We start from the raw sequence: 112,123 nt of genomic DNA, 5'->3' as shown, positions 1-112,123 counted from the left end.
GCAGCGTCGCCGAGCGTTTCGTGCGCGGCTCGAAGTGCCCGGTGCTGCTGATTCGCGGCGACGACGCCGGCGAGCCGGCCGCCGCGGCCGCGGCATGACGCGGCGCGCGCGATGATACGTCGCCAGTACCGCATCGTCGTCGCGGCGATCGCCGTGTTCGTGTCGCTCGCCGGGATGATGGCCGTCGTGACGGGCCTGCTGTTCGATGCCACGTCGGCGCTGCGCGGCGGCGCCATCGCGTTGATCGTCGGCGTGGCGGGCTTCGTCGTGATGCTGAACCCGGGGCCGAAAGGCGAGGAGTGACCGCCACGGGCGAAGGGGCGGCGCACGTCCGGCCATGGTTTGACGACGGCCCGCGGTAGCCGTTGCCTCGCCGGCGATGTCGCCTAGTCGCTCGTCGTCGCCGGCGCCTGCACGCCGTCCTGCACGATCTGAATCATCAGCCGCTTCAACGTTTCCGCCAGCGCGGTGTTGTTCGGCTGAAGCTTCCCTGCCTGCGCGAACGCATCGCGCGCTTCATCCTGGCGTCCCAGCTTCCACAGCACTTCGCCCTTGTGCGCCAACCCGGTCGCACGGGCTTCGCGTGCGTCGCTGTCGTCGTCCTTCGCGAAGATCGCGATCGAGCGGTCGAACCACACGAGCGCGTCGTCGTGGCGGCCGAGGCGATACAGCGCCCAGCCCTTGCTGTCGAGCGCATACGCATCGTTCGGCGCTTGCGCGAGATGCGCGTCGATCATCGCGAGCCCGCGCTCGACCGCGACGCCCGCATCGGCGAGCCGATAGCCGATGTCGTTCAGGCGGTCGTCGGGAATCCTGTCCAGGTCGAGCACGGCGGTCACGCGGCTCGCGTCGCGTTCGGCGATCGCGAGCGACAGCAGCTTCGCGACGATCTGCCGCCGCAAGCCATTGCTGATCCGCTCGCCGTTGGCGACCAGGGTGCCGAGGTACTGCGTATACAGGTCCGGTGCGCCGGGGGTGTTCGCGCTGTTCGCGATGGCCAGGCCCGGGCCCGCGCACCAGTCGATATCGGCCGAGCCGGCCAGCGTGCCGACGTAAAGATCGACGTTCCTCGGCGTGCGCGACTGCGCGTAGTAGGTGTAGCCGTTCGCATCCGAATACCCGCACGCCAGATATTCACTGTCGACGTCCAGTATGTACGGGACGTGGCCGAGCATCGCCTTGCCGCCCGGGTCGACCAGCCGGAACGATTCGCCCAGCTCGCCGTCGCCGACGACCGCGTTGAACACCCACTGCTTCTGAGGATGGCGTGTCGGCAGGCGGACCTTGGCCGTGCGCCCGGCCACATCCGTCGTGCCGAAAATCACGCTGTCGTGCTGATCCGGCTTGGCGGGCAGCCCCGCGATCACCTGGCCCGGCAGGAACAGCCGATAGCGCGCATTCGGCAGCGGCTGATGCGTGGCTGGATCGCGCAGCACGAACTGGTGAACGTAAGCCCCTTTGCCGAGCGACGCCGTCGGCGGGACATAGGTGCGGGCGTGGGCGGCCGGCAGCGCGGCGCAATTCAAGGTCGCGACGATGAGCGCGGCGAGAAGTCGGGGTGTCATGGAATTGCAGTTCTTTCTTGTAGGTCGTGGTTTTATCGTGCGACGGCCGGAAATGCACGGAACGACCCGCACCGTCCCAGAAAAACGACGGGCGACGGCGGGCGAATTCCAATCGATTGGGTCGAATCGTCCCGTGCAAATCAATGCGAATCCCGCGTGCGTCGGTGCATTGAAGCGCCGGGCGGGTGGTGCGGGAATGCAGTGCGCAGCATAGCAGGCTGCTGCGGCTCGATCCGATCCCCGGTGGGTTTCGTTGTTGCGGGTGGGTGAATGATTTCGTGATTTGTATCAAGTCGTGATATGTCCATCCGTCTGACAATGGGTTCGACACGGTGAGCAGGGCGAAACGATCGACATTCGGTCGTCCTTTGCAACCGGTATTTCACGTCCTTAAACAATCAGGGTCTGCCGAAAGACCGGAAAAACGAGATCCCCATGAGCCATTTCCTGGATAGATTGCGTTATTTCTCCACCACGAGGCCACGCTTTTCCGACGGCCATGGCGCCGTCACCGACGAAGACCGCAAATGGGAAGACGGTTACCGGATGCGCTGGCAACACGACAAGATCGTCCGCTCGACCCACGGCGTGAACTGCACGGGTTCGTGCTCGTGGAAGGTCTATGTGAAAGGCGGGATCGTCACCTGGGAAACCCAGCAGACCGACTACCCGCGCACGCGTCCCGACATGCCGAACCATGAGCCGCGCGGCTGCTCGCGCGGCGCGTCGTACTCGTGGTATCTGTACAGCGCGAACCGTCTCAAGCATCCGATGGTGCGCAGCGCGCTCGTGAAGCTGTGGCGCGAACGCCGCCGCACGCTCGGCCCCGTCGAAGCATGGCGATCGATCGTCGAGGACGACGATGCACGCCGCTCGTACCAGCGCCGGCGCGGGCTCGGCGGCTTCGTGCGTTCCAGCTGGAGCGAGGTCAACGAGATCGTTGCGGCCGCAAACGTGCACACGGTCGAGCGGCACGGCCCCGATCGCGTGGTCGGCTTCTCGCCGATCCCGGCGATGTCGATGGTGTCGTACGCGGCCGGCTCGCGCTACCTGTCGCTGATCGGCGGCGTGTGCCTGAGCTTCTACGACTGGTACTGCGACCTGCCGCCCGCGTCGCCGCAGACCTGGGGCGAGCAGACCGACGTGCCGGAATCGGCCGACTGGTACAACTCGACGTTCATCATGATGTGGGGCTCCAATGTCCCGCAGACGCGCACGCCCGACGCGCATTTCCTCGTCGAGGCGCGCTATCGCGGCACCAAGATCGTGTCGGTGTTCCCCGATTACTCGGAAGGCGCGAAGTTCGGCGACCTGTGGCTGCACCCGAAGCAGGGCACCGATGCGGCGCTGGCGCTCGCGATGGGGCATGTGATCCTGAAAGAATTTCATCTGGCAGGAAAGAGCGACTACTTCGCCGACTACTGCAAGCGCTACACCGACATGCCGTGCCTCGTGCGCCTCGTGCCGCACGGCGGCGGCTACGTGCCGGAGCGCCTCGTGCGCGCATCCGACTTCGACGACGCCCTCGACGAAGCCACGCATCCGGAGTGGAAGACCGTGATGATCGACGACGCGAACGGCGAATTCGTCGTGCCGGTTGGCTCGGTCGGCTTCCGCTGGGGCCAGCAGGACGACGCCGACAAGGGCAAGTGGAACCTGCGCGGCGAGACGTCGAAGGGCGCGGCGCTGTCGCCGCGGCTGTCGTGCACGGCCGCGCACGACGACGTGGTCGACGTGCTGTTCCCGTATTTCGGCAACCAGCCGCACGCGCACTTCAACGCGACGCAGCACGCGTCCGCGCTGTCGCGCCGGATCGGCGTGCGGCGCATCGCGACACGCAACGGCGAGATGCTGGTCGCGACCGTCTACGACCTGTTCGTCGCGAACTACGGGCTCGACCAGGGGCTCGGCGGCCGCGACGTGGCTGCGAGCTACGACGACGACCTGCCGTACACGCCGGCCTGGCAGGAAGCGATCACCGGCGTGAAGCGCGCGGACGTGATCTCGGTCGCGCGGCAGTTCGCGGAGAACGCGCACAAGACGCAGGGCAAGTCGATGGTGATCATCGGCGCGGGGATCAACCACTGGTTCCACATGGACATGTCGTACCGCGCGATCATGAACATGCTGATCATGTGCGGCTGCATCGGCAAGCCGGGCGGCGGCTGGTCGCACTACGTGGGCCAGGAAAAGCTGCGGCCGCAGACGGGCTGGACCGCGCTGTCGGGCGCGCTCGACTGGAGCCGCCCGCCGCGCCAGATGAATGCGACGTCGTTCTTCTACGCGCATACCGACCAGTGGCGCTACGACCCGATGGACCCGGCCACGCTGCTGTCGCCGCTCGCGGACAAGTCGCAATTCCACGGCGCGCCGATCGACTACAACGTGCGCGCGGAGCGGATGGGCTGGCTGCCGTCCGCGCCGCAGCTCGCGACGAACCCGCTGAAGGTCGGCGCGGCGCTTGCCGATCCCGCACACGCCGGCGCGGACGTCGCACAGCAATTGAAGGCCGGCACGCTGAAGCTGGCGAGCGAGGATCCCGACGCGCCCGCCAATTTCCCGCGCAACCTGTTCGTGTGGCGCTCGAACCTGCTCGGCTCGTCGGGCAAGGGTCACGAGTATTTCCTGAAGCACCTGCTCGGCACGACCCACGGCGTGCAGGGCGAGGATCTCGGTGCGACCGGCGGCCGGCGCCCCGAGGAAGTGACTTGGCACGACGAAGCGCCGCGCGGCAAGCTCGACCTGCTCGTGACGCTCGACTTCCGGATGTCGACGACCTGCATGTACTCGGACGTCGTGTTCCCGACCGCGACCTGGTACGAGAAGGACGACATGAACACGTCCGACATGCACCCGTTCATCCATCCGCTGTCGGCGGCGGTCGATCCCGCATGGGAATCGAAGAGCGACTGGGAGATCTTCAAGGGGATCGCGAAGCGCTTCTCCGACCTGTGCGACGGGCATCTGGGCGTCGAGCGCGACGTCGTGCTCGCGCCGATCGCGCACGATACGCCGGGCGAACTCGCGCAGCCGTTCGACGTGCAGGACTGGAAGCGCGGCGAATGCGAACCGGTGCCGGGCCGCACGATGCCGAACGTGACCGTCGTCGAGCGCGACTATCCGAATACGTATGCACGCTTCACGTCGCTCGGGCCGTTGATGGACATGCTCGGCAACGGCGGCAAGGGCATCGGCTGGAACACGCAGGACGAAGTGAAGCTGCTCGGCGAGCTCAACTACACGGTCGCCGACGGCGCCGCGCAAGGGCGTCCGCGCATCGACACGGCGCTCGATGCGGCCGAGGTGATCCTCGCGCTCGCGCCCGAGACCAACGGCGAAGTGGCGGTGAAGGCATGGCGTGCGCTGTCCGGCATCACCGGCATCGATCACACGCACCTGGCCGCCGCGCGCGCGGACGAGAAGATCCGCTTTCGCGACATTCAGGCGCAGCCGCGCAAGATCATCTCGTCGCCGACGTGGAGCGGGATCGAATCGGAGCATGTGTCGTACAACGCCGGCTACGTGAACGTGCACGAACTCGTGCCGTGGCGCACGATGACCGGCCGCCAGCAGCTCTATCAGGATCACGCGTGGATGCGCGCGTTCGGCGAATCGCTGTGTGCGTACAAGCCGCCGATCGATACGGGCAGCTACGAACACATGGTCGGCAAGCGCTCGAACGGCAACCCCGAGCGTGTACTGAATTTCCTGACGCCGCACCAGAAGTGGGGCATTCACAGCACGTACACCGATAACCTGTTGATGCTGACGCTGTCGCGCGGCGGCCCGATCGTGTGGATATCGGAGGACGACGCGAAAGCGATCGGCGTGGTCGATAACGACTGGATCGAGTGCTACAACTCGAACGGCGCGTTGTGCGCGCGGGCCGTCGTCAGCCAGCGGATTCCGTCCGGGATGGTGATGATGTATCACGCGCAGGAGAAGATCGTGAACGCGCCGGGCTCGGAGATCACCGGCACGCGCGGCGGCATCCACAACTCGGTCACGCGCATCGCGTTGAAGCCGACGCACATGATCGGCGGCTACGCGCAACTCGCGTACGGCTTCAACTACTACGGCACGGTCGGCTCGAATCGCGATGAGTTCCTGATCGTGCGCAAGATGAGCAAGATCGACTGGCTCGATGGCGAAGAGACCGCGGTCGATCCCACCACGCACGCAGTACGGGCCGGAGAAACGTCATGAAAATACGCGCACAGATCGCGATGGTGCTGAACCTCGACAAGTGCATCGGGTGCCATACCTGCTCGGTGACCTGCAAGAACGTATGGACGAGCCGCGAAGGGATGGAGTACGCGTGGTTCAACAACGTCGAGACGAAGCCGGGCATCGGCTATCCGAAGGACTGGGAGAACCAGGACCGCTGGCGCGGCGGCTGGCAGCGGCGTGCCGACGGCAAGATCGAGCCGCGTCTGGGCAGCAAGTGGCGGCTGCTCGCGCAGATCTTCGCGAACCCGCATCTGCCCGAGATCGACGACTACTACGAGCCGTTCACGTTCGACTACGCGCATCTGCAGGAAGCCGGCAACACGCGCGCGATGCCGGTTGCCCGGCCGCGTTCCGTGATCAGCGGCCAGCGGCTCGAGAAGATCGAGTGGGGCCCCAACTGGGAGGAAATCCTCGGCGGCGAGTTCGAAAAGCGCGCGAAGGACACCAACTTCGAGAACGTGCAGAAGGACATCTACGGGCAGTTCGAGCACACCTTCATGATGTACCTGCCGCGCCTGTGCGAGCACTGCCTGAACCCGGCGTGCGTCGCGTCGTGCCCGTCGGGCTCGATCTACAAGCGCGAGGAAGACGGCATCGTGCTGATCGACCAGGACAAGTGCCGCGGCTGGCGCATGTGCGTGTCGGGCTGCCCGTACAAGAAGATCTACTACAACTGGCAGAGCGGCAAGGCGGAGAAGTGCATCTTCTGCTATCCGCGTATCGAGGCCGGCCAGCCGACGGTGTGCTCGGAAACCTGCGTGGGCCGCATCCGCTATCTCGGCGTGCTGCTGTACGACGCGGACCGGATCGGCGACGCGGCCGGCGCGGAGAACGAGAAGGACCTGTACGAGGCGCAACTGTCGCTGTTCCTCGACCCGGACGATCCGGCCGTGATCGCGCAGGCCGAGCGCGACGGCGTGCCGGCCGCGTGGATCGAGGCCGCGCGGCGTTCGCCGACCTACAAGATGGCGATCGACTGGAAGATCGCGTTCCCGCTGCATCCGGAATACCGGACGCTGCCGATGGTGTGGTACGTGCCGCCGCTGTCGCCGATCAACGCGGCGGCCAACAGCGGCGATCTCGGCATGAACGGTTACCTGCCGGACGTCGAATCGCTGCGCATTCCGCTGCGTTATCTCGCGAACCTGCTGACGGCCGGCGACGAGGCGCCCGTGAAGCTGGCGCTCGAACGGCTGCTCGCGATGCGCGCGTTCATGCGCGCGCGCCACGTGGACGGCGTCGACGCACGCGGCGTGCTCGACCAGGTCGGGCTGTCGCTCGCGCAGGTCGAGGAGATGTACCGCTATCTTGCGATCGCGAACCACGAGGATCGCTTCGTGATCCCGACCACGCACCGCGAATACGCGGAGAACGCGTACGACCTGCGCGCGTCGTGCGGCTTCTCGTTCGGCAACGGCTGCTCGGACGGCCGTTCCGGCGCGAGCCTGTTCGGCCCGAGGAAGGGCAACAAGACGATTCCGATTCACGAGGCTTCCCGATGACGAGCACCGCATCCGATCCGACCTATGCGGCGCTCGCCGCGCTGCTCGACTATCCCGACGAATCGCTGGTCGTCGCGCTCGATTCGATCGACACGCACCTGCGCGAGCGCTCGCGTTTGCCAAAAGCGGTGCGCGCGGGCCTCGACCGGTTTTTTGCGTACGTGCGCGAGCGCGATCTGCTGACGCTGCAGGAGAACTACGTCGGGCTGTTCGATCGCGGCCGCGCGACGTCGCTGTACCTGTTCGAGCACGTGCACGGCGAATCGCGCGACCGCGGGCAGGCGATGGTCGACCTGCTGCAGATGTACGAGCGGCACGGGCTGTTCCTGAACCCGGGCGAACTGCCCGACTACCTGCCCGTGTTTCTCGAATACCTGTCGCGGCTGCCGGCGCCCGATGCCTGCAAGCTGCTCGCCGAAACCGGCGAGATCCTGCGTGCGCTGGCCGGGCAGCTTTCGCAGCGCGGCAGCCACTACAGCTTCGTCGTCGGGGCGTTGCTGCCGATGGCCGGCCTCGCACCCGCCGACGCGCCGGAGGCGGCCGACGACGACGTGGCCGCCGAGCGGCCGAGCGCCGACGACTACCGCGCGCTCGACGCGTCGTATGCGGACGAGGCCGTGCGCTTCGTCGGCGCGGCAACACCGGCGCGCGCGGAGCAGACGGTGCGCTTCCATGACAAGCGGCCGGCCCGCGGCGCGTAAGCGCGGGCCCAACTGAGGAAAGACATGAACGCTTACCTGCATCAGTTCCTGTTCGGGATCTACCCGTACATCTGCCTCGCCGTACTGCTGGTCGGCAGCCTGATCCGCTTCGACCGCGAGCAGTACACGTGGAAAAGCGATTCGTCGCAGCTGCTGCGCCACGGCATGCTGCGGCTCGGCAGCAACCTGTTCCACTGGGGCGTGCTGGTCGTCGTGCTCGGGCACTTCGGCGGCTTCCTCGCGCCGCACTGGCTCGTGTCGCCGTTCCTGTCGGCGTCCGGGCACCAGTTGGTCGCGATGGTGGCGGGCGGCGCGGCCGGCGTCGCGGCGATCATCGGGCTGACGATCCTGATCGGGCGCCGCCTCGGCGACCCGCGCGTCCGCGGGAACAGCCGCGCGTCCGACATCGTGATCGTGCTGATGCTGTGGGTGCAGCTCGCGCTCGGTCTCGGCACGGTCGTGCTGTCGACGCGCCACATGGACGGCGTGATGTTCGAACAGCTGACCGACTACGTGAAGGGCGTCGTCACGTTCCGCCCGGACATCGCGAGCCTGCTCGTCGGCGTGCCGCTCACGTATCGGCTGCACATCCTGCTCGGCTTCACGATCTTCCTCGTGTCGCCGTTCACACGGATGGTGCACGTCTGGAGCGGGATCGCGTCGGTCGCGTACCTGATCCGTCCTTACCAGCTCGTGCGCAAACGCTGAGGAGGCCGCATGAACGACGTTCTCTCCGAAGTCGCAACGGCGCCGCTGACGATCAACGGCGTCGGGATCGACGCCGCGGCGATCGCGGCCGAAGCCGAGCACCACGGCGCCGCGCGCGATCCGCTCGATGCGGCAAGGCGTGCGCTTGCGGTACGCGAACTGCTGCGGCAGCGCGCGGTGGCGCTCGCGCTGCTCGACGAACGTGCGCCGCTCGACGATGCGGCCGTCGACGCATTGCTCGAACGCGAGCTCACGCACGTGCCCGATCCCGATCGCGCGGCGTGCGAACGCTATTACGCGCGGCATCCGGCGCGCTTTCGGCGCAACGACGTCGTCCATGCGAGCCACGTGCTGTTCGCGATGACGGATCGCATGCCGCTCGCGCCGCTGCGGCAGCGCGCGGAACAGACGCTCGCCGACGTGGTGGCCGCGCCCGATACGTTCGAAGCGGTCGCGCGCGCGTCGTCGAATTGCCCGTCGGCGGAAATGGGCGGCCGCCTCGGGCAACTGCTGCGCGGCGACACGGTGCCGGAATTCGAGGCTGCGCTGTTCGACACCGACGGCATCGGCGTGCTGCCGACACTCGTCAACACGCGCTTCGGCTTCCACATCGTGCGCATCGAGCGCCGCGTGCCGGGCGACGCGGTGCCGTTCGAAGCGGCCGCCGACCAGATTGCCGCATACCTGGCGGCGCGCGTGCGGCGGCAGGCGATGCGGCAGTACGTGGCGATTCTCGCGGGCGGCGCATGCGTCGAAGGCATCGAATTCGACGGTGCGAACGGGCCGCTGGTCCAATGAAACGGGGTTTTGCATATGGCAACTCAACAAGGTAATGCGGGGCCGGTCGTGAACGCGCCGGCCGTGCCGCTGCGTGCGTGGTCGGTGCTGGCCGCGAGCACGCTCGCGTTCATGGTGTGTTTCGTCGTGTGGATGATGTTCGGCGTGCTCGGCGTGCAGTTGCGCACCGATCTCGGACTGAACAGCACGGAGTTCGGGCTGCTCACGTCGACGCCGGTGCTGACCGGCGCGCTGATGCGCTTGCCGCTCGGCACGTGGACCGATCGCTTCGGCGGCCGCATCGTGATGACGGTGCTGCTGGTCGTGTGCGCGGTGCCTGTCTATGTGGTCAGCTACGCGACGCAGCTGTGGCAGTTCCTGCTGATCGGGCTGTTTCTCGGCTGCGTCGGTGCGTCGTTCGCGGTCGGCACGCCGTATGTCGCGCGCTTTTTCCCGCCGCAGCGGCGCGGGCTCGCGATGGGCGTGTTCGGCGCGGGCACATGCGGCGCGGCCGTCAACCTGTTCGTCACGCCGCTGCTGCTCGACGCGTACGGCTGGCGCGTCGTGCCGCGCATCTATGCGGTCGCGCTGCTCGTCACCGCGCTGATCTTCTGGTTCGCGTCGGCGCCCGATCCGGGGGCGGGCAAGCGCGGCGGGTCGATGCTCGATTCGTTCAAGGTGCTGCGCGACCCGCGCGTATGGCGGCTCTGCCAGTACTACTCGATCACGTTCGGCGGTTTCACCGCGCTGTCGCTATGGATCCCGCAGTACCTGAAGAGCGAATACGGGATGTCGCTCGTGATGGCGTCCGCGTTCGCGGCCGGCTTCTCGCTGCCGGGCTCCGTGCTGCGCGCGCTCGGCGGCGCGCTGTCCGACCGCTTCGGCGCGCATGCGGTCACGTGGTGGGGGCTGTGGGTCGCGTGGATCGCGCTGTTCCTGTTGTCGTATCCGGCGACCGACTTCGTGATCCACACGATCGACGGCACCGCGACGCTGAACGTCGCGATGCCGGCGGCCGGCTTCGTCGCGCTGACCTTCGTGCTCGGCGCGGTGTTCGCGCTCGGGATGGCGTCGACCTTCAAGTACGTCGCCGACGACTTCGCGGACAACATGGGCGTCGTCACGGGCATCGTCGGGCTCGCGGGCGGGCTCGGCGGCTTCCTGCTGCCGATCCTGTTCGGCATGCTGCTCGACCTGCTGCGCGTGCGCACGACGTGCTTCATGTTCCTGTACGGGATCGTGTGGGTGTCGCTGATCCTGATCTACCTGTCGGAAGTGCGACGCACGCCCGTCGTCAAGGGCTGAGGTCGGTTCGACCGATCCGATGCGCTGGCGCGATGCCGGGAGGGGCCGGGGCGCGCTGGCGCAGTGTCCCGTCCGGGATGGCGCGCGCGACGTATCCGGCCGCGCACGCTTCTGTCAAACTGGCGCCCATGAAACCGCGCCTCACGTCACCGCTTTCCCCCGATTCCGCGCCTGCGCCCGCAGGCTTTCCCGATGCCGACGAACTGGCTGCCCTGCGTGCGTGGTACGCGGGCATGACCGTGCGCCAGGCCGTCGAGCGCTACCTGCCCGACCGGCTCGGCGACGGGCGGTCGGCGCGCGGCGTGATCGGCGCCATTCGCCGCCGCCTCGTGCGCGTCGCGCGGCAGGTGGGCCGCGCCGATCTCGCGGCACGGCTCGGCCATCCGGACGGTGAGCGTTTACGGGAGGCGAAAGCCGCAACCGACGCGATCGGCGTGCTGCGTCATGCGCGCGCGCCGGTCCCGCAGATCAGCGACAACGTCGGCCTGTGGCTGCCGACGCGCGCGGTCGTTGCATTGCGTACGCACGGGATCGCGACGCTCGCCGACCTGACGGTGCGGATTCCGCGCCGGCGCCAGTGGTGGCGGGCGATCGCGGGCCTCGGCATGGCCAGCGCGCGGCGCGTCGAGGCGTTCTTCGCCGCGCATCCGGACCTGACCGAACGCGCGCGTGCGCTGATCGCCGCGACGCCGCGCGGCAGCATCGTGCCGTGGGAGCATCTGAAGCTGCCGCACGAAGTCGACGGCTCGGCCGGCACGTTCCGCGCGCCGCGCGCGACCAGCACGCTCGACGCGGACAACGATTACGCGGCCGTGCACGCGTGGCTGTCGCTGCACGAATCGGCCGCGACGCGGCGCGCGTACCGGAAGGAGGCCGAGCGGCTGATCCTGTGGGCGATCGTCGAACGCGGCCGCGCGCTGTCGTCGCTGACGACCGAGGACGCGCTCGCGTATCGCGCGTTCATCCGGCGGCCGACGCCGCACGAACGCTGGGTCGGGCCCGTGCGGCCGCGCGGCGCGCCCGACTGGCGGCCGTTCTCGGGCGCGCTGTCCGCGCGCTCGGCCGCGTACACGCTGTCGGTGCTCGGCGCGCTGTTCCGCTGGCTGATCGAACAGCGCTACCTGCTCGCGAATCCGTTCGCCGGCGTGAAGGTGCGCGACACGCGCGGCGCGACCGCACTCGATACGTCGCACGCGTTCACCGAAGGCGAGTGGCTGCTGGTCCGCACGATCGCCGACGGGCTCGAGTTCCAGACGCGCCCGCTCAAGGGCGCGCCGCAGTCGGGCTGGACGCCGGCCGCCGCGCAACGGCTGCGCTTCATTCTCGATTTCGGCTACGCGACGGGGCTGCGCGCGAGCGAACTGGTCGGCGCGACGCTCGGCGACATCGAGACGGACGCGCACGGCGACGCGTGGCTGAAGGTGATCGGCAAGGGCAGCAAGGCCGCCCGCGTCGCGCTGCCGCCGCTCGCGCGCACGGCGCTCGATCGCTATCTGGTCGCGCGCCGTCTGCCGGTCACGCCGGCGCGCTGGCGGCCCGATACGCCGCTGATTCCGAGCCTCGCGGAAGACGACGCGGCCGCGATCACGAGCGTGCGGCTGTGGAAGGTGATGCAGCGTTTCTTCGCGCAGACGGCCGAGCGCGTCGAGGCCGACCACCCGGCGCTCGCGCACAAGCTGCGCCAGGCAAGCCCGCACTGGATGCGGCATACGCATGCGACGCACGCGCTGGCGCGCGGCGCGGAGCTGACGACGGTGCGCGACAACCTGCGGCATGCGTCGATCTCGACGACGTCGATCTACCTGCATGGCGACGACGTGAAGCGGGCGCGGCAGATGTCGAGCGCGTTCGGTATCGACAAATGAGTTGAACGGCGCGGCGTCGACGCAGGTCAGACGAATTTTCGGTCCTGGAGATTCGGATGGCATCGAGCCAGAGCACAGTCGATTTCATCGTCGAGCAGATCGCGGCGGCCGGTACGGTCTCGGCGCGCAAGATGTTCGGCGAATACGGCATCTATTGCGACGGCAGGATGGTCGCGCTCGTCTGCGACGACCGGCTGTTCGTCAAGCCGACGCCTGAAGGCCGCGCGTATCTCGGCGTGTGCGACGAAGCCCCGCCGTATCCGAGCGCGAAGCCGCATCTCGTCATTGCCGGCGATCGCTGGGACGATCGCGAATGGCTGTCGACGCTGATCCGGATCACCGCCGCGCAAGTGCCGCTGCCGGTGAAGCGCAGCCGATGACGATCGCGCCGCCTGCCACGCCGCGCGGCCGGCAGGCGTATTCTGTGACACATGCGCGCGGCCACCGTGCGCCCGGGAGTACCAACATGGAGACATCCGCAGCTTCGCGCGGCACGCGCCGTGCCTGGCGCGCGCTCGTCGCAGCCCTGTGTGTAGGCTGGAGCGCGCTGTCGTTCGGCGCGGAGGGCGCGAACGGCGCGGCCGCGCTGCTCGACCGCTACCGCAGCCTCGGCGCGCAACTGAAGGACAACGCGTTTCACCGGCCCGTGGTCCTCGAATCGTCGGAAGCGTCGTCGTCGCTGAAGGGCGACATCTACGCGGTCGTCGATTATCCGTTCGCGGTCGTGAACGGCCAGCTCAACGATCCCGCGCAAGGCCCCGCGAACTGGTGCGCGGTGCTGATCCTGCACCTGAACACCAAGTACTGTCACGCATCGAGCGGCGCCAACGGCCCGGTGCTCGACGTGAACCTCGGCCGCAAGATCCAGCAAAAGTTGCCGGATACCTATCGCGTGCAGTTCCGCTATCGCGTGGCGGCCGCGACGCCCGACTATTTCCAGGTCGACCTGACCGCCGACAGCGGCCCGATGGGCACGAAAGATTACCGGATCGCGCTCGAAGCCGTGCCGGTCGGCGCGTCGCGCACGTTCCTGCACCTCACGTATTCATACGGGTTCGGCACGGTCGGCCGGATGGCGATGAAGACCTACCTCGCGACGGTCGGCAGCGACAAGGTCGGGTTCACGACCGTCGGCGCCGCGTCGGCCGCGCAGCCGCAGTACATCGGCGGCGTGCGCGGGCTGCTGGAGCGCAACACGATGCGTTACTACCTCGCGATCGACACCTATCTCGCGACGCTCGACAAGCCGCTCGACCAGCGCCTCGCGCGCTGGTTCGACGCGACCGAGCAGTATCCGCAGCAACTGCACGAAGTGGAGCGCGGCGCGTATCTGCAGATGAAAGCGCAGGAGGTGCAGCGGCAGCAGACGGCGCGGTAGGCGCCTGCATCGCCGTCAATCGAGCAACCCCGCGACGACGTCGACGATCCGCTGCAGCAGCGCTTCGTCGTAAGGCAGCCACGGCACCGCGCGCAGCGGCGACGGCGGTGGCGCGATCGCCGGTTCGACCGGCTCGCCGTCGCGCGTCACGCGGCCGGTCGCGCAATGCACCGACCATGCGCCGACGCGCACGTGGCGTTCGTCGATCGTGATCTTTCCTTGCGCAACCGGCTCGGCGAACACGAGCGACAGCACGTGTTTGCGATGCTGCGCCATCACACCCAGCGGCAGATCGGACAACCGGTTCAGGCGCTGCCAGCGTTCGGCTTCGAGCTCACGCAGGCGGACCGGGTCCGCCGCGAGCGAAGCGGTCGCCGCACGTGTCGCATCGTCGTCGAGCGCGAACGCGGACACGCTGACGAGCAGGTCGACCGCGCGCGCCGCTTCCGAGAACACCACCCGATCGATCTCGCCGATCGGCAGCGGCAGCCAGCGGGCGCCGTGCCGGCGTTCGAAGTGCAGCCGGCGCGACGTACCGTGGCTTTCCGAACCCGGATAGAGGCGCGCATCGACGCGGAAGGTCGCGCGCACGTCGCCGAATTCGCGGACGAGCGCGTCGTCATAGGCACGGATCGACCAGCCTTCGCGGCGTGCGACACCGAGCAGCGGCCGGCTCGACAGCACGTGGCCTTCGAACATCGCGGTATCGCTGGCCGACGCGTCGCCGTCGCTCGGCACGTAATACTCGCGAAACGCCTGCCTGACCGGTTGCCGCAGCGACCGGCCGACGATCGCGCGCTGCCACGCGAGCCGCTCGTCTGCGTCGGCCAGCAGCGGGTGCCATAGCCGGATCTCGCAGTCGTCGGCGATCTCGCATGCGCGGCCGGCCGCGTCGCGCAGCACGACCTTGCCCTTGGCGATATCGGGCGTGAACGATTGCGTCGAGCCGTCGCCGCGGCGTGCCTGCCAGATCATCCGCGCCGAGAACGCGGCGCCGGCCGGCGCATCGACGAGCCGCTCGCGCCATTCGGCGTGGCCGAGCGTCAGCGGCTGCCAGAAGCCGGTCTCCATGCAGGTGGCGAGCATCGCGAGGGACTTTTTGTCGGGCTGCGCGTCGAGCGTCATCCGCAGCGCGGTACGCGGCCGCTCGCCGAGTGCGCGTTCGGCCGGCTTCAGGTTGCGCGCGAGTTTCTTCTGCACGCCCGCGTGACGGACGACGGCCAGCGCGTCGCGCAGCGCGCGCACGCCCTCGGGCGTCGGGATCGTCTCGATCGCATGGCCGAGCGCGATGGCGAGCGATTGCGACGGCGCGGTTTTCGCGACCGTCGGCGCGACGCATACCCCCGTCAGCAGCGGCCCGATCAGCGGGCGCAGCCATGCTTCGTCGCGATAGGCGGCCACGCGCGCGGCGCGGGACAGCACTTGCGCGTCGTCGGTCGTGAACGCGCGATCGGCTTCGTATGGCACGGCGCCGGCATGCAGCGCGGCGACCTGTCGCGCCGCTTCGGTCAGCGCGTCGCGCGCGAACGCGACGTACGCGGCTTCTTCCGCGAGCGTCACGGCCGGATCGCTGAGGTCGAGCCACAGCCGCTTCGGCGCGAAATAGCCGTCGTTCGTCGCAGCCAGTGCGAGTAGCGCGGCCGCTCCGAGTTCGGGCAACACGTCGAGTTCGCGCACGCGAAACGGCGAATCGGCCAGCGCCTGCGCACAGGCTGCGCGCCGCGCCGAGAAGTCGCGGCGGCCCGCGAACCAGTCGAGCGCATACGCGGCATAGGCCGACGCCGCGCGCAATCCGCCTTCTTCCGGTTCGCTGGCGATCCGCGCGAGTTCGGCTTGCAGCGCGGGCGACGGCAGCGCGTCGAGGCACGGCAGATCCTCGAGCGCGCGTTTCCACCCGCCGGCCGGAATGGCGCGGAACAGTTCGAGCGCCGCATCGGCGTCGATGAGCGGCACGAGGCCGAGCGCATCGATCTGCCGGTGCACCGTGCGCGCGAATTCGGCGCGCGGGTCGCCGAACGCCTGGTCGCGCACGAGGATCTCGTGCTCGACGCGCCGCAGCGCCGGCCACACGGTGCCTAGCGCAGGCGCGTCGAGCGCCGACAGGTCGATCGGCTCGTCGATGGCGCCCGCGTGGGGGGCAGGGTCGGTCAGCCGCGCGACGAGTAGCGCTACGAGGGCGCGATCAGCCATGCGTACGTGCCCGGTCGGCCGCACCGTTCTGGCGCGATTTCTTCTGTGCCGGTCGCGCGACGCGTCTCGCGCCGCCGAGGCCGGCTACGGGTTCGATCGTGTGCTGCATGGTCTGGCTCTCATCGTGAAAAACCGTGCGGGCGCACAGTATTGCACCCCCATTGATCCGCGCGCGCGGAGGCCCGTGCGGCGGGCCTCCCGGGCCGATTCACCCGCGCCGTGCCAGCCGACCGACCGTCCGGCCATTTCATAAGACGTACAGTTTTCCCGCGATGCGCGATTCGCGCCGAACTGTACTCTTGTTCGCGTGCTCGATGTGTGTACTCGTCACCAACTGTTCTTCTCTTAAGATCCGATCATCAAGTGCACAGTGCCGCAGATCCAGTTGGTCCGGACCCCTGGCGGCGCATCTTCAAGAGAGAGCCAGTGCGATGGAAAAGGCAAAACCGGAGGGAAAGATCAGGAATCACGACGGCCCGGTCGGCGGGCGAAACACGTGCAACGCGTGCGGATTGGACGCACACGGCGGGGCGGCGGGGCGGCGGGGCGGCGTGCGCCGGCGGGAGACGCACGATGAAACTCTATGAAAAGCTCGCGGACGATATCGAGCGCCTGATCCGCCAGGGCGTGTACCGGCACGGCGACCGGATTCCGTCGGTGCGGCAGGCGAGCCAGCAGCACCGGATCAGCATCACGACGGTGCTGCATGCGTATCTGCTGCTGGAAAGCCGCGGGCTGCTGGAAAGCCGGCCGCAGTCGGGCTATTTCGTAAACCTGCGGCGCGACGACAGCCACGCGCCGGTGCGCGAGCTGCGGCCGTCGAAGCCGATCGCGATCTCGTCGTCGGTGGACGTGAGCCGGCTCGTGCTGTCGACGCTGCGCTCGATCGGCACGGACGACGCGGTGCCGCTCGGCTCGCCGTATCCGGACCCGAGCCTGTTTCCGTTCGAGAAGCTGAACCGCTACGCGTACGCGGCCGGCCGCGACAAGTCGCTGTGGGGCGTGACCGACGGGCTGCCGCCGGGCCATCCGCGGCTGATCCGGCAGATCGCGCGGCGCTACCTGGAAAACGGGATGTCGGTGGACCCGAACGAGATCATCGTGACGGTCGGCGCGACGGAGGCGATCAACCTGTGCCTGCAGGCGGTCGCGAAGCCGGGGGACACGATCGCGGTGGAATCGCCGACGTTCTACGCGATGCTGCACGCGATCGAACGGATGGGGATGAAGGCGATCGAGGTGGCCACGCATCCGGAATACGGAATCGACATCGCGGCGCTGGCCGCGATCGCGAAATCGCAGCCGATCGCCGCGTGCATGGTGATGCCGAACTTCCAGAATCCGCTGGGTTTCCAGATGCCGGACGAACGCAAGCGCGAACTGGTTGAGTTCGCAACCAAGTCCGGGATGCCGATCATCGAGAACGGTGTGTATAACGAACTGTATTTCGGCGATACGCATCCGAGTTCGCTGAAGTCCTACGACCGGACCGGGATCGTGCTGCATTGTTCGTCGTTCTCGAAGAGCCTGACGGCTGCATACCGGATCGGCTGGGCACTACCGGGCCGCTATCGCGATCAGGTCGAGAAGCTGAAGTTCCTGAATACGCTGGCGACGCCGTCGTTGCCGCAACTGGCGATCGCGGAGTTTCTCGAACGCGACGGCTACGAGCATCACCTGCGGCGGATTCGCAAGGCCTATGCACAGCAGGCGAACCTGATGCGCGCGATGGTGTCGCGGTTCTTTCCGGAAGGCACGCGCATTTCGAGCCCGGCGGGCGGCTACGTGCTGTGGGTCGAGTTGCCCGCGCAGGTCGATGCGATGCGGCTGTACCAGCTCGCGCTGGAGCAGGGAATCACGATCGGGCCGGGCTACATGTTCTCGATCACCGACAACTACCGGAACTTCATCCGCCTGAACTACAGCAGCCCGTGGTCGCCGGAGATCGAGCAGGCGGTGATCACGGTCGGGAAGCTGGCCGCGGCGTGCATGCGGTGAACGGGCGGGTGACATGGATCGCGGGCGGCGGGACCTGCCGCGTGCGATTCATGTCATTCAAGCCCAGCCGGCCGCCGAAAACGACCATGCGGCCGATCGCAGCCAACTGCAGAACGCATCGATTTGCGGCCGCGCGGCGGCCGCGCGCGTCGTCAACAGATGGTAGCTGTAGGGGCCTTGCACCGGCTTGCCCGGCGCAATGGCCAGCAGCCCTTGCCTGACTGCATCGGCGGCGAGGACGTCCGACGCCACGGCCACGCCCTGGCCCGCGATCGCGGCATCGAGCGTCAGATAGGTATGCGAGAAGCTCGGCCCCTGTCGCAAACGCGCCGCGCTCGCGTGCCCGTCCTGCATCCGGCACCAGCGCACCCAGTCCACCTGCTCCGGAATGCGGGCCTCGTATTCGTCGTGCAGCAGGGTTGCACGCAACACGTCGTCCACGGTGCGCAACGGCTTGCATAGCGACGGTTGGCCGACCGCGAGGAACGTTTCCGACATCAGCTTTTCCGCGACGAGCCCCGGATAGGGGCCCCCACCCAGGCGGATCGCCACGTCCACGCGCTCGCGGCTGAAGTCGACGGCGGGCACAGAAGCCAGCAGGCGCACCTCGATGTCGGGATGCAGCCGCCGGAACTCGCCCAGGCGCGGCATCAGCCAACGCGTGACGAACGACGGCATCGCGGTGACCGTTACTTCCGGCGAATCCGCGGCCTGCCGGATGTCGAGCGACGCGCGCTCGAGCTCGTCCATCAAGCGCTCGATTTCCAGGAAGTAGCGCCGCCCGATCTCCGTCAACTGGACCGACCGGGCGCCACGCATGAACAACGGCGTGCCCAGCCACTCCTCCAGCAGCCGCACCTGATGACCCACCGCACCGGACGTGACGCACAGCTCGTCACCTGCCCGGGCGAAGCCGCCATGGCGCGCGGCCGCCTCGAATGCGCGGACGGAGAGCAGCGGTGGAAGTTGTCGCGACATGACTGAATTGAATTAAGGCTCAGTGCGGAAACGTTTGATTTGTTGCGCGGGAAAGGCGTGCTTAATCTACAAGCCTCCTGTCACGAGGCTCAGAAATAGTGAGCCATGCCATTTCCGGAGTCAACATGGATCTCAGCATTCACGGCGAGTCGAATCCCGCGCTCGCGTCGTCGTTTCGAAAGGTGCTCGTGCCCTGGGCGGTCCAGGGCGGGCTCAATCCGCCAGTCATCACGCATGCGCACGGATGCTACTTCTACGATGCGAACGGCAAGCGCTACCTGGACCTCACCAGCGGCTATGTCGCGGTGTCGTTGGGACATGGCCATCCGAAGGTGGTCGAGGCGATCCAGGCGCAGGCCGCGCGCATGTGCTGGGTCGCGTCGAGCTACTTCAACGACGTGCGCGCCGAATACGCGGAACGTCTGAACAGCGTTTCGCCGTGGCCGGAAGGGCTGCGCGCGCACTTCACCTGCGGCGGTGCCGAGGCGAACGACGATGCGGTGAAGATCGCGCGGCTGGTGACACGCCGGCCCAAGGTGCTGACCGCCTACCGGTCGTATCACGGCAGCACGCTCGGCGCGAGCGCGATGACGGGCGTGGACCGCTGGCGCGATCCGTTCCCGGCGCTGCCGGGCATGGTGAAGTTCTTTGCGCCGTATCCGTATCGCAGCCCGTTCCATACGTCGGAGCCGGCCGAGGAAACCCGGCGCGCCCTCGATCACCTGGCGCGCGTCCTTTCGCACGAAGGCGCACAGAACGTGGCCGCGATCCTGATGGAGCCGATGACGGGATCGAGCGGGGTCGTCGTCTACCCGCCGGGGTATCTCGCAGGCGTTCGCGACCTGTGCGACCGGCACGGCATCCTGCTGATCTTCGACGAGATCATGACGGGCTTCGGGCGCACGGGGGCATTGTTCTGCGCCGAGCGGGTCGGCGTGTTGCCGGACCTGATTTCGTTCGCCAAGGGGGCCAGCGCTTCGTATACGCCCCTTGGCGGCGTCCTGGTGCGCGAAGGCGTGGCCCGCCACTTCGATACGGAACTCTTCGACGTGGGCCACACGCATGCGGGCCATGTACTGGCGGTCGCCGGCGGCCTCGCGGCACTGAAGGTCTATCTGGAAGAGGGCTTGTTCGAGCGGGCGCGCGAGATCGAAGGCTGGCTGCGCGACGGTCTCGGCGAGCTGGCGGAGCGTCATCCGTCGATCGGCGACGTGCGGGGCATGGGCGCCCAGTTCGGCATCGAGCTGGTGCGCGACCGGGAAACGCGCGAGCCGCTCGTCGAGTGGCACCACCCGGCGGGATCGGCGCCGATGCGCGCGTTCTATGGCGAACTGCTGAAGCGCGGCGTTCACGCGTACGGGCGCTACAACGTGGTGATCGTGACGCCGCCGCTCGTCATCTCGCGCACGGAGCTGGACGAGGGGCTCGACGCGCTCGACGCGGCGCTGACGGTATTGGAGGCCGCGCGATGAACTACGAGGACATCCTGTATCGCGAAGCAGGCGGCGTGGCGACGATCACGATCAACCGTCCGTCGGTGTACAACGCGTTCCGCGCGAGGACGGTCGACGAACTGCTGCACGCGTTTCAGCAGGCGGGCTGGAATCCGGAGATCGGCGTGATCGTGCTGACCGGCGCCGGCGACCAGGCCTTTTGCACCGGCGGTGACCAGACGAGCCACGGCGATGGCGGCTACGGCGGGCGCGGCACGATCGGCTTGCCCGTGGACGCGTTGCAGAGCCTGATCCGCGACGTGCCGAAGCCGGTGATCGCGCGCGTCAACGGCTATGCGATCGGCGGCGGCAACGTGCTCGTGACGGTGTGCGACCTGGCGATCGCGAGCGAAGCGGCGCAGCTCGGGCAGGTGGGGCCCAGGGTGGGGTCGGTGGATCCCGGCTTCGGCACGGCGCTGCTCGCCCGCGTCCTCGGCGAAAAACGCGCGCGGGAAGTGTGGTTCCTGTGCCGGCGCTACACGGCGCGCGACGCGCTTGCGATGGGGTGGCTCAATGCGGTCGTGCCTGCCGATCGGCTCGACGGGGAAGTCGCGCGATGGTGCGACGAAATCCTTGCACTGAGCCCCACGGCGCTCGCGATCGCCAAGCGGTCGTTCAATGCGGACTCCGAGCATATCCGCGCGATCGGTGCGCTGGGATTCGAGGCGCTGTCGCTGTACTACGCCACCGACGAGTCGAAAGAGGGCACACGCGCCTTCCGCGAACGGCGCAAGCCCGCTTTCCGGCGCGCAAAGGCACGCCACGATCCTCAACCCTGAACGGTCGCCCTGCCTGCTCGACGCGATCCGGCAGGGCGGCATCGTGCGACAGACGATTCGGACGGAGCACTTTGATGAGCACCACTGACGTACTTTGGCAACCACCGGCCGACTGGCGGACCAGCACGCTGCTGGGTGAACTCTGCGCGCGCGTGGGCGCCTCGTCGTTCGAAGATCTGATCGGGATGTCGCTGCATGAGCCGCAACGCTACTGGGCCGCGGTGATGGCGCACCTGCAGTTCCAGTGGCGGATGCTGCCGCGGCGGCATGTCGATCTTGCGAGCGGGCCCGCGTTTCCGCGATGGTTCCCCGGCGGTCGGCTGAACTGGGTCGATCATGTGCTTGCGCACGCGGACGGCCCGCGTGCGCTGCAGGCGGCGGTCGTCACGGAGACGGAGGACGGGCGCGTCAGCACGACCAGTTATGCCGCGCTGGCTCGGGATGTACGGCAACGGGCGTCGCGGCTGGGCGCGCTTGGCGTCGGGGCGGGCGATCGGGTCGGCATCATGATGACGATGGGGGCGCAGGCCGCGGCCAGCCTGATTGCCGTATCGGCGCTCGGCGCGATCGCCGTGCCGCTGTTCACCGGCTTCGGGGCGGACGCCGTCGCCGCGCGACTGACGCTGGCCGACGCGCGTGTGTTGCTGGCGAGCGGCGGCTACCTGCGCCGCGGACGCACCGTCGACCTGAAACCGGTATTCGACGCATTGCAGGAACGGATGCCGGGTTTGCGCATCGTTATCCAGGGCGACGAGCCGGCGAGCCCCGTCGCGCCAGACGCCCGCTCTTCGCTGCACGCGGCGGCGCCCCATGCGTTCCCCGCGCAGGACCCCGACCAGCCGTTCATGATCGTTTTCACATCGGGAACGACAGGGTCGCCAAAGGGCACGGTGCATACGCATGCCGGCTTCCCGTTGAAGATCCTGCACGATTGCGCATACCACTTCGAGTTGCGCCCCGGCGACCGCTGGCTGTGGCCGAGCGACATGGGCTGGATCGTCGGCCCGCTCACGACGATCGGCGCGCTTGTCCGCGGCGCGACCCTGGTGTGCTACGACGGCGCGCCCGACTATCCGGACGCCGGGCGTCTGGCCGAAGTCGTCGACCGCCACCAGGTCACGCACTTCGGTGCGTCGCCCACGCTGATCCGCAGTCTGGCGGCGTCGCCGCGGGCGGTCGACGGCGCGGTGCTGGACAGCCTGCGCGTGCTGATGGTGGCCGGCGAGGTGATCGACCCGGATCACTTCGCGTGGTTCTTCCATGCGTTCGGCCGGTCGCGGTTGCCGGTGATCAACTACAGCGGCGGCACGGAGGCGTCGGGCGCGCTGTTGGGCAATGTTCCCGTGCGCCCGATCCGTGCGTGCGCTTTCAACGCCGTATCGCCGGGCGTCGACGCGTTCGCGGCCGACGAGCAAGGGCGGCGCGTGCGCGGCGTTCCCGGTGAACTGGTGATCGCCGCGCCGTTCGTCGGGATGACGTCGGGATTCTGGAGCGCGGCCGACCGCTACGAGGAAACGTACTGGCGCCAGCGGCCCGGGCTGTGGACGCATGGCGACCTGCTGCTCGAAGACGATGACGGACAATTCTTCATCCTCGGCCGCGCGGACGACACGCTGAAGATTGCCGGCAAGCGGCTGGGGCCGGCCGAGGTCGAGTCGGTCGTGCTCGGGTCGCCGCTCGTGCGCGACGTGGCGGCCGTCTCGCTACCCGATCCGGTGAAAGGGGAGCGGCTGGTGGTTTGCGTCAGTACCCACGGCGAACCGCCGGGCGCGCTGGCGACCTCGCTGGCCGACCGGATCGAGGCGGCGCTGGGCAAGCCGTTCCGTCCGGGCATCGTGCATCTCGTGCCCGATCTGCCGCGCACGCGCAACGGCAAGGTCATGCGCCGCGTGGTGCGAAACGTGTTGCGGGGCTTGCCGCCGGGTGACGTGAGCGCCCTCGAGAACCCGGCGGCGCTTGCAGCGTTGCAGGCGCTGGCCGGTCAGGGCACGGCATGACGGATCGACATCGGAACGGGCGGGGCGCGGTGTGGTGTCATCCGCCCGTCACCGGCGGAAAGAACGCAACCTCGCTGTCCTCGCGCACGACGAATTCCCCGGTCACCATTTCGAGGTTCACGGCCGCCCGCACCGGGCGGTCCATCCGCAGCGCGTCCGCACTGCGCGCGTCGCGTGCGGCCAGCGTGCCGCGCAGCGCGTCGACGGTGAGTTCGCGCGCATCGATCTCGACGGTTTCCTCGTCGAGCGCCAGTTGTTCGCGAATGCTCGCGAAGTATTTGATCGTCAGTTTCATCGAGTTGTCTCGGGCAGGAGCGGCGGAATCGGAAAACGCGAAGCGGGTGCGGTCAGCCCCAGCGCCGCATCGCCAGGTCGTCGTGCGCTTTCGCTTCGACCCAGCCGGATTCGCCGTCGTGCCGGATTTCCTTCTTCCAGAACGGCGCATGGGTCTTCAGGAAATCCATCAGGAATTCGCATGCATCGAACGCGGACGCGCGATGCGCGGCGGCCACCACGACCAGCACGACCGGCTGGCCGAGCGGAATGCGGCCGACGCGGTGCACGATCCTGACCGCTTCGAGCCGCCAGCGCGCGGTGGCCTCCTCGACGATGCTCCACAGTGCCTGTTCGGTCATCGTCGGGTAGTGCTCGACTTCCAGCGCGACGACGTCGTCGACGTCGCCTTCCTTGCGCACGACCCCGAGAAAGTTCACGACCGCGCCGACATTCGGATTGCGAACGATCGGCGCCAGCTCCGCGCCCGCGTCGATCGGCGCATGCTGCACGCGTACTTCGAAGCCCGCGGCAATCGCGGGCGCCGATTCGGGGTGCGGGTCGGTCGCGTCGACGGGCGGCGGCGGGCTGGCGGCACGCAGCGGATCGTCCGGCAGCCCGGCGCGGGATTCGGTGAAGGTCGTCATGACAGGTTCTCCAGTGGGCGGCGCATCCGGTGTCGCGCGGCGGCCCGTCAGCCGCCGACGAGCGACATGCGCACGGTCGGATAGGTCTTGCCCGGCGCGCGGGCCGGCCGTGCGGCCCGGCGCTCGGAATAGCGGTCGTCGCGCTGCGTCCAGCGTGCGCGCACGGCGGCGGCGAGGTCGGCGCTCGACGCCGCGTCGTCGAGCCACGGCCGCAGGTCGGTGCCTTGCGTCGCGAACAGGCACGTATAAAGCTGGCCGTCGGCCGACACGCGGGCGCGCGAGCAGGTGCCGCAGAACGGATGCGACACGCTGGCGATGAAGCCGACCTCGCCTGCGCCGTCGATGTGCGCGCAACGGATCGCGGTGGCGTCGTGCCCCGGCTCGCCGACGAGCACGAGCGGGTAGTGGGCGTCGATCAGCTCGCGCATCCGCGCGGCCGGCACCACCTTGTCGCCGGACCAGTAGCTGGCGCCGCCGACGTCCATGTATTCGATGAAACGCACGGCCACGCCCGTATGCCGGAAGTGCCGCACGAGCGGCAGGATCTGGTCGTCGTTCACGCCGCGCTCGATCACCGCGTTGACCTTGACCGGCGCGAGCCCGGCCGCATGCGCGGCCTCGATGCCGGCCAGCACGCGCGCCACGGGCACGTCTGCGTCGCTCATCCGGCGGAACACCGCGTCGTCGAGCGCATCGAGGCTCACGGTCACGCGCGACAGCCCCGCATCGCGCAATGTGCGTGCCTTCGCGGCGAGCAGCGAGCCGTTGGTCGTCAGCGCGATTTCGACCGGCTTGCCGTCGACGGTCGTCAGCGCGGCCAGCCGTTCGATCAGCGCTTCGAGGTGGCGGCGCAGCAGCGGTTCGCCGCCCGTGATGCGGATTTTCTCGACGCCGAGCGACGTGAAGGCGCGCGCGATCTTTTCCAGTTGCGCGAACGACAGGCGTTCGGACGACGGCATGAACGCGTAGTCGGCGCCGAAGCTTTCGCGCGGCATGCAGTAGCCGCAGCGGAAATTGCACTGGTCGATCACGGACAGGCGCAGGTCGCGCAGCGGGCGGCCGAGCGTGTCGGACGGGCGGGGGAAGGCGTCGGGCGATGCGCCGCCGGATGAAGCGGCGACGGCCGGCGCGGCGGAAACGATGGCATTCACGATCGGGTCGTCGGCCTGCATGAAGTAAGCGGAGGGGCGTCGCCGTTCGGCCGTGCGGGTGCCGACGTGTCGGCGCACAGGTCGTGACGAGCCTCATCGTGAGCATAGTCCGCCGGATTTTTCCGGCAGAGACACAATCGCGCCCGAATCGCAGGAATACAGTTCGCCGCGCCGGACGCGCGACAGGCGCGGCGAATGGCGCGAATGCGTCGCGCCGGGCGGGTAGTCGGCGTCGTGTTCATGCGAGCCAGGGAGCGAATTCGTAGTACGGAACCGCGTCGCCGCGCGCGAGCGTGCGCCCGGCCGGCAGCCGCGCGAGCCCGGTTGCCTGCACGAGCGACTGCAGCGTGCCGGCGCCTTGCTGGCGCAACGTGTCGAGCATGGGCGCGCCATCGGCGCCGACGATGCGCCGCACGCGCACGAAGCGTTCGCGCTGCGCATCCGGCTCGAAGCCGGTATCGATCGGCAGCGACGGCACGACCGGCAGGCAAGCGTCGCGCCCCTGCAGGCGGCGGATCAGCGGCGCGACGAACAGCGCGAACGCCGTCATCGCGGCGCCCGGATTGCCGGGCAGCAGTACCACGGGCCGCGCATCGAGCCGCGCGAGCGCGACCGGCTTGCCGGGCTTCATGCGCACACCGGTGACGAGGAACGACGCACCGAGCGCGGTCAGCGCGGGGCGCAGCAGGTCCTTGTCGCCGACCGACGCGCCGCCGACGCAGATCACGAGGTCGCACCGCGCGTGCAGGTCGCGCAGCGCCCGCTCGACGGCGGCCGGCGTATCGGCCGCATGCAGGCTCATCGCGACGTCGGCGCCGGTTCCCGCGGCCAGCGCGGCGAGCATCGGCGCGTTGCTGTTGTAGATCTGCTGCGGCGCACGCGGCTGGCCGCACGCGACCAGTTCATCGCCGGTCGTCAGGATGCCGACGCGCAACGCCGCCCGCACGTCGATCCGCGCGAACCCCTGCGCGGCGGCCACCCCGACGTGCATCGCGCCCATCCGCACGCCGGCCGGCACGAGCAGGTCGCCGGCGCGCACTTCCTCGCCGCGGCGGCGGATGTGCGAACCGATGCGTTGCGGCGCGTCGAACGTGACGCCGCCGTCCTGTTCGTGCGCATGCTCCTGCATCACGACGGTGTCGGCGCCGGGCGGAATCAGGCTGCCGGTGAACAGGCGTGCGGCGGTGCGCGGCGCGAGCGGCGCGGGCGTGTCGCCCGCATAGCAGCGCTGCGCGACGCGCAGCGGCTCGCCGTGCGCGAGGTCGGCGTGCCGCACGGCATAGCCGTCCATCGCGCTCTGATCGGCCGGCGGCTGGTCGAGCACCGCGGTCAGCGGCGTGGCCAGCACGTGGCCGGCCGCGTCGGCGACCGGCAGGGACGCGGCGGCCGCGAGCGGCGCGAACGCACCGGCGAATTGCTGCTGTGCGGTATCGAAATCGAACAGGTGTTTCATGACGAATGGACCGGGTGCGCCGGTGCAGGCAGTGGGTCGAGGTGAACGGCGGCGGGCGACACGTATTCGACGAAGCCGTCGTCGCGGCAGAAACCGACCAGCCGCACGCCGGCTTCGCGGGCGACGTCGATCGCGAGCGACGTCGGCGCCGAGATCGTCGCGAGCATCGGGATGCCGACCCGCGCGGCCTTGCGCACCAGTTCGTAGCTCGCGCGGCTCGACAGGAACACGAAGCCCGCGCGCAGGTCGGCGCGGCGGCGCGCGAGCTGGCCGATCAGCTTGTCGAGCGCGTTGTGGCGGCCGACGTCCTCGAACACGTCGAGCACGGCGCCGTCGCGGTCGCACCACGCGGCCGCGTGGATGCCGCCCGTTTCGCGCATCAGCGTCTGCCGGGCCGGCAGCGCACGCGCGGCGCGCGCGATCGCATCGGCGCCGATGCCCGCGGCCGTGCCGGCGGCCGCGATCCGCGGCGGGTGCAGGTCGAGCTGCGCGATGCTTTCGATGCCGCACACGCCGCAGCCCGTGCGGCCGGCCAGCGCGCGGCGGTGCGCCTTCAGCGCCATGAACGCCTGCTGCGACACCGTGAGCCGGACTTCGGCGCTGCCGGGCCGGCATTCGCTTTCGATGTCGAAGACGTCCGACGCGCGCTCGACGATGCCTTCGCTCAGCGCGAAGCCGAGGCCGAACGCGTCGAGGTCGATCGGCGTCGCCATCATGACCGTGTGCGCGATGCCGTTGAACACGAGTGCAACCGGGGTTTCGTCGACGACGCGATCGACGGTGTCGCACGCGGCGCCGGCGCGGTGGCGCGTCACCTGACATGCGGTGCTGCCGGTCGGATCGTCGCGGCGGGTGCAGGACTCCATGCGGGTTTCTCCAGACGGGACGGCCGGCGGGCCGGCCGGGCTCGGCGCGGGCGCCGAACGACGGGATTCGATGCCGCCGGGCGGGCGCCGCAGGGCGCACGACCGCCGCAGGCAGGCGTTGCATAACATGTTAAGTGGAGTGAACAGTGCGCCGCAGACACAGCGCCGCCACGCGGAAAGCAGTACAGCTGAGCGTCCCGCCGGCACGGAAACTATTTTCCGTGCACACATCTTTGGCGGCGCAAGCAGCACAGTTTCAGCGCACGTTCGAGTGATTGCGAGTATCGTTGCAAACGCGATATCGTCATTCACGCTTCGATGCCATGCGAGTGACCCGTTGTGTTCGCATGTGTCATCGCCAAGCCGTCGCGCGATTTCCTGCTTCGGGCGTACGTCCTCACAACCACGAGCAAATTACGGTCATGGAAATCTTCGATGCGTTCCATCTCGCCCGATTGCAATTCGCATTCACGGTGTCGTTCCACATCGTGTTCCCCGCGATCAGCATCGGCATGGCGAGCTTCCTGGCGGTGCTGGAATGGCGCTATCTCGTCACCGGCGACGCCGCCTACAAATCCATGTTTCAGTTCTGGTCGAAGATCTTCGCGATCGGTTTCGGCATGGGCGTGGTCTCCGGCGTCGTGATGGCGTACGAGTTCGGCACCAACTGGGCCGGCTTCTCGCGCGTCGCGGGCAACATCACGGGGCCGCTGCTCACGTATGAAGTCCTGACGGCGTTCTTCCTCGAAGCCGGCTTCCTCGGCGTGATGCTGTTCGGCTGGCAGCGCGTCAGCCCGCGCGCGCACTTCTTCGCGACGCTGATGGTCGCGGTCGGCACGCTGATCTCGACGTTCTGGATTCTCGCGTCGAACAGCTTCATGCAGACGCCGCAAGGCTACAAGATCGAGAACGGCCTCGTCGTGCCGGTCGACTGGTTCAAGGTCGTCTTCAACCCGTCGTTTCCGTACCGTCTCGTGCACATGACGATCGCGGCGTTCATCGTCGCGGGCTTCATCGTCGCCGCGTGCGGCGCGTGGCACCTGCTGAAGGGGCGTCGCGACGAACCGGTGAAGCGCAGCTTCTCGATGGCGCTGTGGATGCTGCTGGTGCTCGCGCCGATCCAGATCGTCGTCGGCGACGCGCACGGGCTGAACACGCGCGAATACCAGCCGGCGAAGATCGCGGCGATCGAAGGGCTGTGGGAAACCGAGAAGGGCGGCACCGCGCTGAACCTCGTCGGGCTGCCCGACATGCAGGCCGAAACCACCCGCTATGCGATCCAGGTGCCGCACCTCGGCAGCCTGATCCTCACGCACAGCTGGGACGGCGAGATCCGCGGGCTGAAGGAATTCCCGCCGCAGGACCGTCCGTATTCGCCGATCATCTTCTGGACGTTCCGGATCATGGCCGGCCTCGGGATGCTGATGCTGCTGACCGCGCTGCTCGGGCTGCTGCTGAGAAAGGGCGGGCGCCTGTATGAAACGCGCTGGTTCCAGTGGTTCGTGGTGGCGATGGGGCCGTCGGGCATCGTCGCGCTGCTGGCCGGCTGGATCACGACCGAGGTCGGGCGGCAGCCGTGGACCGTGTACGGCGTGCTGCGCACCATCGATTCGGTCTCCCCGCTCGACGCTCAGCAGGTCGGCGTGTCGCTGCTGGTCTTCGTGGTCGTGTATTTCCTGGTATTCGGAACGGGTATCTACTACATGATGAAGCTGATGAAGCGCGGGCCGGCGGCCCAGGCCGGCTACATCGAACTGCACCGGCATCCGGGGCTGCGCAAGAGCGCGCTGTCCACGCCGCTGAACGTCACCGAGGCGGAGTAACCATGCACATCGATCTTCCTGTCGTCTGGGCCGCGATCATCGGCCTCGGCGTATTCATCTACGTGATGCTGGACGGCTTCGATCTCGGCATCGGTCTGCTGTTTCCGTTCTTCGATGCGAAGGCCGAGCGCCAGGTGATGCTCGACACCGTCGCGCCGGTGTGGGACGGCAACGAGACGTTCCTCGTGCTCGGCGGCGCGGGCCTCTACGGCGCGTTTCCGGTCGTGTATTCGACGCTGCTGCCGGCCAACTACCTGCCGCTGGTGCTGATGCTGGTCGGGCTGATCTTCCGGGGCGCGGCGTTCGAGCTGCGCGCGAAAGCCACCCGCACGCAGCACATGTGGGACCTCGCGTTCATCGGCGGCTCGGCGCTGGCGGCGTTCTGCCAGGGAATCGTGCTCGGTTCGCTGCTGCAGGGCATCAAGATCGAGAACAACCACTTCGCGGGCGGGCCGTTCGACTGGCTGTCGCCGTTCAGCATGATGTGCGGGATCGGCGTGCTCGTCACCTATGCGACGCTCGGCTGCGGCTGGCTGATCCTGAAGGTCGACGGCGAACTGCAGCGCAAGATGCGGTTGCTGATGAAGCCGCTCACGGGCGTGCTGCTCGCGGTGATGGGCGTGGTGAGCCTGTGGACCGTGATCGGGCTGCCGGCCGTCGCGCACCGCTGGTTCGGCAGCGGCAACCTCGGCTGGTTCCTGCCGGTGCCGGTCCTCGTCGTCGCATGCGTGTGGGGCATCTTCCACACGGTGAAGCGCGCGCACGAGGCCACGCCGTTCCTGCTGACGCTGGCTCTCGTGTTCCTCGGCTACACCGGGCTCGTGATCAGCATCTGGCCGAACATCGTGCCGCCGTCGCTGACGATCTGGGACGCGTCGTCGAGCCATTCGAGCCAGTTGTTCGCGCTCGTCGGCACCGTGATCGTGCTGCCGATCATCCTCGTGTACAACGCGATGCAGTACCGCGTGTTCCGTGGCAAGGTGCGCGAGGGCGACGTCGGCTATCACTGAGCGGCCAGCGCGGTGACGGGGCGCGGCGCTCGCGTATCATCACGCGCGGCGCGGCGCCCGACACGGCACCCGATACGAAAGCGGCCCGCCACGCGCGGGCCGTTGCGCATCGGGTGCGGGCGCAACGGGTTGCGCATTTCCTTGGCAGTCGAGAAAACATCATGATCGTCAGACCACGACAGAACTGGCTCAGGATGCTGTTCGTATGGAACGGCTCCGTGCTGCAGTCGATCATTCCGCAGCTCGTGTTCATGGCGATCGTCAGCACGCTGGCGGTCTTCACGAACGGGCGCATCTTCGGCGAGAAGATTCCGCTCAACACCGCGCCGTTCACGCTGTTCGGGCTCGCGCTCGCGATCTTCCTCGGGTTTCGCAACAACGCGAGCTTCGAGCGCTTCAAGGAGGCGCGGCATCTGTGGGGCAACCTGCTGATCGCCGCGCGCTCCGTGACGTCGCAACTGCATCGCTACCTGCCCGACAGCGTCGGCGACGCCGAGCGCAACCGGCTCGCCGATCTGCTGATCGCGCTCGCGTATGCGCTGAAGCACCAGCTGCGCCATACCGATCCGACCGCGGACCTGCAGCGCATTCTCGGCGCGGAGCGTACGGCCGCGCTCGGCGGCAAATGCTACAAGCCGGTCGCGATCCTCGACGAACTGCGCGGCGGCATCGTCCGTGCGCTGGGCCGCGCGCCGGGCAGCGACGCGACCTGCTGGATGTTCGAGACGCAACTCGACGAGCTCGGCAAGTCGGTCGGAGGGTGCGAGCGCATCCTGTCGACGCCGATCCCGTTTTCGTACAGCGTGCTGCTGCATCGCACCGTGTATGCGTATTGCGTGCTGCTGCCGTTCGGGCTCGTCGATTCGACGGAGTTCTTCACGCCGCTGATCTGCGTGTTCATTGCGTATACGCTGATCGCGCTCGAAGCGATCGCGAACGAAGTGGCCGAGCCGTTCGGCCTCGCGCCGAATGCGCTCGCGCTCGATGCGATGACGCGTACGATCGAGCGGTCGGTGCTGGAACTCGGGGATCGGCCGATGCCGGAGGAATTCGTGCCCGCGTCGACGTATCAGATCACGTAGGCTGCGGGGCGTTAGTGTAGTCGTCTGTAAGGTTGATCGGCCGGAGCGATGACGGGTGTGTAGACTCTTGCTCGTTCAATGGAGCCCACACCATGCAACTGCTCGATCACGTGTCGATCGGCGTGCCGGATATCGACCAGGCACGCCCCTTCTACGATGCCGTCATGGCTGCGCTGGGCGCGACCAAGGTCTATGACCGGCCCAATGCGCTCGGTTACGGCGAACGTTGCAGCGCGAATGATCCGGGGTCGACCTTTCTGGCGGTGTATCTGGATCCCGCCGAAATCGGCGCGAGCAAGCGGCACTGGTGTTTCAAGGCGACTTCCCGCGAGCAGGTGCATGCGTTTTTCGAGGCCGGCCTCGCGACAGGCGGCCAGTCCGACGGCGAACCCGGATTGCGGCCGCAGTACCACGCCGACTACTACGCGGCCTTTCTGGTCGATCCGGCCGGCAACCGGGTCGAGGCCGTGTGTCATGCGGCGGCCGGCGCCGGAGCGTGAGCGGCCGTGACGGCATCGCTCAACCGAAATACGTCAACCCCATCGCTCCCTTCACCTCCGCGAGCGTCGCCCCCGCCACTTCCCGCGCATGCAGCGTGCCGCGCTTCAGGATCGCCATCACTTCGGCCTTGTCGGCTTCGAACTCACGGCGGCGCGCGCGGATCGGCTCGATCAGCGCCTGCAGCCGCTCGTTCAGCACGCGCTTGACGACGCTGTCGCCGAGGCCGCCGCGGCGATAGTGGGCCTTCAGCTCGTCGACCTTCGCCACGTCCGGCTCGAACGCATCGAGGAACGTGAACACGACGTTGCCCTCCACTTGGCCGGGGTCGCTCACGCGCAGGTGATTCGGGTCCGTGTACATGTCCTTCACGGCCTGCGCGATCTCGTCCGGCGTCGAGCCGAGCGTGATCGCGTTGCCGAGCGACTTGCTCATCTTCGCCTTGCCGTCGATGCCGGGCAGCCGCGTGACCGATGACAGCACGGCCTCGCATTCGACCAGCACCGGCTGCTCGACGGTCGCGTTGAAGCGACGCACGAGTTCGTTAGTCTGCTCGATCATCGGCAACTGATCGTCCCCGACCGGCACGTGGGTCGCCTTGAACGCGGTGATGTCGGCGGCCTGGCTCACCGGGTAGGTCAGGAAGCCGGCCGGGATGTCGCGCTCGAACCCGCGCAGGCGGATTTCTTCCTTGATGGTCGGATTGCGCTCGAGGCGCGCGACCGTGACGAGGTTGAGGAGGTATTGCGACAGCTCGGCGAGTTCGGGCACCTGCGACTGCACGACGATCGTCGAGATCGCCGGATCGATGCCGACGGCGAGGTAGTCGAGCGCGACCTCGATCACGTTTTCGGTCACGCGCTGGCGGCGGCCCATGTTGTCGGTGAGCGCCTGCGTGTCGGCGAGCAGCAGGAATTGCGTCGCCTCGTGCTGCATCTGCACGCGGGCGCGCAGCGAGCCGATGTAGTGGCCGAGGTGCAGCGGGCCGGTCGTGCGGTCGCCGGTGAGGATGATCGGGCGGGTGGGGTGCGTCATGGTCGTCGTGGGCTCCGGGTTGTCGAAGCCGCCAGCCATGGTCTCAGCGCAGAAACGCAAATGCCGCCATGGCTGGCGGCATCACGTTTGGGACATGCAAAAGGAAACGGGCCGCCTGGGTCAGGCGCGCCACCAGCAATGCACGATCGGCGAGGCAGGTCGGGTTTCCATCGCGCCAGTATAGCGCAGTGCGCGGCAGGACGCGTGCGTCAGCGGATCACCGACTCCATCGCGAGGTACGCGGTTTCGGCGGACGGCCACAGCAGGTACAGCAGGCCGGCCATCAGCAGCAATGCGCCGGCGCGGACGAACGGCGTGCGGTCTTTGTCGCGGGGATGGGTGGGCTGCTTCGATTTCTTCATGCTTGCAGGCGCGGGGTGCGCCACTCCAACGGTTACTGCAACGGCTCGCGCGAGGCGAGGCCGAGGTATGACGGGTTTTACGGGACTGGGATGCTGTCCGGGGCCCGGGTCGTCCGGGCCGAGCGCGAAGTTTACCAGCCGCGGGGCGTGAAAAAGGGGACGGTTGAGAGGTCGTGCCGGCTGCCCGCGTCGAGGCGACCGGCATCCTACCAGTTCAACGGGCCGGACACAGTCAAGAATTGTCGGGAACGGGCGCGGCCGGCGCGCCGGCCCCGTTCCCGACTTCACAGACACGTCGCATGGTTCGTCCCTGCAGCGGTCCGCCGAAATTTCCGGCCGGGCCGTCGCACCTTCCTTTCCCGGAGAACCCCATGCGATATCCATTGCAGCACGCCGACCAGGCCGCCGTGGCGCGGCGTCCATCCGAACCCGACCCTCGCGTCCCCGTGCCGGGGCGTCCCTCGAGGAGGTGTGAGCCATGAGCAACGACACACTCGACCCCCTGCTGCGCCAGTTCGCGGAGAAGCGTCTGGGCCGGCCGCTCGAGCCGGGCGAAGAACAGGCGCTGCTGGAGCGGCTGCCGAGCAGCCAGGGGCACCCGTCGGCGTCCGCCGCCGGCCTGGCCACGCCGGCGAGCACCGCGAATCCGTCCTTGCCGCAGTTGAAAACCCGGCGCGAGGCGCGCGAACAGATCAAGCATTTTCTGCAGCTCAACCAGCAAAAGGCGTACGAGAAGATGCGCGGCATCCTGCAGACGATCGACACGCAGAACGAGACGACCCTCGGCATGCTGGCGTCGGAGCAGCGGAAAGTAGCGGGCGTGCTCGACGCGCACGAGGCGGCGGGCGACGCGCAGGCTGCCGGCGCGGCGGAGATTCAGGACAGCACCCGCGAGGCGCTGACGATGATCGGCGAACAGCTGACGGGCCTGATCCGGCAGGAAATCGAAACGTGCTTCCGCCAATACGGCGATGCGCTCGCCGAACGGCTCGCGGCCAGGTTCGACGCAATGGAGGACCGGTTGCGGCGCATCGACACCGGCCCGGTTGAACGATCCGAACCTGCCGCTACCGTTCACGACACCGTCGGCCGAGCGTCCATGGAGTAGCACGCGGGTCATGCGACCGAACGCGAAACCGGCCGGCCCCGATGTGCGACCTCTCAACTACGTGAACCAAGGAGCAACAAATGGCTGATACGTGTCAAGTGTGCCAGGTCAATCCCGCGATTACCGATGCGGTCACACAGGTCAACGTCAAGGTGGTCGCGGAAGCGCCGGCGATGGCGATGGGCTCGCTGTACCAGGCCCAGAGCCATTCGCTGAGCATCCTGTTCGAGAACGCGGTGCAGCAGCAGTCGCAGGCCGCGATCCAGTCGCAAACGTCGACGAACGTGGGGACGATGCAGCTCTACACGATCGGGCCGGAAAGCGCGGGCGCGGCCGCCACGGAAATCGGCGCGAACGGGATCATTTCCATTCTGGCCGACGTGATCGCGATCGGGAAGGCGGTGGCCCGGCCGTAAGGCGTCATCGCAGCGCCGTGGTTGAAGCGGCGGCGGCCGCGGCACGCGCCGCCGATCCCGCCGCCGCGGCGCGGATTCGCAGCATGGCCGCCGGCGCCTGACCCACGGTGCCGTGCGGTGTTCCGGAGCAAACGACGGAGCGGGCAGCGCTGATTCGATGCGCAGCCCGTTCGCGAAACAGGAGAAATACGATGGCAAATGACACAAACGACGCGAAGGACCCCTGCAAGACGTGTGCGGTCAACGCCGCGATCACCGACGCGGTCACGCAGACCAACGTCAAGGTGGTCGGCGAGGCGCCCGCGATGGCCACGGGCTCGCTGTACCAGGCCCAGAGCCATTCGCTCAGCGTGCTGTTCGAGAACGCCGTGCAGCAGCAGTCGCAGTCCGCGGTGCAGCTGCCGACCTCGACGAACGTGGGCACGATGCAGCTGTACACGCTCGGGCCGGCGAGCGCCGGCGCGGCCGCGACGGAAATCGGCTCGAACGGCGTGCTGTCCGTGCTGGCCGACGTGCTCGCGCTCGGCAAGGCGCTGGCCTGACGCGTAGCCCGGCGTCGGCGCCGGGCGGTGGCCCCGATCGCGGTGGCTGCCGCCCGGCGCCCGACATCGTGTCGACGCACGTGACGGCGGACACCCCGTCACGTAGCGTCGGCGCCGGCCGACCCACTCATGCGCTCGCCACGACCGCGCCGCGGCGGCGAGCCAACCAGGAGCCAAGACATGCCGGAACAGGTTTCCCCCGCGACGACCGATGCAGTCACGCAAGCCAACGTCAAGGTAGTGGGCGAAGCGCCCGCCGTGGCGTTGGGCACGCTCATGCAGTCCAACAGCCACGCGTCCGCGATCCTGCTTCACAACGCGGTGCAGATGCAGGCGAACCAGGCGGCATCCAACCTCGCCGCCACGACCGTCGGCATCATGCAGCTCTATGCCGGCTCGCCGGTAGCGCTGGCCAGCGCGGCGCGGTCCGCGAACGACAACTTCGTCTCGCAACTGGCCGCCGTCGCTCAGTTGATGAACGCCATCGGCCACGGGCGCGGCTGACCTTCACCGCGCGCCGCGCAATCCGGCGCGCGCAACCATGCCCGCATGGCGGCGCTGCCCGGCGCACGCGCTTGCCGGGGCATCAATTGGCGGCGACGATGGTCCGGAGCTGCTCCGGTTTCTCGATCGTCACACCGTGTTCGTGTAGCCGGATCAGGCCGTCGCGCTGCATCTTCTGCAGGCTGCTGTTCAGTCGCGGCCGGCTGACGTTGAGCATCGCGGCGAGGATGCTCTGGTTCTCCGGCAGCGGCACCTCGAGATCGTTTCCTTGCATGCGGTTCAGCAGATGGCGCGCGAGCCGTGCTTCGAGCCGGTACAGGCATGCCGACTCGACGAAGTCGCTCAACTGGTGAATGTGCCGGCACAGCTGCTCGTGGATGCGCGCCATGAATTCCGCGTTGGCCTGCAGCGGCGCGAAGTGCTGGCGATGCAGCAGCGAAATGCGGCAGTCGGGGCTCAACTGGGCGGTGAAGCTGCGCCGGTGCGCGCGAATCAGCGTGTTCTCGCCGATGAGGTCGCCCGGCATCGCGTGACCGAGAATGATCTCGCGTCCGCCGGGTTCGTGCAGCGTCTTGTAGACGCGGCCGCGGTGCACGAACGCGACGAAATCTCCCGGATCGCCCTTGAAGAACAACAGGCGATTGCCGTGTTCCGGCCAGGACGTGACGTGCCGCTCGATGTGCGCGAGCAGGCTCTCCGGAAGATCGGCGAGTATCGGTATATTGCGCAGCGTTTGAGCGTTAGCAAGGGCAGGCATGTTTTCCGCGCGAGGTTGTTTGACGATGCAGCCACCTAGCGAAAAACGCTGCCTTTGGCATTGCGTGAAAAATGAATAATGAAAGTATCGAAATAATCGGCAAGCGGTCCGGACGGGGCCGTGTTTTGGCGGCAAGCGCGCTTGTTCGACCGACAGGGGAAGCCGCATGCCGACGCACGGGCGCATCGCGGCGGGAGTCCTGCTTGTTCATCGCAATGCCGTTATCCGGTCAGGCCCGGCGACGCACCTGAAACGACGGATCGGGCTATGCCGGTGAATTAAAATTTCCGTTCATAATAATCAAGAAAATTTACTGAAACCGATTATCGTTATATCGGTGTTACACGGGTAACAGCGCCATTCCCGGCGTCGAATCGATTCTGTGTTTTCCATAAAAAAGGAAGACACGGGATGACAACCTCGAACCAGCACGCTGCCCCGCCGCCCGAGTCTCCGGCGCAGCAGCTCGACCGCACGTGGCGGGAAATGCAGGGAAAATTGCGGCGCCGCGCGCGCCTGTTGTGCAAGGGTGATATTCACCGTGCCGACGAACTGCTTTCCGATACCGCACTCAAGGTCCACATTTACCTGCAGCGCTCGCCCGAGCGCGTCCGGAACCTGACGGGTTTTCTCTTTCTGGCGCTGAATCACGCGTTCCTCGATGGCGCGCGCCGCCGTCTGCGCGAAAGCGGCATGCTCGAATTCGACCCGGGCTGGGACGACGATCACGCCGTCGAGCTGGCCGGCCACGCGCCGTCGGTGGAGCAGCAACTGCTGCTGCGGCAACAGCTGCTGCGCCTCGAGCAGGCGCTGTCCATGCTGTCCCCGCAGCAGCAGATGCTGTTCACGCTGAAGTTCGAGGAGGACCGGCCTTATCTGCACATCGCCGAGACGCTCGGGATCAACGAGCCGCTCGCCAGAAAACGCGTCGAGCTGCTGCGCAAGAAGTTGCGCGAGGAACTCGCGTGAGCGCGTTCACGAATGCCGGCACGCAGCGTTCCTAACGCATGCGCGGCGTCGATGGCCTGCCGGCCCGCCCGTTCCTTCAATCGCATGCCGGAGCCGAGATCCGAGGAGGCCTCGTGGCAGACAAAGTCAATGAGCAGATTACCGATGCGCTGACGCAGACCAACGTCAACGTCGTCGCGGGATCGCCGGCCCAGGCGCTGGGCATGCTGTACCAGATGTTCAGCCAGGCCGTCGGCATCTCGGCGCAGAACATGACCCAGCAGCAGGCGGCGCTGAACCAGATCTCGAACGCCGTGGTGTCGAAGGCGGTGGCCATGATCCTGTCCGTCGAAGCGTCGCCGAAGCCGGCATCGGGCGGCGCGTCGCTGCCCGCGGCGGGCGGGCCGCCGACGGGCTCCACGCACTAGGACGCGACGTTATCAGGATATCTGAATAATGAACATGAAAGGTCTTTTGGGCGGCCGCGCAGACGGCGCGACGCAAGTGCCGGACGGCGCCGCGGACGCAGCAGCCGCCACATCCGCCGCAGCCGAAGCAACGACGCCGGCCGATGTCGCGCCGCACGCCGCTGCTTCGGCAGCCGGCACGCGCGCGTGGCCGACCAACCGGCTGCGCAGGTTCACCGATGCGCTGAAGGCGCCGGACCAGATCGCGGGCGCGAGAGGGTCCGCCCACTCGGCGCTGCAGACCGTGCAGGCGATCAACGCGGAGGCTGCGTCCTACGCGACGACGCAGATCGCCGTCGGCCCGAACATGATGATCACGCAGGCGGGCGGCATGGTCGCGCAGGCGGCGGCCAACTACTTCGAGGCGTCGACGTCGCTGGCGATCGCGGGCAAGAGCGTGCTGATGAAGGACCTGGCGCAGAAGACCATCGACGAGGACGTGAAAGGCATGGCGATGGATGCGGTGGGCCTGCTGTTGACGGACCTGTTCGTCGCGACCGCGGCGGTCGTCGCGGGCGCCGCGGAGGCGATCGAAGGCGAGGCCGCGAGCGTCGCGCTCGACAGGATCGACGAGAGCCTGCAGAAGTATCAGGCGTTGCTGGACAAGAAGGGCACGTAGGGCGCGACGTCGATCACGAACGTCGCGGGCGATCGCCTGTCGCGCGAGTGGCGGCAACGCATCGATCGACACGACCCGCCGGGCCGCCCGGCCCGATGCGGGATGTGAGCGGCAGGCGCGACGCGCGTTCTTCGTCGAACACGTCGCGGCCTGCTACCGGCAGTCCAGTCCAATCATGTGAGGAACCCATGTCCTACATCATTCAGCACGTAAACGGTCCCGCGCCGCTGGCGGTCGGCGAGCGCCAATGGGGAGATGCGACGGAAATCGATTTCGGCGCGATGACGAGCTGCATCGCGCTCGTCGAGCAGACGCCGGGTCAGCCGACGATGGTGCGCGGCATCCATCTGTCGATCGTCGGCCCCGACGGCACGAAGGTCTACGACACGGCGGCGAATGTCGCCGGGCAGGTCGAGACGATCATGCAGCAGAGCGGCGACATGCGTGCGTGCCTCGGGCGTATCGACGTCTGGCAGGCCAACGAGTCGCAGGAGGTGCAGGATTTCTTCGCCGCGCTGATGCAGAGTCTCGACATGTTCGAGTGGGTGCAGGTGCCGGACGGCAATCTGCGGGTGCGAATCCATGGTGGCGTGATGGCGTATCGGAAGGGCACCGACGGGTGGACCAACGTGTAGTCGGCACGAGCCGGTGACATACCGGTGGGGCGCGTCGACGATCGGTTCGGCTGCGTCGGGACATCGGATTTTTTGGCGCACCCATGCGCTCGTGTCGAACCGTTCCCGACCGGCATTGCGCTTCGGCTACCTGCTTGCACGCTGCGCGCCACCGCCTCCCGCCCCAGCTTTTTGCTCGTCAACACCAACAAAAAACCTCATTTCGCGCCAGACGCCCTGTCCGCAGAATGTCTCCATTCCAGCTCACGCAGCGACACGCGCGTCGCATGAGCCGCACTTCAGAAGGAGACAGCCGTGGCAGTCGAAACAACCTCAATCGATACGCTCGTCGTCGGCGCCGGGCAGGCCGGCGTGGCCATGAGCGAACATCTGGGCAAGCTGGGCGTGCCCCATCTCGTGCTGGAGCGCAGCCGCATCGCCGAACGCTGGCGCACCGGACGCTGGGATTCGCTGGTCGCGAACGGCCCCGCGTGGCACGACCGTTTCCCGGGGCTCGAATTCGACGGCCTCGATCCCGACGCGTTCGCGTCGAAAGACCAGGTCGCGGACTACTTCGAAGCGTATGCACGCAAGTTCAACGCGCCGATCCGTACCGGCGTCGAAGTGAAGCACGTCGTGCGCAACACGGGCAAGCCGGGCTTCGTCGTCGAGACGTCGGACGGCACGATCGAGGCGAACCGCGTGGTGGTCGCGACGGGGCCGTTCCAGCGCCCCGTGATTCCGCCGATCGCGCCGGACGATGCGCGCCTCGTGCAGATCCATTCCGCCGACTATCGCAACCCCGGTCAGCTTCCGGCGGGCGCGGTGCTGGTGGTCGGCGCCGGTTCGTCGGGCGTGCAGATCGCCGACGAGCTGCAGCGCGCGGGGCGGCAGGTGTACCTGTCGGTCGGGCCACACGATCGTCCGCCGCGCGCGTATCGCGGCCGCGACTTCTGCTGGTGGCTCGGCGTGCTCGGCGAATGGGACAAGGAAGTCGCGACGCCCGGCCGCGAGCACGTGACGATCGCGGTGAGCGGCGCGCGCGGCGGCCATACGGTCGATTTCCGCGCACTGGCGAACCAGGGCGTGACGCTGGTCGGGCTGACGAAGTCGTTCGACGGCGGCGTGGCGGTGTTCGAGCGCGATCTCGCGATCAATCTCGCGCGCGGCGACGAGAACTACCTGGCGCTGCTCGACGCGGCCGACGCGTATGCGGCACGCAACGGCCTAGACCTGCCGGAAGAGCCGGACGCGCGGCGCATCCTGCCGAATCCCGAATGCGTCGCGCATCCGATCCTCGCACTCGACCTCGCCGGCGCCGGCATCGCGTCGATCGTCTGGGCGACGGGCTATGCCGTCGACTACGGCTGGCTGAACGTCGACGCGTTCGGGCCGGACGGCAAGCCGCAGCACCAGCGCGGCGTGTCGAAGGAGCCCGGCATCTATTTTCTCGGGCTGCCGTGGCTGTCGCGGCGCGGCTCGAGCTTCATCTGGGGCGTGTGGCACGACGCGAAACACATCGCCGATCACATCGACACGCAGCGCAAGTACCTCGCGTACCACGACGCGTCGCAGCACCGCGCGGCCGCGCAAGCGGCACGGCCCGACGCCCGCCCGCTCGCCGAAGCGGCGAACTGATCCCCGACACATCCCGCCGCGCCGCGATTGCTTCCGGCGCGGCGGGCAACCCACCGACACTCGAAGGACCTCGATGAGCCAGCCCACCCATACGCGTATCCGCATGTTCAACACCCGGGATACCTACCCGAACCAGACGCTCGACAACGACCTGTGCCAGGCCGTGCGGGCCGGCAACACCGTCTACGTGCGCGGCCAGGTCGGCACCGATTTCGACGGCAACCTGATCGGCCTCGGCGACGCGCGCGCGCAGGCCGAGCAGGCGATGAAGAACGTCAAGCAATTGCTCGAGGAAGCCGGCAGCGACATCACGCACATCGTGAAGACGACGACCTACCTGATCGACCCGCGTTACCGCGAACCCGTGTACCAGGAAGTCGGCAAGTGGCTGAAAGGCGTCTACCCGATCTCGACGGGGCTCGTCGTCTCCGCGCTCGGCCAGCCGCAGTGGCTGATGGAGATCGACGTGATCGCGGTGATCCCCGACAACTGGCAGCCGAACCGCGCATAGGAGGCGACATGACTTTCTCCATCGTCGGGCGCTGCCCGGAAACGGGCCAGCTCGGGATCGCGATCAGCTCGTCGAGCATCGCGGTGGGCGCGCGCTGCCCGTGGGTGCGCGCGGGCGTCGGCGCCGTCGCGACGCAGAACATCACGCTGCCGGCGCTCGGGCCCCAGATCCTCGACCTGATCGAGCACGACCCGCTCACGCCCGCCGCGGCGCTCGACCGCGCGTTGAGCGCGAACGGCTGGAGCCAGTACCGGCAGGTCACGGTGATCGACGGGCAGGGGCAGACCGCATGCTTCACCGGCAAGGAGGCGCTCGGCACGCATCACGCGGTGCAGGGCGAGCAGTGCGTGGCGGCCGGCAACCTGCTCGCCGCGCCGACCGTGATCGACGCGATGGTGCGGGCCTTCGAGCAGGCGCCCGGGCTGCTCGCGGATCGCCTGCTGGCCGCGATGCACGCGGCGATGGCGGCCGGCGGCGAGGCCGGGCCGGTGCATTCGGCCGCGTTGAAGGTGGCGGGCGACGTGACCTGGCCGATCGTCGACTTGCGCGTCGACTGGGCCGACGCCGATCCGATCGGGCAGCTCGATGCGCTGTGGCGCGCGTATCGGCCGCAGATGCAGGACTACCAGACGCGCGCGCTGAATCCGACCGCCGCGCCGAGCTACGGAGTGCCGGGCGATGAGTGATCCGTCGAGCCGCGCGCTGCTCGAACGGCTGATCGGCTTCGCGACGGTCAGCCGCGATTCGAACCTCGAGATGATCGGCTTCATCCGCGACTATCTCGCCGGGTTCGGTGTGGCGAGCGAACTGTTCTACAACGCGGAACGCACGAAGGCGAGCCTGTACGCGACGATCGGCCCGTGCGATCGCGGCGGTGTCGCGCTGTCGGGCCATACCGACGTGGTGCCGGTCGACGGGCAGGCGTGGACGGTCGAGCCGTTCCGGCTGACCGAGCGCGACGGCCGCCTGTACGGTCGCGGCACGGCCGACATGAAGGGCTTCATCGCGTCGGTGCTCGCGGCCGTTCCGGCGTTCGTTTCACGGCCGCTGGGCCTGCCCGTGCATCTGGCGTTCTCGTACGACGAGGAAGTCGGTTGTCTCGGCGTGCGGCCGATGCTCGACCAACTGGCCGTGCGCGAACATCGTCCGCGGCTGTGCGTGATCGGCGAGCCGACCGAACTGAAGCCGGTGCTCGGTCACAAGGGCAAGCTCGCGATGCGCTGCCACGTGAAGGGCGCCGCGTGCCACTCGGCTTACGCGCCGTCGGGCGTCAATGCGATCGACTACGCGGCGAAGCTGATCGGCCGGCTCGGCGAGATCGGCGCGGCGCTCGCACGGCCCGAGCATCACGACCGCCGCTTCGATCCGCCGTTCTCGACCGTGCAGGCCGGGCTGATCAAGGGCGGCCGCGCACTGAACATCGTGCCGGCCGAATGCGAATTCGATTTCGAGGTGCGTGCGTTGCCGGATTTCGATGCGCACGACGTGCCGAGAAAGCTGCAGGACTATGCGGAATCCGAACTGTTGCCGAAGATGCGCGCGGTGCAGCCCGATACCGACATCCGGTTGCAGCCGCTCGGCGCGTATCCGGGGCTGGCGACCGCGCCGGACAGCGAGGCCGCACGCGTGCTCGCGCTGCTGAGCGGCTCCGATGCGTTCGGCACGGTGGCGTTCGGCACCGAGGGCGGGCTGTTCGGGCAGGCCGGCATTCCGACCGTGGTGTGCGGGCCGGGCAGCATGGATCAGGGGCACAAGCCCGACGAGTTCGTCACGCTCGACCAGCTGCACGGATGCGACGCGATGCTGGGCCGCCTGGCCGCGTATCTCGCTTCCGACGCCTGAACGTGCGGCCGACACGCACGCACCGCATCCGGCGGCGCGTGCGTGGTCCTGTTCCCGCTCGCGATCCTGTCGTCCTTATCGCGCCGATTGTGCCGATTGCGCGACGATCTGCGCGAGCCGTTCGCGGCAGAAATCGACGAACGACTGCGCCTGCTTGGTGAGCTGGCCGCGCTTCAGCCGTGCGCTCACGAGCCCGGACGGGCTGACGGTTTCGCTGAGGGCGATCGTCACGACGCGCTGGCCGTCGTACGTATAGTCGGAATGCGGGCGCGTGACGAGCAGCGAGAACCCGAAGCCCTGGCCGACCATTCCGCGCACCATCTCGATCGACGGCGAGCCGAACACGATGTTCGGCGTGAGCCCGAGTTCATGAAACAGGCTCACGAAGTACGTGCGGCTCGGTTGCACGTCGAGCAGGATCATCGGCTCGACGCACAGGTCGCGCAGCGACACGTGCGTCTGGCCCGCGAACCGGTGGTTCTCCGGCAGCAGCACGTACGGCTGCTGCGGCGGCATCAGCGGCTCGGTTTCGATCGTGCCGTCCAGATCGTGGTCGTACATCAGCGCGAGATCGAAGGTGCCGGACGTCAGTCCCTGCACGAGTTCCTGCTGGTCGCCGTCGCGCAGCCGGATGTTCACGCCCGGGTAGCGCTCGCGAAAACCGGCGATCAGTTGCGGCAGATAGAGCGGCGCGACCGTCTCGAAGCAGCCGATGTCGATCTGCCCGGTGATCACGTCGTTGTCGGCGAGCGCGTTCTGTTCGAACTCGTGCGCGATGCGCAGCAGTTCCTGCGCTTTCCGGTAGAAGCGCGTGCCGCTCGGCGTCAGCGACACGCCCTGCGCGTGGTGGCGGATGAACAGCTTCACGCCGAAGCTCTCTTCGAGCCCCTTGATCGCGCTGGAAATCGACGGCTGCGCGATGAAGAGCTGGCGCGAGGCCTCGGCGACGCTGCCGGATTCGACCGTCGTGATGAAGTATTTCAGTTGCCGCAAAGTGTAGTGAGCCACAAGCACCTCTGATGCCCGGCCCCGGCGTGCCGCCGCGGGCGCATGCGCGTTCCGTAGGGAAACAGACCCTGGCACCTTACCTGAAGTCGTTCCGCGCCGAAATTTCCGCTGCAGAGCTTTTTCGTATGTCGCGGAAATATTTTTAGTATTTTCCGGTCCCGATGCACGTGGCGCACCATCGTCGCCAACCTGGATCGCGGCGAGGCCGCGCGTGCAGGCGGAGGCGGTCATCCGTCCCCGCCTGCCGCGCATCGTTCGCCTCGCCGACCCGGCCGCGTGTGCACGCGGCGCGGCGTCGCTCGCGCATCCGGACCCGATTGCCGGCGCGCACCCCGACGCGCGCCGGCGGAAACGGCACGCGCGCATCGCCGCGCAGGACAGGAGACATCACCATGACGAACGCGGAACGCAATGCGTCCCCGATGATAGAGAAGCACACGATCGGCTATGTGCCGCCTGCGGAACGCCACGGCAAGGTGCGCGACCTGTTCACGCTCTGGTTCGGCGGCAACATCGCGCCGCTGCCGATCGTGACCGGCGCGCTCGGCGTGCAGATGTTCCACCTGAACCTGATGTGGGGCATCGTCGCGATCGTCGTCGGCCAGGCGGTCGGCGGCGTGCTGATGGCGCTGCATTCGGCGCAGGGGCCGCAGATGGGCATCCCGCAGATGATCCAGAGCCGCGCGCAGTTCGGCTCGTGGGGCGCGCTGCTCGTGACGGTGATCGCGGCCGTGATGTACGTCGGCTTCTTCGCGTCGAACATCGTGCTCGCCGGCAAGTCGGTGCACGGCATCGCATCGTCGGTGCCGGTTCCGGTCGGCATCGTGATCGGCGCGGTGGGCTCGGGGCTGATCGGGATCGTCGGCTACCGGTTCATCCACATCCTGAACCGCATCGGCACGTGGGTGCTCGGCATCGGCATCGCCGTCGGCTTCTGGATGATCCTGTCGCACGTGAGCACCGCCGATTTCCTGACGCGCGGCGGCTTCGACTTCGCGGGCTGGCTCGCGACGGTGTCGCTGTCGGCGCTGTGGCAGATCGCGTTCGCGCCGTACGTGTCGGACTATTCGCGCTATCTGCCGGAGAACGTCGGCGTCGCGTCGACGTTCTGGGCGACCTATCTCGGCTGCACGCTCGGCTCGACGCTCGCGTTCATCTTCGGCGCGGTGGCGGTGCTCGCGGTGCCGGCCGGCGCGGACACGATGGACGCGGTCAAGCAGGCGACCGGCCCGCTCGGCCCGCTGATGCTCGTGCTGTTCCTGCTGAGCGTGATCAGCCACAACGCGCTGAACCTGTACGGCGCGGTGCTCGCGGTGATCACGTCGGTACAGACGTTCGCGTACAAGTGGATTCCGACCGCGAAGGCGCGCGCGGTGGTGTCGGTCGTGATCTTCGTCGCATGCTGCTACGCGGCGATCGGCGCATCGACGAACTTCGTCGGCAACCTCGTCGATCTGGTGCTCGCGCTGCTGGTCGTACTGGTGCCGTGGACGGCGATCAACCTGATCGACTTCTACGTGATCCACAAGGGCAAGTACGACATCCAGTCGATCTTCATGGCCGACGGCGGAATCTACGGCCGCTTCAATCCGCAGGCGCTGCTCGCGTATGCGATCGGTATCGTCGTGCAGATCCCGTTCATGAACACGCCGATGTATGCGGGCCCGATTCCCGCGCATCTGGGCGGCGCGGACCTGTCGTGGCTCGTCGGCCTGCTGCTGACGTCGCCGCTGTACTACTGGCTCGCGACGCGCGACAGCGCATATCGGCGCCGGCAGGGCGGCGCGCACCTGCCGCCGACGGCGGTGCGGTAAGGAAGGAGGGGCGCCGCGTCGGTTGCGACGCGGCGGCGAGCAGCGGAAGGAACCGGGCAGGCCAGCGCCGGACTACAGGGTGCAGGCCTGCCGCGGCATCAGACCACCGCCGAGCGCGCGACGCGCACCGGCACCGACTTGTACGACGGCGTGCCGCTTTCCTTGTCGATGTAGTCGAGCGGTACGAGCACGTTCGCTTCCGGATAGTACGCACCGACCGAGCCCGGCGCGATGTCGTACTCGATCGCGGTGATCTTTTCGAGGCGCAGCGTACGGCCCGACGCGGTCACCGTCTCGATGTCGACGAGGTCGCCGTGTTCGAGCCCGTACTTCGCGAGATCGGCCGCGTTCATGAACAGCACGTCGCGCCGGCCGAACACGCCGCGATAGCGATCGTCGAGGCCGTAGATCGTCGTGTTGTACTGGTCGTGGCTGCGCAGCGTGATCAGCCGCAGCACCTGCTCGGCGCCGAGCACGTCCGCGTCCTCCTTCACGCCCTTGTAGACCGAGAACATCGCCTTGCCGGTCGGCGTCGGCCACACGCGCTCGGTGGGCGGCAGCGGCAGCCGGAAGCCGCCCGGCGTGCGGATCCGCTCGTTGAACGCCTCGAAGCCGGACACCGTCTTGTCGATCAGGTCGCGGATGCGGTCGTAGTCGGCGATCAGGTCGAGCCACGCGACCTTGCTGTTCGGCAGCGTCGCATGGGCGATGCCCGCGACGATCGCGGGCTCCGAGCGCAACTGGTCCGACGCGGGCTTGAGCTTGCCGGCCGATGCATGGACCATCGACATCGAATCCTCGACGGTGATCGACTGCCGGCCGGTGGCCTGCATGTCGAGCTCGGTGCGGCCGAGCACCGGCAGGATGAAGGTTTCCTTGCCGACCAGCAGGTGCGAACGGTTCAGCTTCGTGCCGAGATGCACGCTCAGGTCGAGCTTCGCCATCGCCGGGAACGACACCTCGGGGTCGGGCAGCGCGACCGCGAAGTTGCCGCCGAGGCACAGCAGCGCCTTCGCGGTGCCGTCGATCATCGCCTGCATCGCCTGCACGGCGTCGTGCCCGTGCTGCGCGGGCGGCGTGAAGCCGCACACGTCCTCGATCTTCTTCAGGAATTCGGCCGACGGCTTCTCGGTGATGCCGACCGTGCGGTTGCCCTGCACGTTCGAATGGCCGCGCAGCGGACACACGCCGGCGCCCGGCTTGCCGATGTTGCCGCGCATCAGCAGCAGGTCGGCGATCAGGCGCACGGTCGCCGTGCCCTTGTTGTGCTGCGTGACGCCCATCCCGTACGTGACGATCGTCGCGTTCGACTTCGCATACGCGAGCGCGACCTGTTCGAGCTGCGCCTGGCTCAAGCCGCTCGCGCGTTCGATGTCGTCCCACGACGTCGCCTCGAGATCGGCCGAGAACGCGTCGAAGCCGTTGGTGTGCTGCGCGATGAAGTCGCGGTCGAGCACGTTGCCTTGCTCGGCTTCGAGTTTCAGCAGCGCCTTCATGATGCCTTTCAGCGCGGCCGCGTCGCCGCCCGCGTCGACCTGGTAGTACGTCGACGCGATCCGCGTGGAGCCGAACGACGCCATCTCGATCATGTCCTGCGGATCGGCGAAGCGTTCGAGCGCGCGTTCGCGCAGCGGGTTGAACACGATGATCGGCACGTTGCGGCGCGCGCACTCGTGCAGCGTGCCCATCATCCGCGGATGGTTCGTGCCGGGATTGTGGCCGATCGAGATGATCAGCTCGCAGTGGTCGAAATCCTCCAGCGACACGGTGCCCTTGCCGATACCGATCGACTGCGGCAGGCCGACGCTGGTCGGTTCGTGGCACATGTTCGAGCAGTCGGGGAAGTTGTTGGTGCCGAGCTCGCGCGCGAACAGCTGGTACAGGTACGCGGCTTCGTTCGACGCGCGGCCCGACGTATAGAACTCGACCTGCTCGGGCGGCAGCGCGCGCAGCACTTCGCCGATGCGCGCGAACGCGTCGTCCCATTCGATCGCGCGGAACGTGTCGGTCGGGCGGTCGTAGACGAGCGGATGCGTGAGCCGGCCCATGTTCTCCAGTTCGTAGTCCGACATGCGCAGCAGCGACGACACGGTGTTCGCCGCGAAGAACTCGGGCGTCACGCGCTTGGTCGTCGCTTCCCACGTGACGGCCTTCGCGCCGTTCTCGCAGAACTGGAACGTCGACTTGTGTTCCTTGTCCGGCCACGCGCAGCCGGGACAGTCGAAGCCGTCGGGCTGGTTGGTCCGCATCAGCACGATCGGCGCCTCGATGGTTTCCATTTGCGTGCGCACCGCATCGGCTGTCGCGCGAAGCGCGCCCCAACCGCCGGCGGGCCCATCGTATTTCCTGATGCCTGGCACTTCGCGTCGATTTGTCATGGTGAATCTCCAATAGCCGGGCCCGGTGCGGGTGGCTCGGTTGCGCCGTGTCGCGGCGTGGGGCGGCTCCGTCCGGCGGACGGAGCCGGTCATGCATGCCCCGGGTTGCAGGGCATGCGTTGTTTTAGTGTGCGTCCTTCTTCGCGCCGGACGACTTCTTGCCGGGCTTCGCCGCGGGCGTGTCGTCCTGCTTCGCGTCTGCTGCTGCCTTGGCGGCCTTGCCGTTGAGTTTGGCCTTGCCGTCGGCGTCCGGCTTCGCGTCCTTCGCTTCCGGTGCCGCGAGCGTGTTGAACTTCACTTCGTCGCTGTCCTTGTCGTAGTCGACCTCGCACTTGTCGCCCGACTTCAGCCGGTCGGCGAGGATCTCCTTCGCGAGCCGCGTCTCGATCGTCTGGCGGATCTGGCGCTTCAGCTCGCGCGCGCCGAATTCCGGCTGGTAGCCGACTTCGGTCAGATGGTCGACGAGCGAGTCGCCCATCACGAGCGTGATGTCCTGCGCGGCGGCTGTGCGCACCACGCGGTCGAGCTGGATCTGCACGATCGAACGGATGTTGTCCTTCGACAGCGCGTGGAAGACGATCACCTCGTCGATCCGGTTCAGGAACTCGGGACGGAAGTGCCCCTTGAGCACCTGCATCAGTTCCTCGCGGATCGCCTTGTCGGTCTTGCGCGCGGCTTCCGGCTGCGTGAGGTTGTCCATGATGATCGCCGCGCCGAGGTTGCTGGTCGCGATGATGATCGTGTTGCTGAAATCGACCACGCGGCCCTTGCCGTCGGTGAGACGTCCGTCGTCGAACACCTGCAGCAGCACGTTGTAGACGTCCGGATGCGCCTTCTCGATCTCGTCGAGCAGGATCACGCTGTACGGGCGGCGCCGCACACGCTCGGTGAGCTGGCCGCCTTCGTCGTAGCCGACGTAGCCGGGCGGCGCGCCGATCAGCCGCGCGACCGCGTGGCGCTCCATGTATTCGGACATGTCGATGCGGATGATCGCCTGCTCGTCGCCGAACACGGTCTCGGCCAGTGCTTTCGCGAGCTCGGTCTTGCCGACGCCCGTCGGCCCGAGGAACAGGAACGTCGCGATCGGCCGATGGGTCTGGCCGAGCCCCGCGCGCGACAGCCGCACGGCATCGCTGACGGCGACCACCGCATCGCTCTGGCCGACCACGCGTTCGCGCAGTTGCTCCTCCATCTTCAGCAGCTTCTGGCGTTCTTCCTGCGTGAGTTCGGACACGGGGATGCCGGTCAGCCGCGACACGACCTCGGCCACCGATTCGACGGTCACCTCGAGCGTCTCCGAGCCGGTCTTGCGCTGCCACGCCTCCATCATCTCGTCGACGGCCTTCTGCTTCGCGTTGATCTGCTCCTCGAACTGCTTCGCTTCGTCGAAGCGCTTGCGCGAGGTCGCATAGTCCTGCTCGCGCTTCAGTTGCGCGATCTGCGCTTCGCCTTCCTGGATGTCGACCGGGCGCGACGTCGCGCCGATCCGCACGCGTGCGGCGGCCTGGTCGATCAGGTCGATCGCCTTGTCGGGCAGGAAGCGCGACGTGATGTAGCGGTCGGCGAATTCGGCGGCCGCGACGAACGCGTCGTCGGCGAACGTCACCTGGTGGTGCGCCTCGAGGCTGTCGCGCAGCCCGCGCAGGATCACGATCGTCTGCTCGACGCTCGGCTCCGGCACGAACACGGGCTGGAACCGGCGTTCGAGCGCGGCGTCCTTCTCGATGTACTTCTGGTATTCGTTGAGCGTCGTCGCGCCGATCAGGCTCAGCTCGCCGCGCGCGAGCGCGGGCTTCAGCACGTTCGCGATGTCGAGGCCGCCTTCGCCGCCGCCCTGGCCCGCGCCGACGATCGTGTGCAGCTCGTCGATGAACAGGATCAGTTCGTCCTGCTTCGCGGTCACTTCGTCGATCAGCTGCTTCGCGCGTTCCTCGAATTCGCCGCGATACTTCGCGCCGGCCACCATCGAGTTGATGTTGACCTCGACGAGCCGCTTGTCGCGCAGCACCTCCGGCACGTCGCCGTTGACGATCCGCTGCGCGAGGCCTTCGACGATCGCCGTCTTGCCGACGCCCGGCTCGCCGATCAGCACCGGGTTGTTCTTCTTGCGGCGCGCGAGCACCTCGATCGTGCTCTCGATTTCCTGCGCGCGGCCGAGCACCGGGTCGAGCTTGCCCTGGCGCGCGATCGCGGTCAGGTCGCGGCCGAACTTGTCGAGGTTCGGCGTGCCGGTCGGCGCATCGACGCGGCCGTCCTCCGCGCCCTTGCCGACCACCTTTACGACCTTCTGGCGCAGCGCCTCGGGCGTCACGCCGTATTTCTTCAGCAGCGTGCCGGCGACGCTGTCCGGCACCGACGCGAGCCCGATCAGCAGATGCTCGGGGCCGATGTACGAGTGGCCGAGATCGCGCGACGCCTGGAACGCGTACTGCACGGCCTTTTTCACGCGCGGCGAGATCGACAGCTTGTCGAGCGGCGCATCGGGGTCGGCCGTGCCGGTGTGCGCGTGCTCGTCGATGTACGCGCGGATGTCCTGCGGCGACAGCTTCAGTTCCTTCAGCAGCGCGGCGCAGACGTCGGTGTCCGCGAGCGCGTACAGCAGGTGCTCGGAATCGAGTTCGCTGCGACGCAGTTCATGCGCCTTCTCGGCCGCGCGCTGCAGCAGTTCGAGCGTCTGTTCGCTGAACGCGTCGGTCGGGTCGACCGATTCGCGCGGAATCTCGGCGGCGAGCGGCGATTCGTCGCCGAGCCCGCCGAACAGCGACGGGCCGCCACCGCCCAGCAGCGAATCGAACGGATTCAGCATGCTTTGATGCCGCATCAACTGACGGAAGTGGTAGTCGCAGATCGAGATCGTCTTGCGCTCGCCGTCCTGCATCACGGTTGCGCGCGCGACGGCCGGCCGGGCGTGACAGATATCGCAAAGTGCGGGCATGGTGGTCTGGCTCCTGTCGGTGAAGGTGGGTCGAAGGGTGAAGCCCGATGCGGTGCGGCGCCCGCGCGTTCCGACCGCGCACGCACGACGCGCACGACACGCATCGCGGCGGCGCGCGTGCGGCACCGGTGCGTTCGCGCGGCGCGCGCCGGCGTGGCGCACGGTCGCGGTCGGGGCGGGAAGCGCGGGTGCTGCGAGGAGCCCACGGCATCGCTTCGACTGCGTTCAAAATAGCGAATCGGCACGGGCCATCCAAGACACAGTTCCATGCCGGGCCGGCCGTGAATTGCACCCTCACATGCGCGCGCGATCCGGCGACAAGGAGTACAGACGGGCAAGCGCGCCGCGGCGCGGGCGTGCGCGGCGCATGCGGCCTGCGGTGGAAGGGAACGGGAAGGGGCGGCGCGCGAACGGCGCGCGGTGCGGCATCGGCGCGCAGGGCGCCGGCAGCCGGCGAACCGGGGAGACGGGACGCGGGGCCGGACGCAAGACGGCGTGCGACGCGCGGTGCGGGCGCGCGGCGGTTACGGCCGGCTCCGCACGCACCGCAGCCGATGCGTGGCGGGGGGCCGGCGAAGGCGAGGACGGGTTGCACGGGATGCGCCGGACATCGCGCAACCGTCGCGAACCGCGATCAGTCCGACAGGTTCATCGCGAGCCGTTGCCGGGCGATTTGCTTCACGTCGGACGAGAGTGCCGCATTCGGCAGACCATTGGCCCAGACGGAGAACGAATCCTCGATCAGGTTGCGCGTGTCGGGCGGCAGTTCGGCCAGCATCAGCGACACGACGGTAAACAGCACGGCGGTGTCGCCGGCCTGGCTGCCTGCGTTCGCGTCGACCGTCTGCTTCAAGGAAGCGACGGACGCCTGCAGCGCCTGTAATGCGTCATTCGATTCGCTCATGACATCCTCCATGCAAGATGGGCTGGATCGGCGACGAGCCTGCGGCCGGCGGTGCGGCCGTCGCGCGCGACGCCCGGCCGGGCATCGCGCGCGGGCAACCGCGCTCAGGCGGCCGCGTTGCCCTGCGGAGCCACGGCCACCGATGCTTCGCTCGTCAGCATCAGGAACGTGAAGGTCTCGCGCAGGTACAGGCGAACGCTCTTGTCGGTGTGGCTCGTGTAGCCGATCGACACGTCTTCCCCGAGGTGCAGCTCGTAGTCGCCGCCGCGCGTGGACAGCACGCAGCCGCCGCTGATCGCCGGCGCCCAGATGATCTCGCCGCTGACGATGCGTTTGATATGGCCGAGGACCGGATAGCCCTGGTCGCGCGCTTCGCTGAGCGCGGTGTACGCGTCCGAACCGAGCACGACCGAGTACGGGCCGTCGACGCCGGCGAGGCGCAGCGCTTCGAGCGCGTCGCTGATCGCGTCCGGGTATGCGCCGACGTCCGCCGGCAGCGTGAGCCGGCGGTTCGACGTGCCTTCGCGGATGCCGACGATGCCGGCTGCCGGGTAGCCGTCGAAGATTGCGTTGTCTTCGGCGAATGCGAGCCGCTGCGCGGCTTCCTTCGCCGGCTGCCAGTCGGCGTCGCGCGCGCCGCGCTCGACGCTGTCGATCGCGTCGCGGCTCAGCTCGAACGGCACCGTCAGCTCGACGATGGTGCGTACTTCGCGCAACCGTGCGTTCACGTGCTCGCGCGGCGCGGCGACGTCGAGCAGGTGCCCGGTGCCGACGGCCGACAGTTCGGGGCCCTCGGGGCCGTCGACGTCGACGACGCGGCGGCCGGCCACCGAGCGCTTGAAGGTGCGCGCCACTTCCTCCTCGATTTGTTCCCAGGCGGACGACGAGATCGGAGCGAGTTCGCGGTGCAGGTTATTCATAGGTCGGGGTTCCTTTCAGCGAGCCGATGTTCAGCGAGCCGTCGCGACGCGGGGCGGAAGGCGCGGACGGCGTGGATTCCGTTTGGATGGCTTCGGCGGGCGGCGCCGGGCGGTCGGCGAGCGCTTCGAGCAGGTCGGCCGACGGCACGAAGAACAGCGAGCCGGTGACCGCGCGGCTGTAGTCCAGCAGGCGGTCGTAGTTGCCGGGCGGCCGGCCGACGAACATGTTCTCGAGCATCTGCTCGATCGGCGCCGGCGAGCGCGCATAGCCGATGAAATAAGTGCCGAATTCGCCGGCGCCCGGGCGCCCGAACGGCATGTTGTCGCGCAGGATCTTCACTTCCTGGCCGTCCTCGTCGAGCGTGGTCAGCGAGCTGTGCGAGCACGACGGCTTCACGTCCGGCGGGAGTTCGATGTCGGACAACTTGGTCCGGCCGATGATGCGCTCCTGCGTCTCGACCGCGAGCGCGTTCCAGCCGGCCATGTCGTGCAGGTACTTTTGCACGAGCACGTAGCTGCCGCCCGCGAATTCGGCGTCTTCGTCGCCGATCACCGTGAAGTCGACCGCTTCGCGGCCTTCCGGGTTCTCGGTGCCGTCGACGAAGCCGATCATCGCGCGCTGGTCGAAATTGCGGAAGCCGTGCACCTCGTCGACGACCGTGACCGCGTCGCCGAGCGCGCCGAGCAGTTGCGTCGCGAGTTCGAAGCACAGGTCCATCGCTTCGGCGCGGATGTGCAGCAGGATGTCGCCGGGCGTCGCGACCGCGACGCGCTGGCCGGCGCCGAATTCGCGGAACGGATGCAGCGACGCGGGGCGCGGCTCGCCGAACAGCGCATCCCATGCGTCGGAGCCGAAGCCGCACACGCAGGTGAGATTGCCGCCCGGCACGCGCTTGCCGACCGAGCGCACCAGCGCGGCGATGTCGCCGCACCACGAACGGATCGTGTCGGCGTGATCGGCGCCCGGATTGATCGTCGCCACGAGAAAGATCGCGCTGCGCGTGATCGTGCTGTGAACGGCCTGGGAGAGCGGGGGAGGAGTGGTCTGCATCGCGGCCTGCCGGTCAGTCATGTCGGGACGGACGGGCCGCGGCAGCCGCGGCGCGCGAAGGCGAACGGTTGAACTGTGTCATGCGACGGTTCTCTTTGTGACATGCGGATGAAGGACGTTGCGCGGGCATCGCGCAACGGGCCGCAGCGGCGGCGGCCGGCTCCCGGCGCGACGGGGAGGCGGACGGGGTGGCCGCGCGTTCGCCCGGCGCGTGGGGCTGCCCGCACCGCGTAACGTCGTCGAGCATGCAATCTAGCAGCTTCGGCGGGTCTTTGGAACACGTATCGACGATCTGTCATTCGAATGGGTCAAACCGGGCCGGATTTTGTGCGGCGCCCGCGCAGCTGTACTCCTGGTGCGCGCGGCGCTGTGCTCTTGAGCGGGCGTGTCGCGTGCAGTAGATTAGGTTCGCTCCGCTCGACGACGGCCATCATGATGAACCTTTTGGAAGCGATGCGTATTTTCGGTGCAATCGTCGAGCACGGCGGGCTGTCCGGCGCGGCGTCCGATCTGAAGCTCGACGTCGCGCAGGTCGGCGCGCGGCTCGACGGCCTCGAACGCTATCTCGGCTGCCGGTTGTTGCTGGCGCGCGCGGGCGACGATGTCGTCTGCACCGAGGCCGGCGTCGCGTTTTACGCGTGTTGCCGGCGCACGCTGTCCGCGGTCGCGCAGGCGACCGGCGCGAGCGGAGCAGAGGCGTGCGCAACGGGTTCCCGTTCGCCCGTCGCGGGCTTTCCGTTGCCCGAGACCCCCCGTTGCGGCGACGGAGCATCGATCGCCGCGCCCACGACACTACACCGGCTCACACCTTGAATACGTCCACTGCATCCGCCGATACGGCCGCCGAGCGCATCCGTCGCCGCTTCGGCCATTTCCTTCACGCGGCCGAGCTGGCCGGGCTGGTCGTGATCGGGCTGGCGACCGCGTTCGCGATGACGCAGGAAGCGTGGAAGGTCGTGCTCGCGGGCGAAGTGTCGCTGACCGACCTGCTGTTGATGTTCCTGTATCTGGAAGTGCTCGCGATGGACCTGCGCTACCTGCGGCTCGGCCGGTTGCCGGTGCGGTTTCCGCTGTTCATCGCGATGACGTCGCTCGCGCGCGACCTGATCCTGCGCGGCGCGACCGACAGCCCCGAGCGCATGCTGATGACGACCTTCGGGATCGTGCTGCTCGCGGTCGGCGTGCTGATCCTGAGCTTCGGCCAGCATCGCTTTCCGGCGGACGTCGACGATGTCGAGGACGACGTGCATGCTCGCAAGTAATGCGGCCCGGGCGGCATTCGAAGCGAACCCCGGCGCGTCGTGCGCGGTGCGGCGGTTCCCCCACCATCCAATCAAGCGAGGTGTCGCATGACCAGGCAATTGATCGTCGCCGTGTTCGGCAGCGTCGAGACGGCTCGTCAGGCCGCGAACGATTTCGACGCGCTGTCGGAGAAGAACGAAGGATTCCACATCGAGAACGGCGTCGTCGTCGAGAAGGATGCGAACGGCAAGCTCGCGGTGCTCGACGCCGAATCGCGGCCGTTCAAGGGCGGGGTAATCGGCGCGATCGCGGGCGGCTTGCTCGGCCTGCTCGCCGGGCCGCTCGGCGTGGTGACCGGCATGGCGGCCGGCGCGGGCGCCGGCATTCTCGCGCAGGCGGCCGGCAACGCGCTGCTCGACGGCACGTTCGTCGAGACGGTCGCGGCGCGGCTCGTGCCCGGCAGCGTCGCGGTCATTCTCGAAGCGAAGGAGGACACGCCGTTCTCGGTCGACAACGTCGTGACGGGATTCGGCGGCAAGGTGTTTCGCCAGATGCTCGACTGAGCCCACCCCTTTTCGAACCGAGCCGGGAGAACCGCATGCGCATCGATCAATCGTACCGCCGCTTCGACATCGCGGCGACGCTGTCGCCGCTGCCCGGCAACCGCGCGATCGCGAGCGTCGACGTGACGACCGACGATCCGGGCCGCCTCGCCGATCTCGGCACGAGCCAGTTCCTGCAGATCCGCAAGTGGCTCGAGTCGAACGACGTCGCGCTGCTGACGGTGGTGTTCGACGAGTGCAAGGTCGCGATCGACCACTACGCGGACAACGTCGACGACGCGTGAGGGCGAGCGGGCTAGCGCGTGGCCGGGCTGCGCTGCCCGCCGGTCCTCCGCCGTCCGCAATACGTCACGACACGCGCCCGGCGAACGGCTGCCGCGCGATCGCTTCGCCGCGTTCGCATCTGTTCACCACGCCGGCCGGATTTGACGTTTCCCCGCCAAACTGTCACTTACATTCGCCGAAATGACGCAGTAGGATGCCGAACCTTGTCTTGATGAGATTCGCATTGCTATCCGCCTTCAATTTCGGTAATGGACGAGGTTCGAACCGGGACACCCGCACCCGGCGACGGCTATCCGGCTTCGTGCGTCGGCGCGGACGCGCCGCCCATGCGGCGCAGGCCGGTTCATCGCTGGCGGGGCGAGGCGGATGAAGCTCTACGAGAAATTTGCGAACGACGTAGAGCGACTCATTCGGCAAGGGGTATATCGACACGGCGACCGTGTGCCGTCGGTGCGGCAGGCGAGCCAGCAGCACCGGATCAGCATCACGACGGTGCTGCATGCGTATCTGCTGCTGGAAAGCCGCGGGCTGCTCGAAAGCCGGCCGCAGTCGGGCTATTTCGTGAACCTGCGGCGCGACGACAGCCACGCGCCGGTGCGCGAATTGCGGCCGTCGAAGCCGATCGCGATCTCGTCGTCGGTGGACGTGAGCCGGCTCGTGCTGTCGACGCTGCGCTCGATCGGCACGGACGACGCGGTGCCGCTCGGCTCGCCGTATCCGGACCCGAGCCTGTTCCCGTTCGAGAAGCTGAACCGCTACGCGTACGCGGCCGGCCGCGACAAGTCGCTGTGGGGCGTGACCGACGGGCTGCCGCCGGGCCATCCGCGGCTGATCCGGCAGATCGCGCGGCGCTACCTGGAAAACGGGATGTCGGTGGACCCGAACGAGATCATCGTGACGGTCGGCGCGACGGAGGCGATCAACCTGTGCCTGCAGGCGGTCGCGAAGCCGGGGGACACGATCGCGGTGGAATCGCCGACGTTCTACGCGATGCTGCACGCGATCGAACGGATGGGGATGAAGGCGATCGAGGTGGCCACGCATCCGGAATACGGAATCGACATCGCGGCGCTGGCCGCGATCGCGAAATCGCAGCCGATCGCCGCGTGCATGGTGATGCCGAACTTCCAGAACCCGCTGGGTTTCCAGATGCCGGACGAGCGCAAGCGCGAACTGGTGGCGCTCGCAACGAAAGCGGACCTGCCGATCATCGAGAACGGCGTGTACAACGAACTGTATTTCGGCAACATGCATCCGAGCACGCTGAAATCGTTCGACCGCCAAGGCATCGTGCTGCATTGCGCGTCGTTCTCGAAGAGCCTGACGGCCGCGTACCGGATCGGCTGGGCGCTGCCGGGCCGCTACCGCGAACAGGTCGAGAAGCTGAAGTTCCTGAATACGCTGGCGACGCCGTCGTTGCCGCAACTGGCGATCGCGGAGTTTCTCGAACGCGACGGCTACGAGCATCACCTGCGGCGGATTCGCAAGGCCTATGCACAGCAGGCGAACCTGATGCGCGCGATGGTGTCGCGGTTCTTTCCGGAAGGCACGCGCATTTCGAGCCCGGCGGGCGGCTACGTGCTGTGGATCGAGCTGCCGGTGCAGGTCGATGCGATGCGGCTGTATCAGCTCGCGCTGGAGCAGGGGATCACGATCGGGCCGGGCTACATGTTCTCGATCGCGGACAGCTACCGGAATTTCATCCGCCTGAACTACAGCAGCCCGTGGTCGCCGGAGATCGAGCGCGCGGTCGTCACCGTCGGCAAGCTCGCCGCATCCTGCCTCGACTGACCGCGCGGCCGAACGCGGCGCGCGGCGTCACGTCAGCCGGTACGATTGCGCGCCCGTGCCGGCGAGCGTGCCGCCGTCGACGATCAGGTATTCGTTGCGGATCGGCTTGCCGTCGAACCAGCATTGCAGGATCTCCAGCGTGCCGGCCGCATAGCGCGCCTGCGCCGACAACGACGTGCCCGAGATGTGCGGCGTCATCCCGTTGAACGGCATCGTACGCCACGGATGATCGGCCGGCGCCGGCTGCGGAAACCACACGTCGCCGCCGTAGCCGGCGAGATGGCCGGACGTGACGGCATTCACCACGGCATCGCGGTCGACCAGTTTCGCGCGTGCGGTGTTGATCAGGTACGCGCCGCGCTTCATCCGCGCGATCATCGCCGCGTCGAACAGCCGCTCGGTGGACGGGTACAGCGGAATCTGCAGGTTGACGATATCGACGGCGCTCGCGAGCGACGCCGCATCGGCGTGATACGTGAGCGCGAGCGCCTGCTCGATCGACGCATCGAGCCGATGGCGCTGCGTGTAGTGCAGATGCAGGCCGAACGGTTGCAGCCGGCGCAGCACCGCGAGGCCGATGCGCCCCGCGCCGACCGTGCCGAAATGCATCCCTTCGACGTCGTAGCTGCGCGCCACGCAGTCGGCGATGTTCCAGCCGCCCTGCTGCGCGATCGCATGCGACGGCAGGTAGTTGCGCACCAGCGCGAGCGTCGTCATCACCACGTGCTCGGCGACGCTGATGCTGTTCGAGCCGGTGACTTCGGCAACGGTGATGTGCGCGCGTGCGGCCGCATCCAGGTCGACGTGATCGGAGCCGATGCCGGCCGTCAGCGCGAGCTTCAGCTTCGGCGCGCGGGCGATCCGTTCGGCGCTCAGGTACGCGGGCCAGAACGGCTGCGAAATCACCACGTCCGCTTCGGGCAGCCGGCGCTCGAATTCGGAGTCGGGGCCGTCCTTGTCGCTCGTGACGATCAGCGTGTGGCCGTGCGCTTCCATATAGCCGCGCAAGCCGAGCGCGCCGGACACCGAGCCGACGAGCTCGCCGGGCCGGAAGCCAAGCGGGCCGGCCGGTGTCGGCGCGGTCTGGCCGTCCGCGTAGTGCGTGACGACCGGGATCGCGTCGCGCACGTAGCGCGGCGGATAGCCGTCGACGGGATCGGGGTAGAGCACGCACAGGACGGTGGCCATCGGGTAGTGCTCCTTTGACGGGTGAAGGCGGCACGCGGCTTGCGCGGGTCGCGTCGTGCGCCTCGCAGGCGGCCGCCGTGTTGCGCCGCAACGTTGATCACGTTCTACGCCGGTCATGGATCGCGTACAAGCTACAGTCCGGGTTTGCGTGCGCTGCGGGGCGTCTGTACCTGTTCTTTTCACGAGGGATGTCGATAATGGGATCGTTACCTGACTTTTCGGGAGCCACGTCATGACTGGAAGCGATGCGTCCTCACGCCCCGACCTCACGCAGGGGGTCGCGCTCGACGATCTCGCCGACGGCGCGATGATCGAGGGCCATGTCGGCGACGCGGCGGTGCTGCTCGTGCGTCGCGGCGACGAGCTGTTCGCGGTGGGCGCGCAATGCCCGCACTATGGCGGCCCGCTGGCCGAGGGCCTGCTGGTCGGCGACACGATTCGCTGTCCGTGGCATCACGCGGCGTTCTGCCTGCGCACCGGTGAGATGGAGCGCGCGCCGGCGCTCGACGGGCTGCCGTGCTGGCGCGTCGAGCGGCGCGACGGCCGCGCGGTCGTCGTCGATGCGCGGCCGGCCGCCGTGCCGCCCGCGCTGAAGGCAACCGGGCTGCCCGCGTCGGTCGTGATCGTCGGAGGCGGCGCCGCTGCGATCGCGGCGGCCGTGACGCTGCGGCAGGAAGGCTATCCGCACGCGATCACGCTGCTGAGCGCCGATGCCGATCCGCCGTACGACCGGCCGAATCTGTCGAAGGATTACCTCGCGGGCACGGCGCAAGCCGACTGGCTGCCGCTGCGCGCGCCGTCGTTCTATGCCGAGCAGCGGATCGACGTGCGCTGCAATACGCGGGTCACGCGCATCGATCCCGCGCAGCGGTCGGTCGAGCTGGCCGACGGCGGCCGGGTCGACTACGGCGCGCTGCTGCTCGCGACCGGCGCCGAGCCGAACAAGCTGAACGTGCCCGGCGCCGATCTGCCGCACGTGTGTACGTTGCGCTCTCGCGCCGATTGCGATGTGCTGATCGCGAAGCTGAAAACCGCGCGCCGCTGCGTGGTGGTCGGCGCGAGCTTCATCGGGCTCGAAGCGGCCGCTGCGTTGCGCACGCGCGGGCTCGACGTGCACGTCGTCGCGCCCGATCCGCATCCGATGGGCCGCGTGCTCGGCGATGCGCTCGGCGACACGATCAAGGCGCTGCACGAAGCGCACGGCGTGGTGTTCCATCTCGGCGCGACGCCCGCGCGGATCGGGCCGGACAGCGTGACGCTGTCGAGCGGCGACGTGCTGCCGGCCGACGTCGTGCTGGTGGGTATCGGCGTGCATCCGAACGTCGAACTTGCGCAGGACGCCGGGCTCGCGGTCGAACGCGGCGTGACGGTCGACCGCTTCCTGCAGACGAGTGCGCCCGGCATCTATGCGGCCGGCGATATCGCGCGCTGGCCCGATCCGCTGACGGGCCAGCGGATTCGCGTCGAGCACTGGGTCGTCGCCGAGCGGCAGGGCATCGTCGCGGCGCGCAACCTGCTCGGCCAGCAGCGGCCGTTCGACGCGGTGCCGTTTTTCTGGAGCCAGCATTACGACCTGACGCTCCGCTATGTCGGGCATGCGGAGCAATGGGAGCGCGTCGAGATCGAGGGCGACCTCGGCGCGCACGACTGCTCGATCGCGTACTGGCGCGGCAACACGCGGCTCGCGGTCGTGACGATCGCTCGCGATCTCGACAACCTGAAGGCCGAAGCGGCGCTCGAGCGGCAGATGACGCCCGCATGAAAGCAGCAAGACGACACCTGCCGAACCCTTGATGGAGGCAAGATGAACCCCGACGTCCGCGCCCGTTTCGAAACCGAGTTCGCGCCGCGCATCGCGACGCGCCTGCGTGGCCTGTACCAGCCCGGCGAAGTGAAGGTCGACGTCGTGCCGCACGACGGGCAGGGCAGCCCGACCTGCATCGACGTGATCGGCCTCACGTCGACGGTCGGCTTGCCGAACCGGTTGAACGTGCGGCTCGCGTGGCGCGACGACGCGATCGCCGGCCTGCTGGCCGAGCCCGATCCCAGCCGCTTCGATCGCTATCTCGCGGCGCTGCCGGTCACGATCGAGCGCTGGCAGATGGAGCTGCCGGTCGATTTCAGCACACGGACCCAGCGCGATCGCGAGATCCTGATCGGCGACCTCGATTTCGATGCGTGACGTGCATCGCGCGACGCCGGTCGCCCGTGCGCCGATGAACCGGGTGGCGTTACCGGTCGCGCGTCTTGATCATCACGCGCCCCTGGTCGATGCCGCCGCGCAGCGCCTCGTCGCACGTCAGCCATTCGGGCGTGACGAGTTCGGGCGCGGGCAGGTCGACGGGCGCGCCGTCGCGGAAGATCCGCACCTGCGCGACCCATGCGCCGTTCGCGTTGCGCGTCGCGTCGACGCGAATTTCGTGACCCATGAAAGTGTCGGTGGCTTGCATCGAGCGGGGCCCTCCGTCGTGGATGAACGTGGTGCGTGGATCGTATCAGCATGGCGTGCGCCGCGCATCGAAAACGAACCGGCGTGGGCATGTCACGTGCCGCGCGAGACGGGAGCGACCCTGTGGCCTTCGACCTGACTTTTTCCATCAAGGTATTCGCCGCGCTGTTCGCGATCATGAACCCGATCGCGAACATCCCGGTGTTCCTGTCGCTGACCGAAGGCGCGGCGGACGGCGTGCGCCGCAAGGTCGCGCTGACGGCCGCGATCGGCGTGACGGTCGGCTGCATCGTGTCGGCCGTCGCGGGCGGCGCGATCCTGCGCGCGTTCGGCCTGACGATCGACGATTTCCGCCTCGCGGGCGGGCTGCTGGTGCTGCTGATCGCGCTGTCGATGCTGCATGGCGCGCCGAGCCGCCAGCATGCGCCGGGCAGCGACGAAGGCGCCGATCCGGCAGCCGCCGAAAGCGTCGCGATCTACCCGCTGACGATCCCGTTGCTGGTCGGCCCCGGCACGATCGCGACGATGATCGTGCTCGGACACGGCGCGGTCTCGACCGGGCAGGAACTCGCGTTCGCGCTCGGGCTGGCCGCGTTTCTCGTGCTGCTGGCCGTGTCGCTGCTGTCGGCGCCGCTGATCGGCCATTACCTGTCGCCGCGCGTGACGGCCGTCACGCAGCGCCTGATGGGGATGATTCTCGCGGCGATCGCGATGCAGATGATCGTCGCGAGCCTGAAAGCCGCGTTCGGGCTGCCGCATTGAGCGCGCCCGTTCGACTGCCTGGAGTCGCTGAATGAACACGCTGATCGTCTTGTCCTATCCCGATCTCGACGCGGCGCGTCGCGCGCTGGCCGAACTCGGCACGCTGCGCGACCGGCACGTCGTCGCGCTCGCGGGGATCGTGATCGTCGAGTGCTCGACCGACGGACAGTTGCGCACGCATGCAGTCGATCCGGGCCGCGTGGCATCCGGATCGCTGCTCGACAGCGTCGTTGCGCACATCGAATCGTCGCTCGACGCATGGCGCGAGCGGCCGGTCGACGATGCGCTGACCGATCGCGTCGCGCGCAAGGCGCGCCCCGGCACCGTCTCGCTCGGGCTGGCCGCGACGCAGGTCGACATCTACGCGTTGAGCGCGGCGCTCGGGCCGCTGGGCGGTGACGTGGTCGACACGACGCTGTCGATCGACGACGAACTGAAGCTCGTCGAAGCGATCTCGAACGCGCGCGACGGCGGCATCGGCAGCGGCCCGGCGACGGACTGACGCGCCGGCTCGATTCCTCCTCGAAAACGCAGCGCTTCCTGTCCGTGCCTCACGGCGCGCCGCACAGGCGCACGCCTTGCTCGATTCGCTCGACGGTCTCATTCACCGTTTCCGCTTTCGACAAGGAGGGCCTGACATGAAAGCAGTCGTATTTCACGGCATCGGCGACATTCGCATCGACACGGTGCCCGATCCGGAAGTCTCCGCGGCGACCGACGCGGTCGTGCGCCTGACCGCCAGCGCGATCTGCGGCACCGATCTGCACATGGTGCGCGGCACGCTGGGCGGCATGAAGCCGGGCACGATCCTCGGCCACGAGGGCGTCGGCATCGTCGAGGCGGTCGGGCGCGACGTGCGCAACCTGCGGCGCGGCGATCGCGTGCTGATTCCGTCGACGATCGCGTGCGGCAGCTGCGCCTACTGCCGCGCGGGCTACACCGCGCAATGCGACGTCGCGAACCCGGGCGGGCCGCGCGCGGGCACTTCGTTCTTCGGCGGGCCGGCGGAAACGGGCCCGGTCGACGGGCTACAGGCCGAATATGCGCGCACGCCGCTTGCGCATGCGAGCCTGATTCGCCTGCCCGACGCGATCGACGACGATCGCGCGATCCTGATGTCGGACATTTTCCCGACCGGCTATTTCGGCGCGCAGCTCGCGGAAGTGAAGCCGGGCGATACCGTCGCCGTGTTCGGCGCGGGGCCGGTCGGGCAGTTCGCGATCGCGAGCGCGAAGCTCATGGGCGCCGGGCGCGTGATCGCGATCGACCGGATCGCGTCGCGGCTCGAGATGGCGTGCGGGCAGGGCGCCGAGATCGTCGATTTTTCCGAGGACGATCCGGTCGATACGATCCTGCGGCTCACCGGCGGGATCGGCGTCGATCGCGTGATCGACGCGGTGGGCGTCGACGCGATGCGCGCGACGCACGGGCCGGCCGCAGCCGATCGCGACGCCGCGCGCGCGTTCGATGCGGAAGTCGACGCGATCGCGCCGCACCGCAAGCCGGACGGTCGCAACTGGGTGCCGGGCGACGGGCCGTCGCAGGTGCTGCAATGGGCGGTGCGTGCGGTCGCGAAGGCCGGCACGATCTCGGTGATCGGCGTGTATCCGCCGGCCGCGCGCGTGTTTCCGATCGGCGACGCGATGAACCGCAACCTGACGATCAAGATGGGCAACTGCAATCACCGGACGGTGACGCCGCCGCTCGTGGAGCTGGTGCGCAGCGGCGCGTTCGACCCGCTATCGGTGCTCACGCGCAGCGAGCCGCTGACGAACGCGATCGATGCGTATCGCGCGTTCGACGTGCGCGAGCCGGGCTGGATGAAGGTCAAGCTGACGCCATGACGACGACACGAACCGAAACCGGGAGCATTGCGATGAACGATCGATACGACAACTGCATGGCCGCGTGCGACGCCTGCGCGCACGCGTGCGACACCTGTGCGGCATCCTGTCTTGCGGAGCGCGACGTGCATGCGCTGGCCGCGTGCATCGCGCTCGACATCGAGTGCGCGCAGCTGTGCCGCTTCGCATCGGGCGCGATGGCGCGCCGCAGCGGGCTCGCACCGCGCATTTGCGCGCTGTGCGCGCATGCGTGCGACCTGTGCGCGGCCGAGTGCTCGCGGCATGCGCACGAGCATTGCCGCCGCTGCGCGCTCGCGTGCGAGGCCTGCGCGGCGATGTGCCGCGCGATGGCCTGAGTGCTTACGACGTGCCCTGAACCCGCCGCGCGACGCGCTGCAGCAACGCATCGAGCACGGCCATCTCGACGGGCTTCACGAGATGGTCGTCGAAGCCTGCGCGTTCGGTGCGCGCGAGGTCGGACGCGCGCGCATGGCCCGACAGCGCGACGCAGGTCGTGTCGCGCAGCGTGTCGATCGCGCGCAATTCCTGCAGCAGCGTGAAGCCGTCGATGTCCGGCATCGTCAGGTCGAGCAGCATCAGCTGCGGCAGGTAGTCGCGCGCGAGGGCCAGCGCGTCGGCCGCGTTGTACGCGACCCGCGGCGCATGCCCTTTCAACTGCAGCAGCACCGCGAGCGTATCGGCCGAATCGCGGTTGTCGTCGACGACGACGATGCGCAGCGGCGCGTCCGCCGGCTGTTCAGGCACGGCCGGTGCGGGCAGTGCGGCGCGCTCGGTGCGCATCGTGTGCGCGATCGGCAGCCAGACCGTGAAGGTCGCGCCGTGGCCGGGCCCGTCGCTTTCCGCGACGATCCGCCCGCCGTGCAGTTCGACGAACGACCGGCAGATCGCGAGACCGAGCCCGAAACCGCCGGACGGAGAGCGGCCCGGTGCATCTTCCTGTTCGAACAGGTCGAAGATCGTTTCGAGCGCACCGGGCGCGATGCCGACGCCGCGATCGACGACGCTGATCGCCACCGACGGCCCTTCGATTCGCGCACCGACGTCGATTCGGCCGCCGTGCGGCGAGAATTTCGATGCGTTGTCGAGCAGGTTGTGCAGCACCTGGACGAGCCGTGCGTCGTCGCCGTGCAGCACCACGGAGTCGGCCGGCAGGTCGACGCGGATCCATTGCTCGCGCGCGGCCAGCTTCGGCTGGATGCTCTCGACGCCGCGGCACACGATATCGCGCACGCTGACCGGGCGAGCGTCGAGTTCGATCTTGCCGGCCGTGATGCGCCCGACGTCGAGCAGATCGTCGACGAGCCGCGTCAGTTGCCCGACCTGGCGGTGCACGGCGTCGCGACACTGCGCGAGCGCGGGCGGCGGATCGGACAGGCTCTGCAGCACGCCGACCGAATTGCGCAGCGGCGCGAGATGATTGCGCAGTTCGTGCGCGAGCGTCGCGATGAACACGCTGAGCCGCTGCGTCGATGCTTCGAGCTCCTCGAGCCGCTTGCGCTCGGTCATGTCGCGCGTGATCTTGATGAAGCCGCACAGCTCGTGCGTCGCGTCGTACACCGGCGTGATCGTCACGCTCGCCCAGAACTGCGTGCCGTCCTTGCGCACGCGCCAGCCCTCGTCCTGGAAGTGGCCATGCGCGGCGGCCAGCGCGAGCCCCTGCGACGGCCGGCCGGCCGCGATCGCGTCGGTCGGATAGAACAGCGAGAAATGGTGACCGACGATTTCGGCCGCGTCGTAGCCCTTGATGCGCGCCGCGCCGGCGTTCCACGTCGCGACGTTGCCGTACGGATCGAGCATGAATACCGCATAGTCGGTGATCGACTCCACCACGGTCTGGAACCGGAATTCGGCGAAGCGGTGCTGCAGGTCGCGCGGATCGGACAAGCCGGGCGGCGGCGGATGCGGTTGGAGATCGGCGTCGTCTTTCTTCATCGGAGCGGCAAGTTGGAAATACGGGCGGCCGCGGGTCGCCGGCCCGCCCCCGGACGCGCCGGCGGCGGCCATACGGAGCGATTGGCACGTCCGAAAGGATAAAGGAACTCGATTCGGCTGATCAATGGGCGCGCATCGGCCGTGCCGTGCGCCGGGATGGGCGCCGGCGCGACCGGCGGTAGCCGGCCCGGCATGCCGATTGCACGACCTGCTGGTCCATCCGCCGCGCGCCGGTCGTCCGGCCCCGCGCGCGGCGGCAAGCCACGCAAGGAGATCGACATGAACAGCACGCTGAATCCCGACAACGAACCGGCCGGCCCGGACGACGACAACGCGAGCCGCGGCCGCGACGGCCGCGCGCTCGGTCCGAGCGACTCGTCCGACAGCGGCAGCGACACGGCGGGCGCGCGGCGCCATCCGTTCGACGTCGATTCGCCGCTCGACGATCACGCGCTCGAACGCGGCGATGCCGCGCTCGGCAGCGACACGGACCGCGCGGGCACCGGCGAGCGGGCATCGGCGGACGGCGACTCGACGCTCGAGGAAGGCGCCGACATCGAGCCGGACCGCACCGAGCGGCTGAGCGAGCCCGGTCGCACCGACGAACCGGACGAACCTGGCGGCGCGCCGTGACGCCCGGCACGCAAAAACTGCAATCGCGTTGCAGATTGGGGCGCCCGACGGCTTCCCGGCGCTGCGACGCGCAACCGTCGCGGTACGGCCATGTCGCCGGCACGCGATTTGCATTCACCCGACCGACGCGCGCCGCGCCGCGGCATGGGGCCGTGCGCGGCGCAGGCGATCAAGGAGAGACACGATGCAACGACGATATCCCGGACGGTCCGGCGAGCGCGGTGGCCCGCCCGACTGGCACGAGCGCAACGAACGCGCGTACCGGGGCGCTGGCGAGCGCGGCATCCCGGACGACCCCGCACGGTGGCCGGAAGAAGACTACGAATCGGCTTACCGCCGCTTCGCGAGCGAGGACGTGGGCCCGGAAGACTGGGGCAGCGAATGGACCGAGCGCGCCGCGCGCCCGGTCGACCCGCGGCGCGCTGCCGCCGACCCGGACTGGCCGGGCGGCGCGCGCCAGCCGGCGCGGACCCCCGAGCGCGGCTACGGCGACCCGGGTCGCCGCGCGGAAGGCCGCGAAGGCCGGTACGGCGGCGAGCGCCCGGAATTCCGCGGCCAGCACCGGATGGGCTGGTACGGCGGCGAGCGCGACCCCGGTGATCCGCGCCATGGCGGCAGCGCGCCTGACCTGTCGCGCTTCGGCCGGGACACCGAACGCGAAGCGCTGCGTCATCGCCGCGGGCCGAAGGGCTATACGCGCTCGGACGAACGGATTCGCGAGGACGTCTGCGAGCGGCTCGCGCATGCGCTCGAGATCGACGTGAGCGACGTGACCGTGCAGGTACGCGACGGTCGCGTCGAACTGGACGGCACGGTGCCGGCCCGCTGGATGAAGCACGACATCGAGGATCTGGCCGACGGCTGCATGGGCGTACAGGACGTCGAGAATCGCGTGCGCGTGCGCCGCGAAGGCGAACACGATACGGGCATGGTGCTGCATCCGGACCAGCGGACGGTGACGCCGACCCAGCCCGCCGCGCGCGACCCCGAGCCCGGCACCGTGGTACGCGGCCGCGAGCGTGAACCGCGCCACTGAGCGCCGATGCGTGACACGGCGCGCCCCCGACCGCGAGCACTGCGTGCATGACGACCGGACTCGACGAAACGCCAACCAAGGACCGTGACGTAGCGGCAGGCCGCGCGCGCCAGGGCCGCCGCCGCGACGAACGCGGCCTGCGGGTGCGGATCGCGGTCGAACTCTGGCGCGCGATCTGGCATTACCGTGCGCGCGTGCTGGCGGCGATCGTGCTGCTGGTGCTCGCGAAAGCGGCGGCCGTGTCGGTGCCGCTGCTGCTCAAGGACATCGTCGACGGCTTCGGCCGCGCGGCCGGCCAGCCCGTCGCGTGGCCGGTACTGCTGCTGTTCGCGTACGCGGTGGTGCGCTTCGCGTCGAACGCGCTGAACGAAGTGCGCGACATGACGTTCGTGCAGGTCACGCAGCACACGGTCGCGTCGTTTACCGTGCGCACGTTCGGCCACCTGCACCGGCTCGGCGCGCGCTTTCATGCGCAGCGCGAGACGGGCGCCGTCGTGCGCGATCTCGAGAAAGGCACGGCCGGCATCGGCTATCTGCTCGGCGTCGCGGTGTTCACGGTCGTGCCGACGGCCATCGAGATCGGCTCGGTGCTCGTGATCGTCATCGGCAAGTACGGGGGCGGCTTCACGGCGATCATTTTCGTCACGTTCGCCGTCTACGCGGCGTATACGGGAGTGTTCACGCGTCGGCGCATGCGTTACCAGCGGCGCGTGAACGCGCTCGAGGCCGAGTCGAATTCGCGCGTGGTCGACAGCCTGCTGAACGTCGACACGGTCAAGTACTTCGCGCGCGAGGACGTCGAGCGCGACCGGCTCGACCGCGTGCTGGACGAATGGCGCGAAGCCGGCGTGGACAACCAGTACGCGCTGTCGACGCTGCATATCGGGCAGAGCGCGTGCATCGGCGCGGGGATCGCGGCCGTGATGCTGCTGGCCGGGCAACATGTCGCGCGCGGCACGATGACGGTGGGCGATCTCGTGCTGATCAACGCGTACATCATCCAGATCAGCCTGCCGCTGAATGCGCTCGGCTTCGTGTTCCGCGAAGCGAACGACGCGATGACGAACATCGAGCGCCTGTTCGGGCTGCTCGATGCGCGCGGCAAGCCGGGCGAGGACGGCGACGCGCCCGGCGCGCAGCCGCTCGTCGTACGTGGCGGCACGATCGAGTTCGAGCATGTCGACTTCGGCTACGAGCCGAGCCGGCAGATTCTGTTCGACGTGTCGTTCCGTATCGAGGCCGGGCAGACGGTCGCGGTGGTCGGCGGCAGCGGCTCGGGCAAGTCGACGCTCGCGCGCCTGCTGTTCCGGCTGTACCAGCCCGACGCGGGCACGATCCGGATCGACGGCCAGGACTTGCGGCTCGTCACCGAGCGCAGCCTGCGCGACGCGCTCGGCATCGTCCCGCAGGACACCATCCTGTTCAACGACACGCTCGCGTACAACATCGCGTACGGCAAGCGCGACGCGACGCGTGGCGAGGTGATCGCGGCCGCGCGCGGCGCGCAGCTCGACGCGTTCATTGAGCGGCTGCCCGACGCGTACGACACGCGCGTCGGCGAGCGCGGCGTACGGCTGTCGGGCGGCGAACGGCAGCGGGTCGCGATCGCGCGCGCGTTGCTGAAGGCGCCGCCGATCGTCGTGTTCGACGAGGCGACATCGGCGCTCGACACGCGCTCGGAGCGCGCGATCCAGCAGGAACTGATGCGCGTCGCGCAGCATCGCACCAGCCTCATCATCGCGCACCGGCTGTCGACGATCGTCGATGCCGATCGCATCCTGGTGATGGAGCACGGCCGGCTCGTCGAGCACGGCACCCACGACGAGCTGCTCGAAAGCGGCGGCGTGTATGCGCAGATGTGGGCGCTGCAGGCGAAGCAGCGCGAACTGGAACGCACGGAGGCGAAGTTCGCGCGGCAGCCGGTGCGCATCAACCCGCTCGTGTCGCAGGTGCTCGATTCGCTGGCGGAGGCGGCCGCGCAGCGCGGCGTGCCGGTGTTTCGCCATCTGTCGGACGAGGATCTGGTCGTCAAGGCCGATCCGGCCGCGCTGCGGCGCTTCGTGTGGGAACTGTGCCGCGGCGCGGTCGACGCGAGCAGCGGCGGGCAGCTGGAGGTGCGCACCGCGCGCCACGACCCGGAAGCGCGGATCACGATCGCATGCGCGGGCGTCGACGCCACCGAACTGTCGTTGATCGATCTCGAACGCTTGCAGGACGCGATCGAGGAGGCCGGCGGCTATGTCGTGCGCGAACGCGACGATACCGGCGTGACGCTGCACCTGTCGCTGCCGATGTGCGCGGTGGCGCCCGCGTCGATGCAACCCGACGGCGCCGTGCCGAATCCGGATGCCGGCGCGGCGCCCGCGGCGAAGCCGCTCGACGGCCTGCGCATCGCGTGCGTGGACGATCACGACGAGGCGCGCGAGGCGCTCACCGCGCTGCTGAAGGTCGCCGGCGCCGACGTGCACGCGTATGCGTCGGGCCAGGCATTGCTGGACGACCTGTGGCGCGCGCGCCGGGCCGACTGGCCGGCGCTGCTCGTCTGCGACATCGACCTCGGCGACGACGAGGAGGACGGCTACGCGGTGATGTCGCGGGTGCGCCAGCTCGACGCCGCGCGCGATCGCGATCGTGACGGCCGCGCGCCGCTCGAGGCGCTGGCCTTGTCCGGCCATGCGCGCGACCGCGATCGCACGCGGGCGGTCGAAGCCGGTTTCCATGCGTACCTGACCAAGCCCGCGGTAGCGGCCGACCTGATCGCGGCGTTGCGTGCGCTCGCGTTTTCCTCCGGAGAAATCCATGCCGAACCTTCTGAATCCGACGCCACCCGAAACCCTGAACGCGCGTCGCGGCGGTAGTGCGTTCGCAGACCGCCAGGCCGCGGTGGCGGCCGTCGAGCTGCTGTTGCCGAGCCTGTCCGCCGCGCTGCAGAGCGACTTCGTCGGCGACAGCGGCTGCCTGCACATCGTGATCATGGACCCGGCGCTCGGGCCGCACGACGCGGCGTTCGAGGACGCGATCCTGTATGAGTTTTCGCTGCCCGACCCGAAGGACTGGGACGCCGACTATCGCGCTTACGCGCGGGCCAAGGCGCGGCTGTCGTGGGAAACCGGCCGCGACGGCCACGTCGTGCAGGCGCTGGAGCCGTACCGGCTGCGCGCCGGCGACACGAACCTGTGGGGCGGCGTCGCGCTCGGCGGCATCGTGGTCGGCGTGTCGGGCGCGCAGCCGTGGTTCGACGAGGCGTTCGCGGGCTGTATCGCGCACTGCCTGCGCGCGCTCGCCAAGCACCGCGCGCAGGCGACGCCCGACGGGCTCGCGATCTGAGCGCGGCGGCCCGGACCCGTTTTTACAGCCGGTTATAAAAAAGCCAGCGGGCGCGCGGCACAGCCCGACGCGGCGCGGGCGCACGCAGGCCGGCACGGTTTTCGCTGTACCTCATGCACGGACGGTTGTCGCGACAAGTGTCGCCGTCAGCCGGATGGCTTTCCGACATCGACAGGAGGTGCAGGTGAACGCGACTCACGATCCAGCCAGACCGCCGCTCGCCGGCCGGACCGCACTCGTGACCGGGGGCGGCCGCGGTCTCGGCGAAGCCATTTGCGAGGAGCTTGCGCAGCATGGCGCGCACGTCGTCGTCGCCGATCTCGACGGCGACCGCGCGGCGGCCGTCGCGCAGCGGCTCGAGCGGCACGGCGGCCACGCGGTGGGGCGGCCGCTCGACGTGCGCGACGAAGCGTCGGTGCTGCAGGTCGTGCACGACGCGCGCGAGTCGCTCGGCGACCTCGACGTGATCGTCAACAACGCGGCGATCGACGTGACCGCGCCGATCGACGACGTGAGCGTCGAGGCCTGGCAGCAGGTGCTGATGACGAACCTGTTCGGCCCGTACCTGATGTGCCACGCGGCCGTGCCGATGATGAAGGCGCGCGGCGACGGACACATCGTCAACATCGCGTCGACCGCGTCGAAGCGCGCGTGGCCGAACGCCTCCGCGTATCACGCGACGAAGTGGGGCCTGCTCGGCCTGTCGCACGCGCTGCATGCCGAACTGCGGCCGAGCGGCGTGCGCGTGTCGGCGATCGTCGCGGGCGGGATGCGCACGCCGTTCCTGCTCGACCGCTTTCCGGACATCGACGAGGAGACGCTGCAGCCGCCGGAGCACGTGGCGGCCGCCGTGCGCTTCGTGCTGACGCAGCCGCCGGGCACCGTGGTGCCGGAACTGATGGTGCTGCCGATGAAGGAGACGTCATGGCCCTGAAGCGCGAACGGCGGCTGCCCGGCGCGGTGCTGCTCGACAAGGACGGCACGCTGCTGGAGGACGTGCCGTACAACGTCGATCCCGCGCACATGCGCCTCGCGCCGGGCGCGGCGCGCGCGCTGCGCACCCTCGGCGCGACCGGCATGCCGCTGGCGGTCGTGTCGAACCAGCCGGGCGTCGCGCTCGGCCGCTTTACCGAAAACGAGCTTGGCGCGGTCCGCCAGCGTCTCGCCGAACTGTTCGAAGCGAACGGCGCGACGCTGGCGGATTTTTTTTACTGCCCGCATCACCCGCGAGGCAGCGTGCCGCGCTACACCTGTGACTGCATCTGCCGCAAGCCGCGCCCCGGCATGCTGCGCCGCGCGCTGACCGCGCTCGGCGTCGTCCCCGAATGGAGCTGGATGATCGGCGACATCCTCGACGACGTCGAAGCCGGCCGCACCGCGCGCTGCGGCACGATCCTGGTCGACTGCGGCAACGAGACCGAGTGGCGCCTGAACGCCGCCCGCACGCCGCACCACGTCGTCGATCGCATCGACCTGGCCGCCGACATCGTCGTGCGCGAGGCCGTGCGCCGGCACGGCTCGTGGGTGCGGCGATGAGCACCGCCTGGAGCCGCGCCCGCCGCATCCTGTGCGTGCGGCTCGACAGCATCGGCGACGTGCTGATGACGACGCCCGCGCTGCGCGCGCTGAAGGAGGGCGGCCATGACCGCCGGCTGACGCTGCTGACGTCGCGCACGGGCGCCGCGCTCGCGAAGCACCTGCCGATGGTCGACGACGTGTGGTCCTACGACGCGCCGTGGGTCAAGCATCCGGACACGCGGGGCGACCCGGTCGCCGATCTCGACATGATCGACCGGCTGCTGGCGGGCCGCTTCGACGCGGCCGTGATCTTCACCGTCTACAGCCAGAATCCGCTGCCCGCCGCGATGATGTGCTGGCTCGCCGGCATTCCGTTGCGGCTCGCGCATTGCCGCGAGAACCCGTACGAACTGCTGACCGACCGCGTGCCGGAAACCGAGCCGGAATCGCACGTGCGCCACGAGGTCGCGCGCCAGCTCGCGCTGGTGCGCACGGTCGGCGCGACGACGTCGGACTGGCGCATGGCGTTCGAGCCGGGCGACGCGGCGCGGCGCGCGGTGCACGCACGCTTGCAGGCCGCGTTGCAACGCTTTGGCGGCGCGCGCCAGCCGGAGGCGCCACGCGCGCGCTGGCTGGTCGTCCATCCGGGCGCGAGCGCGGCGTCGCGGCGCTGGCCGGCCGAGCGCTTCGGCGAAGCGGCCGCCGCCGTCGCGCCGCTGTTCGACGGCATCGCGGTGACGGGCAGCGCGGACGAGCGCGCGCTGGTCGACGCGGTGTGCGAACGCGCGGGGCCGCGCGCCGTGCCGCTGGCCGGCGTCTTGCCGCTCGGCGAACTCGGCGCGCTGATCGAAACGGCCGACCTGCTGCTGTCGAACAACAGCGGCCCCGTGCATCTCGCGGCCGCGCTCGGCACGCCGGTGGTCGACCTGTACGCACTGACCAATCCGCAGCACACGCCGTGGCGTGTGCCGCACCGTGTGCTGAACGTCGACGTGCCGTGCCGCAACTGCTATCGCAGCGTGTGCAACCAGCCCGGCCATCCGTGCCTGCGCGGCGTGAGCGTCGACGATGTGGTCGCCGCCGTGCACGCGTTGCTGCGCGGCAGCGCGCGCCATGCGCAACGCGCAGCCGCGCGGGCTGCCGCGCACGGCAGCGAGCCGGTCGCGGTGCCCGCATCGAACGTGCTTCCGTTCGCGCACGTCATCACGAGGAACTGACGCATGCCTGACCCGATCCATACGCTCGGCATCAACGCCGCCTTCCACGACAGCGCCGCGTGCATCGTGCGCGACGGCGTCGTGATCGCGGCGGCCGAGGACGAACGCTTCACGCACGTGAAGCACGCGAAGCGCCCGGTGCCGTTCTCGACCTGGGAGCTGCCTTTCCATGCGATCGACTATTGCCTCGCGGAAGCCGGCATCACGCTCGCGGACGTGGACCACGTCGCGTACTCGTACGACCCGTGGTTCGAACTCGACCGCGAAGGCACGCCGCAGGCGTTGACTTTGCCGCTGTCGCCGTCCGCGCATGCGCCGCGCGAGGACGGCGCGTCGCCGTGGCATCCGCTGTTCCTGTCGTCGATCGTCAACGCGCCGCGGCAGCTCGCGGGCGGCGTGCCGCATCATCTGCAGCGGCGCTTTCGCGGCGTCACGCACGACGGGCCGTTCCGCTGGCATTTCATCGAGCACCATCTCGCGCACGAGGCGAGCGCGTTTCTCGCGGCGCCGTTCGAGCGCTGCGCGGTGATGACGATGGACGGGCGCGGCGAGCGCGCGACGACGAGCTACGGCGTGTTCGACGGCCGCGCGTACCGGCGGCTCGGGCAGGTCAACCTGCCACATTCGCTCGGGCTGCTGTACGAGCGCGTGACCCGCTATCTCGGCTTCCTGCACTCGTCCGACGAATACAAGGTGATGGCGCTCGCGTCGTACGGCAAGCCGGTGTTCGCCGACGAGATGCGCAAGCTGGTGCGGTATCGCGGCGAAGGGCGCTACGACGTGGTCGACGACGATCTGGCCGCGCGATTCGGCCCGCCGCGCGAACGCGGCGGCCCGATCGAGCCGCATCACTGCGACATCGCGCATGCGCTGCAACTGGTGCTCGAGGAGACGACGCTGCAGGCGGTCGACTGGCTGGCCGCCGAGACCGGCGAGCGGCAGCTCGCGATGGCGGGCGGCGTCGCGCTGAACTGCGTGATGAACGCGAAGATCCGCGATCGCGGCCCGTTCGACGACGTGTGGGTGCAACCGGCCGCCGGCGACGCGGGCACGGCGCTCGGCGCCGCGCTATGGACCGACTTCCGGATGCGCGGCGAGCGCGGCGGCTGGCGCATGGACCATGCGTATCTCGGCCCGGCCTACGACGACGATGCGATCGAGGCGTTCCTGAAGGAGGCGCAGCTGCCGTACCGGCGGCTCGCCGACGTCGCCGCGCAGACGGCCGCGCTGCTCGCCGCGAACCGCGTGATCGGCTGGTTCCAGGGGCGCATGGAGTTCGGGCCGCGCGCGCTCGGTGCGCGGTCGATCCTCGCGTCGCCGATCGATCCGGACATGCAGCGCAAGCTGAACCGGATCAAGGATCGCGAGGATTTCCGGCCGGTCGCGCCGGTCGTGCTCGAGGATCGTGCGCATCACTGGTTCAGCGGCGGCCGCGGCACGCCGCTGCGCGCGCCGTTCATGCTGTTCGTGTACGACGTCGTGCCGGAGCGCGCCGACAGGATTCCGGCCGTGCGCCACATCGACGGCACCGCGCGCGTGCAGACCGTCGACGAAAGCCAGCATCCGCTGCTGCATGCGCTGTTGACCGAGTTCGACGCGCTCACCGGCGTGCCGGTGCTCGTCAACACGTCGTTCAACACGCGCGGCGAACCGATCGTATGCTCGCCGCGCGACGCGATCGAATGCTTCTGGACGTCGCCGCTCGACGCGCTCGTGATCGGCCCGTTCCTGCTGGAGAAGCCGAGATGAACATGCGCGACACGCACCTGCCGCCGGTCGTGTCGGTCGTCGTGCCGACCTACCGGCGGCCCGATCTGCTCGAACGCTGCCTCGACGCGCTGTGCGTGCAGGTGTTCGATCCGACCACCTACGAGATCGTCGTCGTGGACGACGATCCGGCCGGCAGTGCGCGCGCCGTCGTCGATGCGTGCCGCGCGCGCGTGACCGACGTGCCGGTGATCCGCTACATGACCGCGCCCGACACGCAGGGGCCGGCCGGTGCGCGCAACGTCGGCTGGCGCAGCGCGGGCGGCGCGCTGATCGCATTCACCGACGACGACACGATTCCCGATCCGAGCTGGCTGCGCCACGGTGCGGCCGCGCTGCTGGCCGAGCCGTCGGCGGCGGCCGCGGCCGGCCGGATCGACGTGCCGTTGCGGCCGCGCCCGACCGACTACGAACGCGACGCGGCGGGGCTCGCGCACGCGGAATTCGCGACCGCCAACTGCTTCGTGCGGCGCGCGGCGCTCGAACGCGTCGGCGGCTTCGATGAGCGCTTCACGCGCGCGTGGCGCGAGGACGCCGACCTGATGTTCGCGCTGCGCGAGCATGCGGGGCCGATCGTCGACGCCGACGCCGCGCGCATCGTGCATCCGGTGCGTCCCGCACGCTGGGGATCGAGCATCGGCGCGCAGTCGAAGGTGTATTTCGATGCGCTGTTGTACAAGAAGCATCGCACGACCTATCGGCGCCATATCCGGCCGACGCCGCCGTGGCATTACTACGCGGCCGTGCTCGCCGCGCTCGGCGCGCTCGGCTGTTTCGCGGCCGGCTGGCCGGCGCCGGCCATCGTGTGTGCGGCGGTGTGGGCCGCGATTACCGCGGGGTTCTGCGCGAAACGGCTGCGCGGCACGCAGCTCACGCCGTCGCATGTGGCCGAGATGATCGTCACGTCCATCGCGATTCCGCCCGTGTCGCTGTACTGGCGCATGCGCGGCGCGCTTCACTTCAGAGTGCTCTTCCTTTGACGCCCTCATCTCCTTAAGGGGAGAGGATTCCCACACCTGGCGATGCACGTCCGCATCGGAGAATGTTCAACGCAGCGTTGGTATCTCGATCATGTTCGACACCACAGTCACTACAGGCCCACTCTCTTATTCGCAGTCCCGCGATACCTTTCGGCCGCGTCGTGCTGTCTTTCGATCCGCACGACGAACAGGACTGGGTAGAACCGCTTTCGTCCACTTCCTCGAACGTGGCTCCGTGCGCGATCGCTTTGTAACGGAGCTTGTTTCGGAAGGACGACCAGGATGCGTCGTAGACGCTCTTCGCCATCCTGGTTCTGGCGAGTTTGACCGCCGACACGTTGCCGACCGCGATGTAATCGAAGCGCCGCACCAGATCGAGCGCGAGCTTGTGCTGGAAATCGGCACGGGCATTCGAGATCTTTGCGTGCAGCTTCGCGATATGTCGCTTGTGCTTTCGTGCTCGCTGCGCTTTCGTCAGCTTTTCTGCCGCGCATCGGCCGAACCGGTCATTCGGCAGTTTTTCTCCGGTCGAAAGCGTGGCGAAGTCTTTCAGGCCGAGATCGATGCCGACACCGGAGCGGACCGGGCGGACCTGCACATCGGGCATCTCGATCACGATGTTGAGAAACCAGTTGCCGCGCGCATCCTGCGCAAAATTGGTCCCGTCCTTGATCTTGCATTCGGGAAGCGGTCGACTGTTGAACACGCGGAAGGTGTTGCCGGCAAAGCGAAACGCTTCGCCTTCGCGCTTCAGGTCTCGGCCCTTCAGCGGCACCCAGCCCAGCGATTTCATGCCGGGATAGCGCAGGTAAGGCCGACGGTTCCGACTGCGCGACTTCGCGTATTGCTCGCACGTCGCGTTGATCGTGCCGGAATGGATGCCGAGCGCCTTGCTGCTGCCGGTCGTCAGCACGTTCAGATCAAAACCCGTCGGCCATTTCTTATTCCACTTGAGCGCGTGCTTCTGCGTGTCGTTGCAGAAGTTCCAGACGTAGTTCACCGCACGGCTCTGCTTGTTGAGCAGTCCATTGAGCGATTTCACGCGGTAGCGATAGACAAGGATCATGCCGGTGATCCTAACCCGTGGAAGAAGCAGCCTGTCGACAGCACGCCTTTCCTCTCCGTCCTGAAGGACGGGGTTTCTCGGAGCAAATGATGAAGCTCGATTCCAGCGTCGATTCCGACGGCCCGCGCGGCCCGAAGCGGATCGCGGTGTTCCGCGCGTTGCAGCTCGGCGACATGCTGTGCGCGGTGCCTGCGCTGCGCGCGCTGCGGCGTGGCGAACCCGACGCGCGCATCACGCTGATCGGGCTGCCGTGGGCGCGCGAGTTCGCGTCGCGCTTCTCGGACTACATCGACAGCTTCATCGCATTCCCCGGCGCGCCGGGGCTCGGCGAGCAGCCCGAACCCGACGCGGCCACGCGCGAAGCGTTCATCGCCGAATGTCGCTCGCGCGACTTCGACCTCGCGATCCAACTGCACGGCAGCGGCGCGCACACGAACGCGATCGTCGCGTCGCTCGGCGCGACCCGCACGGCCGGCTTCGTGCCGGCCGACGGTGGCACGACCGCGCTCGACTGCGCGCTCGTGTGGCGCGACGACGAACCGGAAGTGACGCGCTATCTGGCGCTCACGCGCAAGCTCGGCTACGCGGACTGGGGCGACTACCTCGAATTCCCGCTCGGCGGCCTCGACTACGCGCTGTGGCACGTGCTCTGCGACGAGCACGCGCTCGATCCCGGCCGCTACGTGATCGTTCATCCCGGCGCGCGGATGGCGTCGCGGCGCTGGCCGGTCGAACGCTTCGCGCTCGCCGCGCGGCAACTCGCGGACGACGGCTGGCAGATCGTGCTGACCGGCACGCGCGCGGAACTGGCGTTGGCGAGCGCGTTCGCCGAACACCTCGGGCGGCCGTGCGTGAACCTGTGCGGCCGCACGCCGCTCGGCGCGCTCGCCGCGCTGATCGCCCGCGCGCGGCTGCTGTTGTGCAACGACACGGGCGTGTCGCACGTCGCGGCGGCGCTCGGCACGCCGAGCATCGTCATCGCGTGCGGCAGCGATACGGCCCGCTGGGCGCCGCTCGACGCCGAACGCCATCGCGTGCTCGCGAACTACCCGGCGTGCCGCCCGTGCATGTTCGAGTCGTGTCCGTACGGGCACGAGTGCGCGACGGCGATCGGCGTCGGCGAAGTGATCGACCGGGCGGGCGAACTGCTCGCGGAGGAGAGACGTCATGTCACGTAAGCGGTTGCGCGTGCTGACCTGGCACGTGCATGGCAATTACCTGTATTACCTGTCGCAGGCGCCGCACGATTTCTACATCGTGACGAAGCCGCAGCATCCGCCCGGCTACGCGGGCCGCGTCGGGCACCTGCCGTGGGGCGACAACGTCCATGAGGTGCCGGCCGAATGCGTGCGCGACACCGCATTCGACTGCGTGCTGTACCAGCACGTGAAGCATTATCAGCACGACCGCCTGCGGCTGCTGAGCGAAGCGCAGCGCGCGCTGCCGACGCTGTTCGTCGAGCATGATCCGCCGCGCGAGCATCCGACCGACACGCTGCATCCGGTGCAGGACCCGAACGTGTTGCTGGTGCACGTGACGCCGTTCAACGCGCTGATGTGGGACAACGGCGTGACGCCGACGCGCGTGATCGAGCACGGCGTGCTGATGCCGGAAGGCGTCGAGTATCACGGCACGCTGCCGAAGGGCGTGGCCGTCGTGAACAACCTTGCGCGCCGCGGCCGGCGCCTCGGCGCGGACCTGTTCGAGGTCGTGCGGCACAGCGTGCCGATCGACCTGGTCGGGATGGGCTCGACCGATCTCGGCGGGATCGGCGAAGTGCCGAACCCGGCGCTGCCGCAATTCCTGTCGCACTACCGGTTCTTCTTCAACCCGATTCGCTACACGAGTCTCGGGCTCGCGGTGATCGAGGCGATGATGATCGGGCTGCCGATCGTAGCGCTCGCGACGACCGAGATGGCGCAACTCGTGAAGACCGGCAGCAACGGCGTGGCCGATACGCGGCCGGCCGTGCTGATCGACGCGATGCGGATGTTGATCCGCGATCCGGACCTGGCGCGCGAATGGGGCGCCGCAGCCAAACGCGACGCGTGCGAGCGCTTCGGCATCGAACGGTTCGCGCGCGACTGGGACGCCGCCCTCCGCGATGTGACGACGTGAGCGCGGCGGCGTGCCGGCCGCGTTCACGGCGTCGTCGCGGGCGGCGAACCGGAGGCGTTTCCGCCGTTCGCGGCATTCGGCGCCGGCGGCGCGCCGCTGACCGCGTTGCGCTCGTTTTCCGGCAGCAGCGCGAGGCGGTTGTACAGCGTTTTCAGGCTGATGCCGAGCGCCTTCGCGGTGCGCGGCTTGTCGCCGTTGAAATGCCGTAGCGACGCGACGATGAAGCGCTGCTGCGTATGCGCGAGCGTCGTGCCGATATGCAGCGTCATCGCGTTGTGGCGCACTTCCTCGCGCGGCGGCTGGCGGCGCGGCAACTGCAGTTCGATCTGCTCGTCGGCGAGGATGAACGCGCGCTCCAGCGCGTTGCGCAATTCGCGCACGTTGCCGGGCCACGTGTACGCGCGCAGCGCCTTCATCGCCTGCGTCGACAGGCGCTTTCTCGTACGGTGCCGCGCGTTCAGCCGCTCGACGATCTGCAGCGCGATGTCGCCGACGTCGTCCTCGCGCTGCCTGAGCGCGGGCACGTGCAGCGCGATCGGCGCGATCCGGTAGAACAGGTCCTCGCGCAGCCGGCCGCTGCGCAACGCCTCGACCGGATCATGGTGGGTGGCCGCGACGATCCGCACGTCGAGCGGAATCGCCTCGTGGCCGCCCACGCGCACGATCGTGTTGGTTTCGAGCGTGCGCAGCAGCTTGACCTGCAATTCGAGCGGCATCTCGGCGATCTCGTCGAGAAACAGCGTGCCGCCGCGTGCGGCTTCGAACATGCCCACGTGTTGCGCGACGGCGCCCGTGAAGCTGCCTTTTTCGTGGCCGAACAACTGCGACTCCGCGATGTCCTTCGCAATCGCGCCGCAGTTGACGGGCACGAACGGGCCGCGCCGGCGCGGGCTCATGTCGTGAATGAGCCGGGCGACGATATCCTTGCCCGCACCGCTTTCGCCGACCACCAGCACACTCACGCGGGTGGCGGCGACGCGCGACACTTTCAGCAGCAGTTCCTGAATTGTTCGCGAACGGCCGAACAGTCGCGTGCCGTCATCGTCGGATTTCGACATGGAGTATGACCGGGTTGGGAAGTTTTGACCGAATGCGTCGTGACCAGGTAAAAAATGACGTGGCACACGTCGTCTTTCACGTACGCAGGATACCTTTTATACCGATTCGCCGACATTGAATCTGGCAATGCGGCTTACGTCAGCAGATAGATTTATTCGATGGGTCGCGAATGGACGACATCGTTCTTCTATACTGCTAAGCACCTGTTTTCCCATGCAGGACAGCTTGTCTGTCCGTTCGTGTGCAGCGTTGAAGATGCCGTCTTGGGCCAGCGCACGTTCCCTTGTTTGGAAAAATGCATGCGTGGCGCTGGCCCCCCGGAAGGGCCGAGCGCCGCGTCATGCTCGTCGCGAATACGTCGCGTATTCGCTTCGTCGCCATCCTCGCGCTCGGCCCTTCCGGGGGCCGGCGCAAGCCCGTCATCAGCATGAACGGGCCCCATGACGTGCATTGCGCTGCACGTGTCGCGGTGCCGGCCGACGTACCTGCCGGGCCGCATTACAAGGAGTCTCGATGCCTTACGTCCTGATCGTCGAAGACGACGCCGATACGCGAACGATGCTGGCCACGCTCGCGCGCACGCAGCAGCTTTCGTGCGATACGGCGGCGACGCTTGAAGAAGCGCGCACGCTCGTCTCGACGCATACCCCCGATCTCGTGCTGTGCGACCTCGTGCTGCCCGACGGCAACGGGATGGAGCTGTTCGACGCATTGCCCAAGCGCGGGCATTGCGAAATGGTGTTGACCACCGGCCACGCGAGCCTCGAAACCGCGATCGACGCATTGCGGCGCGGCGCGACCGATTATCTGGTGAAGCCGCTCAACATGCAGCGGCTGAACAGCATCTTCGCGCGCGTGCCGCGCACGACCGCGCTGCACGAGGAAATCGCCGAACTGCGCTCGGAACTGCAGCGCCTCGGCCGGTTCGGCCGCATGCTCGGCAGCTCGCCCGCGATGCAGGCCGTCTACGACGCGATCGGCCGCGTCGCGCGCACCGAAGCGTCGGTGCTGCTCACCGGCGAATCGGGCACCGGCAAGGAACTCGCCGCGCAGACCGTGCACGACCTGAGCCTGCGCCGCCGCGGGCCGTTTCTCGCGGTGAACTGCGGCGCGATCGCCGCGAATCTCGTCGAGAGCGAGATGTTCGGCCACGACCGCGGCAGCTTCACCGGCGCGGAACGTCAGCACAAGGGCTTCTTCGAACGCGCGGACGGCGGCACGCTGTTTCTCGACGAAATCACCGAGATGCCGCTCGAGTCGCAGGTCAAGCTGCTGCGCGTGCTGGAGACCGGACGCCTCACGCGGCTCGGCTCGACGCGCGAGATCGACGTCGACGTGCGCATCGTCGCCGCGACCAACCGCGACCCGGAAGCCGCGATGGCCGACGGCAAGCTGCGGCCCGACCTGTTCCACCGGATCAACGTGTTCCCGATTCCGCTGCCGTCGCTGCGTGAACGCGGCGACGACATTCCGATGCTCGCCGACGCGTTCCTGCAGCGCTACAACGAAGAGACCGGCCGCAACCTGCGCTTCGCGCCGGCCGCGCGCGAAGCGCTGAAGACCTACGAATGGCCCGGCAACGTGCGCGAGCTGCGCAACTTCGTGCAGCGCGCGAGCATCTTCACCGACGCCGACGTGATCGACACGCTGCCGCCGCCGATCATGGACGAGCTGTCCAGCATGGTCGATTCGCATGAAGATCGCGTGACGGTGCCGTTCGGCACGCCGCTCGAGGAAGTCGACCGCAAGCTGATCCTCGGCACGATCGCGCAATGCGGCGGCGTGAAGGCGCAGGCGGCCGAGGTGCTCGACGTCAGCCTGAAGACGATCTACAACCGGCTCGCGCAACTGGAAGACGAAGCGGAGAAGCCGGATTCCTGATGCCGCTACGATCGCGTTCATGTTCCCGTTTCGGCCTCGCGGCGCGTGTCGCGTTCGAGGCGGCGGCGCATGCGTTCGACGTGCGGCGGGATCGTGCGTCGTTCGCGCAGGATCCACGGCAGGCCCGCGAAGGTGCGCACCACTGCACGTTCGCGGCGCAGCAGCGGCAGCATGCGCACCGTATGGCGCCACGCGGCGGCGGCCGGCCATCTGAGCCACGCGGTCCACACCGCGTTGCGCGCGGCGGTGCGCGCACGTGCCGGCCGGTCGCGCCGCGTCGACGGGTAGTGATGGACCGTCAGTCCCGGCGCATACACGAGCCAGTGGCCGGCGCGCGTCAGATCGAGCGCGAGCAGCGCTTCCTCGCCGCCGAGGAAGTAGCGCGGATGGTAGCCGCCCGCGCGCACGAACGCGTCGCGCCGGAACGCGGTCGCGCCGGCCAGCAGCCCGAGGATCGGGCGGCCCGGCAGCGCGACGGGCGCGTCGAGCGGGCTGTCGGCCATCAGCCGGCAGGTCGGGTCCTCGCGTTCGTCGGGGCCCACCAGCACGCGCGCGGTGACGGCCGCGACGTGCGGATACGCGTCGAGCAGGTTCGCCGCGTCGGCGATGGAGCCGGGCGCCCACCACGTGTCGTCGTCGCAGAACGCGACGTGGCGCGTGCGGGCGACGGCGACGCCGAGATTGCGGCCGGCCGCGCCAAGGTTGCCCGGCGCATGCACGAGCGCGACATGCGCAAAGCGTTCGCGGATCAGGGTGGCCGTCTCGGCGTCCGCCGCGTTGTCGACGACGACGATCGCCGGCCGGTCGGGCAGCCTGGAAAGATGGTCGAGCGTGCGCGCGAGTTCCGCGGCGCGCCGGCAGGTCAGCACGATGGCGGTCACGCGCGGCTCGCCCGGCGGCAGCGCGATACGGGCGGGCGTTACGCGGACGTGACGTCGCATTCGAGCCGCCAGATCATTTCGGGTTCGCGGAGAGCGGCGCGCATATGAGGCTCGAGCAGCGTGACCTGGCTGGCGTACGCGTCGACGGCGGCGGCTTTCGCGGCGGCGCTGTTCGTATCACCGCCGGCTGGCGTCGCGACCGGATGCGCGATCCAGCCACGCTCGCGCCAGCCGGCCACGCGCCTGGCCATCAGCCCGTCGATGCGGCGATAGGGCACGTCCTCGTAGAAGCGCCAGACGTGCGACGGATCGTCGTCACGCAGCAGCCACAGCATGGCCTCCTGCACCTGCAGGTGATCGCGATGGAACAGGCCGGCCGGCGCGAGCACGCCGAAGCCCGGGTACGTGTCGATCGCCGCGGCCACGCGTGTGGCGATCGCGGTCGACGTAGACGGTATGCCGTACTGATCGTCGAGGAAATCGAGCCACACGGGGTGTGCGTCGAGCAGCGCCAGCGCGCGGCGGTCTTCGTCGCGGCGCGCGCGCATCGCTTCGTCCGCGTGATGGAAGCCCGCGCGGCGATCCCACGGCGGTGCGGGCATGCCAGGCGGCGGCATCCCCGCGAACACGGTGACGACGATCGAGCCGGGCGCCTGCGCGAGCAGTTGCCCGCAACTGAAGACGGCATCGTCGAGATGCGGCGAGACGACGAGCCAGCGTGTCGGGTCGGGCATGGCGTGAAGATCTCCTTCGTGAGCGGCCGGGCCGCGGTTCCGGTCGGCCAGCATGTGCCGTGCCCGCCGGCGGCCGCCACGCCGGTCGCCGCCGACTGTCCCCGCAGGAGCGTGTTCGATGACTGAAATTGCACGACCGCAGGCCGGAAATTACGCAACGGCCGTGATGCTGGTCGCGATCGCGACCGTGCTGCAGACGCTCGCGATCCGGTTCGGCGGCGTGAATCTGCCGTTCGTCCTGTATTACCCGTTGCTCGCGGGCGCCGCGTGGGCGACGTCGTTCCTGTTCGGCATCGTGTCGACGGTGGTCAGCGGGTTGCTCGTGTGGACGCTGTTCCTGTCCGATCCGGCCGCCTATACGGCGCCGCTGCCCGAGCGGCTCGTGCAGCTCGGCACGTTCATGCTGATCGGGACGCTGGTGTGCGCGGTCGCGTCGCTGCTGCATCACACGCGGGTCACGAACGATCGTGCGCGCCGGCGCGAGGCGGGCGCGCGCCGCCAGCTCGAAGCCGTGCTGGGCGCGTTGCCACACGGCGTGATCGCGACCGATCCGAACGGGCGGCTCACCTATCTCAACGCGGCCGCGGCCGCACTCGTCGGCTGCCGGCCGGACGACGCGATCGGGCGGCCGGCGCGCGACGTGCTGCGGATCGTCGATCACGACGGCCGCCGCGTGCAGACCACGCCGCTCGATCACGCGCTCGGCGGCGCCGGGGCGACGTCCGACCGGCACTGGCTGCAGGCCGGCAGCGGCGAGCCGGTGCCGATCGTCGCGGTGGCGTCGCCGATCGGCGATGGGGACGGCAATCTCGACGGCGCGGTATTGCTGCTGCGCGATGCGGGCGCGGACCGCGCGCGCGTCGACGCATCGCGGCTTCAGCATGCGATCGTCGAGGCGGCGCCGGACGCGATCGTCGGGATCGATGGCGACGGCCGCATTGCGAGCTGGAATCCGGCCGCGCAGCGGATCTTCGGCTACGACGAGGCCGATGCGCGCGGCCGCAGGTTCGATACGCTGATCGCGAGGCGCTGGCTGCGGCTCAATCCGCTCGCCGACGCGTTCGACGCGATGCACGAGCCGGTCGGGCCGCTCGAACTGCTGTGCGTGCGGCGCGACGGCCGGCGGTTTCGGGCGACGGTGTCGGCGTGCCCGGTGCAGGGCGACGCGCGGGCCAGCGTCGCGCTGTCGCTGACGCTGCGCGAAACCGGCGCGCAGCGTCGCCGCGACCTGCGTGCGCAGCGCTCGCTGCAGGGCGCGCGCGACGCACGCGACCAGGCCGACACGTCGAACCGGCTGAAGGACGAGTTGCTGGCCACGGTGTCGCACGAATTGCGCACGCCGCTGAACGTGATCTACGGATGGATCGAGGTATTGCGCAACTCGGGCGACCAGGCGTTGCAGCATCAGGCGATCGACGCGATCGACCGCAGCGCGCGTTCGCTTACGCGGATGGTCGGCGACATCCTCGATGCGTCGTCGCTCGCGACCGGCAAGCTGCGGCTCGACGCGACGCCGGTCGACGTCGTGCGGCTGTTCTCCGACCTGGTCGGCACGTTCCAGACGGCCGCGTCGTCGGCCGGCATCGTGCTCGAATTCGATTGCGGCGCAACCGCGTGCATCGTGTCGGGCGACGCCGAGCGGTTGCGGCAGATGCTGTCGAACCTGATCTCGAATGCACTGAAATTCACGCCGGGCGGCGGCAGCGTGACGGTCGGCCTCGCGCGCGACGAATCGCAGGTGGTGCTGACCGTCACCGATACCGGGCAGGGCATCGCGACGGAGTTCGTGCCATACGTGTTCGACATGTTCCGCCGCGCGGACGATTCGCCCGCGTCGCCGCGGCGCGGGCTCGGTCTCGGCCTGTCGATCGTGCGACATATCGCGGAGCTGCACGGCGGCAGCGTGATCGTCGCGAGCGCGGGCCGTGATCGCGGCACGACGTTTACGGTGACGCTGCCGGCCGGCTGGCAGCCGGGCGGCGCGATGGCGTGGAGCATCGTGCAGGCAGGCGGCCGCCGCGACGCGCTCGTGCTCGATACGCAGCGCATCCTGATCGTCGATGACGACGCGACCACGCGCGCGAGCCTGACGGCCGCGCTGACCACGTTCGGCGCGGCCGTCGCGATCGCGTCGTCGGGGCGCGAGGCGCTCGCGATGGCGGCCGACATGCGGCCGACGGTCGTGCTGTCCGATCTCGCGATGCCCGACGGAGACGGCTTCTGGCTGCTCGATGCGTTGCGGCGCGGCGCCCTGAACGGCGACAGCGGTCCATCCGACGTGCGCGTGCTGGCCGTCACCGCGCACGCGGGCCTGGCCGACGAGCGCCGCGCGCTGGAGGCCGGCTTCGACGGCTACCTGTGCAAGCCGGTCGACGTGCGCGAACTGGCACACAAGATCGCACACGTGACGAAGCGCGACGGCTGACGCACGTCGCGCGTACCGGCCGCGTCAGGTGGTCGGCGCCGGCCGGTTCTGCGTATGGACCTGCGCGAGCAGATGCGACGCGATTCGCGTGCTGCGCACGAGGTCGCCGGGCGTGTGGTGCGTGACCTGGCGCTGGATGAAGTAGCGCGCGGTGTGCGCGAGCCCGTTCGCGAACGTCGTCGTCGCGCGCCAGCCGAGCCGCTTCTGCGCGGCGGCGAGATTCGGCCGCCGCTGGCGCGGATCGTCGGACGGCAGCGGCCGGAACTCGATCGGCACGGTCGCGCCGACGATCCGCACGACTTCCCGCGCGACGTCGATCATCGCGATCTCGACGTCGCTGCCGAGATTGACCGGCTCGCTCGCGTCGCCCGGTTCGTCCATCAGCCGGATCAATGCGTCGACCATGTCGTCCACGTAGCAGAACGAGCGCGTCTGCTTGCCGTCGCCGTAGACGGTCAACGGCTGTTCCGCGAGCGCCTGCGTGACGAAGTTCGACACGACGCGCCCGTCGGCCGGGTGCATGCGCGGGCCGTACGTATTGAAGATCCGCGCGATCCGCACGTCGACCCCGTACTGGCGGTGATAGTCGGAGAACAGCGTTTCCGCGCAGCGCTTGCCTTCGTCGTAGCACGCGCGGATGCCGGTCGGATTGACGCGGCCGCAATAGTGCTCGTCCTGCGGATGCACGTCCGGGTCGCCGTACACCTCGCTCGTCGAGGCCTGCAGGATGCGCGCCTTCACGCGCTTGGCGAGGCCGAGCAGGTTGATCGCGCCGTGCACGCTGGTCTTCGTCGTCTGCACCGGGTCGCGCTGGTAGTGGACGGGCGATGCCGGGCACGCGAGGTTGTAGATTTCGTCGACTTCGACGTAGAGCGGAAACGTCACGTCGTGCCGTATCAGCTCGAAGTTCGGCGCATCGAGCAGGTGCGCGATGTTGTCCTTCGTGCCCGTGTAGAAATTGTCGACGCACAGCACGTCGTGGCCGGCGGTCACGAGGCGTTCGCACAGATGCGAACCGAGAAAGCCGGCGCCGCCGGTGACGAGGACGCGTTTTCGGTCGTAGCCCTTCATTACGTATTCTCCTTGCGGTGTGCGAGCACGCCTCGCGTGGTGGCGACCGGCGTGCGCCGGCCGGTGCCGGCCGACGTGCCGGCGCGCTGCGCGTGGGCGACGTCGCGATAGATGTCGACGAGCCGGTCGGCGACGCCTTGCCAGGTGTAGAAGCGATGCGCGCGCAGGTAGCCGGCGCGGCCGAGCGCCGCGCACAGGTCCGGTTGCGCGCGCAGTTGCACGAGGCGCGCGGCCAGCGCGGCCGGGTCGCGCGGCGGCACGAGATAGCCGGTCGTGCCGTCGTCGACCGTCGTGCGGATGCCGCCCACGTCGCTGCCGATCACCGCCGTCGCGCACGCCATCGCCTCGACCGGCGTGATGCCGAACGGCTCGTACCACGGCGTCGTCACGAACACGTCGGCCGCGCTGTAGTACAGGTGCAGCGCGTCGCGATCGCGCCGGCCGACGAAGGTCACGCGGTTCGCGATGCCGAGTTCGTGCGCGAACGCGGCGAGCCGCGCGAGTTCCGGGTCGCGCGCGGGGTCGGGCGTCGCCTGGCTGCCGCCGACCACGTACAGGTGGGTCGGCCGCTGCGGGTCGCGCGGCATGCGTGCGAGCGCGTCGATCACGGTGTCGATGCCCTTGCGCGGCACGAGGCGCCCCAGTTGCAGCATGACGAACGCGTCCTGCGGCCAGCCGAGCCGCGCGCGCGCATCGACGCGCGGCACCGGCCGGAATTCCCGCGCGTCGAAGCCGCACGGCACGATCTCGATGCGCGCGGTATCGGCGCGATAGTGCGTCGTCAGGTCCAGCGCATCCTGCGGGCATTCGGCGATCAGGCGGTCCGAGCGGCGCGCGAGCGTGTCCTCGATCGCGAAGCGCGCGTCGGGGAAGCCGTCGGCCGTGCCCTGGTGCAGCCGCCGCACGCGGCCGAGCGCATGGAACGTCGTGACGAGCGGGATGCCGAGCGCCTTTTTCACGCGCAGCGCCGCGTCGCCCGACATGAAGAAGTTCGCGTGCATCACGTCGACCGGATCGGGCTCGCGTCGCATTCGCGCGATCATGTACTGCGCGAACGGGCCCATGTACGGCAGCAACTGCTCCTTGGGCACGTCGGTCGGCGGTCCGGCCGGCACGTGGATCACGCGCATGCGCGGGCCGATCGGCACGACTTCCGGCAAATGCGGATTGTCGCAGCGGGTGTACACGTCGACGTCGAGGCCGCGCTCCGCGAGCTGCTTCGCGACGTTCGCGACGTAGATGTTCTGACCACCGGCATCGACGCCGCCGATCACCCCCAGCGGCGACGCATGTTCACTGATCAACGCGATTCTTTGCATGGTATTGCTCCCGGTATCGGGGCCGCGCACACGGGCCACCGTTGTCGGTGACCCGGCAATCGGCATGCCCGCTGCATTGCGGGGAAAACCGCTTCCCGGGGGGCCGAAAAATTTACAACGCGTTGGATGAAAGGGCGTCTGATCGCGGCATCCCGCTGGCATGCGGCGCACGCGGCGCGGCACGCGATTTGCGCGACCTCTGCTCACCCGCCGGCTCGCCCGGCCCGATGAAAAGGAGGTCACGATGAAGGTATTCCAGCTGCAAGCCCGCTCCCCGCGCATCCGCCATCAGCGCGCGATGCGCACCGGCATGGCGGTCGCGATCGCCGCGGCCACCGCATGCATGGTCGTCGCGCCGAACGCGGTCGCCGCCGGCGACGACGGCGCCGCATCGTCGTCGTCGCATTCGAGCACCGGCACGAAGATCCGCGACGCGACGATCACGACCAAGGCGAAGGCCGAGCTGGTCGGCACGAGCGGCCTGTCGGCCGGCGACATCCACGTGAAGACGCGGCACGGCACCGTGACGCTCACCGGCAGCGTGCCCGACGAGCAGCAGCGCACGCAGGCCGTCAGCGTCGTGAAGCAGGTCGACGGCGTGCAGGACGTGCGCGACCAGTTGACCATCCGGCCCAAATAACCGCGACGCGACCGTAACAGGAGTCCAGTGATGAACTGCATGCTCAAACCGGTCGGCGAACAGACGATCGTGATTACCGGCGCGACGAGCGGCATCGGTCTCGTCACCGCGCGCAAGGCGGCCCGGCGCGGCGCGAAGCTCGTGCTGTTCGCGCGCAACGAGGAAGCGCTGAACACGCTGTGCGAGGAAATCCGCCAGCACGGCGGCCTCGCGGTGCCGGTCGCCGGCGACGTCGGCAACGTCGAGGATCTGCAGCGCGCGGCCGCGGCGGCGGCCGACACCTACGGCGGCTTCGACACCTGGATCAACAATGCGGGCGTATCGATCTTCGGCACGGCGGCCCAGGTGCCGCTCGAGGATCAGCGCCGGCTGTTCGACACCAACTACTGGGGCGTCGTGCACGGCTCGCTCGTCGCGGCCGACCATTTCCGGCGCAAGAGCGATTTCCACGGCGGCGCGATCATCAACATGGGCAGCGAGGCGTCCGACGCGCCGGTGCCGCTGCAAAGCGCGTACGTCGCATCGAAGCACGCGGTGAAGGGCTTCACCGATTCGCTGCGGCTCGAGATGGAAGCCGATCACCTGCCGGTGTCCGTCACGCTGATCAAGCCGGCCGCGATCGACACGATGTTCGTGATGCACGCGAAGAACTACATGAACGTCGAGGCGAAGCTGCCGCCGCCGATCTACGACCCCGACCTGGTGGCCGACGCGATCCTGTTCGCGGCCGCGCATCCGCGCCGCACGCTGTTCGTCGGCGGCGCCGCCAAGTTCACGTCGGCGAGCGCGTACCACGCGCCGCGCCTGTTCGACCGCGTCGCGGCCACGCTGTTCTCGCGCGGCCAGCGCACGGTGCGCCCGGCGCGGCCGCGCGACGACAACGCGCTGTACGACTCGCGCCACGCGCTGCACGAGCGCGAAGGCATGGAGGGGCCGGTGCTGCGCAGCTGTGCGTACAACACGGTGGTGCAGCGGCCGAAGGTCGCCGGCGCGGTCGCGCTGGGCGCTGCGGCGCTGGTGTTTGCCGCGTTCGCGCGTGCGCGCCGGTCGTCCGCGTGATTTCGTTCATTTTCCAAGGAGGCGTTCATGACATCCCGACAACACACGGGCCACGAGTACAGCCACTCGCGCGCGCACGAAGGCGAGCGCACCCAGCAGGACCACGACAAGGGCGGGCACCAGACGGGGCACGGCAAGCCGCCGAGCCCGGTCGACGTGCAGAAGGCGCTGAAGGGAATGGACTATCCGGCCAGCAAGGCGGACGTCGTGCAGTGCGCGGAACGCTCGAACGCGGACCGCGCGGTGCTCGACATGCTGCGCAAGATTCCCGAGCGCGAGTACGACACGCCCGCATCGGTATCGAAGGAGCTCGGGCGGCTGATGTGAGCGTCGCCCATCGCGCCGCGTGCTCGCGCGCGCGGCGCATCCATCATGAGGAGCACGACCATGGCGATGATCGTCGCAGGCCGTTTCACGACGTTCGATGAAGCGGAAGGTGGGGCGCGTCACCTCTACGAGCGCGCGTTCGGGCCGGACGACGTGTCGATCTTCTTCCTGAACCCCGGCGGCCAGCACGCGCGCTTCCCGATCGGCGGCGACGTGTATGCCGACACCGCGGCGAAGCCCGGCGGGCGCGGCGCGATGGTCGGCGCGATCCGCGGGCTGCTGATCGGCATCGTCATCGGGTTGATCGCCTATGCGCTCGGCCTGCGCTACTGGTTCGTGCCGGCCGCCGCCGCGCTGGCCGGCGCCTATCTCGGCGCATTCGGCGGCGCGCTCGGCCGGATGCGCGGCGAGCAGGCCGAAGGCAAGGGCACGCTCGCGCAGAGCGAAACGGGCGTGATTCTCGCCGCGCGCGTGACGCCCGCCACCGCGACCGCCGCCGAAGACGTGTTGCGCGCGACCGGCGCGAAGTCGATCGAGCGCGTCGAAGGCGACTGGCAGGACGGCGAATGGCGCGATTTCGATCCGGTACGCCGGCCCGACGAAGCCCCGTCCGGCGGCCCCCGCTGACGACGCCGTTTTTCCAGACGCTTGCAACGTCAACCCTGAAAACACGGCCGCCGTGCGCGGGCCGGCGTGCGCCGCGCGCGGCACGCCGTTTGCGCAGCATCGGCGGCACCCGTTCAAGGAGGAACCCCATGACCACTGCACAGACGCCGCCACCGCAGAAACAGACGCATCAGCCGGGCACCGAGCGCGACATGCATCCGAAGCCGCGCGACGAAGCGGCCGACTACGTGGGCAGCGGCAAGCTTGCCGGCAAGGTCGCGCTCGTGACGGGCGGCGACAGCGGGATCGGCCGCGCCGTGGCGATCGGTTTCGCGAAGGAGGGCGCGGACGTCGCGATCGTCTACCTGAAGGAATCCGACGACGCCGCGCATACCCGGCAACTGATCGAGCAGACCGGCCGACGCTGCGAGGCGATCGCCTGCGACGTCGGCGATCGCCGGCAGGCGCACGACGCGGTGGCCCGCACGGTCGAACGCCTCGGCCGGCTCGACGTGCTCGTGAACAACGCAGGCGAGCAGCATCCGCAGCCGGGCATCGAGGACGTGTCCGAGGAACAGCTCGAACGCACGTTCCGCACCAACGTGTACGGAATGTTCTTCTGCACGCAGGCCGCGCTGCCGCACATGAAGGCGGGCGGTCGCATCGTCAACACGGCGTCGGTCACCGCGTATCACGGCAGCCCGAAACTGCCCGACTACTCGGCGACCAAGGGCGCGATCGTCGCGTTCACGCGGTCGCTGTCGATCGAACTGGCCGAACGCGACATCCGCGTGAACGCGGTCGCGCCGGGGCCGATCTGGACGCCGCTGATTCCGTCGACGTTCACGCCCGAGCAGGTCGCGAAATTCGGCTCGAACGTGCCGCTCAAGCGGCCGGGGCAACCGGACGAACTGATCGACTGCTACGTGCTGCTCGCGTCGGCAGGCGCGAGCTACATGACCGGGCAGACGCTGCACCCGAACGGCGGCTCGATCGTCGGCGGTTGATGGCCGTTTCCACGCAAGCACCAGGAGAAAGCTGATGAGACAACCCAACTGGACGATCGCGGCGCTCGCCGCCGGCGTGCTCGCCGTGTCGGGGCTCGCCCGCGCGCAGATGCCGAGCGAGCCGCCCGCATCGAATTCGCACGTGCCGGGCGGCGTGATCAACCCGTCGTCGGGCGCGGGCGCCGCCGGCGACCCCGGCATCGCGAAAGCGCCGAAGGGCGCCGATGCGGAGTTCGTCGACAAGGCCGCGATGGCCGGCAAGGCGGAAGTGCAGGCCAGCCAGCTCGCGCTGAAGCAGGCGCAGTCGGCGGACGTGCGGGCATTCGCGAAACGGATGGTAGCGGATCATGGCAAGGCGAACGCGAAGCTCACCGAGCTCGCCGCGCGCAAGGGCATGAAGCCGCAGGTCGAACAGATCTCGGACCCTGACGTCGAGGCGCTGCGCGGCAAGAGCGGGCACGACTTCGACACCGCGTATCTCGCGGCGGCCGGCCCCGACGCGCACCAGAAGGCGGTCGCGTTGTTCGAGGACGAAGCGCGCGACGGCAAGGACGCGCAATTGCGCGCATTCGCCAAATCCACGCTGCCGACGCTCAAGCATCACCTGAGCATGGCGCAGACGCTCGCACGCAAGGTGGGCGCGCAATAACGCGCGCCCGGTTCCACCCCTGGGCCGCACGGGCGGCCCGCTTTTTCGGAGAAGCAGTCATGGCCCAACGGCAATCGAAGCACGAAGGTATCCTCGAACTGCTCTGCCAGGCATACGAGACCGAGCTTGGCGGCGCGCAGATCTACGAGGCCGCGCTCCAGTGCGCGACCGACGAGGACCTGCACAAGGAATGGGAGAAGTACCATCGCGAGACGCTGCACCACCAGGAGGTGCTGCGCAACGTATTCGCCGCGCTCGGCCTCGATCCCGATGCGCAATCGCCGGGGCGCGCCGCGGTGGCCGCCACCGGCAAGTCGCTGGTGCAGGTGATCGAGCAGGCGAAGAAGCAGGCCGACCCGGCGGTCGCGCAGGTGGTCGCGGCCGAGTGCGTGGTGCTCGCCGAAACCAAGGATCACCTGAACTGGGAGCTGATCGGCTATGCGGCCGACCAGCTGCCCGACAGCGACGCGGCGAAGGCGCTGAAGGCCGCGCACGACGAGGTGGAGGCCGACGAGGATCATCACCTGTATCACACGCGTGGCTGGGCGCGCGAGATGTGGATCGAGTCGATGGGCTTCAAGGCGGTGCTGCCGCCGCCGGAGGAAGTGAAGAAGGTGGAGTCCGCCGCGGATGCGGCACGTGCCGAGCGCTCGCGCGGCAAGATGATGTAACGCCCCGGGCAGGCGGGCGGCGCGGCTGCCCGCCTGCCGGTCGAGCCGGTTGCGTCCGCAACGGCTTTCATCCCGCTGTTTCGATCCTCACGTCAGCATGTCGACGATCATCGTCACCACCGACGCCGCCATCAGCGCGACCGCCAGCCAGCCGAACAGTTTGGATACCGGGCCGCTGCCGGGCCGGCCGGCCGCGTCGCGCTTTCGCGCGAGCAGCATCACCAGCACGAGCATCGGCACCGCCGCGACGCCGTTGAGCACGGCGCTCCAGTACAACGCGCGGATCGGGTCGATCGGGCTGAAGCAGATCGCGATGCCGACGATCACGCACAGCGCCAGCACCGTGTAGAACGCGGGCGCACGCCGCACCGGCTCGTTCAGCCCTTCGCGAAACCGCCACGCTTCCGCGCAGCCGTAGGCGGCGCTGCCCGCGAACGCGGGAATCGCGAGCAGCCCGCAGCCGACGATGCCGAACGCGAACACCAGGAACGCGGCTTCGCCGGCGATCGGCCGCAATGCCTCGGCGGCCTGCGCGGTGCTGCCGATGTCGTGCCGGCCGTGCGCGAAGAACACGGCCGCGCCGATCACCATGATGCAGAACGACACCGCGTTGGTGACGACCATGCCGGTCCACGTATCGAACGTGATGCGCTGCTCGGTCTCGCGGCGCGCGCCCGGCGCGCACGACGTATCGCCGTTGCGGCGCTCGGCCTGGGTTTCCTCGACCTCGAGCGCGGCCTGCCACACGAACAGGTAGGGGCTCAGCGTCGTGCCGAGCACCGCGACCGCGGTCGTCGCGTAGTCGTGCGTGAACGAAATGTGCGGCAGCGCGATGGCATGCAACAGGTTGCCCCAGTCGACGTGCACGAAGCCGAGTTCGATCACGTACGCGAGCAGCCCGAGCGTCATCCATTTGAGCCAGCGCGCGTAGCGCTCATAGGACATCAGCACCTGCAGCGCGAGCGACGCCAGGCCGTAGACCGGCGCATACCAGTAGCTGCGGCCGCCGACGACGAGCGCCGTCGCGTCGCCCATCGCCGCGAGATCCGCCCCGACGTTCACCACGTTGACGATCACGACGATCGCGATCAGCCCTTTCGCGAGGCGCTCGGAGAACATCTCGCGGATGCCGGCGACGAGGCCTTCGCGGTTGGTGCGCCCGATGAACGCCGACGCGAGCTGCACGGCGACCATCATCGGCAGCGTGACGACGATCATCCACAGCATGTTGAAGCCGAACTGGCTGCCGGCCTGCGCATAGACGGCGACGTTGCTCGGATCGGCGTCGGACGCGCCCGCGAGCAGCCCGGGGCCGAGCCGCCGATACCACGGTGTCGCGGCGGGCGGCGACGCCTCGGTCGCCGGCCGCGCGTCTTCGTCCAGTCCGCTCATTCGGCGTCCCCGTGCGACGGGCGTGCGCCGCCGTGGCGCCGCTCGCGCGCGAGCCGCGACGCGGTGCGCAGCGCGTCGACCAGCGTGCGGTACGCGTGTTCGCGGGAATCGGCGCCGCGCGTGCGCAGCACGTACGACGGGTGATAGGTCGCGACGACGATCCGGCCGTCCTCGGTGCGCACCGGTGCGCGCGTGCGCTCCAGCGTCGCGTCGTTGTCCTGCAGCACCGCGCGCAGCGCCGTCGCGCCGAGCGCGACCACCACGCGCGGCTGGACCGCTTGCAGCTCGCGTTCGAGCCAGTAGTGGCACGCGGCCACTTCGCGCTGCGCGGGCGTCTTGTGCAGCCGCCGCTTGCCGCGCGGCTCCCATTTGAAGTGCTTGACCGCGTTCGTCAGGTAGACGTGCGTGCGCTCGATCCCCGCTTCGTCGAGGGCGCGGTCGAGCATGCGGCCGGCCGCGCCGACGAACGGCAGGCCCATGCGGTCCTCCTGGTCGCCCGGCTGTTCGCCGACCAGCATGATCGGCGCGTCGACGGGCCCGGCGCCCGGCACCGGTTGCGTCGCGTGTTCCCACAGCGCGCAGCGGCGGCATGCGTCGAGCGTGGACGGCGCATCGTCGTCGGCCGGCGTCGGCGTCGGACGGTCGGGTGCTTTGCGGGTCATGCGGCGCCTCCGGCGCAGGCCGAAACAGCGGCGCGCCGCGATCGCGCGGAACATGCCGGCGCGCACGTGGTCGCACGCGCAGAGGGACGCAAACCGGACGCTTGAAACCGCATCGCGCGCATGAAGGACTCCAGGGTCGACGATGCGAAACATGCAGCAACCGGCATGCCGCATGCAGTCGGTATGGGCGCGCGCCTTGCGGCGCAAGCCGGTCCAACGACAGGAGAAGCACGATGCAACCCGATCCCGGCGACGATCCGGCCGCCGACGACGTGCTGCTGTGGCGCGCCCCCGACAGCGTGCCGCGCCGCCCGCGCCGCGTGCTGGTCGTCGACGATTATCGCGATGCGGCGGATGCGCTGCGCCTGCTGCTCGAGGCGCGCGGCTTCGAGTGCCGGGTCGCCGACGATCCGTTCGCCGTGTGCGACGTCGCGCGCGACTGGCAGCCGTTCGCGGTGGTGCTCGACATCGCGATGCCGGGCCTCGACGGGTTGCAGCTCGCGACGCTGCTGCGGCGCGATCCGCGAACGTCGGACATGCTGCTGGTCGCGTGCAGCGGGCTCGCATCGCGGCGCGATTGCGAACGGGCGAAGGAAGCCGGCTTCGACGCGCACTGCGCGAAGCCGTTGACGCCGCACCGGCTGCTGGGCTACCTCGAATCGGCGAGCGGCGGTGCTGCGAAGCCGGACGGGGACGTTACACGACCCTTGTAAAAAGGCGGGCGGTGCGCCGGGTGCGGCGCCGGCCACCGCGGCGCGAGGACAAAAAAACGCCCCGCGCGAGGCGGGGCTGTCGAACGGAGGCGCCGGCGAACCGGCGCGCGTCAGTGGGCGGTCAGTGACGGCCGCGCGTACGCGGATCGTCGAGGTCCTCGGTCGGGTCGGTCAGCCCGAGTTCGTCGCCGGCACTCCAGTACGGGGTGCTGCCGTAGAACTCGTGCAGCGGCTCGGCCCATTGCGGGTCGGCCATTGCCGGCCAGTGGTCCTTGTCGAACCCCGGCGCATTGCGGATCCGCTCGGACGATACCGACAGCAGGAAGCACTTGCGCTCGGTGTCGAGCGTCAGCGCGCTCCACGGAATCGCGTGCAGCTTGTCGCCGATGCCGAGAATGCCGCCGCTCGACAGCACCGCATACGCGATGCGGCCGGAGCGCACGTCGAGCATGATGTCCTTGATCTTGCCGACATCGTCGCCGTCGGTCGTATAAACCTTGTCGCCTTCCAGCGTATCGGCTGCCATCACGTCGGGGCCGGGGCCGGCCGCCGTCGCGGCGCCCTTGCCGATGATGCGGGTCTGACCTTGATCGGGAGTCTGCATGGTTTCCTCCAGGCTGCGTGGGGCGCGACCGTGCCCGGATGGGCCCAGCGGGTCGCGCGGGGTGGTCGGGCGAAGCGGAAAAAGCGCTCCGTCACGTCTGCTTCGGTTGCGACACGCCTTCCAGCGTGTTCGCGACGTCGTCGCGCTCGGGGCTGGCCGTGCGCGTCGCGATGTCGGCCAGCGACAGCATGCCGACGAGCCGCTTGTCGTGATCGACGACGGGCAGCCGGCGCAGTTGCGCGTCGGCCATGTAGTGCTGGATCTCGTCCAGCGAATCGTCGTCGAAGCACCATTCGATTGGGCCGGACGCGACCTCGTGGATCCGCGTCTCCGGCGGCTTGCCGGCCGAGATCGCGCGCACCGCGAGATCGCGGTCCGTCACCATCCCGATCAGCCGGTTGTTGTCGCACACGGGCAGCGCGCCGATGTCGTAGCGCTCCATCAGTTGGGCGGCATGACGGATCGAGTCGGTCGGGGCGATCCGCACGACGTCCTGCGACATGATTTCGTTGACGCGATGCATGAAATTCTCCTTGCGGGTTGGGTGAAGCAATGTGCCGATGCGGGTGCTGCGATCCAGCAAACCGCATGCCGTGCGCGCGGCCGTCTCGTCACTCGGGGTCGCTTTCGCGCTTCTCCTGCCACGGCCCGTCGTCGTGCGTGCCGGGCGGCGTGTCGGGCTCGATGCGCGTGACGCCGCCGGTCGCGGGCGGGTCGCTGGCCGGAAACGTGTCCTCGAGCTGCTTGTCGATATGACGTTCCGAATGGCGCGTGCGCGTCTGGTCGTGCTCCTTCAGCGGCGGTTGCGGGTCGGGCTGCCGCTCGTGCGCCGGTGCGTCGTGGCCGTGCCGGGTCGAATCCTTCATGGCGGTGCTCCGTATCGGTGACGATGACCCGCCTGTGCCGCAACGGCCGTTCCCGGCGCGCATGGACGGCACGCGACTTGCCGCTGCGACCGCGACGACCATGACGACGATCACGACACGGCGCAACAGGAAGCCTGCTGCGCACATCGACGGGAGGCACGACGATGATTCCGAAACGACGACCAGGGGTGCGCTATGAGGTCAACGTATGCGGCGGCGGATTCGATTCGGTGAAGAGCCATTTCGATACGTGGAAGCACGAACCGCTGATCTACCGGCCCGAGCGCCGGATGTTCGAAGGCAAGGCCGACGTGCGGCCGCTCGGCGACGAGACGTTCGGCGCAACCGAGCCCGCCCGTTTCGCGTTGCAGCGGGCGTGCGAGCCGTCCGATCCGTACGCGCTCGCCGCGCGCGTGCGCGACGACGGCCGCGAACTGTGGCTCGTGATGGCCGCGTACGACGCGTAGCGGCGTGCTTGCAAGATTTGCAGCGAACGGTGTAGCGAAGGCATGGCGCTTCGCGGCCAGCCGCGCGCCTGCGTGCCGATTCCCGCGCGCTCCCGCCGCGCGGACGACCGGCACGGAGGGCATGCGGCTTGCGAATCCACGGTGTGCGGCGCGCCGCGCCGATCCGTACCCGAACCCCGCAACGAGGGAACGCCGATGAAACACGACTCCGCGCAATGGCTGCAACGGCCCGAACCGCCGCTTCCCGACATCGAGCCGGACCCCGAGCCGCCCGATCCCGACGACGTGCCGCCGGACATGCCCGAACCGTATCGGGAACCGGAGGGCGATCCGCCCGGGCATGCGCCGCCGGAACGGGATCCGCCGTCGCGCGAGCCGCCCGTGCGGGCGCGGCCCGCCGGCGCGATGCCGCGGATGCGAACGGAGGGTCTGCAATGAGCATCCGCGTGAAACCCGGCCTGCTGCGCGACATCGCCGAGACGCTCGGCCGTCATTTCGAGGCGCGCGAGATTCCGTTCCACGTCGAGGAACAGCCGGCCGGCGCATTGCATATCGGCTTTCGGGTCGACGGCCATCCGGCGTCGCTGACCGTGACGTTCGACGCCGATGCATTCGCCGCGCTCGAACGGGCCGACGTCGACCGGCAACGCGGCACGCTCACGCGCGTCGCGGCCGAATTCGACACGATGATGGCGCGCCGCGCACCGACCGCGTACGCGGGCGATTTCCATTTCAACCGGCTCTGAGCGGCGCTCGATGCGCCCGCCTGGAGCCCTCGATGGAGGATTCGATGAACACGATCCAGACGATACGCGTGGGCGCCTGTGCGTTCGCCGCCGCGTGCGCGCTGGGCGCATGCACGCAACCGACCGGCGGCACCTACGGCACGCGGGCGGCGCCGCCCGCGCCGCCGGACGGCCGCGGCGCGCAGTCGACCACGACGATGCCGGACGCGAATACGCGTTACGACACGCGTCCGTCGCCGGGCAACACGATGCCGAAGGACGCGAACGTCGGCGAGCCGGCCGACGTGCCGCCGCCGGGCCCGAACGGCGCGCAGGGCGACCCGCCGCTGCCGGGCACGCCGCCGCCGATGCAGTACTGATGGCACGCGTCGCCCGACGCGTCACGGCATGCCGCACCGCGATGCGGCCGGAGGAATGCGATGGCGAACCAGCACGAGCACCTGGAGGACTGGCTGCGCGATGCGTACGCGATGGAGCGCCAGGCCGAGACGATGATCGACGCGCAGTTGAAGCGCGTCGGTCACTATCCGCAGTTGCAGGACCGGCTGCGGCTGCATCTCGACGACACACTCGGCCAGCAGGCGCTCGTCGAAGCGTGCCTGATGCGGCTCGGCACGTCGCCATCGGCGACCAAGGATCTCGCCGCGCGCGTCGCCGCATACGGGCAGATCGCGAGCGACATGCTGGCGGACGACGAAGTCGTGAAGACGGCGCTGGCCGGTTATGCGTTCGAGCAGCTGCAGATCGCCGCGTACACCGCGCTCGTCGCGGCGGCGCACGCAGCCGGCGAAGAGGAAATCCGCGCGTGCTGCGAGCGAATCCTGCAGCAGGAGCGCGACATGGCCGCGTGGTTGCTGCGCCATCTGCCGGCGCTGACGACCGCGTTCCTCGACCGTTCGGCGGTCGATCGCATCGATGCGAAGCGGTGACGGCGGGGCCGCCGGGCGGCAGCCTCGGCACGCATTTTCCCGCGAGCGAAATGCGTGCCCCAAACTTGCCCCCGGCTTGTAAAAAAGCGGCCTTGACGCGCGGCGAAGCGGGGTGCGAACCCGCGAGAGCCGCGACGGCTCGCGCTTCGCGCGGCTGGCACGGAAGCTGCGTAACGTCCGGTAGAAGAGGGTGAAAACATACCGCGAACCGAACCGTCAGGAGGCTTTCGATGCCCGTCTCGCTTGCGCTGCAGATGCGACAGCATCTGGCACTTACGCCGAGGCTTCAGCAGTCGCTGCGGCTGCTGCAGTTGTCCTCGCTCGAATTTCAACAGGAATTGCGCCAGGCGCTCGACATGAACCCGTTTCTCGAAGACGGCCAGGGCGACGAGGATACCGCTGCCGGAACCCCCGAGCAGCCGACCGAAGCCGCCGCGCCCGAAGCGGCGCCCGAGCGCGACGAAATCCGCCCGCCGGATGGCGAGGTGCCGTTTACCGCCGCACCCGCGCCGCGCGGCACGAGCCGTCAGGGTGACGACACCGACGGCCTGTCGCCCGGCGAATGGATCGCCGCCGAGCCGTCGCTGCATCAGCAACTGCACGATGCGCTGCGGCTCTATCCGCTCAACAAGCGCGACCGCGAAGCCGCGCGCCTCGTGATCGATGCGCTGGATGACGACGGCTACCTGCGTCAGGAACTGCCTGAACTGCTGGTCGCCGCCGATCCGGCCTGGCTGCTGTCGGAGCAGGATCTCGCGGTCGCGCTGCGGCTCGTGCAGATGCTCGACCGGCCGGGCATCGCGGCCCGCTCGCTGTCCGAATGCCTGGTGTTGCAGCTCGATGCGATTCCCGCCGGCACGCCGGCGCTCGCGGAAGCGAAAGCGATCGCGCGCGAACATCTGGAGCGCCTCGCGCGCCGCGAGACGGCCGAGATCCAGCGACGCCTCGGCTGCAATCAGCAGACGCTGCACGCGGCGTGCGCGCTGGTGCGCGGGCTCGATCCGCGCCCCGGCAATCACTACGGCAGCACGCGCGGCGACTACGTGGTGCCCGACGTGATCGTGCGCCAGGTGCGCGACGAGTGGATCGTGACGATCAACCCGGCCGTGCTGCCGCGCGCCCGCTTGCACGAGCGCTACGCGACGCTGTTCGCGCAGTCGAGCGGCGAGCGCGATTCGCCGCTCGGCCAGCAACTGCAGGAAGCACGCTGGCTGATCCGCAACGTGCAGAAGCGCTTCGACACGATCCAGCGCGTGGGCGAATGCATCGTCGCGCGGCAGCGCGATTTCTTCCGCTACGGCGAGATCGCGATGAAGCCGCTGGTGCTGCGCGACATCGCGGAAGAGCTCGACCTGCACGAATCGACGGTCTCGCGCGCGACCGGCAACAAGTACATGGCCACGCCGCACGGCACGTTCGAGTTCAAGCATTTCTTCCCGCGCAAGCTGGAAGCAGCCGGCAAGGGCGTGTGTTCGGCGTCGGCCGCGAAGGTGCTGATCCGCGACATGATCGCGGCCGAGCGGCAGACCGACCCGCTGTCCGATGTCGCGCTCGCGGAAAACCTCGCGGGCCGCGGCATTCTTCTTGCGCGTCGCACGGTGACCAAGTATCGCCAGGCAATGAAGATTCCGCCGGCCGATCTGCGGCGTCGCGACGCCGCGTGACGGCCCCACTGTTCCAACCACGCGCGTGCCGTCCGTCGCGTCGGCCCGCGCGCCAACGAGAGGAGCGCAATCATGCCAGCCAAATCCCAGGCCCAGCAGCGCGCCGCAGGCGCCGCGCTGTCGGCCAAGCGCGGTGACACGAAAATGAAGGACCTGAAACCGCCGTCGAAATCGATGGCCAAGTCGATGAGCGAGAAAGAGCTCGAGAAAATGGCTTCCACGCCCACGCACGGCAAACCGAAACACAAGCACGATGCGTGACCGGCGCCGACGTTTAGTGACGACCGCTGTCATCCAGGAGGGTTCCATGCTTCGATACGCCATCATCTTTTTCGTCATCGCGATCATTGCCGCCGTGTTCGGCTTCGGCGGCATCGCCGCCGGCGCGGCCGAAATCGCGAAGATCCTGTTCTACATCTTCGTCGTGATCTTCCTGGTCACGTTGCTGCTGGGCGTCGTGCGACGATGAGCGTGATGCCCGACCGGTCGCAGCGCGTCGCGGAACTCGAGCACGCGTTCGCGATCGGTTTTCCGTCGCAGTCGACCGTCGTCGTGCATGCGGACGACGCATCCGGGCGACTGACGATCCATGTGTCGTGGGTGCGCGTGCCGTCCGACGAGGACGCGCGCGAATGGCGCTGCACGGTCGACATGCGCTTCGATGCGGACGTAATCGAGCGTTACACGGTGCTCGACACGGCCGACCGGCTGCGCGTGCGTACGCAGCTGTGCGACCGCGCGCGGCGTGCGGTGGACGAGCACAAGCCGCGCGTCGAGGACGCCGCGATCGAATGCAGCGTGACGCTCGACGTGACGGCCGCCGAATTCGACGCGGCGCTGCGCGCGCCCTGACGTCGTCGCCGGCTCCGCCGCCGTTCGCGGCGCGTCGGGCCGGCTTTTCCCGCCGTCCGCACGCGCGTGCCGCGGCGCGCCGTGTCGGCGCGTGCTGCGGCGGCCCATCCGAATGCCACGAGGACCGATAGCGATGACGAATCCCCCATCCGCCGGCAAGACGCCACCCACGCAGCCGACGCAGCCGCCCGACAGCGCGAAATCCCGCCAGCTCGAACAGAACCGGGCGCGGCCCGACGGCGAAGCGCTGCGCACCAACCAGGGCGTGCGGATCGCCGACAACCAGAACACGCTGCGCGGCGGCGCGCGCGGCCCGTCGCTGCTCGAAGACTTCATCATGCGCGAGAAGATCACGCACTTCGATCACGAGCGCATTCCGGAGCGGGTGGTGCACGCACGCGGCTCGGCCGCGCACGGCGTGTTCCGCGTGTACGAGCCGATGGCCGACTACACGAAGGCCGCGTTCCTGCAGGACCCGGCCGCCGAAACGCCGGTGTACGTGCGTTTCTCGACCGTGCAGGGGCCGCGCGGGTCGGCCGACACCGTGCGCGACATGCGCGGCTTCGCGGTGAAGTTCTATACCGAGGAAGGCAACTACGATCTCGTCGGCAACAACATGCCGGTGTTCTTCATTCAGGACGCGATCAAGTTTCCCGACTTCGTGCACGCGGTGAAGCCGGAGGCGCCGAACGAGATGCCGACCGGCGCGTCCGCGCACGACACGTTCTGGGATTTCGTGTCGCTGGTGCCGGAAACCACGCACATGGTGCTGTGGCTGATGTCGGACCGCGCGCTGCCGGCAAGCTATCGCGCGATGGACGGCTTCGGCGTGCATACGTTCCGTTTCGTGAACGCGGCCGGCGTCGAGCGTTTCGTGAAATTCCACTGGCGGCCCGTGAGCGGCGCGTATTCGCTGCTGTGGGACGAGGCGCAGCGGATCGCGGGCCACGATCCGGATTTCAACCGGCGCGACCTGTGGACGGCGATCGAGCGCGGCGACTATCCGGAGTTCGAACTGGGCGTGCAGATGATCGATCCGGCCGATGCGGACACATTCGACTTCGACCTGCTGGATCCGACCAAGCTCGTGCCGGAAGAACTCGTGCCGGTGCGGCCGATCGGCCGGATGACGCTGAACCGCAACCCCGACAACTTCTTCGCGGAGACTGAACAAGTCGCGTTTCACCCGGGCCACGTGGTGCCGGGCATCGACTTCACGAACGATCCGCTGCTGCAGGGGCGGCTGTTCTCGTACACCGATACGCAGCTGAGCCGGCTTGGCGGCCCGAATTTCCACGAGATCCCGATCAATCGGCCGGTGTGCCCGTTCGCGAACAACCAGCGCGACGCGCTGCACCGGCAGACGATCAACGTCGGCCAGGCGTCGTACGAGCCGAACTCGACGAGCGGCGGCTGGCCGCGCGAGACGCCGCCCGCGCCGTCCGGCGGCGGGTTCGAGACCGTGCCCGAGCCGCTCGAAGGCCACAAGGTGCGCGTGCGCAGCGAATCGTTCGCCGACCATTTCTCGCAGGCCGCGCTGTTCTACCAGAGCATGACGGACATCGAGCAGCGGCATATCCGCGACGCGTACTGCTTCGAACTCGGCAAGGTGACGCAGCCGCACATTCGCGAGCGGGTGGTCAACGAGATCATCGCGCGCTTCGACGCGGGGCTCGCCGCGCAGGTCGCCGAACGGCTCGGGTTGCCCGCGCCGCAGGCGGCCGCGACGCCGGCCGTGCCGCAACGCTCGCCCGCGCTGAGCCTGATCGGCCGCGCGAAGCCCGGCATCCGCTCGCGCAAGATCGCGCTGATCGCGACGCCCGGCGTGAACCCGGTGTTGGTCGAACAGGTGCGCGACGCGCTGCAGGCCGCGCACGCGGTGCCGACGATCGTCGCGCCGACGCTCGCGCCGATCGGCGGCATCGTGCCGGAAGCGACGCTCGTCGGCATGCCGTCGGTGATGTTCGACGCGGTGTTCGTGTGCGGCGGCGACGGCGATGGCCGCGATCTCGCGCACAGCGCCGACGCCCGCCATTTCGTGCGCGAGGCGTTCAAGCACCTGAAGCCGATCGCGGCCGTCGGGTCGGGCCGGCAACTGCTCAGCGCCGCGCATCTGCCGGACCCGGCCGAAGGCGTGTGCGTCGGCCAGCCCGTCGATCTCGACAAGGTGCTGAACACGCTGTCCGACCACCTCGGCCAGCATCGCGTGTGGGCGCGCGAGCAGCAGGCGGCGGAGCTGCCGGCATAGGGCCGACAGCGGCGCGCGCCGTACGGCGCGCCTGCCCGCGGGCGGGCGCGCATTCGGCAAGGAGGAACACGCATGGCACCGCGGATGATATGGAAAGGCGCGATCAGCTTCGGGCTCGTGCACGTGCCCGTGCAGCTGTTTCCGGCGACGCGCACCGTGAAGCCGTCGTTCCGGATGCTCGACAAGCGCTCGATGGACCCGATCGGCTATCGGCAGATCAACAAGCGCACCGGCAAGGAGGTCACGCGCGAGGACATCGTGCGCGGCTACGAGTACGAGAAGGAGCGCTACGTCGTGCTCACCGACGACGAAATCCGCGCGGCGAACCCGGAATCGACGCAGACCGTCGACATCCTGACCTTCGTCGACGAGGACGCCGTGTCGTTCCTCTATCTCGACACGCCATACTACCTGGTGCCGGACCGCAAGGGCGAGAAGGTCTATGCGCTGCTGCGCGACGCGCTGAAGGACAGCGGCAAGATCGGCATCGCGCTCGTGGTGATGCGCGACCGCCAGCATCTGGGCGCGCTGATCCCGGTCGGACCGATGCTCGCGCTCGATACGCTGCGCTGGCAGGAGGAATTGCGGCCGCTCGACGAGCTGTCGGTGCCGGCCGACGACGCGAAGGGCGCGGGCGTCACCGCGCGCGAGCTGGGGATGGCGAAGAAGCTGATCGACGACATGTCGGGCAAATGGACCCCCGACGAATATCACGACACGTTCCGCGACGACATCCTCGAACTGGTCGAGCGCAAGGTGCGCGCCGGCAAGATCGAGGAGATCGAGGACCGGCCCGCGCAAACTGGCCGCGCGGCGAGCAACGTGGTCGATCTCACCGAGTTGCTGAAGCGCAGCCTGAAGGGCGGCGCCGGCGCACGCGCGGCGGATCTGCGCGAGGCGCGCGACGAAGCGGAGGACGAGGCGGCGTCGTCGTCGTCATCGCGGAGCGGCGCGCGCCGCAAGCCGGCGGCGAAGTCCGCATCGAAAGGCGCCGCGACGAAAACCGCGGCGAAGCGGACCGCCGCGAAACGCGGCGCGGCGAGCGACCCTGCGGCGAAGAAGACCGCCGCGCGCCGCAAGCACGCGGCATGACGCCGATGACGCCGACGCCGATTTCGACTTCGACTCCGACGAGGTGACGCGATGGCCGGCAAGCTCGATCCGTATCGCCGCAAGCGCCATTTCGGCGCGACGCCCGAGCCCGAAGGCGCACACGGCAAGCGTCGTGCGAAGGCGCAGACGAAAGCGGGGACGCAGCCAAACGCGAAGCCTGCCGCACGCGCAGGCCATCCACTGCGCTTCGTGATCCAGGAGCACCACGCGCGCCGGCTGCACTACGATTTCCGGCTCGAACTCGACGGCACGCTGAAGTCGTGGGCCGTGCCGAAGGGGCCGAGCTTCGATCCGCAGGTGAAGCGGCTCGCCGTGCACGTCGAGGATCATCCGCTCGAATACGCGTCGTTCGAAGGCGAGATTCCGGCCGGGCATTACGGGGCGGGGTCGGTCGTCGTGTGGGACGAAGGTACGTGGACGCCCGATGGCGGCATCGCGCATGCGCGCGAAGGCTATCGGGCCGGCAAGCTGACGTTCCGGCTCGACGGCGAGAAGCTGCACGGCGGCTGGGCGCTCGTGCGCAGCGGGCGGCAGGAGGGGCGTCAGGAGCAGTGGCTGCTGATCAAGGAGCGCGACGACGACGCGCGCAGCGCCGATGAATTCGACGTCGTCGGCGAGCGGCCGGGGAGTGTGCATGACGGTGCGTCCCACGGCGCGGCGCGCAAGCATGCTGCGCGGCGTCGCGGATCGAATGGCGCGGATGGCGCGAATGGCGATGCACGTGCCGCACGACGCGAAAGCCCCGAAAGTCCCGAAAGCCACGAAGGCCCGCGCCCCACCGAACCGTCGCAAGTCGAAGGCGCGGTACGCGCGCCGCTGCCCGAGCGCGTCGCGCCGCAACTCGCGACGCTGGTCGATGCGCCGCCGACTCAGGGCGGCTGGTGCTACGAACTGAAGTTCGACGGCTATCGAATCCTCGCGCGCATTGCCGGGAAGGGCGCGCGCCGACGCGTCACGCTGATGACGCGCGAAGGCCGGGACTGGACCGCGAAGCTGCGCGCGCAGCGCGACGCGCTCGCGGCGCTCGACGTCGACGACGCGTGGCTCGACGGCGAGGCCGTCGTGCTCGGCGACAACGGCCTGCCGGATTTCCAGGCGCTGCAGAACGCGTTCGGCACGGACCGTTCGGACACGATCACTTTCTTCGTGTTCGATCTGCCTTATCTCGACGGCTACGATCTGCGCGACGCGCCGCTCACCGCCCGTCGTGCATTGCTCGAGCCGCTGCTCGCGAACTGCGACCCGGCGCGCGTGCGCTTTTCGCCCGATCTCGGCGAGGACATCGCATCGTTGATCGCGAGCGCCTGCGACACCGGCCTCGAAGGGCTGATCGGCAAGCGCGCGGAGTCGCGCTACCGCGCCGGCCGTTCGCCCGCGTGGATCAAGCTCAAATGCCGGCGCCGGCAGGAGTTCGTGATCGGCGGCTTTACGGAGCCGTCGGGCAGCCGGCACGGCTTCGGCGCGCTGCTGCTCGGCGTGCACGAACCGGCGCCGGCCGGCAAACGGCGACGCGGGCCGGGGCCGCTGCGCTACGTCGGCCGCGTCGGCACCGGCTTCGACGCGCGGATGCTCGACCGTCTCGCCGCGATCCTGCGCAAGCACGAGCGCGACACGATGCCGTTCGATGCGCCGCCGCGCGAACGCACGCGCACGCGCGTGCACTGGGTCGAGCCGACGCTCGTCGCCGAATGCGAATTCGCCGAATGGACCGGTGACGGCATCGTGCGGCAGGCCGCGTTCATCGCGTTGCGCGACGACAAGCCGGCGGAGCAGATCGTCCGCGAGATGCCGACACACACGGAAACGGAGGGGGCGATGGATCAGCGTTCGACTACGCAGGACAAGCCGCGGCGTGCGTCACGCACCGATCGTCACGCGAGCACGGGCCAGGCGCGCGGCGCGCGCGCCGATGCCGATACCGGCGACGATACGATCGGCCGCGTGCGCATCACGCATCCCGAGCGCGTGCTCGATCCGCAAAGCGGCACGCGCAAGCTCGATCTCGCGCGGTACTGGCAATGGGTCGCGCCGTGGCTGTTGCCCGACCTGAAAGGCCGGCCCGTGTCGCTCGTGCGCGCACCCGGCGACATCGCCGGCGAACTGTTCTTCCAGAAGCACGCGGAACGCCGCGAGATTCCGTTCGTCACGCAGCACGAAGGGCTCGACCCGGGCCACGGGCCGCTGCTGTCGATCGACAGCGTCGACGCGCTGCTCGGCGCCGCGCAGATGGGCACGGTCGAGCTGCATACGTGGAACGCGCACGCGTCGAACATCGAGCGGCCCGACCGCATCGTGTTCGACCTCGATCCCGACCCGGCGCTGCCGTGGCGCACGATGATCGACGCCGCGCAGCTCGTGCGCGGGCTGCTCGACGAACTCGGGCTCGTATCGTTCTGCAAGACGAGCGGCGGCAAGGGGCTGCACGTCGTCGTGCCGCTCACGCGGCATGCGGGCTGGGACGACGTGAAGGACTTTTCGCGCGCGGTCGCGCAGCACGTCGCCGGCACGCTGCCCGACCGTTTCACCGCGACGATGGGGCCGCGCCACCGGCGCGGCAAGATCTTCGTCGACTATCTGCGCAACGGCCGCGGCGCGAGCACGATCGCCGCGTATTCGGTGCGCGCGCGGCCCGGCATGGGCGTGTCGGTGCCGCTCGACTGGGACGAGGTGCCCGAGACGACCGGCGGCGCGCAATGGACGATCGACACGCTGCACGAACGGCTGGATACGCTGAAGCGCGACCCGTGGGAAGGTTATGCGAAGACGCGCCAGCGCATCACCGCGGCGATGCGCGCGCGGCTCGGCGCCGATGCGTGAGCCGTCAGCGCCGATGCTGCTGCAGCCGGTAATACCAGTTCATCAGCGGCGTCGCGGAAATCCCGTGCGCGACCACCGACGCGGACACCACCGCCAGCACCGGCGCCGCGAGCGGGCGCACGACGTCGGACGGTCCGTGCTCGAGCGCGAACAGCAGATAGTAGAACGAGCCGATCCCGCGAATGCCGAACCACGCCATCAGCCGCCGCTGCGCATGCGTCGCACGCGAGCCGGCCAGCGTGACCAGCACCGCGAGCGGGCGCACCGCGACGAACAGCACGGCGGCCAGCGCGACGGCGCCCCACGTGAGCAGCGGGCCGGGCAGCGTCGCGAGCACGCTGCCGACCATCGTCATCACGATCGCCTCGGCGATCCGTTCGAGCTCGATCGTGAAGCCGAGCACCGATTCGGCCATGAACGCATGCGCTTTCTCCGGATGCTTCTCGGTCGCGACGACGTCTTCCGAATCGATCTGGCCGATCACTTCGCGCGGCGGGCGGTCGCCGCTCGCGCGATGCTCGACGCGTCGCATCGCGACGCCGGCCGCGAACGTCGCGATGAAGCCGAACGTATGCGCGAGCTGCGCGGCGCCGAACGACAGCACGATCAGCGCGAGCGCGAAGAAACCTTCGAGGCCGAGCGCCTGCGCGTGCCGCGTGCGCAGCCAGCCGATCGTCTTCGTCGTGACCCAGCCGAGCCCGCCGCCGATCGCGACCGCGCCCGCGATGCCCCACAGCGCGACCAGCGCGAACGTGCCGGACAACGGCGGGATACCGTGCGTCGCGCCCGGTGCGCCGCACAGCGCGAGCCCCGCGAGCGCGAACGGCAGCGCGATGCCGTCGTTCATCCCGCCTTCGCCGGACAGCGCGAAGCGCACCAGGTCGCGATCGCCCGGATCGTGCACCTGCACGTCGTGCGCGAGCACGGGGTCGGTCGGCGCGAGGATCGCCGCGAGCAGCAGCGCGGGGCCCCAGCCCAGGCCCAGCGCGAGCACCGCGCAGACGGCGAGCAGCGGCACGGTGACGACCATCGCGAGCAGCCCGAGACGGCACGGCACGAGCCACAGCTTGTCGGACAGCGGCACGCGCAACCGCAGCCCGATCGCGAACAGCGACACGAGCAGCGCGACTTCGACGATCTCGCGCAGCAGGCGCCCGTCGCGTTCGAGGTCGAGATGCAGCAGGTCGGCGCCGGTCGGACCGAGCGCGACGCCGAGCACCAGATAGATCATGGCCGAGCTGCAGGGCAGGTGGCGCAGCGTGGACGTCACGACGCCCATGCCGAGCAGCACCGCGCCGATGATCAGATACCAGAGCGTTTCATGCATGCGTGTGATCGCAGCAGGGGGAGAGAGGCGGCGCGCCAGCCGTCAGGGCTTGCGGCCGAATGCCTCGCGCAGCTTCCGCTTCGCGCGTTCGAGCGTCGCGCGGCGTGTTTTCGGCAGGTTGCGGCCCGCGCGGTTCACGTAGAAGTTCAGCATCGACATCGCCGACTGGAACGGCGATGCCTTGCGGCGGCGGCTGTGTTCGGCCGAGCGCTTCAGCGACGCGGCGATCGCGGCCGGATCGTCGGATTTGAAGATGTCGGGCTCGATATCGAGTGCATCGCTTTTTTGTGTGACTTCGCCGGACCAGCGCTTGCGGTGGGTCGGGTCGGCGCTGCGCGCGCGGCCGGGTCGGCGCGTGTGGCGTTTGCCGTGCGACTTGACGTGCGCGTGGGAAGCAGAAGCGGAAGGCATAAGGCAAGGGGCTCCGTATGGAATCACAGGACGGTCGTGCGAACACGGCGGACGCAAACCGCGTGCCGGGTCGCGAACGTGCCGACGACGGCATGGGCCTTGCTGAAAGACCGGAGCAGGAATTTCCATCAAGCGATCACCCACAGGGAGAAAACGCCATGAAATCAGCATTCGAATCGAAGTGTGTCGCGCGGCACGTGCTGGCGTGCGCAGCCGTCGCGATCGTCGCGGCCGCGCCGGCCGCATGGGCGCAGAACTCGCAGCGCTCGGACGAGGGCACCGGCGCGCCGAATCCGTCGATGGACATGTCGACGCCGGGCACCAACGGCAATACGACCGCGCCGCCTCCGCCGGCCGGCACGCAGCGGCATGGCGCGAAGCACGGCATGCGTTCGCACAGCGGGTCGGCCGGCCATGTGAAGCCGGGCGGTGGCCCGAACGGTGCGGGCGAAGGCGGTAGCGGCGCCACCGGCGGCGGGGTCGGCCAGTGCGCGGAGTATCTGGTGCGGCCGTACGTCAGGAAGGGGCGCCTCGTGCGGGTGTTGCCGAGCCTCGAACCCGAGCCGTGGAAGCTGCACGTCTATCGGCCGCGGCGCGGCCCG

At 68.9% G+C, this 112,123-nt stretch carries 110 protein-coding genes (1 of these 110 cut by a window edge); 77 read left to right on the top strand and 33 right to left on the bottom strand.

The window, feature by feature from the left end; translation table 11 throughout:
• Nucleotides 1–98: the 3' end of a universal stress protein gene (locus H0X90_RS25100; RefSeq protein ID WP_048986217.1), read on the top strand. Its footprint begins 382 nt before the window's first position; the window shows 98 of its 480 coding nt (coding positions 383–480); its start codon lies off the left edge, out of view; its stop codon occupies nt 96–98.
• A 13-nt stretch (nt 99–111) separates the two neighbouring features.
• Nucleotides 112–303: a DUF2964 family protein gene (locus tag H0X90_RS25095; protein ID WP_006498440.1), complete on the top strand. Its 192-nt coding sequence runs from the start codon at nt 112–114 to the stop codon at nt 301–303.
• 83 nt (nt 304–386) lie between these two features.
• Here the strand turns inward: H0X90_RS25095 and H0X90_RS25090 are convergent, their stop codons facing one another.
• A complete protein-coding gene (locus H0X90_RS25090; protein ID WP_059721782.1) occupies nt 387–1,565 on the bottom strand; it encodes a tetratricopeptide repeat protein in 1,179 nt (392 codons plus the stop codon).
• Nucleotides 1,566–2,000: 435 nt separating this feature from the next.
• Between H0X90_RS25090 and H0X90_RS25085 the strand changes: the two genes are divergently transcribed.
• The 9 genes from H0X90_RS25085 (at nt 2,001) to H0X90_RS25045 (ending at nt 14,031) form a co-directional block, all read left to right on the top strand.
• Nucleotides 2,001–5,771, top strand: coding sequence for a nitrate reductase subunit alpha (locus H0X90_RS25085; protein ID WP_102898714.1), 3,771 nt, complete (start codon nt 2,001–2,003; stop codon nt 5,769–5,771).
• Entirely contained in the window at nt 5,768–7,297 is a 1,530-nt protein-coding gene (narH, locus tag H0X90_RS25080) for a nitrate reductase subunit beta (protein WP_034203679.1), read from the top strand. Before H0X90_RS25085 ends, narH begins: the two co-directional genes overlap by 4 nt.
• Nucleotides 7,294–7,998 carry a nitrate reductase molybdenum cofactor assembly chaperone gene (gene narJ / locus H0X90_RS25075; RefSeq protein WP_069353406.1) on the top strand — a complete coding sequence of 235 codons (705 nt, stop codon included), beginning with the start codon at nt 7,294–7,296 and terminating at the stop codon, nt 7,996–7,998. Before narH ends, narJ begins: the two co-directional genes overlap by 4 nt.
• 24 nt (nt 7,999–8,022) lie before the next feature.
• Nucleotides 8,023–8,706, top strand: coding sequence for a respiratory nitrate reductase subunit gamma (gene narI / locus H0X90_RS25070; RefSeq protein ID WP_034203677.1), 684 nt, complete (start codon nt 8,023–8,025; stop codon nt 8,704–8,706).
• 9 nt (nt 8,707–8,715) lie between these two features.
• On the top strand, nt 8,716–9,504 hold the full coding sequence (locus H0X90_RS25065) for a peptidylprolyl isomerase (RefSeq protein WP_077190021.1): 789 nt from the start codon (nt 8,716–8,718) through the stop codon (nt 9,502–9,504).
• A gap of 15 nt (nt 9,505–9,519) precedes the next feature.
• Nucleotides 9,520–10,788: a nitrate/nitrite transporter gene (locus tag H0X90_RS25060; protein ID WP_034203675.1), complete on the top strand. Its 1,269-nt coding sequence runs from the start codon at nt 9,520–9,522 to the stop codon at nt 10,786–10,788.
• Nucleotides 10,789–10,916: 128 nt separating this feature from the next.
• Nucleotides 10,917–12,653, top strand: coding sequence for a site-specific integrase (locus H0X90_RS25055; protein ID WP_077190024.1), 1,737 nt, complete (start codon nt 10,917–10,919; stop codon nt 12,651–12,653).
• A 56-nt stretch (nt 12,654–12,709) separates the two neighbouring features.
• Entirely contained in the window at nt 12,710–13,033 is a 324-nt protein-coding gene (locus tag H0X90_RS25050) for a TfoX/Sxy family protein (protein WP_006498438.1), read from the top strand.
• An 86-nt stretch (nt 13,034–13,119) separates the two neighbouring features.
• Complete coding sequence (locus H0X90_RS25045; protein WP_006498437.1) at nt 13,120–14,031, top strand: hypothetical protein; 912 nt, start codon at nt 13,120–13,122, stop codon at nt 14,029–14,031.
• A 15-nt stretch (nt 14,032–14,046) separates the two neighbouring features.
• Here the strand turns inward: H0X90_RS25045 and H0X90_RS25040 are convergent, their stop codons facing one another.
• Nucleotides 14,047–16,221 (bottom strand): DUF4132 domain-containing protein, encoded by a 2,175-nt coding sequence (locus H0X90_RS25040; protein ID WP_077190022.1) that lies wholly within the window; start codon nt 16,219–16,221, stop codon nt 14,047–14,049.
• Between the two features lie 573 nt (nt 16,222–16,794).
• Here H0X90_RS25040 and H0X90_RS25035 point away from each other — a divergent pair.
• Nucleotides 16,795–18,219 (top strand): PLP-dependent aminotransferase family protein, encoded by a 1,425-nt coding sequence (locus tag H0X90_RS25035; RefSeq protein ID WP_077200009.1) that lies wholly within the window; start codon nt 16,795–16,797, stop codon nt 18,217–18,219.
• A 57-nt stretch (nt 18,220–18,276) separates the two neighbouring features.
• On the opposite strand, the gene gcvA is transcribed toward H0X90_RS25035, so the two are convergent.
• Complete coding sequence (gene gcvA / locus H0X90_RS25030; RefSeq protein ID WP_077190092.1) at nt 18,277–19,197, bottom strand: transcriptional regulator GcvA; 921 nt, start codon at nt 19,195–19,197, stop codon at nt 18,277–18,279.
• Between the two features lie 125 nt (nt 19,198–19,322).
• Here gcvA and H0X90_RS25025 point away from each other — a divergent pair, with 125 nt between their 5' ends.
• From H0X90_RS25025 to H0X90_RS25015, 3 genes are all read left to right on the top strand, one after another.
• Nucleotides 19,323–20,669 (top strand): aminotransferase class III-fold pyridoxal phosphate-dependent enzyme, encoded by a 1,347-nt coding sequence (locus H0X90_RS25025; protein ID WP_048989235.1) that lies wholly within the window; start codon nt 19,323–19,325, stop codon nt 20,667–20,669.
• Nucleotides 20,666–21,469, top strand: coding sequence for an enoyl-CoA hydratase-related protein (locus H0X90_RS25020; protein WP_034203671.1), 804 nt, complete (start codon nt 20,666–20,668; stop codon nt 21,467–21,469). The genes H0X90_RS25025 and H0X90_RS25020 overlap by 4 nt, the downstream gene beginning before the upstream one ends.
• 74 nt (nt 21,470–21,543) lie before the next feature.
• Nucleotides 21,544–23,466 (top strand): AMP-binding protein, encoded by a 1,923-nt coding sequence (locus H0X90_RS25015; RefSeq protein WP_077190090.1) that lies wholly within the window; start codon nt 21,544–21,546, stop codon nt 23,464–23,466.
• Between the two features lie 37 nt (nt 23,467–23,503).
• On the opposite strand, the gene moaD is transcribed toward H0X90_RS25015, so the two are convergent.
• From moaD to fdhD, 5 genes are all read right to left on the bottom strand, one after another.
• Nucleotides 23,504–23,761 (bottom strand): molybdopterin converting factor subunit 1, encoded by a 258-nt coding sequence (moaD, locus tag H0X90_RS25010; protein WP_006498429.1) that lies wholly within the window; start codon nt 23,759–23,761, stop codon nt 23,504–23,506.
• Nucleotides 23,762–23,813: 52 nt separating this feature from the next.
• Nucleotides 23,814–24,386 (bottom strand): molybdenum cofactor biosynthesis protein MoaE, encoded by a 573-nt coding sequence (locus H0X90_RS25005; protein WP_058903700.1) that lies wholly within the window; start codon nt 24,384–24,386, stop codon nt 23,814–23,816.
• A 47-nt stretch (nt 24,387–24,433) separates the two neighbouring features.
• Nucleotides 24,434–25,558: a GTP 3',8-cyclase MoaA gene (gene moaA / locus H0X90_RS25000; protein WP_077190088.1), complete on the bottom strand. Its 1,125-nt coding sequence runs from the start codon at nt 25,556–25,558 to the stop codon at nt 24,434–24,436.
• Between the two features lie 217 nt (nt 25,559–25,775).
• Nucleotides 25,776–26,990, bottom strand: coding sequence for a gephyrin-like molybdotransferase Glp (glp, locus tag H0X90_RS24995; RefSeq protein WP_077190086.1), 1,215 nt, complete (start codon nt 26,988–26,990; stop codon nt 25,776–25,778).
• Nucleotides 26,987–27,856: a formate dehydrogenase accessory sulfurtransferase FdhD gene (fdhD, locus tag H0X90_RS24990; protein ID WP_069353411.1), complete on the bottom strand. Its 870-nt coding sequence runs from the start codon at nt 27,854–27,856 to the stop codon at nt 26,987–26,989. The genes glp and fdhD overlap by 4 nt, the downstream gene beginning before the upstream one ends.
• 422 nt (nt 27,857–28,278) lie before the next feature.
• Here fdhD and H0X90_RS24985 point away from each other — a divergent pair, with 422 nt between their 5' ends.
• From H0X90_RS24985 to H0X90_RS24970, 4 genes are all read left to right on the top strand, one after another.
• The gene (locus H0X90_RS24985) at nt 28,279–29,679 is read left to right on the top strand and encodes a cytochrome ubiquinol oxidase subunit I (protein ID WP_006498424.1); all 1,401 of its coding nucleotides are present in this window, start codon (nt 28,279–28,281) and stop codon (nt 29,677–29,679) included.
• 2 nt (nt 29,680–29,681) lie between these two features.
• Nucleotides 29,682–30,689 (top strand): cytochrome d ubiquinol oxidase subunit II, encoded by a 1,008-nt coding sequence (gene cydB / locus H0X90_RS24980; RefSeq protein ID WP_006498423.1) that lies wholly within the window; start codon nt 29,682–29,684, stop codon nt 30,687–30,689.
• A 161-nt stretch (nt 30,690–30,850) separates the two neighbouring features.
• On the top strand, nt 30,851–31,771 hold the full coding sequence (locus H0X90_RS24975; protein WP_077190084.1) for a bestrophin family protein: 921 nt from the start codon (nt 30,851–30,853) through the stop codon (nt 31,769–31,771).
• Nucleotides 31,772–31,863: 92 nt separating this feature from the next.
• Entirely contained in the window at nt 31,864–32,271 is a 408-nt protein-coding gene (locus tag H0X90_RS24970; protein ID WP_034203664.1) for a VOC family protein, read from the top strand.
• A 19-nt stretch (nt 32,272–32,290) separates the two neighbouring features.
• Here the strand turns inward: H0X90_RS24970 and trpS are convergent, their stop codons facing one another.
• Entirely contained in the window at nt 32,291–33,304 is a 1,014-nt protein-coding gene (gene trpS, locus H0X90_RS24965) for a tryptophan--tRNA ligase (RefSeq protein ID WP_034204044.1), read from the bottom strand.
• Nucleotides 33,305–33,513: 209 nt separating this feature from the next.
• A complete protein-coding gene (locus H0X90_RS24960) occupies nt 33,514–33,666 on the bottom strand; it encodes a hypothetical protein (RefSeq protein WP_006498419.1) in 153 nt (50 codons plus the stop codon).
• Between the two features lie 478 nt (nt 33,667–34,144).
• Here H0X90_RS24960 and H0X90_RS24955 point away from each other — a divergent pair, with 478 nt between their 5' ends.
• From H0X90_RS24955 to H0X90_RS24940, 4 genes are all read left to right on the top strand, one after another.
• On the top strand, nt 34,145–34,774 hold the full coding sequence (locus tag H0X90_RS24955) for a hypothetical protein (protein WP_058903698.1): 630 nt from the start codon (nt 34,145–34,147) through the stop codon (nt 34,772–34,774).
• A gap of 80 nt (nt 34,775–34,854) precedes the next feature.
• Nucleotides 34,855–35,190: a RebB family R body protein gene (locus H0X90_RS24950; protein ID WP_006498417.1), complete on the top strand. Its 336-nt coding sequence runs from the start codon at nt 34,855–34,857 to the stop codon at nt 35,188–35,190.
• A gap of 191 nt (nt 35,191–35,381) precedes the next feature.
• The gene (locus H0X90_RS24945; protein WP_006498416.1) at nt 35,382–35,732 is read left to right on the top strand and encodes a RebB family R body protein; all 351 of its coding nucleotides are present in this window, start codon (nt 35,382–35,384) and stop codon (nt 35,730–35,732) included.
• Nucleotides 35,733–35,912: 180 nt separating this feature from the next.
• Entirely contained in the window at nt 35,913–36,236 is a 324-nt protein-coding gene (locus H0X90_RS24940) for a RebB family R body protein (RefSeq protein ID WP_006498415.1), read from the top strand.
• Nucleotides 36,237–36,318: 82 nt separating this feature from the next.
• On the opposite strand, the gene H0X90_RS24935 is transcribed toward H0X90_RS24940, so the two are convergent.
• Complete coding sequence (locus tag H0X90_RS24935; protein ID WP_059723901.1) at nt 36,319–36,993, bottom strand: Crp/Fnr family transcriptional regulator; 675 nt, start codon at nt 36,991–36,993, stop codon at nt 36,319–36,321.
• A gap of 411 nt (nt 36,994–37,404) precedes the next feature.
• Between H0X90_RS24935 and H0X90_RS24930 the strand changes: the two genes are divergently transcribed.
• The 8 genes from H0X90_RS24930 (at nt 37,405) to argE (ending at nt 43,632) form a co-directional block, all read left to right on the top strand.
• Nucleotides 37,405–37,962 carry an RNA polymerase sigma factor gene (locus H0X90_RS24930; RefSeq protein ID WP_006498413.1) on the top strand — a complete coding sequence of 186 codons (558 nt, stop codon included), beginning with the start codon at nt 37,405–37,407 and terminating at the stop codon, nt 37,960–37,962.
• A 113-nt stretch (nt 37,963–38,075) separates the two neighbouring features.
• A complete protein-coding gene (locus H0X90_RS24925) occupies nt 38,076–38,369 on the top strand; it encodes a RebB family R body protein (RefSeq protein WP_006498412.1) in 294 nt (97 codons plus the stop codon).
• A 34-nt stretch (nt 38,370–38,403) separates the two neighbouring features.
• Entirely contained in the window at nt 38,404–39,027 is a 624-nt protein-coding gene (locus H0X90_RS24920) for a hypothetical protein (RefSeq protein WP_227746392.1), read from the top strand.
• A gap of 188 nt (nt 39,028–39,215) precedes the next feature.
• Nucleotides 39,216–39,662: a hypothetical protein gene (locus tag H0X90_RS24915; protein ID WP_006498410.1), complete on the top strand. Its 447-nt coding sequence runs from the start codon at nt 39,216–39,218 to the stop codon at nt 39,660–39,662.
• A 294-nt stretch (nt 39,663–39,956) separates the two neighbouring features.
• Nucleotides 39,957–41,279 (top strand): NAD(P)/FAD-dependent oxidoreductase, encoded by a 1,323-nt coding sequence (locus H0X90_RS24910; protein ID WP_077190082.1) that lies wholly within the window; start codon nt 39,957–39,959, stop codon nt 41,277–41,279.
• Nucleotides 41,280–41,352: 73 nt separating this feature from the next.
• Nucleotides 41,353–41,790: a RidA family protein gene (locus tag H0X90_RS24905; RefSeq protein ID WP_034203659.1), complete on the top strand. Its 438-nt coding sequence runs from the start codon at nt 41,353–41,355 to the stop codon at nt 41,788–41,790.
• Between the two features lie 8 nt (nt 41,791–41,798).
• Nucleotides 41,799–42,476 carry a DUF1028 domain-containing protein gene (locus H0X90_RS24900; protein WP_006498407.1) on the top strand — a complete coding sequence of 226 codons (678 nt, stop codon included), beginning with the start codon at nt 41,799–41,801 and terminating at the stop codon, nt 42,474–42,476.
• A complete protein-coding gene (argE, locus tag H0X90_RS24895) occupies nt 42,469–43,632 on the top strand; it encodes an acetylornithine deacetylase (protein WP_060211288.1) in 1,164 nt (387 codons plus the stop codon). The genes H0X90_RS24900 and argE overlap by 8 nt, the downstream gene beginning before the upstream one ends.
• Before the next feature lie 75 nt (nt 43,633–43,707).
• Here argE and H0X90_RS24890 read toward each other — a convergent pair whose 3' ends face one another.
• The gene (locus H0X90_RS24890; protein ID WP_034203656.1) at nt 43,708–44,640 is read right to left on the bottom strand and encodes a LysR substrate-binding domain-containing protein; all 933 of its coding nucleotides are present in this window, start codon (nt 44,638–44,640) and stop codon (nt 43,708–43,710) included.
• Nucleotides 44,641–45,032: 392 nt separating this feature from the next.
• Between H0X90_RS24890 and H0X90_RS24885 the strand changes: the two genes are divergently transcribed.
• Nucleotides 45,033–46,454 (top strand): cytosine permease, encoded by a 1,422-nt coding sequence (locus H0X90_RS24885; RefSeq protein WP_006498403.1) that lies wholly within the window; start codon nt 45,033–45,035, stop codon nt 46,452–46,454.
• A gap of 98 nt (nt 46,455–46,552) precedes the next feature.
• On the opposite strand, the gene H0X90_RS24880 is transcribed toward H0X90_RS24885, so the two are convergent.
• From H0X90_RS24880 to H0X90_RS24860, 5 genes are all read right to left on the bottom strand, one after another.
• Nucleotides 46,553–48,832, bottom strand: coding sequence for an FdhF/YdeP family oxidoreductase (locus tag H0X90_RS24880; protein ID WP_060211289.1), 2,280 nt, complete (start codon nt 48,830–48,832; stop codon nt 46,553–46,555).
• A 124-nt stretch (nt 48,833–48,956) separates the two neighbouring features.
• Complete coding sequence (locus tag H0X90_RS24875) at nt 48,957–51,767, bottom strand: ATP-dependent Clp protease ATP-binding subunit (protein WP_077190080.1); 2,811 nt, start codon at nt 51,765–51,767, stop codon at nt 48,957–48,959.
• 634 nt (nt 51,768–52,401) lie between these two features.
• Complete coding sequence (locus H0X90_RS24870) at nt 52,402–52,671, bottom strand: hypothetical protein (protein WP_006498399.1); 270 nt, start codon at nt 52,669–52,671, stop codon at nt 52,402–52,404.
• A gap of 104 nt (nt 52,672–52,775) precedes the next feature.
• Complete coding sequence (locus H0X90_RS24865; RefSeq protein WP_006498398.1) at nt 52,776–53,591, bottom strand: family 1 encapsulin nanocompartment shell protein; 816 nt, start codon at nt 53,589–53,591, stop codon at nt 52,776–52,778.
• The gene (locus H0X90_RS24860; RefSeq protein ID WP_006498397.1) at nt 53,584–54,663 is read right to left on the bottom strand and encodes a Dyp-type peroxidase; all 1,080 of its coding nucleotides are present in this window, start codon (nt 54,661–54,663) and stop codon (nt 53,584–53,586) included. Before H0X90_RS24860 ends, H0X90_RS24865 begins: the two co-directional genes overlap by 8 nt.
• A gap of 414 nt (nt 54,664–55,077) precedes the next feature.
• Here H0X90_RS24860 and H0X90_RS24855 point away from each other — a divergent pair, with 414 nt between their 5' ends.
• From H0X90_RS24855 to H0X90_RS24835, 5 genes are all read left to right on the top strand, one after another.
• Nucleotides 55,078–55,455 carry a LysR family transcriptional regulator gene (locus H0X90_RS24855; RefSeq protein WP_058903965.1) on the top strand — a complete coding sequence of 126 codons (378 nt, stop codon included), beginning with the start codon at nt 55,078–55,080 and terminating at the stop codon, nt 55,453–55,455.
• The gene (locus tag H0X90_RS24850) at nt 55,452–55,904 is read left to right on the top strand and encodes a phosphate-starvation-inducible protein PsiE (RefSeq protein WP_006498395.1); all 453 of its coding nucleotides are present in this window, start codon (nt 55,452–55,454) and stop codon (nt 55,902–55,904) included. Before H0X90_RS24855 ends, H0X90_RS24850 begins: the two co-directional genes overlap by 4 nt.
• A gap of 87 nt (nt 55,905–55,991) precedes the next feature.
• Nucleotides 55,992–56,447, top strand: a complete 456-nt coding sequence (locus tag H0X90_RS24845; RefSeq protein ID WP_077190078.1) for a DUF1269 domain-containing protein — start codon at nt 55,992–55,994, stop codon at nt 56,445–56,447.
• 35 nt (nt 56,448–56,482) lie between these two features.
• A complete protein-coding gene (locus H0X90_RS24840; RefSeq protein ID WP_006498393.1) occupies nt 56,483–56,731 on the top strand; it encodes a hypothetical protein in 249 nt (82 codons plus the stop codon).
• Between the two features lie 367 nt (nt 56,732–57,098).
• Nucleotides 57,099–58,523: a PLP-dependent aminotransferase family protein gene (locus H0X90_RS24835; RefSeq protein ID WP_034203651.1), complete on the top strand. Its 1,425-nt coding sequence runs from the start codon at nt 57,099–57,101 to the stop codon at nt 58,521–58,523.
• A 27-nt stretch (nt 58,524–58,550) separates the two neighbouring features.
• On the opposite strand, the gene H0X90_RS24830 is transcribed toward H0X90_RS24835, so the two are convergent.
• Nucleotides 58,551–59,711, bottom strand: coding sequence for an NAD-dependent formate dehydrogenase (locus tag H0X90_RS24830; protein ID WP_006498390.1), 1,161 nt, complete (start codon nt 59,709–59,711; stop codon nt 58,551–58,553).
• 232 nt (nt 59,712–59,943) lie between these two features.
• Between H0X90_RS24830 and H0X90_RS24825 the strand changes: the two genes are divergently transcribed.
• Together H0X90_RS24825 and H0X90_RS24820 are read left to right on the top strand one after the other, a co-directional pair.
• Nucleotides 59,944–61,473 (top strand): FAD-dependent oxidoreductase, encoded by a 1,530-nt coding sequence (locus tag H0X90_RS24825; protein ID WP_059722844.1) that lies wholly within the window; start codon nt 59,944–59,946, stop codon nt 61,471–61,473.
• Between the two features lie 42 nt (nt 61,474–61,515).
• Nucleotides 61,516–61,893, top strand: a complete 378-nt coding sequence (locus tag H0X90_RS24820; protein WP_059722845.1) for a DUF5594 family protein — start codon at nt 61,516–61,518, stop codon at nt 61,891–61,893.
• Between the two features lie 49 nt (nt 61,894–61,942).
• Here the strand turns inward: H0X90_RS24820 and H0X90_RS24815 are convergent, their stop codons facing one another.
• On the bottom strand, nt 61,943–62,161 hold the full coding sequence (locus H0X90_RS24815) for a DUF6566 family protein (RefSeq protein ID WP_043205930.1): 219 nt from the start codon (nt 62,159–62,161) through the stop codon (nt 61,943–61,945).
• A 122-nt stretch (nt 62,162–62,283) separates the two neighbouring features.
• Between H0X90_RS24815 and H0X90_RS24810 the strand changes: the two genes are divergently transcribed.
• The 4 genes from H0X90_RS24810 (at nt 62,284) to H0X90_RS24795 (ending at nt 65,122) form a co-directional block, all read left to right on the top strand.
• Nucleotides 62,284–62,922, top strand: coding sequence for a MarC family protein (locus H0X90_RS24810; RefSeq protein WP_006498386.1), 639 nt, complete (start codon nt 62,284–62,286; stop codon nt 62,920–62,922).
• A 31-nt stretch (nt 62,923–62,953) separates the two neighbouring features.
• Nucleotides 62,954–63,424, top strand: a complete 471-nt coding sequence (locus H0X90_RS24805) for a membrane protein (RefSeq protein WP_034203648.1) — start codon at nt 62,954–62,956, stop codon at nt 63,422–63,424.
• 136 nt (nt 63,425–63,560) lie between these two features.
• A complete protein-coding gene (locus H0X90_RS24800) occupies nt 63,561–64,766 on the top strand; it encodes a zinc-dependent alcohol dehydrogenase (RefSeq protein WP_034203647.1) in 1,206 nt (401 codons plus the stop codon).
• Nucleotides 64,767–64,798: 32 nt separating this feature from the next.
• Entirely contained in the window at nt 64,799–65,122 is a 324-nt protein-coding gene (locus tag H0X90_RS24795) for a four-helix bundle copper-binding protein (RefSeq protein ID WP_006498383.1), read from the top strand.
• Nucleotides 65,123–65,126: 4 nt separating this feature from the next.
• Here H0X90_RS24795 and H0X90_RS24790 read toward each other — a convergent pair whose 3' ends face one another.
• The gene (locus H0X90_RS24790; protein WP_077190205.1) at nt 65,127–66,719 is read right to left on the bottom strand and encodes an ATP-binding protein; all 1,593 of its coding nucleotides are present in this window, start codon (nt 66,717–66,719) and stop codon (nt 65,127–65,129) included.
• A gap of 279 nt (nt 66,720–66,998) precedes the next feature.
• Here H0X90_RS24790 and H0X90_RS24785 point away from each other — a divergent pair, with 279 nt between their 5' ends.
• From H0X90_RS24785 to H0X90_RS24745, 9 genes are all read left to right on the top strand, one after another.
• Nucleotides 66,999–67,352: a hypothetical protein gene (locus H0X90_RS24785; protein ID WP_043205927.1), complete on the top strand. Its 354-nt coding sequence runs from the start codon at nt 66,999–67,001 to the stop codon at nt 67,350–67,352.
• A 184-nt stretch (nt 67,353–67,536) separates the two neighbouring features.
• Nucleotides 67,537–68,388 (top strand): BON domain-containing protein, encoded by an 852-nt coding sequence (locus H0X90_RS24780; RefSeq protein WP_048987206.1) that lies wholly within the window; start codon nt 67,537–67,539, stop codon nt 68,386–68,388.
• A gap of 47 nt (nt 68,389–68,435) precedes the next feature.
• Nucleotides 68,436–71,246, top strand: a complete 2,811-nt coding sequence (locus H0X90_RS24775; RefSeq protein ID WP_227739745.1) for an ABC transporter transmembrane domain-containing protein — start codon at nt 68,436–68,438, stop codon at nt 71,244–71,246.
• Nucleotides 71,188–71,715, top strand: a complete 528-nt coding sequence (locus H0X90_RS24770) for a hypothetical protein (protein ID WP_043205925.1) — start codon at nt 71,188–71,190, stop codon at nt 71,713–71,715. Before H0X90_RS24775 ends, H0X90_RS24770 begins: the two co-directional genes overlap by 59 nt.
• A 184-nt stretch (nt 71,716–71,899) precedes the next feature.
• Nucleotides 71,900–72,649 carry an SDR family oxidoreductase gene (locus H0X90_RS24765; protein WP_006498377.1) on the top strand — a complete coding sequence of 250 codons (750 nt, stop codon included), beginning with the start codon at nt 71,900–71,902 and terminating at the stop codon, nt 72,647–72,649.
• Entirely contained in the window at nt 72,640–73,251 is a 612-nt protein-coding gene (locus tag H0X90_RS24760) for an HAD-IIIA family hydrolase (protein ID WP_006498376.1), read from the top strand. Before H0X90_RS24765 ends, H0X90_RS24760 begins: the two co-directional genes overlap by 10 nt.
• Nucleotides 73,248–74,450, top strand: a complete 1,203-nt coding sequence (locus H0X90_RS24755; protein ID WP_034204041.1) for a glycosyltransferase family 9 protein — start codon at nt 73,248–73,250, stop codon at nt 74,448–74,450. Before H0X90_RS24760 ends, H0X90_RS24755 begins: the two co-directional genes overlap by 4 nt.
• Nucleotides 74,451–74,453: 3 nt before the next feature.
• Nucleotides 74,454–76,199 (top strand): carbamoyltransferase C-terminal domain-containing protein, encoded by a 1,746-nt coding sequence (locus H0X90_RS24750; protein ID WP_006498374.1) that lies wholly within the window; start codon nt 74,454–74,456, stop codon nt 76,197–76,199.
• Nucleotides 76,196–77,197, top strand: a complete 1,002-nt coding sequence (locus H0X90_RS24745) for a glycosyltransferase family 2 protein (RefSeq protein ID WP_077190204.1) — start codon at nt 76,196–76,198, stop codon at nt 77,195–77,197. The genes H0X90_RS24750 and H0X90_RS24745 overlap by 4 nt, the downstream gene beginning before the upstream one ends.
• Before the next feature lie 13 nt (nt 77,198–77,210).
• Here H0X90_RS24745 and H0X90_RS24740 read toward each other — a convergent pair whose 3' ends face one another.
• The gene (locus H0X90_RS24740; protein ID WP_077189923.1) at nt 77,211–78,263 is read right to left on the bottom strand and encodes an RNA-guided endonuclease TnpB family protein; all 1,053 of its coding nucleotides are present in this window, start codon (nt 78,261–78,263) and stop codon (nt 77,211–77,213) included.
• Between the two features lie 89 nt (nt 78,264–78,352).
• On the opposite strand from H0X90_RS24740, the gene H0X90_RS24735 reads away from it, so the two are divergent.
• Complete coding sequence (locus H0X90_RS24735; protein WP_043206015.1) at nt 78,353–79,441, top strand: glycosyltransferase family 9 protein; 1,089 nt, start codon at nt 78,353–78,355, stop codon at nt 79,439–79,441.
• Nucleotides 79,431–80,381, top strand: coding sequence for a glycosyltransferase family 4 protein (locus H0X90_RS24730; RefSeq protein WP_034203640.1), 951 nt, complete (start codon nt 79,431–79,433; stop codon nt 80,379–80,381). The genes H0X90_RS24735 and H0X90_RS24730 overlap by 11 nt, the downstream gene beginning before the upstream one ends.
• Before the next feature lie 23 nt (nt 80,382–80,404).
• Here H0X90_RS24730 and H0X90_RS24725 read toward each other — a convergent pair whose 3' ends face one another.
• Nucleotides 80,405–81,439, bottom strand: coding sequence for a sigma-54-dependent Fis family transcriptional regulator (locus H0X90_RS24725; protein WP_006498369.1), 1,035 nt, complete (start codon nt 81,437–81,439; stop codon nt 80,405–80,407).
• Between the two features lie 514 nt (nt 81,440–81,953).
• On the opposite strand from H0X90_RS24725, the gene H0X90_RS24720 reads away from it, so the two are divergent.
• Entirely contained in the window at nt 81,954–83,321 is a 1,368-nt protein-coding gene (locus H0X90_RS24720) for a sigma-54 dependent transcriptional regulator (RefSeq protein WP_077189922.1), read from the top strand.
• Nucleotides 83,322–83,338: 17 nt separating this feature from the next.
• Here H0X90_RS24720 and H0X90_RS24715 read toward each other — a convergent pair whose 3' ends face one another.
• Entirely contained in the window at nt 83,339–84,262 is a 924-nt protein-coding gene (locus H0X90_RS24715; RefSeq protein WP_077189921.1) for a glycosyltransferase family 2 protein, read from the bottom strand.
• On the bottom strand, nt 84,241–84,936 hold the full coding sequence (locus H0X90_RS24710; RefSeq protein WP_077189920.1) for a PIG-L family deacetylase: 696 nt from the start codon (nt 84,934–84,936) through the stop codon (nt 84,241–84,243). The genes H0X90_RS24715 and H0X90_RS24710 overlap by 22 nt, the downstream gene beginning before the upstream one ends.
• A gap of 118 nt (nt 84,937–85,054) precedes the next feature.
• Between H0X90_RS24710 and H0X90_RS24705 the strand changes: the two genes are divergently transcribed.
• Entirely contained in the window at nt 85,055–87,361 is a 2,307-nt protein-coding gene (locus H0X90_RS24705) for an ATP-binding protein (RefSeq protein ID WP_077176116.1), read from the top strand.
• 24 nt (nt 87,362–87,385) lie between these two features.
• Here the strand turns inward: H0X90_RS24705 and H0X90_RS24700 are convergent, their stop codons facing one another.
• Nucleotides 87,386–88,432, bottom strand: coding sequence for a UDP-glucuronic acid decarboxylase family protein (locus tag H0X90_RS24700; RefSeq protein WP_077189919.1), 1,047 nt, complete (start codon nt 88,430–88,432; stop codon nt 87,386–87,388).
• Nucleotides 88,432–89,751 carry a glycosyltransferase family 1 protein gene (locus tag H0X90_RS24695; RefSeq protein WP_077189924.1) on the bottom strand — a complete coding sequence of 440 codons (1,320 nt, stop codon included), beginning with the start codon at nt 89,749–89,751 and terminating at the stop codon, nt 88,432–88,434. The genes H0X90_RS24700 and H0X90_RS24695 overlap by 1 nt, the downstream gene beginning before the upstream one ends.
• A 244-nt stretch (nt 89,752–89,995) precedes the next feature.
• Between H0X90_RS24695 and H0X90_RS24690 the strand changes: the two genes are divergently transcribed.
• The 7 genes from H0X90_RS24690 (at nt 89,996) to H0X90_RS24660 (ending at nt 94,710) form a co-directional block, all read left to right on the top strand.
• Nucleotides 89,996–90,391, top strand: a complete 396-nt coding sequence (locus tag H0X90_RS24690) for a BON domain-containing protein (protein ID WP_077189918.1) — start codon at nt 89,996–89,998, stop codon at nt 90,389–90,391.
• A gap of 30 nt (nt 90,392–90,421) precedes the next feature.
• Nucleotides 90,422–91,450, top strand: a complete 1,029-nt coding sequence (locus tag H0X90_RS24685) for an SDR family oxidoreductase (protein WP_006498359.1) — start codon at nt 90,422–90,424, stop codon at nt 91,448–91,450.
• Between the two features lie 27 nt (nt 91,451–91,477).
• Entirely contained in the window at nt 91,478–91,777 is a 300-nt protein-coding gene (locus H0X90_RS24680; protein ID WP_006498358.1) for a DUF2795 domain-containing protein, read from the top strand.
• A 60-nt stretch (nt 91,778–91,837) separates the two neighbouring features.
• Complete coding sequence (locus tag H0X90_RS24675; protein ID WP_077189917.1) at nt 91,838–92,404, top strand: hypothetical protein; 567 nt, start codon at nt 91,838–91,840, stop codon at nt 92,402–92,404.
• 128 nt (nt 92,405–92,532) lie between these two features.
• Nucleotides 92,533–93,390: an SDR family oxidoreductase gene (locus H0X90_RS24670; RefSeq protein ID WP_006498351.1), complete on the top strand. Its 858-nt coding sequence runs from the start codon at nt 92,533–92,535 to the stop codon at nt 93,388–93,390.
• Between the two features lie 34 nt (nt 93,391–93,424).
• On the top strand, nt 93,425–94,039 hold the full coding sequence (locus H0X90_RS24665) for a DUF4142 domain-containing protein (protein WP_034203636.1): 615 nt from the start codon (nt 93,425–93,427) through the stop codon (nt 94,037–94,039).
• Between the two features lie 59 nt (nt 94,040–94,098).
• Nucleotides 94,099–94,710: a hypothetical protein gene (locus H0X90_RS24660; protein ID WP_006498349.1), complete on the top strand. Its 612-nt coding sequence runs from the start codon at nt 94,099–94,101 to the stop codon at nt 94,708–94,710.
• A gap of 87 nt (nt 94,711–94,797) precedes the next feature.
• Here the strand turns inward: H0X90_RS24660 and H0X90_RS24655 are convergent, their stop codons facing one another.
• The gene (locus tag H0X90_RS24655) at nt 94,798–96,102 is read right to left on the bottom strand and encodes an NRAMP family divalent metal transporter (protein WP_077176119.1); all 1,305 of its coding nucleotides are present in this window, start codon (nt 96,100–96,102) and stop codon (nt 94,798–94,800) included.
• Nucleotides 96,099–96,764, bottom strand: a complete 666-nt coding sequence (locus H0X90_RS24650; RefSeq protein WP_077176128.1) for a UdgX family uracil-DNA binding protein — start codon at nt 96,762–96,764, stop codon at nt 96,099–96,101. The genes H0X90_RS24655 and H0X90_RS24650 overlap by 4 nt, the downstream gene beginning before the upstream one ends.
• A 233-nt stretch (nt 96,765–96,997) precedes the next feature.
• On the opposite strand from H0X90_RS24650, the gene H0X90_RS24645 reads away from it, so the two are divergent.
• Nucleotides 96,998–97,477 (top strand): response regulator, encoded by a 480-nt coding sequence (locus H0X90_RS24645; RefSeq protein WP_058903682.1) that lies wholly within the window; start codon nt 96,998–97,000, stop codon nt 97,475–97,477.
• A 121-nt stretch (nt 97,478–97,598) separates the two neighbouring features.
• On the opposite strand, the gene H0X90_RS24640 is transcribed toward H0X90_RS24645, so the two are convergent.
• The 3 genes from H0X90_RS24640 to H0X90_RS24630 all read right to left on the bottom strand — a co-directional run bounded on the left by H0X90_RS24640 (nt 97,599) and on the right by H0X90_RS24630 (nt 98,947).
• Nucleotides 97,599–98,081 carry a PRC-barrel domain-containing protein gene (locus H0X90_RS24640; protein ID WP_006498342.1) on the bottom strand — a complete coding sequence of 161 codons (483 nt, stop codon included), beginning with the start codon at nt 98,079–98,081 and terminating at the stop codon, nt 97,599–97,601.
• Between the two features lie 91 nt (nt 98,082–98,172).
• Nucleotides 98,173–98,604, bottom strand: a complete 432-nt coding sequence (locus tag H0X90_RS24635; protein ID WP_058903681.1) for a CBS domain-containing protein — start codon at nt 98,602–98,604, stop codon at nt 98,173–98,175.
• 88 nt (nt 98,605–98,692) lie between these two features.
• Nucleotides 98,693–98,947, bottom strand: coding sequence for a hypothetical protein (locus H0X90_RS24630; protein WP_006498340.1), 255 nt, complete (start codon nt 98,945–98,947; stop codon nt 98,693–98,695).
• 164 nt (nt 98,948–99,111) lie between these two features.
• On the opposite strand from H0X90_RS24630, the gene H0X90_RS24625 reads away from it, so the two are divergent.
• The 12 genes from H0X90_RS24625 (at nt 99,112) to ligD (ending at nt 109,783) form a co-directional block, all read left to right on the top strand.
• Nucleotides 99,112–99,414, top strand: a complete 303-nt coding sequence (locus H0X90_RS24625) for a hypothetical protein (RefSeq protein ID WP_034203633.1) — start codon at nt 99,112–99,114, stop codon at nt 99,412–99,414.
• 195 nt (nt 99,415–99,609) lie between these two features.
• Nucleotides 99,610–99,852, top strand: coding sequence for a hypothetical protein (locus H0X90_RS24620; RefSeq protein ID WP_006498338.1), 243 nt, complete (start codon nt 99,610–99,612; stop codon nt 99,850–99,852).
• On the top strand, nt 99,849–100,160 hold the full coding sequence (locus H0X90_RS24615; protein ID WP_006498337.1) for a hypothetical protein: 312 nt from the start codon (nt 99,849–99,851) through the stop codon (nt 100,158–100,160). The genes H0X90_RS24620 and H0X90_RS24615 overlap by 4 nt, the downstream gene beginning before the upstream one ends.
• 44 nt (nt 100,161–100,204) lie before the next feature.
• Complete coding sequence (locus tag H0X90_RS24610; RefSeq protein ID WP_034204037.1) at nt 100,205–100,519, top strand: hypothetical protein; 315 nt, start codon at nt 100,205–100,207, stop codon at nt 100,517–100,519.
• A gap of 60 nt (nt 100,520–100,579) precedes the next feature.
• On the top strand, nt 100,580–101,089 hold the full coding sequence (locus tag H0X90_RS24605; RefSeq protein WP_060214454.1) for a DUF892 family protein: 510 nt from the start codon (nt 100,580–100,582) through the stop codon (nt 101,087–101,089).
• Nucleotides 101,090–101,319: 230 nt separating this feature from the next.
• Entirely contained in the window at nt 101,320–102,753 is a 1,434-nt protein-coding gene (locus H0X90_RS24600) for an RNA polymerase factor sigma-54 (RefSeq protein WP_048987196.1), read from the top strand.
• 72 nt (nt 102,754–102,825) lie between these two features.
• Nucleotides 102,826–103,014 carry a DUF3008 family protein gene (locus H0X90_RS24595; protein ID WP_006498333.1) on the top strand — a complete coding sequence of 63 codons (189 nt, stop codon included), beginning with the start codon at nt 102,826–102,828 and terminating at the stop codon, nt 103,012–103,014.
• Between the two features lie 46 nt (nt 103,015–103,060).
• Nucleotides 103,061–103,222, top strand: a complete 162-nt coding sequence (locus H0X90_RS24590; RefSeq protein ID WP_006498332.1) for a DUF1328 family protein — start codon at nt 103,061–103,063, stop codon at nt 103,220–103,222.
• Nucleotides 103,219–103,605, top strand: a complete 387-nt coding sequence (locus H0X90_RS24585; protein ID WP_043205924.1) for a DUF3022 domain-containing protein — start codon at nt 103,219–103,221, stop codon at nt 103,603–103,605. The genes H0X90_RS24590 and H0X90_RS24585 overlap by 4 nt, the downstream gene beginning before the upstream one ends.
• 133 nt (nt 103,606–103,738) lie before the next feature.
• A complete protein-coding gene (katE, locus tag H0X90_RS24580) occupies nt 103,739–105,853 on the top strand; it encodes a catalase HPII (protein WP_077189916.1) in 2,115 nt (704 codons plus the stop codon).
• A gap of 72 nt (nt 105,854–105,925) precedes the next feature.
• Entirely contained in the window at nt 105,926–106,945 is a 1,020-nt protein-coding gene (locus tag H0X90_RS24575; RefSeq protein ID WP_059722873.1) for a Ku protein, read from the top strand.
• A 51-nt stretch (nt 106,946–106,996) separates the two neighbouring features.
• Entirely contained in the window at nt 106,997–109,783 is a 2,787-nt protein-coding gene (gene ligD, locus H0X90_RS24570) for a DNA ligase D (protein WP_006498328.1), read from the top strand.
• 4 nt (nt 109,784–109,787) lie between these two features.
• On the opposite strand, the gene H0X90_RS24565 is transcribed toward ligD, so the two are convergent.
• Both H0X90_RS24565 and H0X90_RS24560 read right to left on the bottom strand, forming a co-directional pair.
• Nucleotides 109,788–111,110, bottom strand: coding sequence for a sodium:proton antiporter (locus tag H0X90_RS24565; protein ID WP_077189915.1), 1,323 nt, complete (start codon nt 111,108–111,110; stop codon nt 109,788–109,790).
• 42 nt (nt 111,111–111,152) lie between these two features.
• Complete coding sequence (locus tag H0X90_RS24560) at nt 111,153–111,521, bottom strand: DUF3175 domain-containing protein (RefSeq protein WP_006498326.1); 369 nt, start codon at nt 111,519–111,521, stop codon at nt 111,153–111,155.
• A gap of 158 nt (nt 111,522–111,679) precedes the next feature.
• Between H0X90_RS24560 and H0X90_RS24555 the strand changes: the two genes are divergently transcribed.
• Nucleotides 111,680–112,123 (top strand): hypothetical protein (locus H0X90_RS24555; protein WP_230878117.1); only part of this gene is annotated, 444 nt, incomplete at its 3' end.

The organism is Burkholderia sp. 9775_39 (genome assembly GCF_015712225.1).
GTDB classification, from domain to species: Bacteria; Pseudomonadota; Gammaproteobacteria; order Burkholderiales; family Burkholderiaceae; genus Burkholderia; species Burkholderia cenocepacia.
The sequence above is the reverse complement of the archived record's forward strand: the minus strand, read 5'-3'. Positions and strand labels throughout refer to the sequence as shown.

Excerpts from the sequence above, each read along its gene's own strand:
- H0X90_RS24730 (WP_034203640.1), top strand. The coding sequence starts at position 79,431 with ATGTCACGTAAGCGGTTGCGCGTGCTGACCTGGCACGTGCATGGCAAT.
- H0X90_RS24855 (WP_058903965.1), top strand. The coding sequence starts at position 55,078 with ATGAACCTTTTGGAAGCGATGCGTATTTTCGGTGCAATCGTCGAGCAC.
- H0X90_RS24590 (WP_006498332.1), top strand. The coding sequence starts at position 103,061 with ATGCTTCGATACGCCATCATCTTTTTCGTCATCGCGATCATTGCCGCC.
- H0X90_RS24575 (WP_059722873.1), top strand. The coding sequence starts at position 105,926 with ATGGCACCGCGGATGATATGGAAAGGCGCGATCAGCTTCGGGCTCGTG.
- moaA (WP_077190088.1), bottom strand. The coding sequence starts at position 25,558 with ATGCAGGCCGACGACCCGATCGTGAATGCCATCGTTTCCGCCGCGCCG.
- H0X90_RS24790 (WP_077190205.1), bottom strand. The coding sequence starts at position 66,719 with ATGAAGAAAGACGACGCCGATCTCCAACCGCATCCGCCGCCGCCCGGC.
- H0X90_RS25015 (WP_077190090.1), top strand. The coding sequence starts at position 21,544 with ATGAGCACCACTGACGTACTTTGGCAACCACCGGCCGACTGGCGGACC.
- H0X90_RS24660 (WP_006498349.1), top strand. The coding sequence starts at position 94,099 with ATGGCCCAACGGCAATCGAAGCACGAAGGTATCCTCGAACTGCTCTGC.
- H0X90_RS25025 (WP_048989235.1), top strand. The coding sequence starts at position 19,323 with ATGGATCTCAGCATTCACGGCGAGTCGAATCCCGCGCTCGCGTCGTCG.
- H0X90_RS24560 (WP_006498326.1), bottom strand. The coding sequence starts at position 111,521 with ATGCCTTCCGCTTCTGCTTCCCACGCGCACGTCAAGTCGCACGGCAAA.
- narH (WP_034203679.1), top strand. The coding sequence starts at position 5,768 with ATGAAAATACGCGCACAGATCGCGATGGTGCTGAACCTCGACAAGTGC.
- H0X90_RS24805 (WP_034203648.1), top strand. The coding sequence starts at position 62,954 with ATGAACACGCTGATCGTCTTGTCCTATCCCGATCTCGACGCGGCGCGT.
- H0X90_RS24680 (WP_006498358.1), top strand. The coding sequence starts at position 91,478 with ATGACATCCCGACAACACACGGGCCACGAGTACAGCCACTCGCGCGCG.
- glp (WP_077190086.1), bottom strand. The coding sequence starts at position 26,990 with ATGAAACACCTGTTCGATTTCGATACCGCACAGCAGCAATTCGCCGGT.
- H0X90_RS24710 (WP_077189920.1), bottom strand. The coding sequence starts at position 84,936 with ATGCCCGACCCGACACGCTGGCTCGTCGTCTCGCCGCATCTCGACGAT.
- H0X90_RS25005 (WP_058903700.1), bottom strand. The coding sequence starts at position 24,386 with ATGACGACCTTCACCGAATCCCGCGCCGGGCTGCCGGACGATCCGCTG.
- H0X90_RS24625 (WP_034203633.1), top strand. The coding sequence starts at position 99,112 with ATGATTCCGAAACGACGACCAGGGGTGCGCTATGAGGTCAACGTATGC.
- H0X90_RS24870 (WP_006498399.1), bottom strand. The coding sequence starts at position 52,671 with ATGAGCGAATCGAATGACGCATTACAGGCGCTGCAGGCGTCCGTCGCT.
- H0X90_RS24825 (WP_059722844.1), top strand. The coding sequence starts at position 59,944 with ATGACTGGAAGCGATGCGTCCTCACGCCCCGACCTCACGCAGGGGGTC.
- H0X90_RS24945 (WP_006498416.1), top strand. The coding sequence starts at position 35,382 with ATGGCAAATGACACAAACGACGCGAAGGACCCCTGCAAGACGTGTGCG.
- H0X90_RS24630 (WP_006498340.1), bottom strand. The coding sequence starts at position 98,947 with ATGAAGGATTCGACCCGGCACGGCCACGACGCACCGGCGCACGAGCGG.
- H0X90_RS24915 (WP_006498410.1), top strand. The coding sequence starts at position 39,216 with ATGTCCTACATCATTCAGCACGTAAACGGTCCCGCGCCGCTGGCGGTC.
- H0X90_RS24735 (WP_043206015.1), top strand. The coding sequence starts at position 78,353 with ATGAAGCTCGATTCCAGCGTCGATTCCGACGGCCCGCGCGGCCCGAAG.
- H0X90_RS24955 (WP_058903698.1), top strand. The coding sequence starts at position 34,145 with ATGAGCAACGACACACTCGACCCCCTGCTGCGCCAGTTCGCGGAGAAG.
- H0X90_RS25020 (WP_034203671.1), top strand. The coding sequence starts at position 20,666 with ATGAACTACGAGGACATCCTGTATCGCGAAGCAGGCGGCGTGGCGACG.
- H0X90_RS24585 (WP_043205924.1), top strand. The coding sequence starts at position 103,219 with ATGAGCGTGATGCCCGACCGGTCGCAGCGCGTCGCGGAACTCGAGCAC.
- H0X90_RS24750 (WP_006498374.1), top strand. The coding sequence starts at position 74,454 with ATGCCTGACCCGATCCATACGCTCGGCATCAACGCCGCCTTCCACGAC.
- H0X90_RS24860 (WP_006498397.1), bottom strand. The coding sequence starts at position 54,663 with ATGACTGACCGGCAGGCCGCGATGCAGACCACTCCTCCCCCGCTCTCC.
- H0X90_RS25050 (WP_006498438.1), top strand. The coding sequence starts at position 12,710 with ATGGCATCGAGCCAGAGCACAGTCGATTTCATCGTCGAGCAGATCGCG.
- H0X90_RS24770 (WP_043205925.1), top strand. The coding sequence starts at position 71,188 with ATGCCGAACCTTCTGAATCCGACGCCACCCGAAACCCTGAACGCGCGT.
- H0X90_RS24815 (WP_043205930.1), bottom strand. The coding sequence starts at position 62,161 with ATGCAAGCCACCGACACTTTCATGGGTCACGAAATTCGCGTCGACGCG.
- H0X90_RS24760 (WP_006498376.1), top strand. The coding sequence starts at position 72,640 with ATGGCCCTGAAGCGCGAACGGCGGCTGCCCGGCGCGGTGCTGCTCGAC.
- H0X90_RS24880 (WP_060211289.1), bottom strand. The coding sequence starts at position 48,832 with ATGACAAATCGACGCGAAGTGCCAGGCATCAGGAAATACGATGGGCCC.
- H0X90_RS24610 (WP_034204037.1), top strand. The coding sequence starts at position 100,205 with ATGAACACGATCCAGACGATACGCGTGGGCGCCTGTGCGTTCGCCGCC.
- H0X90_RS24800 (WP_034203647.1), top strand. The coding sequence starts at position 63,561 with ATGAAAGCAGTCGTATTTCACGGCATCGGCGACATTCGCATCGACACG.
- H0X90_RS24900 (WP_006498407.1), top strand. The coding sequence starts at position 41,799 with ATGACTTTCTCCATCGTCGGGCGCTGCCCGGAAACGGGCCAGCTCGGG.
- H0X90_RS25095 (WP_006498440.1), top strand. The coding sequence starts at position 112 with ATGATACGTCGCCAGTACCGCATCGTCGTCGCGGCGATCGCCGTGTTC.
- H0X90_RS25085 (WP_102898714.1), top strand. The coding sequence starts at position 2,001 with ATGAGCCATTTCCTGGATAGATTGCGTTATTTCTCCACCACGAGGCCA.
- H0X90_RS24755 (WP_034204041.1), top strand. The coding sequence starts at position 73,248 with ATGAGCACCGCCTGGAGCCGCGCCCGCCGCATCCTGTGCGTGCGGCTC.
- H0X90_RS25065 (WP_077190021.1), top strand. The coding sequence starts at position 8,716 with ATGAACGACGTTCTCTCCGAAGTCGCAACGGCGCCGCTGACGATCAAC.
- H0X90_RS24705 (WP_077176116.1), top strand. The coding sequence starts at position 85,055 with ATGACTGAAATTGCACGACCGCAGGCCGGAAATTACGCAACGGCCGTG.
- fdhD (WP_069353411.1), bottom strand. The coding sequence starts at position 27,856 with ATGGAGTCCTGCACCCGCCGCGACGATCCGACCGGCAGCACCGCATGT.
- H0X90_RS24720 (WP_077189922.1), top strand. The coding sequence starts at position 81,954 with ATGCCTTACGTCCTGATCGTCGAAGACGACGCCGATACGCGAACGATG.
- H0X90_RS24645 (WP_058903682.1), top strand. The coding sequence starts at position 96,998 with ATGCAACCCGATCCCGGCGACGATCCGGCCGCCGACGACGTGCTGCTG.
- H0X90_RS25060 (WP_034203675.1), top strand. The coding sequence starts at position 9,520 with ATGGCAACTCAACAAGGTAATGCGGGGCCGGTCGTGAACGCGCCGGCC.
- H0X90_RS24615 (WP_006498337.1), top strand. The coding sequence starts at position 99,849 with ATGAGCATCCGCGTGAAACCCGGCCTGCTGCGCGACATCGCCGAGACG.
- H0X90_RS24635 (WP_058903681.1), bottom strand. The coding sequence starts at position 98,604 with ATGCATCGCGTCAACGAAATCATGTCGCAGGACGTCGTGCGGATCGCC.
- H0X90_RS24940 (WP_006498415.1), top strand. The coding sequence starts at position 35,913 with ATGCCGGAACAGGTTTCCCCCGCGACGACCGATGCAGTCACGCAAGCC.
- H0X90_RS24595 (WP_006498333.1), top strand. The coding sequence starts at position 102,826 with ATGCCAGCCAAATCCCAGGCCCAGCAGCGCGCCGCAGGCGCCGCGCTG.
- H0X90_RS24930 (WP_006498413.1), top strand. The coding sequence starts at position 37,405 with ATGACAACCTCGAACCAGCACGCTGCCCCGCCGCCCGAGTCTCCGGCG.
- H0X90_RS24975 (WP_077190084.1), top strand. The coding sequence starts at position 30,851 with ATGATCGTCAGACCACGACAGAACTGGCTCAGGATGCTGTTCGTATGG.
- H0X90_RS24700 (WP_077189919.1), bottom strand. The coding sequence starts at position 88,432 with ATGAAGGGCTACGACCGAAAACGCGTCCTCGTCACCGGCGGCGCCGGC.
- H0X90_RS24905 (WP_034203659.1), top strand. The coding sequence starts at position 41,353 with ATGAGCCAGCCCACCCATACGCGTATCCGCATGTTCAACACCCGGGAT.
- argE (WP_060211288.1), top strand. The coding sequence starts at position 42,469 with ATGAGTGATCCGTCGAGCCGCGCGCTGCTCGAACGGCTGATCGGCTTC.
- H0X90_RS24885 (WP_006498403.1), top strand. The coding sequence starts at position 45,033 with ATGACGAACGCGGAACGCAATGCGTCCCCGATGATAGAGAAGCACACG.
- H0X90_RS24785 (WP_043205927.1), top strand. The coding sequence starts at position 66,999 with ATGAACAGCACGCTGAATCCCGACAACGAACCGGCCGGCCCGGACGAC.
- H0X90_RS24795 (WP_006498383.1), top strand. The coding sequence starts at position 64,799 with ATGAACGATCGATACGACAACTGCATGGCCGCGTGCGACGCCTGCGCG.
- H0X90_RS24670 (WP_006498351.1), top strand. The coding sequence starts at position 92,533 with ATGACCACTGCACAGACGCCGCCACCGCAGAAACAGACGCATCAGCCG.
- narI (WP_034203677.1), top strand. The coding sequence starts at position 8,023 with ATGAACGCTTACCTGCATCAGTTCCTGTTCGGGATCTACCCGTACATC.
- H0X90_RS24745 (WP_077190204.1), top strand. The coding sequence starts at position 76,196 with ATGAACATGCGCGACACGCACCTGCCGCCGGTCGTGTCGGTCGTCGTG.
- H0X90_RS24950 (WP_006498417.1), top strand. The coding sequence starts at position 34,855 with ATGGCTGATACGTGTCAAGTGTGCCAGGTCAATCCCGCGATTACCGAT.
- H0X90_RS24565 (WP_077189915.1), bottom strand. The coding sequence starts at position 111,110 with ATGCATGAAACGCTCTGGTATCTGATCATCGGCGCGGTGCTGCTCGGC.
- H0X90_RS24650 (WP_077176128.1), bottom strand. The coding sequence starts at position 96,764 with ATGACCCGCAAAGCACCCGACCGTCCGACGCCGACGCCGGCCGACGAC.
- H0X90_RS24715 (WP_077189921.1), bottom strand. The coding sequence starts at position 84,262 with ATGCGACGTCACGTCCGCGTAACGCCCGCCCGTATCGCGCTGCCGCCG.
- H0X90_RS24935 (WP_059723901.1), bottom strand. The coding sequence starts at position 36,993 with ATGCCTGCCCTTGCTAACGCTCAAACGCTGCGCAATATACCGATACTC.
- H0X90_RS24605 (WP_060214454.1), top strand. The coding sequence starts at position 100,580 with ATGGCGAACCAGCACGAGCACCTGGAGGACTGGCTGCGCGATGCGTAC.
- H0X90_RS25090 (WP_059721782.1), bottom strand. The coding sequence starts at position 1,565 with ATGACACCCCGACTTCTCGCCGCGCTCATCGTCGCGACCTTGAATTGC.
- H0X90_RS24835 (WP_034203651.1), top strand. The coding sequence starts at position 57,099 with ATGAAGCTCTACGAGAAATTTGCGAACGACGTAGAGCGACTCATTCGG.
- H0X90_RS24780 (WP_048987206.1), top strand. The coding sequence starts at position 67,537 with ATGCAACGACGATATCCCGGACGGTCCGGCGAGCGCGGTGGCCCGCCC.
- H0X90_RS24655 (WP_077176119.1), bottom strand. The coding sequence starts at position 96,102 with ATGAGCGGACTGGACGAAGACGCGCGGCCGGCGACCGAGGCGTCGCCG.
- H0X90_RS24600 (WP_048987196.1), top strand. The coding sequence starts at position 101,320 with ATGCCCGTCTCGCTTGCGCTGCAGATGCGACAGCATCTGGCACTTACG.
- moaD (WP_006498429.1), bottom strand. The coding sequence starts at position 23,761 with ATGAAACTGACGATCAAATACTTCGCGAGCATTCGCGAACAACTGGCG.
- H0X90_RS25035 (WP_077200009.1), top strand. The coding sequence starts at position 16,795 with ATGAAACTCTATGAAAAGCTCGCGGACGATATCGAGCGCCTGATCCGC.
- H0X90_RS25045 (WP_006498437.1), top strand. The coding sequence starts at position 13,120 with ATGGAGACATCCGCAGCTTCGCGCGGCACGCGCCGTGCCTGGCGCGCG.
- H0X90_RS24665 (WP_034203636.1), top strand. The coding sequence starts at position 93,425 with ATGAGACAACCCAACTGGACGATCGCGGCGCTCGCCGCCGGCGTGCTC.
- H0X90_RS24640 (WP_006498342.1), bottom strand. The coding sequence starts at position 98,081 with ATGCAGACTCCCGATCAAGGTCAGACCCGCATCATCGGCAAGGGCGCC.
- katE (WP_077189916.1), top strand. The coding sequence starts at position 103,739 with ATGACGAATCCCCCATCCGCCGGCAAGACGCCACCCACGCAGCCGACG.
- trpS (WP_034204044.1), bottom strand. The coding sequence starts at position 33,304 with ATGACGCACCCCACCCGCCCGATCATCCTCACCGGCGACCGCACGACC.
- cydB (WP_006498423.1), top strand. The coding sequence starts at position 29,682 with ATGCACATCGATCTTCCTGTCGTCTGGGCCGCGATCATCGGCCTCGGC.
- ligD (WP_006498328.1), top strand. The coding sequence starts at position 106,997 with ATGGCCGGCAAGCTCGATCCGTATCGCCGCAAGCGCCATTTCGGCGCG.
- H0X90_RS24845 (WP_077190078.1), top strand. The coding sequence starts at position 55,992 with ATGACCAGGCAATTGATCGTCGCCGTGTTCGGCAGCGTCGAGACGGCT.
- H0X90_RS24775 (WP_227739745.1), top strand. The coding sequence starts at position 68,436 with ATGACGACCGGACTCGACGAAACGCCAACCAAGGACCGTGACGTAGCG.
- H0X90_RS24725 (WP_006498369.1), bottom strand. The coding sequence starts at position 81,439 with ATGTCGAAATCCGACGATGACGGCACGCGACTGTTCGGCCGTTCGCGA.
- H0X90_RS25055 (WP_077190024.1), top strand. The coding sequence starts at position 10,917 with ATGAAACCGCGCCTCACGTCACCGCTTTCCCCCGATTCCGCGCCTGCG.
- H0X90_RS24820 (WP_059722845.1), top strand. The coding sequence starts at position 61,516 with ATGAACCCCGACGTCCGCGCCCGTTTCGAAACCGAGTTCGCGCCGCGC.
- H0X90_RS24685 (WP_006498359.1), top strand. The coding sequence starts at position 90,422 with ATGAACTGCATGCTCAAACCGGTCGGCGAACAGACGATCGTGATTACC.
- H0X90_RS24865 (WP_006498398.1), bottom strand. The coding sequence starts at position 53,591 with ATGAATAACCTGCACCGCGAACTCGCTCCGATCTCGTCGTCCGCCTGG.
- H0X90_RS24875 (WP_077190080.1), bottom strand. The coding sequence starts at position 51,767 with ATGCCCGCACTTTGCGATATCTGTCACGCCCGGCCGGCCGTCGCGCGC.
- H0X90_RS24675 (WP_077189917.1), top strand. The coding sequence starts at position 91,838 with ATGGCGATGATCGTCGCAGGCCGTTTCACGACGTTCGATGAAGCGGAA.
- H0X90_RS24690 (WP_077189918.1), top strand. The coding sequence starts at position 89,996 with ATGAAGGTATTCCAGCTGCAAGCCCGCTCCCCGCGCATCCGCCATCAG.
- gcvA (WP_077190092.1), bottom strand. The coding sequence starts at position 19,197 with ATGTCGCGACAACTTCCACCGCTGCTCTCCGTCCGCGCATTCGAGGCG.
- H0X90_RS24740 (WP_077189923.1), bottom strand. The coding sequence starts at position 78,263 with ATGATCCTTGTCTATCGCTACCGCGTGAAATCGCTCAATGGACTGCTC.
- H0X90_RS24970 (WP_034203664.1), top strand. The coding sequence starts at position 31,864 with ATGCAACTGCTCGATCACGTGTCGATCGGCGTGCCGGATATCGACCAG.
- H0X90_RS25040 (WP_077190022.1), bottom strand. The coding sequence starts at position 16,221 with ATGGCTGATCGCGCCCTCGTAGCGCTACTCGTCGCGCGGCTGACCGAC.
- H0X90_RS24830 (WP_006498390.1), bottom strand. The coding sequence starts at position 59,711 with ATGGCCACCGTCCTGTGCGTGCTCTACCCCGATCCCGTCGACGGCTAT.
- H0X90_RS24620 (WP_006498338.1), top strand. The coding sequence starts at position 99,610 with ATGAAACACGACTCCGCGCAATGGCTGCAACGGCCCGAACCGCCGCTT.
- H0X90_RS24840 (WP_006498393.1), top strand. The coding sequence starts at position 56,483 with ATGCGCATCGATCAATCGTACCGCCGCTTCGACATCGCGGCGACGCTG.
- H0X90_RS24920 (WP_227746392.1), top strand. The coding sequence starts at position 38,404 with ATGAAAGGTCTTTTGGGCGGCCGCGCAGACGGCGCGACGCAAGTGCCG.
- H0X90_RS24695 (WP_077189924.1), bottom strand. The coding sequence starts at position 89,751 with ATGCAAAGAATCGCGTTGATCAGTGAACATGCGTCGCCGCTGGGGGTG.
- narJ (WP_069353406.1), top strand. The coding sequence starts at position 7,294 with ATGACGAGCACCGCATCCGATCCGACCTATGCGGCGCTCGCCGCGCTG.
- H0X90_RS24985 (WP_006498424.1), top strand. The coding sequence starts at position 28,279 with ATGGAAATCTTCGATGCGTTCCATCTCGCCCGATTGCAATTCGCATTC.
- H0X90_RS24960 (WP_006498419.1), bottom strand. The coding sequence starts at position 33,666 with ATGAAGAAATCGAAGCAGCCCACCCATCCCCGCGACAAAGACCGCACG.